We start from the raw sequence: 115,343 nt of genomic DNA on the forward strand, positions 1-115,343 counted from the left end.
CGCGCTCCCCCCCCCCCCCCCCCCCCTCCCCCCCCCCCCCCCCCCCCTCCCCCCCCCCCCCCCCCCCCCCCTACTTCCCGGCGGTGCTGCGGGGCAGGACGGCTAGAGGCCGGAGCGCCCCGGGGAGCCGTCGCGCGGATCGGGCCGGGCGCCGGACGGCGAGGTGTCCACCGCGACCGCCGAGGATCCGCCCGTGAGAGCTGCCGCAGCCCGCTCGCGTTCCAGGCGGAGCGCTTCCTCGCCGCCGATCGCCTCACCGCGCGCCACCATGCCCGAGGTCTCGGACAGCGGGATCTCGCGGAGCAGGAGGGCGAGGACCAGCGCGATCACCAGGAAGGGCACCAGGTACAGGAACACGGGGGCCAGCGACTCGGCGTAGTCGCTCACCACGGCATCCCGTACCTGGTCCGGCAGCGCATTCAGCGCTGCCGGATCGAGGGTGGACGTCGCCTCCCCGGCGGCCTCGGGACTCGCTCCTGCGGCCGCGAACGTCTCCCGCAGCCGCTCGGAGAGCCGGCTGGTGAAGATCGCGCCGAAGACGGCGACGCCGAGGGATGCGCCGACCTCGCGGAAGTAGTTGTTGGTGCTCGTCGCGACGCCGATCATGGTCGGTGCCACCGAGTTCTGCACCACGAGGACGATGACCTGCATGATCAGGCCGAGCCCGGCGCCGAAGAAGAACAGCATGGTGCAGATGACCCAGATGGGGGTGCTCGCGGTGAGGGTAGACATCCACAGCAGTGTGACGAGCGTCAGCGACGTGCCGATGATCGGGTACTTCCGGTAGTGGCCCGTGCGGGAGATCGCGAGGCCCGAGTAGATCGAGGTCCCCATGAGGCCGATGATCATGGGTACGAGCAGCAGCCCGGACACGGCGGCGGAGGTGCCGGAGGCCATCTGCAGGAACGTCGGCATGAAGGCCAGGGCCGCGAACATGCCGAGGCCGAGCGTGAGGCCGATGCCGGTGCTGGTGACGAAGGTGCGGTTGCGGAACAGCTCGAGGGGGATGATGGGGTCCTCGGCGCGGCGCTCCACCATGATGAAGGCGATGACCGCGAGGACCATGGCGGCGCCGAAGCTCCACGTCAGCGGTGATGTCCAGCCCTCGGCGGCGTCACCGCCGAAGTCCGTGAAGAAGATGAGGCAGGTCGTGGCGAGGGACAGCAGGACGACGCCCGGGATGTCGATGCGCCTGGTGGCCTTCTTGGAGGGCAGGCGCAGGGTGAACCAGGCGATCGCGAAGGCGGCGATGCCGACGGGGATGTTGATGTAGAAGGCCCAGTTCCAGGTGAGGTGGTCCACGAAGTAGCCGCCGAGCAGCGGGCCGGCGACGGCACTGAGGCCGAAGATGCCGCCGAGGGGGCCCATGTACTTGCCGCGCTCGTTGGCGGGCACGATGTCCGCGATGATCGCCTGCGACAGGATCATGAGGCCGCCGCCGCCGAGGCCCTGGAGGGCCCTGAACACGACGAACACCCAGAAGTCCGTGGCGAAGGCGCAGCCGATGGACGCGATGGTGAACAGCGCGATCGCGAAGAGGAACAGGTTGCGCCGCCCGAGGACGTCGCCGAACTTGCCGTAGATGGGCATCACGATCGTGGTGGCGAGCAGATACGCCGTCGTGATCCACGTCTGGTGTTCGACGCCGCCGAGCTGGCCCACGATGGTGGGCATGGCGGTGGAGACGATCGTCTGGTCGAGGCTGGAGAGCAGCATGCCGGCGATGAGCGCCGAGAAGATGATCCAGATGCGTCTCTGCGTCAGGAGGAGCGGGCCGTCCGGCACCGTGGTTGTACTCATGAGGGGTCCTGGTTCGAGGCAGGGAGGCCGCTGGCGGCCTCGGGCGGAGAGGATGGGAAGAGGTAGCGCAGCGCGTCGATGTTGCGGCGGATGACATCGGGGTAGCTCAGCTCGTTGCCGTCGGCGAAGAACTCGTCGAGGGACCGGCGGGCGAGCCCGGCGAGCACGAACGTGGCCACGCCGGGGGTGGGGGAGTCCGCGGGCAGGCCCTCCCTCGCGATGATGAGGTCGATCAGCAGCTGGGACTTCGCCTCGGCCCGGGCGAACAGCCGGGGCATGAGCTGCGGCTCCCGGTGCAGGACGGCCGACATCGTCTCGTACTCCTCGCGGGAGATGGTGAGCCTGCTGCCGAACTCGGCGAACAGTTCGGTGAGGGCGTCGATCAGCGGCGTCGGCGGGTCGGTGCGCCCTGATGCGACGAAGTCGTCCAGGATCTCCTCGGGCAGTTCCTCGTCGGTGGAGCCGAGGACGGCGTCCTCCTTCGACGGGAAGTAGTTGAAGAACGTGCGGCGGGAGATGCCGATCTCGTCGCAGAGGTGCTCCACGGTGAACCCGTTCAGGCCGCTCTCGAGCGTCAGGCGGCGGGCTGCCGCCACCAGGGACGAGCGGGTCCGGCGGCGCTTGCGTTCCCGCAGACCGAGGTCCCCGATATTTGCACTGCTGGTCATGGAGTACATATTTGCACTATGGATATCGAAGTGCAAATTGCCGGACGGCAAAGAGAAGGGACGCGCCACCGTGGCGCGCCCCTCCCGGAGTCGGTGGTCCTCCTGGCCGTCAGGCCTGTGGCGGCCGCGTCATCGAGAGCACATCGAGCGCGGAGTCGAGTTGCTCCTCGGTGAGCTCGCCGCGCTCCACGAAGCCCAGTGCGATCACGGCCTCACGCACCGTCAGGCCCTCGGCCACGGCCTTCTTGGCGATCTTCGCCGCGTTCTCGTAGCCGATGTGCTTGTTCAGCGGCGTGACGATCGAGGGCGAGGCCTCGGCGAGGAAGCGCGCGCGCTCCACGTTCGCGGTGATGCCGTCGATCATGCGGTCCGCGGAGACGCGCGTCGAGTTGCTCAGCAGGCGGATCGACTCGAGCACGTTGCGGGCGATCACGGGGATGCCGACGTTGAGTTCGAAGGCGCCGTTGGTGCCGGACCAGGCCACCGTCGCGTCGTTGCCGACCACCTGCGCGCAGACCATGAGGACGGCCTCGGCGATGACGGGGTTCACCTTGCCCGGCATGATGGAGGAGCCCGGCTGCAGGTCGGGGAGCGCGATCTCGCCGAGGCCCGTGTTGGGGCCCGATCCGAGCCAGCGCAGGTCGTTGTGGATCTTGGTGAGCGAGACGGCGATGGTCCGCAGCATGCCCGAGACCTCGACGAGCGCGTCGCGGTTCGCCTGCGCCTCGAAGTGGTCCCGTGCCTCGGTCAGGGGGAGTCCGGTGTCCTCGGCGAGGAGTTCGATGACGCGCGCCGAGAAGCCTGCCGGCGTGTTGATGCCGGTGCCGACGGCGGTGCCTCCCAGGGGTACCTCGGCCACGCGGGGGAGGGAGGCCTCGATGCGCTCGATGCCGTACCGGACCTGGGCGGCGTAGCCGCCGAACTCCTGGCCGAGAGTGACCGGGGTGGCATCCATGAGGTGCGTGCGCCCGGACTTCACCACGGTGCTGAACTCCTCCGCCTTGCGCTCCAACGCCTCGGCGAGGTGGGCCAGGGCCGGGACGAGGTCCTTCACGAGGGCCGACGTGGCGGCGACGTGCACGGACGTGGGGAAGACGTCGTTGGAGGACTGCGAGGCGTTGACGTGGTCGTTGGGGTGCACCGACGTTGCACTGCCGGCCGCCTCGAGCGCACGGCTCGCCAGGGTCGCGATGACCTCGTTGGCGTTCATGTTCGAGGACGTCCCCGACCCGGTCTGGTAGATGTCCACCGGGAAGTCGCCGTCGTACTTCCCCGAGGCGACGTCCTCCGCGGCCGCCTCGATGGCGCGGGCGCGCTCCTCGTCGAGCACGCCCAGTTCCGCGTTGGCGGTCGCCGCGGCCTTCTTGATGCGGGCCAGCGCCTCGATGTGCGCGCGCTCCAGGGTGGTCCCGGAGATGGGGAAGTTCTCCACGGCGCGCTGCGTCTGCGCCCGGTACAGGGCGTGGACCGGGACGCGCACCTCACCCATGGTGTCGTGTTCGATGCGGTACTCCGCGTCCTCGGTGCCGGGCGTCGCGCCCGTCGTCGAACCGGATCCGGAGCTGGCTGCAGGCGTTGGAGTCATGCGGCAATTCTCGCCTTCAGCTCTCCGAGGTGCCAAATCCTGACACGAGCTCGGCCTTGCCCTCGTCCAGGCGGTAGGAGACGCCGATGACGGCGACGTCCCCGCGGGAGACGGCGTCCGCGATGACACGCGAGGAGTCGACCAGCCGCTGCGAGGTCTGCCGCGTGTGCTCGACCACGGTTGCGTTCACGTCCGTGACACCGGCGCGGCGCGCGGTGAGGACCGACGGCGTGATCCGCTCCACGAGGTCCCGGATGAAGCCGGTGGGCATGGCGCCGGTCTCGACGGCGTTCATGGTCGCGGTGACCGCGCCGCAGCTGTCGTGCCCGAGGACCACGATCAGCGGCACGCCGAGCACGCCGACGCTGTACTCGAGGGAGCCGAGGACGGCGTCGTCGATCACCTGGCCGGCCGTGCGGACCACGAAGACGTCACCGAGCCCGAGGTCGAAGATGATCTCGGCGGCCAGGCGCGAATCCGAGCAGCCGAAGATCACGGCGAACGGGTTCTGCCGGTCCACGAGCGCGGCCCGGCGGGAGGCGTCCTGGTTGGGGTGGGAGGAGTCGGCGGCGACGAAGCGGGCGTTGCCCTCCTGCAGGCGGAGCCATGCGTCGGCCGGTGTCAGTTGCTGGGTCACGCCGACCACTGTACTGCTACGGGCCGGTCCGGGCTCAGGCGCCGTCCGACGCCAGGCGTTCGGCCTCCTCGACGGCGTTCTGCCGGATGTCCTCCACGACGGCACCACCCATGGTGTCGAACTCGGTGAGCGATGCCTCGCCGTTGAGGATCACGGTGGCGCCGTCGACGTCGGACCTCAGGACGGTGTCGCCGTCGGGGGAGTCGAGCAGCTCCCACTCGAGCCCGCCGATGGTGCGTGTGCCCGAGACCTGCGCGTCGCCGATCCGCTGGGCCACCCAGGTGGGATTGGCGTCGTCGGTCTGCGTGAGCTGGATGAAGCCGGTGTCCGCGGTCAGGAACCCGACCTCCCAGAAGTCCACGCCGTCGCTGCGGCCGGTCACCCAGCGCGCGTAGTTCGAGGACCAGTCATCGGGCAGGGCGGGTGCGGCGGGCAGGTACCCGGCGTCCCCGGCCGCCTGGCGTGCGACGGTCTCGACATCGATGTCGCGGCGGTAGGTCTCGGCGGTGTAGGTGGGATTCAGGAAGTAGACGGGGAGCACCACGGCGATCGTCGCGCCCGTCGCGATGAGCATCCCGCGCGCGGTCGCGTTGGCGCGCTTGGCCTGGTTGGGCGTGAGCGTGATCGGGGGCGCGTCGTCGTCCAGGTCCGCCTGGGTGGCCGGTGGGGTCCGCTCGTCGCCTGGTTCGCTCACTCCTCCATTTTCCCTGATGCGGGCCACGGCACCTAACCGGGAGGCGATGCACGGGCCGGAGAGTTCGCAGCATCACGGGCGGCGGGCCGCCGGACCCGCCTATGATGACTGCAGGCGGCCACCACGCCCGCGTACTGCCTGTGAACCTTCGACGATGAGGATAGACGTGTCCCAGAACGCCACCAACGCCCAGTACTCCACCCTCTCCCCGGCGCTGGCCGTCGGGGATGACGAGCCGGACCGGAACCTCGCCCTCGAACTGGTCCGCGTGACGGAGGCCGCGGCGATCGCCGGCGGCCACTGGGTGGGCTTCGGGGACAAGAACCTCGCCGACGGCGCCGCGGTGGACGCGATGCGCTCGCTCCTGCAGACCGTGCACTTTAACGGCGTCGTGGTGATCGGGGAGGGCGAGAAGGACGAGGCCCCGATGCTCTTCAACGGCGAGCACGTGGGCGATGGCAGCGGACCCGAGTGCGACGTCGCCGTGGACCCGATCGACGGCACCCGCCTGACGGCGCTGGGCATCAACAACGCCCTGGCCGTGCTCGCGGTCGCCGAGCGTGGCTCCATGTTCGACCCGTCCGCCGTGTTCTACATGGAGAAGCTCGTCACCGGGCCCGAGGCAGCCGACATGGTGGATCTGCGCCTGCCCGTGAAGCAGAACCTCCACCTGATCGCCAAGGCCAACGGCAAGAAGGTCAGCCAGCTCAACGTCATGATCCTGGACCGCGACCGCCACAAGCCCCTCGTGGAGGAGATCCGCGCCGCCGGGGCGCGCACGAAGTTCATCATGGACGGTGACGTCGCCGGTGCGATCGCCGCGGCCCGCGAGGGCACCGACGTGGACGCGCTGATGGGCATCGGCGGGACCCCCGAGGGGATCGTCGCGGCGTGCGCGATCAAGTCCCTGGGCGGGGTCATCCAGGGCCGGCTGTGGCCCACGAGCGATGACGAGAAGCAGAAAGCCCTCGATGCCGGGCACGACCTCGATCGCGTCCTGTCCACCAACGATCTCGTCACGAGCGACAACTGCTACTTCGCCGCGACCGGCATCACCGACGGCGACCTGCTGCGTGGCGTGCGCTACAGCAAGGACAAGGTCCTCACCCAGTCCATGGTCATGCGCTCCAAGTCCGGCACCATCCGCGTGGTCGACGGCGAGCACCAGGCCCACAAGTGGGAGACCTACGCCCGCGTCAAGGACTAGGGGGACCGCTCCCCGCCGAGCCCCTGGCGGCGCGCGCCCGGCTCGGCGGCGGGAGCGCGCCCCTATAGGCTGGTCGGATGAGCCTTTCCGTTTCGCCCTGCTTCGACCGTGACCGGTGGGACACCACCGTCGACCAGCTGGGCGGACATCCCCAGCAGCTGTGGGGATGGGGGGAGACGAAGGCGGCGCACGGCTGGAGCGCCGACCGGGTGATCGTGACCGAGGACGGCGTGGTCGTCGGCGCGGCCCAGCTCGTCCTGAAGTCGCTGCCGGGGCCGCTGCGGAACCTCGCGTACATCCCCCGCGGGCCCCAAACGGCCGAGGGGCGGGAGATCGAGGTCCTCGAGGCCGTCGCCGGTTATGTCCGTGCGGCGCACCACTCGGTGGCGCTGTCCATCGAACCCGACTGGGACGCTGCGAGCAGTGCGGTCCGCGCCCTCCCGGCGGCCGGCTGGCGCGCGAGCACCAACACCATCCTCATCGGGCGCACGCTCATCCTCGACCTGCGACGCTCCGAGGAGGAGCTGCTCGCGGACATGACGAAGAAGCACCGCCAGTACATCCGCAAGTCCGGGCGGGAGGGGCTGGAGATCCGCCGCGTGGTGCGCGGCGAGATCGGCGCCTGCCTCGACGTGTACCGGCTCACCGCCGAGCGCGCCGGCTTCGGGATCCACGAGGACTCCTACTACCTCGACATCTTCGACAACCTCGGGGACGCCTCGCCGGTCTACGCGGCCTTCTCCGGCGACGACGTCGTCGCCTTCCTCTGGATCTCGGCGACGGGCACCACGTCCTTCGAGCTCTACGGCGGCATGACGGAGGAGGGGGAGCGGCTGCGCGCCAACTACGCCCTCAAGTGGTTCGCCATCCAGGAGATGAAGGCACGCGGCGTGGAGCGCTACGACTTCAACGGGCTCCTGAACGACGGCGTGTCCCGCTTCAAGATGGGCTGGGCGCAGCACGAGGACCAGCTCGCGGGTACGTGGGACCTGCCGCTCTCGCCGTTCTACCCGCTCTTCAGCCGTGCCCTGCCGGTGGCCAAGCGGGGCATGCAGCTCGCGCGCCGGCAGGCGGGCCGGGCGATCACCAGGGTGCGGCAGGTCCGCGGCCGCTCGTAGGGCATCCCGGCCCCTGTCCGGGTCCGGGCACGTCGTGGACGTGCCCTAGAGGGTGGGCGCGCCGCCGACCGTCACGGCGAACGCCAGCACGGGGCCGTCCGTCGCCCCGGCGTGGTCGGCTGCCGGACGGACGACGAGCGGCGCCTCCGACGCCGCGACGAAGGCGCTGCCGCCGCGCGGAACCATGAGGGTGGAGTTCGGGTTGTCGAGGAGGATCGGTCCGCTGACGGCCAGGACCACCACGGGGCCGTTCTGCACCACCGGCACGTGCGCGGGGGTGAGGCTCTCGCCCACAGGCAGGGCACTGTCCGCCCTGCCGTCGTCGGCGGCGTCACCGGACTCGCCCCGCGGACCCGCCGCGGCGTCCTCCAGGACGATGCGCTGGAGCTGGAACTCGTCGAACGGCGGGCGGTACAGCTCCTGGTCCAGGAGCGTGTACTCGGCGGCGAGCGAGGGGGGTGCGAGCGGCTCGAAGACCACGGTGGCGAGCAGTTCGGCCGTGTCGACGTGCTTGGGTGTCAGACCGCCCCGCAGGACGTTGTCCGAGGACGCCATGACCTCGATGCCCAGCCCGCGCAGGTAGGCGTGGACGTTCCCGGCCGGCAGGTACAGGGCCTCCCCGGGCCGCAGGGCCACGCGGTTGAGCAACAGGGCCACGAGGACGCCCGGGTCTCCCGGGTACTGGCCGGAGAGTTCGGTGATGGTCGCGAGATCGTCGGTGACGGAGGGCCCGGTCGCGGAAGCGTCCACCCCGGCGCGTCCGGCGGCGGCTTCGACCTCGTGGACGATCTCCTCGGACGCCTCGAGCAGCAGTGTGAAGGACCGCCGGAGCGCCTCGGCGTCACCCGAGGCGAGATGCGCGGCGACGGTGTCGAGGAGGTCGTGGGCCGGTGAGCCCGGTTCGACGGCGGAGGCGAGGACCGAGAAGATCCCCGCCGCCTCCGGCAGGGGGCGGAACCCGCAGAGCGCCTCGAACGGGGTCAGGGCGTAGATCATCTCGGGCTTGTGGTTGCGGTCGCGGTAGTTGCGGTGCGGGGCGTCGCGGGGGACGCCCCGCTCCTCCTCGGCGTCGAACCCCGCGGCCGCCTGCTCCAGGCTCGGGTGCACCTGCAGGGACAGGGGTGTGCCGGCCGCGAGCACTTTCAGGAGGAACGGGAGCCGGTTGTCGAAGCGGTCGGCGACCGGCTCGCCGAGGAGTGCCCGCGGGTCCTCCCCGATCAGCTCGTGCAGGCCCTGCTGCCGCCCGTCGGCGTGGAGCGCCTGCGACGGCGAGTCGGGATGTGCCCCGACCCAGAGTTCGGCCTCGGGCCCGCCCGACGGCTCCCGTCCCAGCAGGTCGGCGATGGCGCTCGGCGATCCCCAGGCGTAGGGGCGGAGGGGGTTCTCGAGGAGATACATCATCGGGTCCTTCGGCTGGTCGGGCGGACCGTCCGGGCCCGTCCGCCGGCGGGCCGGGACGGGTCAGGAGGGCAGGTGCGGGGCGGTGCGGGTCAGGCGGGGGAGCACTGGCCGTTGTTCGCCAGCAGGTCGCCGAGCGTCGCGTCGTCGCCGATCGTCGCCAGCTCCTGCAGGTACTCCTCGGTGATGTCGTCGCCGGTGGTCTGCGCGGGCACAGTCCCGACGAGGCCCGCGCGATCCAGCGGCAGGACCCCGTCCGCGGCGGGCCCGGCCGCCGCGAACATCCCCTGGACGCGCTCGTGGATGAGGTCGAAGTCCGGGTAGGTCACGAAGTTCTCCGCGGGCGTGCCGAAGTCCGGAGGACCGATGGTCAGGCGCCGGGTCTCCTGCCCCTGGGCCTTCAGGCCCAGGTCCACGAAGCTCGCCAGCTGGTCCTGGGGGATGTCCGTCTCGACGATCTGCGTGCCGGCCGCGGCGATCGACTGGAAGCGCGTCAGGACGGTGGCGGGATCGAGCTGCGCGATCATCGCCTGCTGGACGCACTGCTGGCGGGCGATGCGGTCGTAGTCGGTGACGAACTCGCGGGACCTCGCGTACCAGAGGGCGTGGTAGCCGTCGAGGGTCTGGACCCCGGGCCTGATCCAGCCGTCCGGCGGGTAGTGGCGGATGGGGAAGGAGCCGGGGATCTCGCCGGCGGTGATGGGCACCCAGCCGCCCGCATCGATCCGGATACCGCCCATGGCGTCGACGAGCTGCTCGAACCCGTCCATGTCGACGAGCAGGTAGGACTGCACCTCGATGCCGAGCACGCCGCTCGCGGCGTCCATCATGGCCTCGGCCCCGGGGTCCGCCGCCCCGGGGTAGAGGTCGGGGTAGTTCTGGGCCACGTCGGTGTAGAGGCTGTTGATGATGCACGGATCACCGCAGTTGTAACCGTCGGGGTAGGGCTCCCAGAGGGGAGAGTCCTCGGAGAACTGCGCGTTCTGGAAGTTGCGGGGGATGCTGAAGGTGACGGTCGCGCCGGTCTCGGCGTCGACGCTGATCACGGAGATGCTGTCGGGACGGCGGCCGGTGCGGTCCTCGCCGGCGTCGCCGCCCATGAGCAGGAAGTTGTACCGTCCGTCCACCGGGTCGAACGCGGGGCCGGACTGGAAGATCGAGCCCACCGTCGAGCGGCCGACACCCAGCACATAGGCGCCGTAGGCGAGCGATCCGCTGGTGAGGACCATCAGGAGCGCCAGGGTGCCGGCCACGAGCGGCCGGACACCGCGATCGAGCAACGGCATCCTGATGAGGCGGAGGGTGTTGACGAAGAGCAGTGCCCAGGCCAGCGCGATCCCGAGGAGCGCGACGATCAGCGCGAGCGACCACCAGCGGTGCGTCACGACGCCGACCGCGAGCGTGCGGTTGGTCAGCGCGAGGACGAGCCCGAGGAGCAGGAGCGCCCAGCACGCGAACGTGGTTCTGAGCGCACGGCGACCGAGCCGGCGGTCGCCCGCGACCACCTGGGCGGAACCGGGCAGGACGAGCGTCATGGCGAGCAGGACGAAGGCGCGCTTGGTGCGCACCTCGGGCGACGCGGTCTGCGGGTGGCGGACGGGATCGGTCAGTCCGGCAATGGTGCTGCCGGTGCTGCCGGCATCGCTGATGCGGGTGCCGGTGATCATGCGTCCTCCGCAGTCGATGCCGCGAGGGACGCGCGCAGGGCGGCGCCCTTGTTCTCCGCGGTCCGACGGAGGGCGCCGGAGAACTCGACGAGCTGCGCGCGGAGCGCCGCCGCCTGCCCGTCGGTGCCGGCGGCGAGCATGCGGACGGCGAGGAGCCCGGCGTTGCGGGCGCCGCCGATGGAGACGGTGGCCACGGGGATGCCCGCGGGCATCTGGACGATCGAGAGCAGCGAGTCCATGCCGTCGAGGTGGCGCAGGGGGACGGGGACGCCGATCACGGGCATCGGGGTCACGGAGGCGAGCATGCCGGGGAGATGTGCCGCTCCGCCGGCGCCGGCGATGATCACACGCAGGCCGCGCTCGTGCGCCGTCGTGCCGTACTCGATCATGGCGGTCGGCATGCGGTGGGCCGACACGACGTCGGCCTCGTAGGGGATCGAGAACTCGGCCAGCGCGGCGGCTGCGGCCTCCATCACGGGCCAGTCCGAGTCCGAGCCCATCACGAGGCCTACCTGCGCGTTCGTCACTGCATTCCCTTCGGTCGAACCGTGGCGGAGTCGTTCGGGGTGGTGCCGTCGCGGAGTATCGCGGCAACCTTCGAGGCCCTCGCGCGCACGGCGGCGAGCGGTTCACCCGGGGCCGCCAGTGCGTTCACATGGCCGATCTTGCGACCCGGACGGACGTCCTTGCCGTAGAAGTGCACCTTAGCGGACGGGCCTGAGGACAACGCCGACCGGTAGGCGGCGTAGATGTCGGTGTTGGCACCGCCGAGGACGTTCTTCATCACGGTGTGCTGCCCCACCGCGTGTGTCGCGCCGAGCGGGAGGTCGAGCACCGCGCGGAGGTGCTGCTCGAACTGGCCGGTGATGGCCCCGTCCATGGTCCAGTGACCGGAATTGTGGGGACGCATGGCGAGCTCGTTGATGAGGTAGCCGACCCCCACGCCCGGCGTCTCGAACAGCTCCACCGCCATGACACCGGTGACGCCGAGGTGCTCGGCGAGCCGCAGCGCGGCCGAGGTGACGGCGTCGGCCACCTCGGCCGGCAGGTCCGGGGCGGGGGCCAGGACCTCGTTGCACACGCTGTCCACCTGGATCGACTCGACGACCGGCCAGGTCACGGCGTCGCCGGAGGGGCGCCGCGCCACGAGCACCGAGAGCTCGCGGCTGAAGGGCACGAACTGCTCGACGAGCAGGTCCCCGCCGGTGAACCAGTCCTGCGCGCCGGCGAGGCCTGCGGCATCGCGCAGCACGAGCACGCCCTTGCCGTCGTATCCGCCGCGCGGCGTCTTCAGGACCACGGGCCATCCCGTGGCGGCCGCGAAGGCGTCGACGTCGGCAGGGGTGCGCACCGCCCGCCACGCGGGGTTGGGCAGCCCCAGGTCCTCGACCGCGCGCCGCATCACGAGCTTGTCCTGCGCGTGGCGGAGGGCCGAGGGCGAGGGATGGATGGACACGCCGTCGCGCTCCAGGTCCTCCAGCAGATCACCCGGTACGTGCTCGTGGTCGAAGGTCAGGACGTCCACGCCCGCGGCGAAGGCGCGCAGCGTCGCGAGGTCGCGGTAGTCACCGACGTGCGAATGAGCTACGGCTGCCACGGCGGAGACGTCGGGGCCCTCCGCCAGGACGCGCAGTTCGAGACCGAGTTCGACGGCGGGTCCGGCCATCATCCGGGCGAGCTGGCCGCCGCCGATCACGCCTATCACGGGAAAAGTCACCGTTACAGCGTACCCACGGCGACGGCGGGCCCGGCCATCGTCCGCGTGTTCCTGCGTGTTCCTGCATGTCCTTGTGTGTCCCGCCTCGCGTGTCCTGCCGGTGTGTCCCGTCACCTCCGGTGGACGCCGTAGCCCTTCCCGGGAAGCTCCCAGGTGCACATCCACGACTTCCAGACCCCGCCGCGGGCCCGACCCCGTAAAATAGGGCGAAACACGCCACGCAGAGGTCGGCATGGGTGGCTCGCTCAGCCGGCTCATGTCGCGGTGCGTCCCGCACGCGCCGGGACGCCATGCCCTGCGGCGGCGTTCGCACACCGACCGCGGAGGTACGCAGTGGCAGGACTCATGGACAGGCTCAGGGGCCTCGCATCCCTCTTCTGGCGCGAGGTGGCGAAGTTCGGCGCGGTGGGCGGTGTGGCCTTCGTCATCGACAACGGGCTGTACTGGTACCTGATCCACGGGCCCATGAGCGGCAGCGAGGTCAAGGCGCGCTTCGTCTCGGCCGGTATCGCCACGATCTTCGCCTGGGTGGCCAACCGCTACTGGACGTTCCGCCGGCGCCGCCAGCCCAATGCCGCCCGTGAGCTCCTCATGTTCGTCTTCATCAACGTCATCGGCATGGGTATCGCCGCCGGCTGCGTGTGGGTCGCGAAGTACGCCTTCGACGTCACCGAGCCGAGTTCCCTGTTCGTCGTCGGTATCTTCGGTACGGTGCTCGCCACCCTGGTGCGGTTCGTGGCCTACCGCTTCTGGGTGTTCAACGTCGAGCTCGACGCCGAGCCCGAGTTCAGCCACGACCAGGAGATCCTGCACCCGGGCGGTTCGGCACGCGCGTCCGAGCCGGAAGCGCCGGCAGTGCCGGTGGGCCGGCCGGCCAGGCAGTCCCCGGCCGACCAGTAGGGCATCCGCCGGTTAGGTAGCCCCCAGCCGGCCGGTGACGCGCTCGCCGGCCAGCAGGCGGTCGGTGACCGGGACTCCGTCCTCGACGAGGACCAGCACGCCGCCGAGATCCCAGACGGCCAGCGCCGCAGCCAGGGCGCGCCCGAGCGATGCGCCGGGCCCCAGCAGCAGGGTCAGCCCGTCCTGGCCGCCGACGGCGGTCGCCGTCGCGTCCGAGGCGCTGGCCGTGGGTCCCGTCCCGGTCGGCAGCGCGATGGAGGCCAGCAGGTCCTGGGCCGTCAGCGTCCCGCCCCCGGCGAGCACGAGGGCTGCGCCGGGGTCGTCGCGCGGTTGCCCGAGGTAGACGTCACCGTGCGAGCGCACCTCGGCGGCGAAGTCCACGGCGCCCTGCGGCAAGGGACCGTCCCAGCGCAGCGCCAGCGAACCGAGCGCCACACAGGCGAGCAGGCGCGGGGGCTCGACGGCGCCGGCCGCGCGCGACGACAGGACGATGTCGGTGTCGGTGTCGGTGTCGGTGTCGGTGTCGGGGTCGGGGAGGACCACGAGCGCACCCACCTGCCAGCACGCGAACGCGAGCGCCAGGGACTTCCAGTGGACCGGCAGGTCGAAGGACACGAGGCTGCCGTCGGTGGCGTCGAGTTCGTCGACGAGGAGGTTGGAGCTCTTGGCCACCCAGTTGTCGAAGACGCGGCCGGACAGTTCGATCCGGCCCTCCCGTCCGTGCCAGACGAGGCGGGGGGAGGTCGGGCTGACCGACCTCATCCCGGCAAGGATGCCGGCAGGTGTCTGTGGCATGATGGGCCTCTTCCGCTCGATGAAGGACTACTTGGACGCGCCGACGAAGACAGGTAGTACGATCGGCGTGGCGGCCGTGATTCAGCGCTAGCGAATCTATATCATCCCCTCCGCCACTTGACGAAAATCGACTTACACCCGTGTAATTAGTCATCGGATTGGTTCCGGCAGCGGGGCGCGAGCGTCGACCCCTGCTGATGTTGGAACAGAAACACCGGAAGGGCTATCCATGGGGCAGGCTGAACGCACTCACGCACGACCAGATATCGCAGCGCAGGCATCCGCCCGCTACGGCTCGAGGGGCGTTCCTGCCGACTGGTTCCTCGACCCGGCGGATCCGCTGGCAGGGGAGCGGTACCGCGAGGGAATGCGGTCCCCCCTCGAGGACCAGGCCACGGCCTTCCTCGCGGCCCACGAGGCGCTCGCTGCCCTTCCCGACATGGACGAGGGCCCCAGCAGCCTGTTCGTGCTCCCCTCCGGGAACCCCGGGTCCTACAGCATCCTGCCCGGCGTGCGCGAGGACGTGCGTCCGCCGGCTCCCACCACGCAGCCCGGCTGGACAGGTCTGCCCATCGCTCCCGGGAACGTGGACGACGACGGCGAACTGTCGTGGCAGGCCGACGCCCTGTGTGCCCAGACCGACCCCGAGGCCTTCTTCCCCGAGAAGGGCGGCTCCACCCGCGACGCGAAGAAGGTCTGCGGTGCGTGCATGGTGAAGTCCGAGTGCCTCGAGTACGCGCTGGAGAACGACGAGCGCTTCGGCATCTGGGGCGGGCTCTCCGAGCGCGAGCGGCGCAGATTGCGGAAGCGAGCAGTCTGATTCGACTGCCGCTCCGCGTCACCGCCGTTGTCGTAGCCCACAACGGCGCCGCGTATCTTCCGGAGACCCTGGAAGCGCTGCAACGCCAGACCCGCCGGGCTGACTTCTGCGTCGGCGTCGACACCGGTTCCACGGACTCCTCGGCGTCCGTCCTGCAGTTGCAGCTGCCCACCGGAAGTCCCGTGGTGGGCGCGCCGCCGCGAGCAGGCTTCGGTGCAGCGGTCCGCACCGCCGTCGCGGAGATCCCCGACCGTGGCGCCGGCGGGGACGCCCATGACTGGCTGTGGTTCCTCCACGACGACTCCGCGCCCGAACCCGGGGCGCTCGCCGAACTCCTGCTCGCCGTCGAACGCGCGCCCTCCGTGACCGTCGCCGGCGCCAAGCAGGTCGCCTGGGACGACCGCCGCGAGCTGGTGGACGTGGGACTGTCCATCAGCAGGTGGGCCGAGCGGCTCACGCTCATCGACGTGGACGAGCACGACCAGGGCCAGTACGACGCCCGCAGCGACGTCTTCGCCGTCAACTCCGCCGGCATGCTCGTGCGCCGCGACGCCTGGGACGCCCTGGACGGCTTCGACCCCGCCTTCCACGGCGTCGGCGACGACGTCGACCTGTGCTGGCGCAACCGCCTCGCCGGGAACCGGGTGGTCGTGGTGCCGCGCGCCGTGATGCGCCACGCCACCGCGCGGCCCCACCCCGTCTCCACCCCGCATGCCGCCCGCGCGGCCGAGGTGTACCTCCGGCTCAAGCACGCAGCGCCCTGGAACGTCCCCCTGCTCGCCGTCGGGGCCGTGCTGGGAGGACTGGCACGGCTCCTGCTCGGCCTCCTGGCCAAGGACCCGGGCCACGGCACCGGGCAGCTCCTGGGCAGCCTCGCCGGGGTGTCCCGGCCGCTGCAGCTGCTGCGCTCGAGGCGCTCCGCCGCCCGGAGCCGGCAGCGCCCGCGCTCCATCGTCCGCCCACTGATCACGTCCCGGCGGGAGGTCTGGTCGCACCGCAGGTCGGTCGTGGATGCGTTCACCTCTCGTGGTGCCGCGGCGGGCGCCGACGGGGTGCAGGGCGCGGAGGAGTACGTCCCGTCGGGTGACAGCAACGACGACTTCGTGGCCCTCGCCACGCCCGCCCGCCTGTGGGTCGGGGCGGGTGCGCTCCTGGCCGTCGTCGTGCTCCTCGCCGCGGCCCTCACGGGTCTGCACCGGCTCATCGGGGCCGGTGCCCTGGCCGGCGGTGCCCTGCTCCCGGCCGCGGGGACCCCCGCCGCGATCTGGGCCAGTGCGACGACCTGGTGGACGGGCCTCGGCACCGGAGTCGCGGCTCACGGCTCACCGTTCTCCTACGTCCTGTGGCTCCTGTCCCTGCTCGGGCTGGGGTCCGCGAACACCATGATCGTCGTCGTGGTCGTCTGCGCACTGCCGCTCGCAGGGTTGTCCGCCTGGATCGCGGCCGGGGCGCTGACCCGCTCACGCGGCCTGCGCCTCTGGGCGGCGTTCTTCTGGGGAGCGGCACCCGCCCTCCAGGTGGCACTGGGCAGCGGTCGTCTCGGTGCACTGCTCGCCCACATCCTCCTGCCCCTGGCCCTGCTCGGGATCATCCGGGCGGTCGGCGCCGGCCTCCCGTCGCGTGCCCTGCCGGAGGGGATCGTCGTCCCCGGCGTCGACGGGACGCGCAGCTGGACCGCGGGTGCCTCCGCGGGACTGGTCCTCGCGGTCGTCGCGGCGGGCGCGCCCTCCCTGCTCCCGGTGATCGTGGTGAGCCTGGTGGTCGCGCTCATCGTGGGCCGACGCCGGGCGCGCACGCTGTGGTGGGCGCTCGTGCCCGTGCTGGCGCTCCACCTGCCGTACGCGGTGTCCGCGGTACGCTCCCCGCGGGGGATCCTCGGCGACCCCGGCGCGCCGGTGCCCTTCGACCCGGCCGCCCCCTGGCAGCAGCTCCTCGGATTCCCGGTGTCCTTCGACCCGATGCTGCCGCCCGCCGCCGCAGGATTCCTGGGTGTCGGGCCCTGGTCGCTCGCCGTCGCCGTCCTCGTGGGCGGACCCGTCCTCCTGCTCGCCGCCGCCGCCCTGTTCCGGCCGCGCAGGAGCGGCTCGGCCGCACGCCGGTTCTGGCTGTGCGCCGTCCTGGCGCTCGCCTTCGCAGCCGCGGCGCCTGCCTTCCCGGTCGCGGTGGGTGCCGCCTCGCTCATCGGGGTGTTCCCGGGGCCGCTGGTCTCCGTCGTCTCCCTCTGCCTCCTGGCCGCCGCGCTGTCGGGACTGCCCGGACGGCCCGAGGGGTCCGCACCGACCGCTCCTGCGCGGACCGGACGCCGAGCCCTCCGCCTCGCAGGCGGGGTGGTCCTCGCTGTCGGCCCGCTGCTCGCCCTCGCCCTGTGGCTGGCTCCCGAGGTCACGGGCCCGCCCGCAGTGGTCGCCGAGCCCGTGGTCATCCCGGGCAGCCCGGCCGAGGTGGCCCCTGACGCCGAACCCGGCACCAACGACTTCGGGACAGCCGTAGGCATCGGTCCCGTGCCCGAACGCCCGCTGCCCGCCACCGCCGCAGACCGTGGGACCGGTGCCGACCGCACCCGCACGCTGGTCATCACGGTCGACGACGACGACACCGTGACGGCGTCCCTCATGCGCGGATCCGGTACCACCCTGGATGCGCTCAACCCCGTCTACACCGCACGCGCGCTGCAGGGCGGTGACCCGGTGCTCGCCGACGACACCGAGTCGGCGCGGATCCTCCGCACCACGGTCGCGGTGATCGTCGGCGCCACAGGAGCGGATCCGCGCGGCGACCTGCGCGATCTCGGCGTGGGGTTCGTCGTGCTGCAGCAGTCAGCATCGGCGGGCGACTTCCTCAGCGGCCGGATCGGTTCCGTACCGGGCCTGACCGCCGTGGGGGATACCGACGCCGGGCGCCTGTGGCGCGTCGCCCCCGCCACCCTCGAGGACGGGACGGAGGACACAGGCGACCGCACGGCCCGCGTGCGGGTGGTCGACGCCGACGGCCGCACCGAGGCGTCCGTCCCCTCCTCGGCGATCGCCGCGGAGGGGACCGTCCCCGCCGGAGCGGACGGCAGGACCCTCGTGCTCGCCGAGGAAGCGGACGCCGGCTGGCGTGCCACCCTCGACGGCGAGGAACTCGAGGCCGTCCCGGACGGGTGGCAGCAGGCCTTCGCCCTCCCTGCGGCGGGCGGCACCGTGACGGTGTCCTACGTCAGTCCGTACCAGCCCTGGGCCGAGGCCGTCCAGGGCGTCCTCCTCGCGATGACGGTCCTCCTGGCGATCCCCCTCCCGTCCCGCCCGCGGATCGTCCAGCCCGAGCGCGGGCGCCGGCCGCACCGGGAGCGTCCCACACCGTCCGCCGCCACTGCAGCGGCGGGCCCGGACGACGGCGTCGGGACCCTCGTGGAGGAACCGCAGCCCGTGACCAGTGGAAGCAGCTCGATGTGATGTGGGGACGCAAGCGGGAGACCGGGCAGCAGAACGAGCCGGGCGTGTCCTTGGAGGCCGCCGTCGTCCCGGGACTGGACGCCGCGCCGTCGGGGGCCGAGGAGGCGGCGGTAGCCGCTCGCGCCGTGGCCCGTGACAGGGCCGCGACCAGCGGCGCCCGCCGTCGCGCGCGCGTCGGGACCGCCGCCGGTGTCGCGGCCGGCGTGGTCCTCCTCGCGGCGACGGCGGGTGTCGCCTCCGGGACCGTGACGGATGCGCTCGTCGGGCTCCCCGCCACCGACGTCCGGGTTCCGGCGGCCGCCGTGCCGGCCGGCGACTACACCGCGGTGTGCCCCGCACCGCCCCGCCTGCTCGAGGCGGCCGGTGACGGCGCCGACCCGCAGTTCGGTCCGGCGTCCTCGACGGCGAGGACCACGGTCGCCGCACTCGTCCTGAGCGACCTCAGCGCCACCCTGACCGGGAGCGGACTGCTGCCCGCCGGCGGGGGCGCGCCGCTGGCCTCCATCAGGGACTTCGTCCCCGAGGCGTCGCTCGGCGCGGACGCGCCGGCCAGCAGCGGTGAGGACGGGCTGACCAGCCGGATGGCAGGAGTGGCGCGGAACGTCTCCGTCGATGCCCCCTCGCTGTTCCGCGCACAGCCCCAGGGCGGCCTCACCCCGGTAGCGGCCGCGACCTCCACGTACACCGCCTCCGACGGCGACCTGCGGGGGCTCGCCGCGACGGGCTGCCAGGTGCCCTCGAGCGACTTCTGGCTGCTGGGGGCGGCGACGACCGTGGGCCGGTCCTCGATCCTCACCCTGACCAATCCCACCGGCACGCCCGCCACGGTGACGCTCGAGCTCTACGGACCGGAAGGACGTATCGAGCGCGCCGGTGTGCGGGGCCAGCTCGTGGCGCCCGGCGGGACCCGGCAGATCGTCCTCGGTGGTCTCGCCGGCGACCTGGACCGGGTGGCCGTCCGTGTCCGCAGCGACGGCGGGCGGGTGACGGGCGTCATCCAGCAGAGCGTACTGCGCGGCCTGACGCCGGGTGGCATCGAGTTCCTGTCGCCCAGCGCGGCGGCAGGCGTCACGCAGGTGGTGCCCGGCGTCGTCGTGCAGGACGCCGCGACGGCGCAGCGTATCCGCGAGCAGGAGGGCTACGGTACCGCGGCCCCCGAACTGCAGGTGCTCGTCCCCGGATCGAGCGACGCCGTGCTGGACATCAAGGTCTACGGACCCGACGGGGAGGTCGAGCTGCCCGGCGGGGGAGTCGGGACCGCGGCGGCCGGGGCCGTCACGACCTTCCCGCTCACCTCCCTGCCGGAGGGCGGCTACACGATCGCCGTGACCTCGGACGTCTCCGTGGTGGCGGCCGCGCGCGTCACGCGCGGGATCGACGACGGCGAGCCGGTGGACTTCGCCGGAGCTCCCTCCGCCGTCCGCCTGGGCACCGACCACGCCGTGGCCCTGGCCGAGGGCGTGGACGTGTCGCTGGTGCTGGGCGCGCCGAGCGGCAGGGGAGAGGTGACCCTGACCCCCGTCGCCGCGGACGGGACGCTCGGCGCCCCCGTGGTGATCGGCATCGCCGGCGGTACCTCGGTCTCCGTGCCGGCTTCCTCCCTCGGCAGTTCGCCGGCGGGCGTCGTCATCAACGCGACCGGCGATCCCGTCTACGGCGCACAGGTCATGACGCTTCCGGGGGAGGTCGCGGGGATCTCGGTGGCGGGCGTCCCGGCCGGTGCCACCGGTCCGCAGACCATCCCGGTGGAACTCGGCTACTAGCCGGCCCCGCCGTTCCGGGACGGCCCTGCGTCGGCAGTGACGTGACATGACGTGACGGGCCGCGGTGCTCGGGCCCGGGGGCTCTCCGCGCGCTGCTGCGGGCGCGCCGAGCTCGGGATCAGGCCTGGGAGCGGCCGTAGGCCGGATCCACCACCTCGGGCGCGAGGCCCATGATCTCCGCGGTCTGTTCGACGACGACGTCGTGCACGAGCTCGTTGACCGGCAGGACGGACCGGGCCGCCATGAGCACAGGATGGCGGTAGATGGTGATGACGGCGGGCTTGCCGGGCGCGGCGGGGGAGCTGGAGCCGAGGAGTCCGCGGAGCGTCTCGGACGTCATGTCCTCGAGGCCGTCGGGGATCTCCTGCACCACGATCTGCAGGTCCTGGATGCGTTCGCCCCACAGGCGTTCGAGCCGCTGCGCGGACTCCATCACCCAGTCGTCGAACTGCTCGGACCTGGACCGGGAGCCCGGCAGGTGCGCGGGAAGGAGCTCGCCGCGCATGCCCCGTCCCCGGCGGTTGCGTCGCCGTTCGTAGAACGACCGTGCCGGGCTACCCTCCGCTGACGTGGGATCGGTCAGCCTGACCGAGAACGTGGAAGCATCCTGCATGTAAAGACTCTAAGCCTTGTGCCCTGCTGCCGCACTCCCGGAAGGGGCGGGGAGGATGCGCCGGGCGCCGCGTGCGCGTCCTGCGGGACGGGGGAGCCGAAGGCCGGTAGGCTTGCCGATCGTGGGATCACTCCGTCAATGCTCCAGATCCGCCTGCCAGCGGCCGGCGGTGGCCACCCTCACCTATGTCTACGCGGACTCGACGGCTGTCCTCGGCCCGCTCGCGACCTACGCCGAACCCCACACCTACGACCTGTGCGCCGTGCACGCCGAACGGCTGACGGTGCCCCGCGGCTGGGAAGTGGTCCGTCTGACGCTGCCCGACGCAGCACCGGAGCACAATTCGGACGACCTCCTGGCGCTGGCCGACGCCGTGCGGGAAGCGGCAGCGGAACCGTCGACGGAGCAGCCCGCCGTGGCCAGACGTGGCAGCAAGGCGCCCATGGAGCCTCCGGCCGGCGTCCCGGGTGCGCGGCGAGGGCACCTGCGGATCCTGCCCGAGCCCTGACCCCGCAGTACCCCGCACGAGGACGGGCGTGACGTCGGGCCGGCGAGCCTCCCCGCGCTAGACTTGGAGGCGGAATCACCGTCCCTCTCAGCGCGAAAGCCTCCCCCATGGCGAACCTCCCCGCACAGCTGCTCGATGTCCTGCGTTGTCCCGTCACGGGGTCGAAGCTCGTCCAGGACGGCGCCGTCCTGCGGTCGTCGGCCCCCGGACCCGACGGCCGGCCCCTGACCTACGGTCTCGACGAGGGCATCCCGGTGCTCCTGCGCGCCGAAGTCCTCGACGGTGCCGCTCCCACCCCCTGAAGGCCGAGCGCCCCGTATCTCCCCGAAGCCTACGAACCACAGCTAGGACCATCATCATGTTCGACCACAAAGTCGCCGACCTCTCCCTCGCGGAGGCAGGACGCCACCAGATCCGCCTCGCGGAGCACGAGATGCCAGGGCTCATGGCCCTGCGCCGCGAGTACGCCGATGCCCAGCCCCTCGCCGGTGCCCGCATCGCCGGGTCGCTCCACATGACGGTGCAGACGGCCGTCCTCATCGAGACGCTCACCGCGCTCGGTGCCGAGATCCGCTGGGCCTCCTGCAACATCTTCTCCACCCAGGACGAGGCAGCGGCCGCCGTCGTCGTGGGCAACGGCACCGTCGAGGAGCCCGCGGGCGTACCCGTCTTCGCCTGGAAGAACGAGTCGCTCGAGGACTACTGGTGGACCGCCACGCAGATCCTCACATGGCCCGGTCAGGCCGAGGGCCTCGGCCCCAACATGATCCTCGACGACGGCGGCGACGCCACGATGCTCGTGCACAAGGGCGCGGAGTTCGAGGCGCTCGGAGCGGTGCCGGCCGACCCGCAGGAGGGCGACGCCGACTACTCCCACGAGTACACGGTGTTCCTCGACACCCTGCGGTCCACGATCGGGTCCGAGCCGCAGAAGTGGACGACCATCGCGGCCGGCATCAAGGGTGTCACCGAGGAGACGACGACGGGCGTGCACCGCCTGTACCAGCTCGCCGCCCAGGGCAAGCTCCTGTTCCCGGCGATCAACGTCAACGACTCCGTCACGAAGTCCAAATTCGACAACAAGTACGGCATCCGGCATTCCCTGCCCGACGGACTGAACCGGGCCACGGACGTCCTCATCGGCGGCAAGGTGGCCGTCGTGTGCGGCTACGGCGACGTCGGCAAGGGCGCGGCCGAGGCGCTGCGCGGCCAGGGCGCCCGCGTGATCGTCACCGAGATCGACCCCATCTGCGCGCTGCAGGCCGCCATGGACGGCTACCAGGTGGCCAAGCTCGAGACGGTGCTCGCCCAGGGCGACATCTTCATCACCACCACCGGCAACAAGGACGTCATCATGGCCCGCCACATGGCGGGCATGAAGCACCAGGCGATCGTCGGGAACATCGGCCACTTCGACAACGAGATCGACATCGCGGGCCTCGCCCGCATCCCCGGCGTCGAGAAGATCGAGATCAAGCCGCAGGTCCACGAGTGGGTCATCCCTGCCGCCGAGGCCGACGGCGTGGAGCAGCACTCGATCATCATGCTCTCCGAGGGCCGCCTCCTGAACCTCGGCAACGCCACCGGACACCCCTCGTTCGTCATGAGCAACTCCTTCGCGAACCAGACCATCGCGCAGATCGAGCTGTACACGAAGTTCGAGCAGGAGGACGCCGAGGGCAACCGCGAGTACGAGAACGAGGTGTACGTGCTGCCGAAGATGCTCGACGAGAAGGTGGCGCGCCTGCACCTCGACGCCCTCGGTGTGGAACTGACGGAGCTCACCAAGGGCCAGGCCGAGTACCTCGACATCGACGTCGCCGGTCCGTACAAGTCCGAGCAGTACCGCTACTAGGCGCAACCGGGCCCCGGTTCCCCGGCCGCTGCAGGTATCCCGCCGGGCTGCCGGCAGTGGCCGGATCGTTGTAGGACATCGTCCGCCGCCTGCACCACGGCATCGGCCCCGTCGCGTACCATCGCACAGAAGCAGTCACATGAGGGGTGGGGACATGCGCATGAAGCAGGAGTCGGGCAGGGCCGCGGCGCACCGGAAAGGCTGGAAGATCGCGGCCATCGGGAGCGCGGCCGTCGTCGTGATCGGTGGAGGCGTGGGGATCGCCACGGCATCGCCCTGGGACGACGCGGCATCATCCGCGCCGTCGCCCAGCCAGTCGCCCGCCCCCTCGACCGCCGAGCCGGACCCCCGGGCGAGCGCGGACGCGACAGCGACGCAGCCTCCTCCCGCCGACGTGGCCGTGGGCGTCACCCCCACGGATCGGGCCTATGCCGTCAACCCGGCCACCGTCGCGGCCGTCAGGGTGGAGGGTGCCACGCTGGACGCCGTCGAGCTCGCTCCGAGCGCGGGCGGCACGCCGGTCGAGGGCACCATCTCGGCCGACGGCACCACCTGGACCGCCAGCGACCGCCTCGCCTTCGACACCGAGTACACCTTCTCCTACACCGTGCTCGACTCCGTGGGCCAGGCGCAGCGCAAGACCTCGACCTTCACGACCGTCCAGCCCGCGAACGAGGCCGACGCCTCCATGTTCCCGCTCGACGGCAGCACCGTGGGCACGGGCCAGCCGCTCGAGTTCAGGTTCAGCGAACCCGTCACCGACCGGGACGCGGTGGAGGAGGCCATCACCGTCACCAGCACCAGCGGCCAGCCCGGCGCCTTCTACTGGCTGTCCGAGACGAAGGTCCGCTACCGTCCCGAGACGTTCTGGGCCCCGAACAGCACCATCACGGTCGACGCCAACCTGTTCGGCGTCGATTTCGGCAACGGCATGATCGGCAACGCCGACCGGACGATGACCGTGAAGACGCACAACACGCGCCTCGCCGTCGTCGACAATGCGACCAAGACCATGAACGTCTACCTGGACGGCAGGCTGGACAGGACGTTCCCCGTCACCCTCGGCACCGAGGACTGGCCCTCCACCGAGGGGTACATGGTGGTCATGGAGCACTACGAGACCACCCGGTTCACGGCGGAGTCCATCGGGCTCGAGCCCGGCGATCCCGCGTACTACCCGCCGACGGTCGTGAACCACGCGAGCCGGCTCAGCAACGGCGGCGCGTTCGTCCACGAGGCGCTGCCGGCGGCGCAGGAGGCGCTCGGCTCCTTCAATGTCTCGCACGGCTGCATCGGCATGTCGCCCGAGGGGGCGGAGTACTTCTACAACACCTTCGGCCCCGGCGACGTGGTGCAGATCCTCAACACGGACTACGGGCCCATGTACGTCTGGGACGGGTTCGGCGACTGGAACGTGCCCTGGACCGAGTGGGTCAACCAGCCGTAGGGCGGCCCCCGCGCATCCTCGCAGGAAGGCTCCGCACGCTAGCCGAAGGGCAGCGTGTGGAGCCTTCTCGCTGTGGCCTCCGTGCGCTCGCGCTGCCGCATCATGGCCGCGTAGTCACGCTCGCGGCGCGCCGCCATCACGGCGTGGAGGAACTCCTCGGGGTGGGTGTCCAGGGGCGGCGGAGGGGAGACGTGGTGGCTCGCCTCGGCGGCCAGATCCAGGGACAGCTCACGCCGCGCCTGCGGCGTGAGCCTCGGAGCCTGTGCGAGGAACTGCGACATCCTGCGCGCCAGGGCGTCGGGCAGGCGGCCGATGTCCGCCGTCTCCGACCACTGCTGCAGGCGCGGGGGCATGACGGCGAGCGCCCGTGGCCTGGCGACCACGCGCTCCCGCATGGCGTACGTCCCGGCGAGCAGGTCCCCGAGGCGCTTGGACCGCTCGTTGAACAGGGACACGAGGAAGGCGAGCGAGCCGAGGAGCATGTAGATCTCGAGGACCGCGAGCATGCCGCGGATGAAGGCGTGCCGGAAGCGGATCGCGCCGCCGTCGTCGCGCACGATCCGCAGCCCCATGACCAGTCGTCCGAGGGACTTCCCGCGCGTGAGGGTCTCCACGGTCACGGGCACGACGACGAAGAGCAGAACGACGAGGACGAGCAGGAGCGCGCCGGTGAGCGCCGGGTCCAGCACTCCGCCTAGGACGTTCCCGACGAGCAGGATCAGCAGCACCCCGAGGACGATCTGTGCGACGACGTCGATGATGATGCTCAGCCCGCGCGCGGCGAAGCCGGCCGGCTTGAGCTCGAGGACGACTGCCTCGCCGGTGACGACCGAACTCATGTGCTCCCCCTGGGTCTGCTGGTGCGCTGGGGCCAGCCTATCGCCGCGACGTCACCCGGTGATCCGGGTGCGGGGCCGCGCCGGGCGGCCCGCCGCCGGGACGGGACTATAGGGTTGGCGCATGGACGTGGACGCCTTCATCGCAGTGCACCGCAGCGACTGGCAACGGCTGGACGAACTCGTGGCCCGGCGCAGGCTCGACGGCGCGCAGGCGGACGAGCTGCTGGCGCTGTACCAGCGCGTGTCGACGCACCTGTCCATCATCCGCTCGGTCGATCCCGAGAGCGCACTGTCGGGGGCGCTGTCCACACGCCTGTCCCGCGCCCGCACACGCTTCACGGGGGCGAGGTCCAACGTCCTGGAGGACGTGGCGCAGTTCTTCGTGTTCTCCCTGCCCGCCGCCTTCTACCGGGTCCGCCTGCTCACTGTGGTGGTCGGTGTGCTCTTCCTCGCCGTGGCGACGCTCTACGGGTTCTGGGTGGTCCAGACCCCCGGCGTCCTCGGGGCACTCGGCACGGACGAGGATCTCCGCCGCTACGTGGAGGAGGACTTCATCGACTACTACTCGGAGAATCCTGCGGCGTCCTTCGCCGGGCTGGTGTGGACGAACAACGCTTGGATCGCGCTGCAGGCCGTCGCCTTCGGGATCACCGGTGTCTGGCCCGCGATGATCCTCTACCAGAACGCACAGGGCGTCGGCATGGCTGCCGGGATGATGGCGTCCTACGACCGCCTCGACGTCTTCTTCATCTACATCCTGCCGCACGGCTTCATGGAACTCACGGCGATCTTCATCGCCACTGCTGCGGGGCTCCGCCTCTTCTGGGCGTGGGTGGCGCCGGGACGCCGGCTGCGGTCGGTGGCCCTCGCCCAGGAGGGGCGGTCCCTCATCACGGTCGCACTCGGGCTGGTGCTGGTGCTGCTCGTCTCGGGCCTCGTCGAGGGCTTCGTGACGCCGAGCGGACTGCCGCCATGGCTCCGGCTGACCATCGGATTCCTGGTCTTCGCGGCGTACTGGGCGTACACCCTGATCCTCGGCCGGCGCGCGTTCGCAGCCGGGCATCGGGGGGACCTGAGCGTCGTCGACCGGGGGGACGCCGCCGTCGTCACCGCCTGAGGTCCGCCGGCGCGCGGGCATCGCCGGTGTGCCCGGGGGTGTCTGCCCCGGGGGCGTGGGTCCGCCCGGTACTGTCGAATGACGCCGGGATCAGCGCCGGCGGGCATCGATCGAGGAGACAACGCAGTGGCAGAGACCGACAGCACCCGTCCATCCGTTCCGGGCGCACGTTCGCAGGACGAGCCCGGGAGCCCTGCCGGTGCGGCGGGTGCGTCCGCCGCCGGGTCCGCTGCCGGGTCGTCTGCCGGGGTGAGCCGCGACGACGGCTCCGTCCCCGGGATCGCCCAGCGCCACGACCTCCCCCGGCGGAAGGCGGGAACCCTGCCCGACCTCTCGCGCATCGGTACCGACGACCCGGAGGAACCCGCCGACAGGGCTGACGACGGTGCCTACCCGGCCGGCGACGATGTCCGCCCGATGGACGACGGCGGCCTTTCCAGCCCGGTCGGCGACGGCGACAGGTCCGGAGGGGCTCCGACCCGCATGCTGCCCGTGACGGGCGGGGCCACGGCAGCCGGGGCCACCTCTGCCGGCAGCACTGCTTCCGGTGCGCCCGCTTCCGAGGCCACCGCGCACGGCACTGCCGAGGACCCTGAGGCGGAGGCGTCCGCCGGCGGGAAGGACCAGCACGGGGTGACGGAGGATCCCGCCCGCGACGAGCACCCGCACGGTGCACCCGCGGACGAGGCGAACGAGGGTCGCACCGGGGAGGTGACCGTATCCCCCGTCGCAGCCCTCCCTACGAGCGGCAGCCATGCGGGGTCGTCGCGCGTGGACGAACCGTCCACCGACACGGCGGCGCTCTCGGTGCGTCCCCCGGACAAGGACGTCGCGCGCCGCGCCGCGGTGCGAGATCAGGCAGTCGCCGCGAAGCCCGTCCTGCCGCGCTTCCTGCAGGTCGTCGTCGCCCTGTTCTTCCCCGTCATCGTGGTGGCGGCGGCCGTCCGTGCCGTCGCGACGTCGTCGTTCCTCTGGCTCGAGTACCACCGGCCGGGCTTCCCGGCGGACCGGTTCGGCTTCTCGCTCGACGACCGCATGACCTACGGATCCTACGCCCTCGACTACGTGCTGAACTTCGCGCCGCCGCGCTACCTGGGCGGCCTGGTCACGCCCGAGGGGGAGCCCCTGTTCCTCGAGTCCGAGGTGGGGCACATGGCGGACGTGAAGGGCGTGCTCGGGCTGTCCTTCTTCATCGCGCTGGTGCTGTTCGTGCTGTCGGTGCTCGCGTGCGTCTACCTCGCCCGGCGGTACAAGGGCGGCATCAGGCGGGCGCTGTTCGCCGGTGCGGTCCTGACGCTGGTGGGCATCGTCGCCCTGACCGTCCTCGCCGTGCTCGCATGGCAGACCTTCTTCACGCAGGTGCATGCGCTGTTCTTCGCCGACGGCACCTGGACCTTCCGGGCGGACGACACGCTGATCCGCCTGTTCCCGGAGCAGTTCTGGACGGACTCCGCCATCACCGTCGCGGTGCTCGTGCTCGCGGCGACCGTGCTCACGCTCATCCTCACCTGGCCCACCAGGGCCCGGCGCGAGCGGTCGATGCTGGCCCAGGACGCCGCCCAGGCGCGGTACCGCGAGGCGCTCGACGCCTCCTAGCGGCCCTACCGCCCCGCGCCGTACAGCTCGCCCAGCGCGTTTTCGTGGTCCGCGACGACGGCGGCCCGCTTCAGCTTCAGGGTAGGCGTCAGGTGCCCGGACTCGACCGTGAACTCGACGTCCAGCACCGTGAACCGCCGGATCTGCTCGGCCTGCGAGACGGTCGCGTTCGCGGCGTCGACCGCGGCCTGCAGTTCGGCCAGGACGTCGGCGTCGCGCGCGGCCTCCGCCGGGGTCAGTCCCGGCTTCCCGTGCGCTGCGGCCCACGGGCCGAGGGTCTCGCGGTCCAGGCTGATGAGTGCCGCGATGAAGGGCCTGCCCTCGCCGACCACCACGGCCTGTGAGACGAGCACGTTCTCCCGGAGCTTCTCCTCGAGCGGGCCGGGCGCCACGTTCTTGCCGCCGGCGGTGACGAGGATGTCCTTCTTGCGGCCGGTGATGGTCAGGAACCCGTCCTCGTCGAGCGACCCGATGTCGCCCGTGCGGAAGTACCCGTCGGCGGTGAAGGCCGCGGCCGTCGCCTCGTCGTTGCGGTGGTAGCCGGCGAAGACCGCCGCCCCCTTCACCTGGACCTCGCCGTCGTCGTCGAGCCTCACGCTCATGCCGGGCATGGGGATGCCCACGGAGCCCACGCGGGTCAGGGACACGGTGTTCACGGTGCAGGGCGCCGTGCTCTCCGTGAGTCCGTAGCCCTCCTGGACGAGGATGCCCGCACCCCGGAAGAAATGGGCCAGGTGCTCGCTGAGCGGACTGGCACCGGACACCGTGTAGGTGACCTCGCCGCCGAACACGCCGCGCAGCCGGGGGTAGACGAGGCGGTCGAAGACGGCGTGCGACGCGCGCAGGACCGGCGAGGGTCCGCGACCGCCCCGTCCCCGGGCGTCGACGGCCTGCGAGTAGGCGACGGCGGTCCGCTCCGCTGCCGCGAACAGGCGCCCCTTGCCGGCCTCGGCGGCCCGCCGCCCCGCCGTCGCGTGGATCTTCTCGAAGATCCGGGGGACGGCGAGGAGGAAGGTCGGCCGGAAGGTCGTGAGGTCCTCGAGCAGCTGTGCCGCGGAGCCGGAGTGCGCCAGCTTGATGCCCCCCGTGAAGCACACCACCTGCACGGCACGCGCCAGGACGTGTGCGAGGGGCAGGAACATGAGCGTGCGGGCGTTCTCCTGCTTCAGGAACTCGGGCAGGAACTCCAGGGTGTTCACCGCGAACAGCGCGAAGTTTCCGTGGGTGATGACGCAGCCCTTCGGCCGGCCCGTGGTGCCCGAGGTGTAGACGATGGACGCGGCGTCGGCGAGGCCGCGGGAGGTCCGCGCCGTCTCCAGCGCACCGTCGGAGACGGCCGCGCCCGAGGCGGAGAGCGACGCGACGGTCGCGGTCCCGTCGACGCCTCCGCCGGTGAGGTGGACCACGGTGGTCGTCCCGGTCCGGCCGGCGCGGGCAGCGGCATCGAGGACGACGTCGGCCTTCCCCTGGTCCTCCACGAAGACGACGGCGGGCTGGGCGTCCTCGAGGATCCAGGCCACCTGATGGGCGGAGGAGGTCTCGTAGATCGGCACGGTCACCGCTCCGGCGAACCAGATGGCGACGTCGGCGAGTGTCCACTCGTAGCGCGTCCTGGACATCACTGCGACGGTGTCGCCCGGCTGCACGCCCTGGGCCACCAGCCCTTTGGCCAGCGATGTCACCTGCCGGAGGAACTCCGCGGCCGGGACGTCCCGCCACCGTCCCTCGGACCGCACCGCGTACAGCGCACGCGCCGGATCGGCGTCATGGGTCTGCAGGAGCAGGTCCGTGGTGTTGCCGGTCGCCGGGAGGCGGACCAGCAGTTCCGTGATGGCTTCGCGCACCAGTGCTCGCTTTCGTTCCAGGGGGTTCGGGTGGGCCTCGGCCCTAGATCCAGCTCCGCAGCCACATGCGCATGCGCCACTGGTCGTAGGGGATGATCTCCGCCGTCCAGATGGGCAGGAAATAGGCGGACAGCGCCACGGCAGCGGCCAGGAAGACCCCCACCAGCACGATACCCCCTCTGCGGCGGGCGCTGTCCGCGCCCGGTCCGCCCAGCACGAGGCCGAGGCAGTAGACCAGGGCCAGGACGAGGAACGGTTCGAAGGCCACGGCGTAGAAGTAGAAGGTGGTGCGCTCCGGGTACAGGAACCATGGCAGGTAGCCCGCCGCGACGCCGGTCAGGATGGCGGCGGCGCGCCAGTCGCGGCGGCCGAGCCAGAAGAACACGAGCACGAGCAGGGACAGCGCCGCACTCCACCAGATGAGCGGATTACCGAGGACCGTCACGGCCTGTGAGCAGGCCTCGGCGTCGCAGCCGGCGGGCTTCTCGTAGAAGAACGACGTCGGCCGTCCCATGACGAGCCAGGACCAGGCGCTGGCCTCGTACGGATGGTCCGAGGACAGGCCCTGGTGGAAGCTGAACGCGCTCCGGTGGTACTCGGCGAGCGAGCGCAGCCCGTCCGGGAGCCATCCCCACTGCTCCGACGGGTTCCGCTCGGCCCACGTGCGGTCGTAGGCGTCCTCCGAGCGGAACCATCCCGTCCACGTACCGAGGTAGGTCAGAGCGGCCACCGGGACGATGCACAGGAACGCCGGCAGCCCGTCCTTGAGGGCGCCCGCGAGGAACCAGCGGTGCACGCCGGCGATCCGGCGCGCGCTCATGTCCCAGGCGACCGTCAGGAGGCCGAAGGCGGCGATGAACGGAAGGGCGGACCACTTGGTGCCGACGGCGAGCCCGAGACAGATGCCGGCCACGAGGCGCCAGGCGCGGAAGCCGAGGAAGGGCCCGTACGTCAGCCGCGCCGGTGGCGGAGGACCGCCGTCGCCCGCCCGGGCAGCGAGGCGCCGCGCCAGGCGCTGCCTGCCGTCGTCGCGGTCGAGGAGCAGTGCGGCGAACGCGGCGAGCAGCCAGAAGCTCAGGAAGATGTCCAGCAGCGACGTCCGCGATTCCACGAGGTGGTGGCCGTCGATGGCGAGGAGGAGCCCTGCCGCGGCGCCGAGCAGGGCCGAGCCGAACATGCGCTGGGCCACGAGGGCGAGCAGGAGGACCGAGAGGGTGCCGATGGCGGCCGCGGAGAAGCGCCAGCCGAAGGCGTTGTCGGAGCCGAAGAGGAGCATGCCGAACGCGATCATCCATTTGCCGACCGGCGGATGCACCACGTAGTCCGGGGTGTCCAGCAGGACGTCGGGGTTGCCAGCATTGAAGGAGTCGTTGGCGTTCTCGGGCCACTCGCGCTCGTAGCCCGACTGCAGCAGGGAGTAGGCGTCCTTGACGTAGTAGGTCTCGTCGAAGACGAGCGACCCGGGCTCGCCGAGGCGTACGAACCGCAGGATCCCGCCGAGCACCGCCATGGCGAGCGGCAGGAGCCAGCGCAGCGGTCCGCCGGGGGCTGCGGCGCCGAGGAGGCGGGAGGTGAGGTCCGCCCGCGTGAAGGCCTGCGCTGGAGCGACGATCCAGGATCCGCCCGGCTGGGGACTGTCCCGTCGGGGCTGGACGGCGGTGTGGCTCACCCTGTCATGCTACCGGCGGTGCCCGGACGGGCCCGGGACCTCCGGAGGCCGGTCGCTCGGGGTCCGCCGCAGGGCGACGGGGCGAGGCGGTGGACGCCCGGTGTGGACGTCTCGCACCTGATGTCCCGGGCCGGCGGTCCACGGGGCGGCGGCTAGGCTGGTGCGGTGAATCAGCCACACGACGCCCCGGACACGCACGACGACGCCGTCAACGGCGAGGACGCGCTCGCGCACGACGCCGGGTACGAGGACGCACAGGACCCGCAGGCCCCCGGGGAGACGCCCGACGACGGAGAGCCCGGCGGCCAGGAAGCCCGCACCCTCCGCACCGCCTACCGCGGCACGGCGGGCGACGGCAGCGGCCGCGGGCGGATCGTCCTGGCCGCGACCCCGATCGGCAACATGGGTGACGCCACCGAACGCCTGATCGGCCTGCTCCACGCCGCGGACGTGGTCGCGGCCGAGGACACCCGCCGCCTGCACCGGCTCGTGCAGGCACTCGGCGTGACCGTGACCGGCCGGGTCATCAGCTACCACGAGCACAACGAGACCGAGCGCACGCCGGAGCTCCTCGAGCTGGTGCGTGGGGGAGCCACCCTCCTGATGGTGACGGACGCCGGGATGCCCTCGGTGTCGGATCCCGGCTACCGCCTCGTGGAAGCGGCCATCGCCGAGGGCCTCGACCTCACGGCGGTGCCCGGGGCGTCCGCCGTCCTCGCGGCGCTCGCCCTCTCCGGCCTGCCCACCGACCGTTTCTGCTTCGAGGGCTTCCTGCCCCGAAAGCCGGGCCTGCGGACCGGACGCCTGGCCGACCTCGCGTCGGAGCGGCGCACGATGGTGTTCTTCGAGGCACCCCACCGGCTCGAGGCGATGCTGCGCTCCCTGCAGCAGGCCTTCGGCTCCGAGCGTCCCGCGGCCGTGGCGCGCGAGCTCACCAAGGTGCACGAGCAGGTGATCCGGGGCTCCCTCCTCGAGCTCCTCCAGTGGGCGCAGGCCGGCGAAGTCCGGGGCGAGATCGCCGTCGTCGTCGCCGGTGCGCCCGAGGCGGCGCCCTCCCGCCCCGAGGACCACGTCGGGAGCGTCAACGCGCTGATCGACGGCGGCATGCGGCTCAAGGACGCCGTCGCGGCCGTGTCGGCCGAGAGCCGGGTCAGCAAGCGGGAGTTGTACGCCGCGGTGATCGCTGCGCGCTGACCGCGGCGGGCCTGTGCATTCGTCCAACGCAAGCGCCTGCCGGGAGTGCAGGCCTCACTGGACACCCCTTCGCCGCCGGGTCTAGCGTGGGCGGGATGTCTCGGGACGCCCCCGAACCCCAGGATTCTCGCGAAGGAGCTCAGCATGGCCGTGACCGCCGACCAGGAGAAGGCAGTACTCGACAAGGTGCCCACGGGGCTCTTCATCGGCGGACAGTGGCGGGCATCGTCGTCCGGGGCCACGTTCGACGTCGAGGACCCCGCCACCGGCCGCACCCTGAGGACCCTCTCCGACGCCACGCCCGAGGACGGGATGGCAGCCCTGGATGCGGCGGTCGGAGCCCAGGCCGCATGGGCCCGGACCGCTCCTCGCGAGCGCGGCGAGATCCTGCGCAGGGCCTTCGACATGGTCACCGCACGCGCCGACGAGTTCGCCCTGCTGATGACCCTCGAGATGGGCAAGCCGCTGGCCGAGGCGCGCGGCGAGGTCACCTACGGCGCGGAGTTCCTGCGCTGGTTCTCGGAGGAGTCCGTCCGCGCCTCCGGCCGCTACTCCACGTCCCCCGACGGCAGGTCCCGGCTGCTCGTGAGCAAGAAGCCCGTGGGGCCCTGCCTGCTCATCACGCCGTGGAACTTCCCGCTGGCCATGGCCACCCGCAAGATCGCCCCCGCGATCGCCGCGGGCTGCACCATGGTGCTCAAGCCCGCGAACCTCACGCCCATGACGTCCTCGCTGTTCGCGACCGTCCTGCAGGAGGCGGGCCTCCCCGACGGCGTCCTGAACATCGTCAACACGACGACGGCGGGCGACGTGACCGGGCCGCTCATCGAGGACCCGCGCCTGCGCAAGCTCTCCTTCACGGGATCCACGCCCGTGGGCCGGAGCCTGCTGGCCGCGGCGTCGAAGAACGTGCTGAGGACGTCCATGGAACTCGGCGGCAACGCGCCGTTCCTCGTGTTCGAGGACGCGGACCTCGACGCCGCCGTGGACGGCGCGATGCTCGCGAAGCTGCGCAACATGGGGGAGGCCTGCACCGCGGCCAACCGGTTCATCGTGCACGAATCCGTGGCGGACCGTTTCGCGGCGGCGTTCGCCGAGCGCATGGAGGGCATGACCCCGGCGCGCGGCACCGAGGATGCCTCCAAGCTCGGCCCGCTGATCGACCGGAAGAGCCGGGACAAGGTGCACGAGCTCGTCACCGCCGCCGTCGGCGACGGCGCCCAGAAGGTGACCGGCGGCGAGACCGTCACCGGGGACGGCTACTTCTACCAGGCCACCGTGCTGAAGGACGTCCCGCGGACCGCGCGCATCATGCAGGAGGAGATCTTCGGCCCCGTGGCGCCCATCATCACCTTCGCCACGGAGGACGAGGCGGTGGACCTCGCCAATGACACCGAGTACGGCCTGGTGGCCTACGTCTACACGCGCGACCTGAACCGCGGGCTGCGCATCGGCGAGCGGTTGGACACGGGCATGCTGGGCCTCAACGCCGGCGTCGTGTCGAATGCCGCGGCGCCCTTCGGCGGGGTGAAGCACTCCGGCCTCGGGCGCGAGGGCGGCGCCGAGGGCATCGAGGAGTACCTCTACACGCAGTACGTCGGGATCGCGGACCCCTACGCCTCCTAGCCACCGCGCCGGAGGCTCCCGGCGGAGGCGTCCGGTGACATCGAGAAGGCCGGTTCCCGTGCGGGAGCCGGCCTTCTCCGTGTGCTGACGCTGCCCCTGTCAGCGGCGGCTGCTGCGGAACCGGTTGAGGAGCGACTGCGGGAACAGGCGGGCCCTGATCCGCCGTGTCCAGGGGCTGCGGCTGCGCAGCGCCCGGGTGACGGCGTCGACGTCGTCCCAGCGCGGCGGTGCCACGGGCCGCGCGAGCGTCGCCACGGGCCGTGTCCCGTCGGCGGGCGGGCCGCCGACGGCCCGTGCGTCGTGGTCGGCGTACTCCTCGTACTCGTAGGCGGACCGCAGCCTTCCGAGGGAGAGGGCCGGCCCTCCCTCGAGGGCGGCCTCGCGCGTCAGGCGGCCGGCGAAGGTGCGCGGGGTGTCGGTGGGCTCGAGCGGGTAGCCGTAGTCGCCGGCCATCTCCGTCGTCTCCGCCCAGGCCGCGGTCGCGGCCCCGGGCGCGCCCGGTGACACCTCGCTGATGCCGACCGACCGGCGCCGGGAGCGCGTCCGCGAGGTCCGCATCAGGAGCGGCACGAGTGCCAGCAGCACGATCCCCCCGAGGGCGAGCACGCCCTCGGCGGGCCCGGCCTCGTCCTGGGGGCCGGTGCCCGCGGGATCGGCGGCGTCCTCCGATGCCTCCGACGTCGATCCTGCCTCGTCGCCCGCGTTTCTCGGCGCGCCGGGGTTCAGGGCATCGGTGTCGTCCGCTCGGGGACCCACGGGGCCGGTGGATTGCTGGGCGTAGTTCGGGACCACTCCGCGCGAGGGCGTCGGTTCGAACCGGACCCATCCCGCGCCCTCGAAGAACAGCTCGGGCCAGGCGTGGGCGTTGCGGGAGTCCACCACGAATTCGCGCAGCTCGGTCCCGTTCGGCCCCTCCTCGGTGTCGCCCGTGGGGCTGCCGGGCGTGTAGCCGATACCGACGCGGCTGGGGATGCCCGCTGCCCGCGCCATGACGGCCATGGTCCCTGCGTAGTGCACGCAGTAGCCGGACTTCGTCTCCAGGAACCGGGCCATGACATCCAGGCCGCTGCCGTCGTACCCGCCGTCCACCGGCGCCTCCACGGAGTAGGTGAAGTCGGCGCCGCGGAGGTAGCTCTGGATGGCGAGAGCCTTGTCGTAGGGGTTCACGAACTCGCCGGCCACCTCGTCGGTGGTGGTGCGGACGATCTCGGGGACGTCCTCGGGCAGCTCGGTGAAGACCTCCGGCACCTCCTCGTAGTCCGAGGGGCCGATGGCGCCGAGGCCCTCGCGCGTGAGCTGGGGCGCGGCGCTCTCCACCAGGTACGCCTGGCGCGCCGTGGACCCACCGTCCGTCGCGAGGACGGACAGGTTCGCGGGGTCCCAGGCCCAGTCGCCCAGCAGGTTCGAGATGGCCACCGGCGCGTAGGGTGCGAGCAGCCACGGGCTCGCGTAGCTCTGCGTCGTGACGCGGGTGAACACCGTGGTCGTGTCCGTCGGGTTCTCCGGCGCGCCGGCCTCCGCGCCGATCTCCGCCACGCCGTCCTCGCGCGCGTCGAGCCTCTGGTCCGGTTCCCAGCGCCGGCCGCTGAAGTCCTCGAGCGTGACCGCGCGCAGGTAGAGCGGCACGTCCGCATCGGTGGCGTAGGCGATGCGCCCGAAGCCGGTGGGGTTGCGGAGGTCGTTGCCGAGCGTCACCGCCGGATTCAGCCCCGTCGCGTTGCCCCACACGTTGAGCCGCGCGCCCTGGGGGAAGAGACCTGAGTTGAACCCGGGGACGAACATCGGCAGGATCACGGTCACCGCGAGTGCCGCGGAGCCGATGATCGCGCTGCGGGCTGCGAACCCCGAGGAGGCACGGGCCCCGCCGGAGGCGAGGCGGTTCTCGCGCCACTGCGCGGTCGCGAGGAGCAGCAGGAACGCGAGGGCCGTGACGATGAACGCGCCCATCCCCACGCCGTTGGGCTTCACCACGGCCGGGGTGATCAGGATGGTGACGAGCCCGAGGCCACTCGCGGCCGGCATGCGCATGGTGGTGGAGAGCATGTCCACGATGATGGCGACGAGCCCGAGAGCCGCGCACACGATCAGCATGATGCCGGCCGCCGGCAGCACGGGGGCCACCTGCGAGACGACCGTCTCCTCGGCCTGCGCGAGCAGTCGCCGGAGCTCGAGCGACGTGCCCGGTCCCGGAACCACGCCGAGGATGCTCTGCCGCCGGACGAACTGCGCGGTGAGGGTGCCGATCAGGACCACGAGACCCACGAGGGCCGACAGGGCGCCGTTCAGGCGCAGGGTGCGGGACAGTGCCATGGCCAGGAGCACCGGGACCAGCGTGAGGACGACCGGCATCAGCCAGGTCCACGGCTCGACGACGCCGTTGAGGCTGCTCGCCGCCGCGAGGACGGCGAGCAGGGAGGCCCCGGTGACGGCCCAGTGCCAGGGATCGCCGGAGGGGACGCGGCGCGGCGGGGGAGCGCCCGGCGCCGGGGCGGAGGAGGGACGGGAGAGGGTGGTGGTCATGCCGGTCCTCGGGTAGTGGGGCGCGAGCCGCGGACGGACCCGGTGGAGGGGGCGGGGGAGGACTTCCCGGCGGACGTCGTTCCGACGGCGCTCTCGAGTCCACCCCACACCGCGGTCAGGTGGGCCGAGGGCGAGGCCGCGGTGGCGTGCCACCCCGCCTCCCGCAGGATGGCGAGCTGCCGCTGCGCGTCGCCGGGCCGCTCGGTGGCGATGAGCGCGTACGAGGCGGACCCGTAGTCGGCGGCGGACGCGAGGGACCGCGCCTCCTCGCTGGTGATGGTCCCGAGGACGGCGATGAGCGGACCGCGGTGCCGGTTGCCGGCCAGCTTGTCCAGCAGGTCGTCGCCGAAGGCGGCGTGTGCCGTGTGCTGGGGTGTCTCCGCCGAGGGGCGGTGGAGGTTCCGCGCGGCGCTGCGCACCGCCTCGCCCGCCCGGAGCGCCGAGCTCCCGGCCCGTGCCTCGGAACCGGGCCGGCGGCCCCCCTCGGGACCGAGTTCGAGGGCGGCGAGGCCCTCGGCGATCCCCGCGACGGCGCCCTGGCCGTGGTGCTCCTCGTCGGTGGGGAACGGCGCGGACGGGGAGTGCAGCAGCGCCGGTGCGCCCTGGTGGTCGAGGAACCGCAGCGCGTAGTTGCGCTCGAGCAGGTGCGCGCTGATGGACATGACCGCGGTGACCGCCCACTCGAACGTCGGGGAGGTGGACAGCCCGTTGCCGCCGGGGTCTCCGGTGAAGGCCGCGGTGAATCCGCCGGTGAACGTGGAGTGCCGCTGGTCCATCAGCAGGGTGGCCTGCGGCGTGGTCACCGATTCCTCCTGGCGCACCATGAGTTCGCTGTGCCGGGCGGTCGCCGCCCAGTGGACGCGCCGCATCGAGTCCCCGTGCCGGTACTCGCGCGTCATGACGTCGTCGTCGCTCGGGTTCGCCTGGCGGCGCGTGGCGGCGAGGCCGTCGCTGCCCCGCGACCCGGAGAGCGGAGAGGCCAGCAGCTCGAGGGGTGCGGGCGTGACCACGAGATCGTCCACGCCGCCGAGGACGTGCCGTGACTTCCCGAGGCCGAACGGGTCGGTGAACTCGGCGGTGACGGGCCCGATCGCGTAGACGCCGCGCGAGGTGGACCGGAGGCGGTACTCGTACAGGGACACGCCCTCGCGCGTCGGGTTGCGCGACGGGTAGGTGAACTGCGGTGCCTGCCCGAAGCGCGCCGGCAGCTGTTCCTCCATCGCGATGCTCGCGCCGCCCGCCACGGTGGCCGTGAGGGAGAGCGTGACGGTGGTCGTGGAGCCGATCTCCATGGACTGCGGCTGGAACCGCCGGCTCACCGTGAACCGGGGCTTGACGAGCTTCAGGACGAGGACCGAGGCGACCGGCAGGACCGCGAGCAGGATCCCCACGTACAGCAGGTCGCGTCGCCCGAGGATCTGGGCGGCCAGCAGGGCGAGGACCGCGGTGAGGACGAAGCCCCACCCGCGTGCGGTCAGCACGCGCGAGGGGAGCCGGTCGAGGAGCGCCATCAGGCGTCCGCCCGGACGGTCATCGCCGCGGCGCCTCGCGGGCCACGGGGACGCGGGAGAGGATGTCGTGCACGATGCTCGACGCCGTCTCCCCGGCGCTGGTGGCCTTGCGGTCGAGCAGGAGCCGGTGTGCGAGCACGGCGTCGGCGATGGCGGCGACGTCGTCGGGCAGCACGAAGTCGCGCCCCTCGAGCGCGGCTCCCGCCTTCGCGGCCCGCAGGAGCTGCAGCAGGGACCGGGGGCTCGCACCGAGGCGCAGCCGCGGGTGCTGGCGCGTCGCCTGTCCCACCGCGACCGTGTAGTCCTTGACGGCCGGCGAGACGTAGACGTCGCGTACCTGGCGCATCATCGCGGCGATGTCGGCGACGCTCGCCACCGGGCGGATCCCCTCGAGCGGGGAGACGGACTGGTGCGTCTCGAGCATGTCCACCTCGGCGCGGGGGTCCGGGTAGCCCATGGAGATCCGGGCCATGAAGCGGTCGCGCTGGGCCTCGGGCAGCGGGTAGGTGCCCTCCATCTCGATGGGGTTCTGCGTCGCCACCACCATGAACGGGTCCCCGAGGGCATGCGTGGTGCCGTCCACGGTGACCTGGTGCTCCTCCATGCATTCGAGGAGGGAGGACTGCGTCTTGGCGGAGGCGCGGTTGATCTCGTCGCCGATGACGATGTTCGCGAACACCGGTCCGGGGCGGAACTCGAAGCGCCGCGTGTCCTGACTGAAGATGGAGACGCCCGTGACGTCCGAGGGGAGCAGGTCGGGGGTGAACTGGATGCGGTTCACGGTGCAGTCGATCGTCCGGGCGAGGGTCTTGGCGAGCAGCGTCTTGCCAACGCCGGGGACGTCCTCGAGGAGCAGGTGGCCCTGGGCCAGCAGGACGGTGAGGGCGAGGCGCGCGGCCTCGGGCTTGCCGTCGATAACGGTGTTGATGGAGCCGAGGATGCGGGTGCTGATGTCGTGGAAGGTGGCCCCGGAGACCTCCGGGCCGGCGGTCACCGCCAGTCCTGGATCCGCTGCGACCTCGGCGATGTTGTGCTGGACGTCCATGGGTACCTTCCATGCGTGCGGCTGCGGCGGCGACCGTCGGCCGGACGGCCGGGTGGTCGACACGCAGGGAACGGCCACGGCCGCTCCGGCACGGGGCAGGGCGGACTCGGCTGATTCAACAGATTACTAGCTCAACTTGCTCCCCGACAGATAAGTTCCGGGCCCTGACTACGCTTGCACCATGTGTAACAGTGCAGCCCCCGACCGGCATCCGTACGCTGCGGGCCAGACCCCGCAGGCCTATCGTGAGCCGGAGAACGCGGGCGATCCGGGCGATCCGGAGGCCATGCTCGCTCCGGCAGGACCGCAAGGCACCGCGGGCGGCACCGACGCCGCCGGGGCGGGCACGGACAGTGCCCGACGTCGGCGCAAGGGCGGTTACCCGCCGCTGCCGGAGCCGCTGCCCGTGCCCGTGGTCGACAACCACACGCACCTGGACTTCCGCGAGGGCCCCGCGGTGTCGATCGGGGATGCCCTGGACGCCGCGGAGGCAGCCGGGGTGCGGGGCGTGGTGCAGGTGGGGACCGACCTCGCGTCCTCGCGCTTCACCGCCGCCGTCGTCGAGCAGGATCCCCGCATCCTGGGGGCCGTCGCGCTCCACCCCAATGACGCCCCGCTGCTCGCCGAGGCGGGGACGCTCGAGGACGCGCTCGCGGAGATCGAGCAGCTGGCCGCCGGGCCGCGCATCCGTGCCCTGGGGGAGACGGGGCTGGACTACTTCCGCACCGGCGACGGGGGCCGGGGGAGTCAGCTCATGTCCTTCCGCCGCCACATCGACATCGCGAAGCGGCTGGGCAAGGCCCTGCAGATCCACGACCGGGACGCGCACGACGACGTGGTGGCCACGCTCCTCGCCGACGGCGCCCCGGAGCGGGTGGTGCTGCACTGCTTCTCGGGCGACGCCGGCCTGGCGCGGATCTGCAACGAGCAGGGCTGGTACATGTCCTTCGCCGGGACGGTGACGTTCCGCAACGCCGGGAACCTGCGGGAGGCGCTGCTCGTCGCGGATCCGGCGCTCGTGCTCACCGAGACGGACGCACCGTTCCTCACCCCGCACCCCTACCGCGGCCGGCCCAACGCCGCCTATATGGTCCCGTACACGGTGCGCGCCATGGTGGACATCCTCGGGACCGACCTCGACTCCCTCTGCGCGCAAGTGACGTCGAACACAGAGGCCGTGTACGGATCATGGGACTGACCGGGGGACAGGTAGCATTCCCGCGCCGTCCGAGTACCGGCCGGCGCCACTCGCGTAGGGAGCACTCGTGCCCGCCACCGCGGGGCCTCCGTACTGTTCATCGAGGAGTAGAACTGCCGGCCGGACATCGCGCCGTGGCCGGCGGTCCTCCCGGTGCCGGTCCTTCTCGTGAGACCGGAAGACGGCACCGTAGCCGGCGGCTTTCTTTCCCAGCAGGGAAGCCGCCCCTGAGTGGGTCGGCGGCGCCGGGAGTCCTCCTGAGACCAGGGCTCCCACGAGGCGTCGCCGACTCCAGGGCCGCCTGAGGGCCGCACCATCACCGATACCATGGCAGGGTGACTACGCCCCCTGCCGCCGGAACGCCGGCCCCCCTCCTCGGCGCGGCCGACATCCGACGCCTGGCAGCCGACGTGGACATCCGCCCCACCAAGACCCTCGGCCAGAACTTCGTGATCGACGGCAACACCATCCGCAGGATCGTCACGGCCGCCAACCTCGGCGAGGATGAGACCGTCCTCGAGGTGGGGCCGGGTCTCGGGTCCCTGACGCTCGGCCTGCTCGACGCCGCGGAGCGCGTGGTCGCGGTGGAGATCGATCCGGTCCTGGCCGGGAAGCTCCCGGGTACCGTGGCCCGGTGGCGCCCGGACCGCGCAGCCGCCCTCGACGTCGTCCTCGAGGACGCCCTGCGCGTGACGGCCCTGCCGCACCCGCCCACCGCGCTCGTGGCCAACCTGCCCTACAACGTGGCCGTCCCCGTGGTGCTGAACCTCCTCGAGCGCTTCCCGTCGCTGCGGCACGGCCTCGTGATGGTGCAGGACGAGGTGGCGGACCGGCTCGCGGCCCCGCCGGGGTCCAGGACGTACGGGGTGCCGTCCGTGAAGGCGGCCTGGTACTCGAGCATGACCAAGGCCGGGGTGGTGGGCATGAACGTGTTCTGGCCGGCCCCGAAGATCGCCTCGGGCCTCGTCCGCTTCGAGCGCCGCGAACCCCCGGTGACGAGCGCTACCCGCGAGCAGGTCTTCGCGGTCATCGACGCGGCCTTCGCCCAGCGCCGGAAGACGCTGCGGGCCGCGCTCGCGGGCTGGGCGGGCAGTCCCGTGCTCGCGGAGCAGGCACTGCGCGCCGCCGGGGTGGACCCCTCGGCCCGCGGCGAGGTACTCGACATCACGGCCTTCGCACGCATCGCCGAGGCCCGGCAGGAAGCCCCGTCCGGCTCCGGTGCGAACCCCGCCGGTGGGCTAGGTTGATGGGTATGGTCTCCGGCAGAACAGTCGACTTGCGGGCGGGCACGCGCTCCGTCCGTGTCCGGGCGCCCGGGAAGATCAACGTCTCCCTCAAGGTGGGACCCCCGCGGGAGGACGGCTACCACGGGATCGCCAGTGTGTTCCTCGCCGTGTCCCTCTACGAGGAGGTCACCGCCACCGAGGCCCCCGGGGATGCCATCAGCGTGACCGTCAACGGCCAGGGCACGCTCAACATGCCGCACAGCTCCATCCCGCTGGACCGCACCAACCTCGCGGTCCGGGCCGCCGAACTCCTCGCGGAGGTCAGCCCCGGCCGCACCGGCGTGCACCTCGACATCACCAAGCGGGTCCCGATCTCCGGCGGCATGGGCGGGGGATCGGCGGATGCCGCGGCGGCGCTGCTGGCCTGCGACGCCCTGTGGGGCAGCGGGTTCTCCCGGGACGAGCTGGCGAAGATCGCCGTGGACCTCGGCGCGGACGTGCCGTTCGCCCTCGTGGGTGGCACCGCCGTCGGCCTCGGGGTGGGGGACCAGCTCACCCCGGCCATCTCCAAGACACCGCTGCACTGGGTGCTCGTCACCTCCGACTACGGCCTGTCCACGCCCGAGGTCTACCGCCGGCTCGACGACATCCGCCTGCGCGACGGCGTGGAGCCGGACCCGCAGCCGGAGATCGACCCGGCCATCCTCGGGGCCATGCGCGCCGGCGACGCGCTCGGCCTGGCGCCCCTGCTGCACAACGACCTGCAGCAGGCCTCGCTCGAACTCGCCCCGGCGCTGGGCGATATCCTTGCTACGGGCAAGGCCGCAGGGGCGCTGGCCGGCATCGTGTCCGGATCCGGTCCCACCGTCGCCTTCCTCACGCAGAACGCGGGCCACGCGGCCGAGCTCGAGTCCCTTCTCGGCCTCGAGGGGCTGCAGGCGACCTCCGTCCGCGGCCCGGCCCACGGTGCCCGCATCGCCACCGACTTCGCGGGCTGACCGCGCCCGATCGCTCCAACCGAAAGCAGCATCCCCTTGGCACACCTCCTCGGCGCGGAAAACGTCAGCGTCGCCTTCGTCACCCGCACCATCCTCGACAACGTCTCCCTCGGCCTCGAGGACGGCGACCGCATCGGCATGGTGGGCCGCAACGGTGACGGCAAGTCCACCCTCATGCGCCTGCTCGCGCAGCGCAGCACCCCCGACTCGGGGCGCGTGACCAAGCGGCGCGACGTCTCCGTGGGCTACCTCGACCAGTCCGATGTGCTCGACGGCGACCTCGAGGTGGGCCGCGCGATCGTGGGCGACCAGGCCGACCACGAGTGGGCATCGAACCCGAAGATCCGCGACGTCATGGGCGGGCTCGTCTCCGAGGTGGACTGGCACGCCCGCGTGTCCTCCCTCTCCGGCGGGCAGAAGCGGCGCGTGGCCCTGGCCAAGCTGCTCATCGGCGACGACGACGTCATCATGCTCGACGAGCCCACGAACCACCTCGACGTCGAGGGCGTCGCCTGGCTGGCACGCCACCTCCAGCAGCGCTGGCGCGCGACCGAGGGCGGCCTGCTCGTGGTCACCCACGACCGCTGGTTCCTCGACGAGGTCTGCAACCACACGTGGGAGGTCCACGACGCCATGGTGGACGACTTCGACGGCGGATACGCCGCCTACGTCCTCGCGCGCGCCGAGCGGGACCGCATGAACGCCGTCGTCGAGTCCAAGCGCGTGCAGCTCGTCAAGAAGGAACTCGCCTGGCTGCGGCGCGGCGCTCCGGCCCGCACCGCGAAGCCGAAGTTCCGCATCGAGGCCGCGAACGAGCTCATCAGCGACGTGCCGGAACCGCGCGACTCCCTCGCGCTCAGCAAGATGGCCATGTCGCGGCTCGGCAAGGACGTCCTGGACCTCGAGGACGTCAGCCTGAGCATCGACGACGGCGACGGCCCCGACCGGAAGCTGTTCGACAAGGTCACGCTGCGGCTCGCCCCCGGCCAGCGCCTGGGGCTCGTGGGCGTCAACGGCTCGGGCAAGACCACGCTGCTGCGCCTGCTCAACGGGGAGATCACGGCGAGCGCCGGCAAGGTCAAGAAGGGCAAGACGGTCCAGACCGCGGTGCTGTCCCAGGAGGTCCGCGAGCTCGACGACGTCTCGGACCGCCGCGTCATCGAGGTCATCGAGGCGGAGAAGCGCGTCTTCGCCGTCGGCGGCAAGGAGGTCTCGGCGAGCCAGCTCGTGGAGCAGCTCGGCTTCACCAACGAGAAGCAGTGGACGCGCGTCAGCGAGCTCTCCGGCGGCGAGCGGCGCCGCCTGCAGCTGCTCCGCCTGCTGGTCGGCGAACCGAACGTCCTGATGCTCGACGAGCCCACCAATGACCTCGACACCGACACGCTCTCCGCGATCGAGGATGTCCTCGACGGGTGGCCCGGGACCCTCGTGGTGGTCTCCCACGACCGCTACCTGCTCGAGCGCGTGACCGACAGCCAGATGGCGCTGCTCGGCGACGGCAGGCTCCGGGACCTGCCCGGCGGCGTGGACCAGTACCTCGAGCTGCGCCGTGCCGCCGGCCCCCTCACCGCCACCGGCAGCGCGGCCTCGCCCGCCGTCAGCGGCGGATCCACGGGGACGTCGTCGGAGGCGGATCTCCGCCAGGCCCGCAAGGACCTCGCCAGGGTCGAACGGCAGATCAGCAAGGTGGACGGGCAGAAGGCCAGGGTGCAGGAGCAGATGAACGACGCCGGCGCCCGGCAGGACGCCGACTTCGGGCACATCGCGGAGCTGAACACGCGCCTGCAGGAGCTGCAGGCGGAGATCGAGGACCTCGAGATGCAGTGGATGGACGCCGTGGAGGTCCTCGGGGAGTAGCGCCCGGCCCTCCGTCCCGCACCCCTGCCGGGACCCCCACGCCCCGGGCCGGTCCTGGCGCAAGCACCCTCGTTCTCCCTACGCGGGACGTCGGCGCAGGGGCAAGTAGTCCTCCGCCAAAGACAGGTAGGCGGTGCACGTAATCACTGTCGTAATTCGGGCAGACGCGCGGTTAGCTGAAAGCCGAATGGTCAAGGATGACACGCAGTATTACGAGCATTACGTGGGGAACCTATGAGCTATGGTCTCAGCATCGATGTAGGAACCAGTTTCACGGCGGCCGCCGTCCTGCCGGCAGGCGGCTCCGGGGCGGAGCCGCGCGTCCTCCCGCTGGGCAGTCGTGGGGCCTCCGTCCCCACCGTCGTCTTCCTGGCCCAGGACGGCACCCGGCTCGTCGGCGAGGTCGCCGAACGCCGGGGGCTCGCCGAGCCCGGGCGCGTGGCCAGGGAGTTCAAGCGCCGCATGGGCGACTCCGTGCCCCTGGTCCTGGGGGAGTCCGCCGTCCTGCCCGAGGAGCTCTTCGTCGTCGTCGTCGCCTGGGTGGTGGGCGTGGCCACCGAGCGCGAGGGCGAGCCACCGGCGTCGATCACGCTGACGCACCCCGCGGGATGGGGCGAGCACCGGACGTCGCTGCTGCGGCAGGCGCTCGCGGAGGCGGGGTTCCACGACGTCGTCCTCATGACCGAACCCGAGGCCGCCGCCCTGTCCTACGCATCGCGGGAACGGGTGGTCGCCGGCAGTACGCTCGCCGTCTACGATCTCGGCGGCGGGACCTTCGACGCCACCGTGGTCCGGAAGACCGGCGCCGACACGTTCACCATCCTCGGCACGCCCCAGGGCATCGAGCGCCTGGGCGGGGCGGACTTCGACCAGGAGGTCTTCGCCCGTGTCCTCGAGGACTCCGAGGCCGCTCCGGCGGACCTCGAACAGTCCTCTCCCGAGGTCCTGGCCGCACTGACGCGGCTGCGCCGGGAATGCGCGGAAGCCAAGGAGGCTCTCTCCTCGGACTCGGAGGCGACGGTCTCCGTCATGGTCCCCGGGTCCCACACGCAGGTGCGGCTGGTGCGGTCCGAGTTCGAGCTGATGGTCGAGCCCGCGCTGCGGGAGACCGTGGACACCCTGCGGGCCGCCCTCGACAGCGCCGATGTCCGTCCCGAGGATCTCTCCGCGATCCTGCTGGTCGGCGGGTCCTCGCGTATCCCGCTGGTGGCGCAGCTGCTGTCCGCGGAGTTCAACCGGCCGCTGGCCATCGACCTGGACCCGAAGGCCTCCGTGGCCCTCGGCGCCGCGTTCGCCACGGTGGCCCTCGAAGCTGCCGGGGACGCCGACGGTGCTGCGGATCAGCAGGAGACTGCGGAGCCGGCCGCGGCGACGGTGCCCGGCCCGCTCCGCTCCGGGGTCAACGCGGCAGGGTTCGCGATCCCCTCCCGCAAGGGCACGGCCGAACCCCACCACGGGCCGGCGAGCATGGCGTCCAACAAGCGGCTGGGCGTGCGCGTGGCCGCGGTCGCCGCCGCGGTGGCCCTGCTGGGGGTCGCCACGGCGACGGCGACGGGTAATGTACCGAGCTCGCTGACAACCTTCGGCGCACGGGCGGAAGCCGCGCAACCGACCAGTCCGGCAGCGACGGGGAAGCCCTCCGCTGCTCCGAGTCCGGCCCCGGGGCCCGGTGTGGGACCCCTGCGGGATACCGGTTCCGCCCGTGAGCCCGGTGGGGCGCCCACCCTGATGGACAAGGTCCTCGGCGCCGGACAGGGATCCGCCTCCGCGTCGCCGAGCGCAGCAGGAACTCCTTCGCGTTCGGCCGAGGCCACCAAGCGGCCCTCGGCCAAGGCGTCCGACGACGCCGGCGAGGACGCGGTGACGCCGGAGGCGACGTCGGGCAGCACCGTGCCGGGAAGCGCTGCGCCCGCGCCGTCCCCGTCCGCCGTCCCGCAGTCCGGGGCCACCGCGGATCCCGGGGCGAGCCCGGTGCAACCGACACCCTCCGTCCCGTTCCCGTCGGCCGACGCCTCGCCTACGCCCACCGATCCTCCGACCGTGCCGGTCCCGCCGACAACCCCGCCCGTCGTGGACCCGACGCCTACGCCGACCACACCGGGGCCGTCCCCGGACCCGACCGTCGACCCCACCACTCCGCCACCGAGCGATCCGGCGCCGACCGACCCGCCCGCCGATTCACCGGCTGATCCGCCGGCCGATCCGCCCACGGAGCCCGCGTCCGAGCCGACGACCGCTCCCGCCGACCCGGCACCCACCGACCCGCCGGGTGCCGCCACCGAACCTGCAACGGCGGTGGGCTGAGCATGGCGGCTCACTTCCTGGAGACAGGAGTGCGCCCGGGGCCCGGGAACCACGCGCCGGAGATGGACGCGGCGACGTACGAGGTGGTCCTCGCCCTGTGCGTCGGGTTCTCGATCCCGGGACTCCTCCCGCCACTGCTGCACAGCACCGGTGAGGCGCCCGAGCAGATCCTGGCCCGCGCCAGGACCGCCGGCCTGGTGGAGGCCGACGGGCGGCCCTCTGCCCAGTTGCGGGCCGCCCTGCTGGAGGACGCCGAGATCTACCAGGTGCGGCGGTTGCGGCGCGCCCTGGTGGACCTGTACTGCGCGGAGGGCCTTCCCCTCGGCCGGCTCGCCCGTCAGCTCGCCGCGGACGGGTTCGTGGACACGCGGTTGGCCGCCGTCCTCGACGAGGAGGGCACGGCCCTGCTCGGAACCGATCCCGGTAGTGCACGGGAACTGCTGGACCTCGCCGTGGCTGCCGGCGCCGACGCGCTGCGCACCGCGCCCCGGCAGGCCGAAGCGGCCCTGGGCGTCGGCGACCTCGACGGCGCCTCCCGGATCCTGGAGACCTACTTCGAGCGCCACTCCGCCGATCCCGGGACCGTGCTCCCGGACACCGGACGGGCCGTCCGGGTGTCCTGCGCACTGTGGGCACACCGGGGGATGATGTCGCGCGCCGCGGACGTCCAGCGCTGGGCGGCGACGCTCGGCCCGCAGGGGCTCGAACCCCTCGGCGCACTGGCGCTGCTGGCGGCGGGCGATGCCGCCGGAGCGCGTTCGCTCCTCGAGGGCCGGTCCCGGGTCCCGAGCCCGTCGCTACAGGACGTCTCGAACACGCTGATGGCCGAGGGTGCCCTGCTGTCGCTCGGCCCCGACCCCTCCAGTGCCTTGCCGAAGCTCATCCGCGCATCCGACACCCTCGATTCGACAGGGCGGATCTCCCCGGCGCCCGAGCTCCCCGCGGGTCTCGCGGCGATCGTCGGGCTCCTGGCCGGCAACCCGCAGACATCACTGTCCCTGATCCAGGCGGCACTGGCGAGCGGTCAGGGGGGACAGGGGATGCGGCCCCACCTGTACCTGCTGGGTGGATGGGCGGCCATGCTCCTCGACCAGCCCGCCATGGCGCGCAGCTTCGTCACCGAGACGGGGCGGACCGGCATGCGGCTTGCTCCCCGCGACGAGCTGCTCCTGCAGACACTGGAGGTGGGACTGGCACGCCGTGCCGGTGACGCGCCGGCGCTGGTGCGAGCCTGGGAGAGGGCCCACGCCGCCCTGCTGCACGTGTCGGTGGATCTGCTGACAGTCCTCCCGCTCACCGAACTCGTCATCGCGGCCGCACGCCTCCGGGACGCCCCGGCCCTCAAGCCGCACCTCGAGGAGGCATGGCACCTCCTGGAGGATCTCGGGCATCCGCCGCTGTGGTCCGTCCCCCTGCACTGGTCGGCCGCCCAGGCCGCCCTCCTGCTCGAGCGCCCGGACGACCTGGGTCCGCACGCCGCGGCCCTGGTCCGGCAGGCATCCGGGTATCCGCTCGCCGCCACCTTCGCAGTGGCGGGCAAGGCGTGGGTCTCGGTCCTGGCAGGGCACTTCGACCCCGATGCCATCGAGGGGGCGGCACGGGGGCTCGCCGCCGGAGGGTTCCCGTGGGAAGGCGCTCGACTGGCCGGCCACGCGTCGGCCCGGGCCGCGGACCGGAAGGAGATGACCCGGCTGCTGTCGCTTGCCCGCGACCTGCGGCCTGCCCGCGAGCGGCCGGTCCGTTCCGACACACGGTCCCTCCGCGACGTGCCCGCGAAGCAGCCGGACACCGGCCGCCGTCCGGTCGGTCCGCAGGCCCGGGCGGTCCGTACCGGCGCTGTGCCGAGGGCCGGCGGGTTGGCGCTGAGCGGGCGCGAGCGGGAGATCGCCTCGCTGGTGCTACTCGGCCGGACCTACCGGGAGATCAGCGAGGAGATCTTCATCTCGCCGCGCACCGTGGAGCACCACGTGGCGCGCATCCGGCGACGCCTCGGGGCGTCGTCGCGTTCCGAGCTGCTGGAGCGGCTGCGCCTCGCCCTCGAACCGGTGGCCGGCAGCACCGCGTCCGCAGGGTCCCCCGTCCAAACCCCTAACGGGAACAGGTGGACCCCCTAACGATCGATCGGGGTTAGGGGTGCAACTACCGATGCCGGGCCTTCCCCTCCGCTCCTACGTTTGAAACAAGCCAGGCAGTGACGCCGGCGAATCACACCAACGATGAAGGAATATCCCATGGCAACTCTTGCTTCAGATCTCCTCGACTTCCTGATGAACCTGTTCAACGACCAGGAGGCGGCGAGCGAGTTCATCAGCGACCCGGAGACCGCCCTGGCCAACGCCGGCCTCGGCGGCGTGTGCATGGACGACGTCGACGCCGTCATGCCCGTGGTCCTCGACTACGCACCGGTCAGCTTCGGTGGCGGCAACAGCAGCTCGTTCGACCGCAACTACGACACGGGCCGCAACTCCTCCGGCGATGTGGCACCGGGTGGCGGTGGCGGCGGCGCCGCAGTGACCCCGCCCCCCAGTGGCGGCAACGGCGGCAACGGCGGCAATGGGGGCAACGGCGGTAACGGTGGCGACGGCGGTCCCAGCACCGGCGGCGGTGGCGGTGCCAGCACCGGTGGGGACGACACGGATCACGGCAATGCGGTCCAGCAGCTCATGCACGTCGTCAACAACTACTCCTACACCTCGTCCGTGGACGACCGCGACACCATCACCGACCAGTCGGTGAACCAGAACATCTGGGCCAACGGTGACGTCAGCCAGATGTTCGACAACGACGCCTTCGTCGCTTCGGGCAACGGTGCGGTCGCAGCGAACGGGGACGCCCGGGTGGACAACTCGGTGGACAACTCCGACGACCACTCGGTGGACAACTCCACCAACGTCAACGCGGGCGGATCGGCGACGGTCGGGATCGGCAATGTCGAGGACTCGTACAACGACAACTCCGACAACTCGGACAATTCCGACAACTCCGACAACTCCGACAACTCGGACAACTCCGACAACTCGGTGAACACGGACATCGATGTCGACATCGAGGACTCGCTGAACGACAACTCGGACAACTCGGTCGAGGACTCCTACAACGACAACTCGGACAACTCGGACAACTCGGACAACTCCGTGGACACGGACACCGACATCGACGTCGAGATCGAGGACTCCCTGAACACCGACAACTCCGACAACTCCGACAACTCGGACAATTCGGACAACTCGGTCAACACGGACAACTCCATCGATGCGGACGTCGAGGTGGAGGACTCCTTCAACACCGACAACTCCATCGATGCCGATGTCGAGATCGAGGACTCCTTCAACGACAACTCCGACAACTCGACCACCACGGACAACTCGATCGACGCGGACGTCGAGGTGGAGGACTCGTTCAACGACAACTCGACCACCACCGACGTGTACGTCGAGGACTCGTTCACCTCGGACAGCTCGACCACCACGGATGTCGTGGTGGACGTCGCGGACTCGTTCAACGACACGGCGGTCCTCACGGACAACTCCCAGAGCGCCTACACCGAGATCGACGATTCCGCGTTCTTCGTGGACAACGAGGTCGACGTCGATGCGGAGCTCACCGTCGAGGACGGCGCCGGCTCCTAGCGGCTGGGTACGGTCCAACTGAAGTAACTGCATCACCGGGAAGGCCCAGCGGGAGTACGCTCCCGTTGGGCCTTCCCTACGGTCTCATTCGAAGCGCATCGAGGAGTTTTCCATGGATGATCTCGTTCCACTGGTGAAGAGCGGCCTGGGTCTGGTGGGCGAGGGGGACCGCTCCGATCTCCGCCAGCGGCTGGAGCAGACCCTGGCCCGCCTGGCGAACCCCGATGTGCGGGTGATCGTGGTGGGCGAGTTCAAGCAGGGCAAGAGCAAGCTCATCAACGCGCTGGTCAACGCGCCGGTGTGCCCGGTCGATGACGACATCGCCACCTCGGTGCCCACGGTGGTCCGCTTCGGTGACCCGGCTTCAGCGGCAGTGCTGGTCCCACGGACCGCCGACAGCCCCGCAGCCGATGGCTCCGCGTTCGAGCGGCGCCCCGTGGCACTGCAGGACGTGGCGTCGTTCGTCTCGGAGCGGGGGAACCCCTCGAACCAGCAGGGCCTCGCGTCCGCCGAGGTGCTCCTGCCCCGCCGGGTCCTGGCCGACGGCCTCTCGGTCATCGATTCCCCAGGTGTCGGCGGGCTCGAATCGGCCCACGCACTCACCACCCTGACCGCCCTGCCCACCGCCGACGCCATGATCCTCGTGTCCGACGCCTCCCAGGAGTACACCGAACCCGAGCTGCGGTTCCTCAAGCAGGCGCAGCGGATCGTCCCCAACGTCGGGTGCGTGCTGTCCAAGACGGACCTCTACCCGCAGTGGCGCACGGTCGCCGACCTCGACGCCGCGCACCTCGCCTCCGCCGGCGTCGGGACCATCCCGCTCATCCCGGTGTCCTCGGACCTCCGCCTCGTCGCCGCGCAGACCAACGACGCCGAGCTGAACCGGGAGTCCGGTTTCCCGGAGCTCGTCGCGTACCTCCGCACCGACGTCGTCGGCAAGGCGCAGGCCTTGCGCCGGCGGTCCGTGGCCTCGGACCTGCTGTCCGTCACCGAGCACCTGCGCCTGTCAGTGATCTCCGAGCTCTCGGCGCTCCAGAATCCCGAGGGGGTCCCGGTACTCCTGGCCGAGCTCGAGGAGGCGAAGGAGAAGGCCGACCAGCAGCGCAAACGCTCGTCGCGCTGGCAGACCACGCTCAACGACGGCGCGTCTGACCTCATCGCGGACATGGAGCACGATCTGCGCGACAGGCTCCGGTCCATCCAGCGCGAGGCGGAGATCGCCATCGACGCCGGCGATCCCGGGCCCATCTGGGACCAGTTCGCGGAGTGGCTGGAACAGCGGGTGGCCTCGGCGGTCTCGGACACGTTCGTGTGGACGAGCGAGCGCTCGCAGTGGCTCGCCGAGCAGGTGGCCGAGCTGTTCGCCCTCGACGAGGTGCCCCTGCCCGTGCTGGAGGTCTCCAGCACCGACGGCGTCCTGGCGCCCGTCGAGGAGATCCCGTTCCTCGATCCGGGCAAGGTCAGCCCGGCGGGGAAGGTGCTGATCGGCATGCGCGGGTCCTACGGCGGTGTGCTGATGTTCGGCCTGCTCACCGGGATCATCGGCATGTCGCTCATCAACCCGCTCTCGGTGGGTGCCGGGCTGCTGCTGGGACGGAAGGCGTACCGCGAGGACAAGGAAGCGCGGCTCAAGCGACGCCAGAACGACGCCAAGAACCTCGTCCGGCGGCAGATGGACGACGTCGTCTTCCAGGTGGGCAAGCAGCTCAAGGACCGGCTGCGCCTGGTCCAGCGCGAGATCCGCGACCACTTCGGGGACATCGCGGAGGAACACCACCGCTCACTCGCCGACTCGGTGACCGCCGCCCAGCGCTCGGCGTCGACCTACAAGCAGCAGCGGGACGGGCGCGTCACCGAGCTGAAGGCCCAGCTGGCCAGGATCGACCAGGTGAACGCACAGGCCAAGCGGCTCCTGCCCAGGGTCGCGGGGACCACAGCCCAGGACGGCGGGGTCCAGGTGTCCGAGGTCGAGGGTGGATCACAGGGGCCCGCTGTCCAGGGGGCAGGAACCGGCACGCCCGACGCCGCGGCTCCCGCGGCCGGTGGCAGTCCGCGTCACGCGAAGGCGGCGGCGGGCGCGTGACGGACACCAGCACGGTCGAGGGCCTCCTCCGCGAGGCCCTCGAGGTGTACGACGACGAGCCCGCGGTGCGCGCCGACCTCGAGACCTACGCCCGAAGACTGAGGGAACCGTTGCGGGTGGCGGTCGCGGGCATGGTCAAGGCGGGCAAGTCCACCCTGCTCAACGCGATCATCGGCGAGGAGATCGCGCCCACCGGCACGGGGGAGTGCACCCGCATCATCACCTGGTACCGGTACGCCCCGACGCCCAGGATCACCGTGCATCCCCTGGAGGGTGAGCCGCGACTGCTTCCGCTCACCCGGGAGCAGGGGCGGCTCGTGCTCGACCTCGGAGGACAGCCGGCCCACGAGGTGGAGCGGATCGTGGTCGAGTGGCCCGCGCAGAACCTGCGCGCCATGACGCTCATCGACACCCCGGGCATCGCCTCCCTCTCGGAGGAGGTGTCCGAGCGCAGCACCCAGTTCCTCACCCCTGAGGACACCCCGTCCGAGGCCGACGCCGTCATCTACCTCATGCGTCACCTCCACGGCTCCGACGTGAAGTTCCTCGAGGCCTTCCGCGACACGAGTGCCGCGAGCTCGGGGACGGTCAACGCGCTGGCGGTGCTGTCGAGGGCGGACGAGGTGGGCGCAGGGCGTATCGACTCGCTGATCTCGGCCTCACGCATCGCCGACCGCTACCGGGCCGATCCGTCGCTGCGGTCCCTCGTGCTGGACGTCCTGCCGATGGCGGGCCTGCTCGCCCAGAGCTCCCGGACCCTGCGGCAGGCGGAGTACGAGGCCTTCGTGGCCCTGGCCGCGCTCGAACGGACGGAGCGGGAACGCATGCTGCTGTCCGCCGACCGGTTCGCCACCGGCTGCACAGCCCTGGGCCTGCCAGCGGAGGACGGGCGGCAGCTGCTCGAGCGTTTCGGACTGTTCGGGGTCCGGCTGGGCGCCGCCCTGGTGCGGGGTGGGGCCGGCAACGCCACGGCGCTGGCGCACGACCTCGCACGGCGCAGCGGGCTCGACCTCCTGCTGGCCCTCGTCACGAAGCAGTTCGACGCACGGTCAGCCACGCTGAGGACCAGGACAGCGCTCACCGGCCTGGAGGCGCTGGTGCGCAGCCACCCGAGGTCCGAGGCTGCCGGGCTCCTGGCAGGCATCGAGCGGGTCCGGGCGAATGCGCACGAGATCGACGAACTGCGCCTGCTGTCGGCGTTGCGCTCGGGCCAGGTGCCCCTGCCGTCGTCGGCCGCGCACGACGCCGAGCGCCTCGTGGGCGGGTCGGGGGTCGCCCCGGCGGAACGACTGGCCCTTCCAGCGGATATCGGGCCCGACGACGTGCGTGCGGCGGCGCTCGCGGAGCTCCAGCGGTGGCGCGTGCTCACCGAGAACCCGCTCCTGGACAGGGGCGCCCTGGAGGCCTGTCACGTCGTGACGCGGTCCTGCGAGGAACTCGTGGCGCGGGCGGGCGCTGCCGGGCAGGGTCGCGAGCTGGCGAACCACTGACCGACGTCGGGTTCGGCCGGCTCGAGCTGCGCTCGTCAGGTCGTGCCCGAACCGGTTGCCGAGCGGGCGGCCCCGTTCGTGAGGGGTGCGCCGACCGGCGGTCAATGCATCAGGTTGAGGTGTCCTGAACCAGCGCGAGACCGGCCGTGGGGCCACTGCACTAGGGAGTGTCGCCCGGACCGGTGCGAGGCCGGTCGGGGTCACTGGACCAGGTGGGGTCCCTTGAACCAGCGCGAGACCGGCGGCAGCAGCGTCAGCACCAGCGCGAGGAACGCGAGGGCGAGCTGCAGGACGGCCAGCTGGGGCACCGACTGGAATCCGCCGGCGTCGGTCTCTAGGAACGCCTGGACGAGGAGCACAGCGCCGGCATCGAGGACGAGGATCGTCGCGAGGGTCCAGCGGATCCAGCCACGTCCGCGGAGCAGCGGCGGAACCAGCAGCGCCGTGATCAGCAGCACCGCGGCGAACACCCCGAGGGTGCCCCAGAAGGCGATCAGGGCTACCTGCTCGGCGTCCTCCACGGCTGCCTGGCTGTCGATGGTCAACGCGGTGTCCTGCAGGTCCGTCAGAAGGTTCTCCCGGTCGAGGACGGCCAGGACGATCGCCGCCACTCCGGCCAACACTCCGAGCAGCCACAGACCGCCGGCTATCCGGAGCAGTCGGGGCGGCTCCTGCTTCACCATGTTGGGAGGCGGGACCGCGTTGGACATCTCTGGCCGGGGAGGACGCATGGTCGCTAATCTAGCCCTGCCGTGCGCGGCCCACAACGCTTCCACGGTGAGGCGGCCGGATCCGGTGCGCCCGCCGGCCGGGCGCCGACGGAGACACGACGCGGGCGTCGTGCTTCCTTTCTCAGGCTGTCGGGGACCTGCGGCATCCGTCGTTCCAGGTTGTGGGCACAGCTACCAGCGTCCGCGGGTGGACCACGGGTCCGTTCCGCGAACGACGGCCCAGAAGTCAGGAACGATGGAGGGTCGTCACCGGACCCGAGGACCGGCGAGGACCTTCAGCACCAGGGCAAGAAGCTCCTGGGGATAGAACATGACGTCCTCGTAGGTGAAGCGGAGGACGGTGTACCCCGAGGCGACGGCCGCGTTGTTCCTCAGCCTGTCGCGCCGGAACGATCGCCGGTCGGAGTGGTAGGCCGCACCGTCGATCTCGACCACCAGGAAGCCCTCGACGAGGAAGTCCACTCGGCCTACCCCTGGGATCTGCACCTGTGGGCGGACCTGGAGGCCCGCGCCCCGGAGGAGCAACCGTGCGACGACCTCGATCGCCGAATCCGCCGAGCACTCGACCTTCGCCAACGCGGCGCGTGCCTTCCCATTCCGGCGACCCCGTAGCCGCGCCTCGAGGACACCGCTGTCCAGGCGCCCGAGCCTCAGAGCACACTCGACCATGGCGACCGACTCCTCCTCGGGCCGGCACTGCAGCACGTGCACCAGCACATCGGCGAGCCCGACCACCGGAAGACGCTCATGCGCGGCCACTGACCGGGACCAATGGTTCACGCAGTCGGCGGCAGTCCTCTCCAGCCGACTCAGGTGCACCTCCTCCGGCTCGCGGACCCGCCACAGTCCGTAGTAGGTCGCAGCCGAGATGCAGGTGAGCCGGGCGTGCTCACGGACGGCTGTGACCAATTCGGGTGGGGTGTCCGGCAGTGCCAGCACTCCTCGGCGGATGCGCAGGGCGCGGCCGTCGTCCACCCCACGGTTGATCTCCCATTGGCTGACCCCTCGTGAGCGCAGGACGTGGGTGGGTGCCGCCCCTCCGAGAAATGCCAGCGTTGTTTCCAGAGTCACCCCCGCAGTAGATGCCGGTTCTGTCAGAGGCGGGGCCCGATAGCGCCGCATGTGAACACGCGGGGCTGAGCAGGGACTGGGCATCGGTGCCCGGTCCAGCAGCCACCGTCGTTCCATGCTTGCGACCACCTGAGTGCGTGCCGCACAGGAACCATGCGGGACGCCGGGCCGGTGCGGCGTAAGAAGCTGGAACGACGGCGAGTGACGGCAAGCCGACGGCGGTGGGGGGACGGAGGGCGACGAGGCGACGAAGAGCCGACCAGACATCGGTCCTCCTGCTGCGCAGCGACCGTCGTTCCATGTTGTCGATCACCCGAGTGCGTGCCACACCGGAAACAAGCGGGACGCCCGGCCGGTCCGGCGCAAAAAGGAGGAACGACGGCGAGTGGTGGCGGGGCGACGGCGGCAGGGTGCAGGCGAGTGGCGGCAAGCCGGCGGGGAGTGGCGGCCGGGTCGCCCCCTCCTCCCCGGCATGGCAAACTAGTACACCGTGCGTACATGCTCCGCCGGCGGCTGGGCGTGCTCGCGGTCCGCCCTGGTGTAACGGCAGCACCCCAGCCTTTGGAGCTGTGGAGTATAGGTTCGAATCCTATGGGCGGAACAGGGACAGTCCTCGGCCGATCGGGTCAGGATCCCGGACCGCCGGTCGGCTAAAGCTAGGAGCGCTTCTTCATGAGCAACCAAGACGGATCGATCGCCGCTGCACACACGCAGGAAGCGCAGGCAGCGCCCGCCGCGGTGATCGTCCTCGCCGCCGGCGCGGGCACCCGGATGAAGTCCCGTACCCCCAAGATCCTGCACGCCATCGGCGGCCTGTCCATGATCGGCCACGCGCTGCATGCCGCCCGCGGCGTGAACCCCCGCGAGCTCGCCGTCGTCGTCCGCCACGAGCGTGACCGCGTCGCCGAGCACGTGGCCGTCCTCGACGCGGACACCGTCCTCGTGGACCAGGACGACGTCCCCGGTACCGGCCGCGCCGTGCAGGTGGCCCTCGAGGCACTCGACGCACGCGCCCAGGAGCAGCTGACCGGCACCATCGTGGTGACGTACGGCGACGTCCCCCTGCTGACGCCCGAGACCCTGACCGAACTCGTCGCGGTCCACCAGGGCGACGGCAACGCAGTCTCCGTCCTCACCGCCGTCCTGGACGACCCCACGGGTTACGGCCGCATCCAGCGGCACGACGACGGCACCGTGGTGGCGATCGTCGAGCACAAGGACGCCTCGCCCCAGCAGCATGCCATCCGGGAGGTCAACTCCGGCATCTACGCGTTCGACGCCGCCGTCCTGAGGGACGCCCTGACCCACGTGGACACCGCCAACGCCCAGGGCGAGATGTACCTCACGGACGTCGTCGCGATCGCCCGTGCAGGAGGAGGGCGCGTCGCCGCCGTCGTCCTCGCGGACCGCTGGCAGGTGGAGGGCGCCAACGACCGCGTGCAGCTGTCCGCGCTCGGCGCCGAACTGAACCGCCGCGTCGTGGAGGGGTGGATGCGTGCGGGCGTGACCGTCGTGGACCCGGCCACCACGTGGATCGACTCCACCGTGGTCCTCGAGGAGGACGTCACGCTGCTGCCCAACACGCAGCTGCACGGCGGCACCCGGATCGCGAGGGACGCCGTCGTCGGACCCGACACCACCCTCACCGACGTCACGGTCGGCGAGGCCGCCCACGTGGTGCGCACGCACGGCAGCGGCTCCCGTATCGGCGCCGGTGCCAGCGTGGGCCCCTTCACCTACCTCCGCCCGGGTACCGTCCTGGGCGAGGAGGGCAAGATCGGCGCGTTCTACGAGACCAAGAACGTGACGATCGGCCGCGGCTCCAAGCTCTCCCATCTGGGCTACGCGGGCGACGCCGAGATCGGCGAGTACACCAACATCGGCTGCGGCAACATCACGGCCAACTACGACGGCGTCAACAAGCACCGCACCACCATCGGCTCGCACGTGCGCACCAGCTCCAACACGGTCTTCGTGGCCCCGGTGACCGTGGGCGACGGCGCCTACACCGGCGCGGGCGCGGTGGTCCGCAAGGACGTGCCCGCCGGCTCCCTCGCCCTGAGCGTCGCGCCCCAGCGGAACATCGACGGCTGGGTCTCCAAGAAGCGCCCGGACTCCGCGGCAGCAGCAGCCGCCTCCCAGAGCACCACCCCCGACGGCACAACCACAGAAGAGAGCACCCACGCATGAGCGAGATCACCGCACGCGGCGAGAAGAAACTCGTCCTCGCCTCCGGACGTGCGCACCCCGAACTGGCCGAGGAGATCGCGCAGTGGCTCGGCACCGAGCTCCTGCCGGTGTCCGCCTACGACTTCGCCAACGGTGAGATCTACGTGCGCTCGGGGGAGAGCGTGCGCGGGACGGACGTCTTCGTCATCCAGGCGCACCCTGCTCCGCTGAACAACTGGCTCATGGAGCAGCTGATCATGGTGGACTCCCTCAAGCGTGCCTCGGCCAAGCGCATCACCGTGGTCTCGCCGTTCTACCCGTACGCGCGCCAGGACAAGAAGGGCCGCGGCCGCGAGCCCATCTCCGCGCGCCTCGTGGCCGACCTCTACAAGACCGCCGGCGCCAACCGGCTCATGTCCGTGGACCTGCACACCTCGCAGATCCAGGGCTTCTTCGACGGGCCCGTGGACCACCTGATGGCCATCCCGCTCCTGGCGGACTACATCAGGTCACGGGTCGACGCCGACAACGTCACCGTGGTCTCCCCGGACACCGGGCGCGTGCGCGTCGCGGAGCAGTGGGCCGAGCGCCTCGGCGGCGCACCGCTGGCCTTCGTGCACAAGAGCCGCGACCTCACGGTGCCCAACCAGGCGGTCTCCAAGCAGGTGGTGGGCCAGGTGGAGGGGCGAACCTGCGTGCTCATCGACGATATGATCGACACCGGCGGAACGATCTCCGGTGCCGTGCAGGTGCTGAAGAACGCCGGCGCCAAGGACGTCATCATCGCGGCGACGCACGCGGTCTTCTCGGACCCGGCGGCCCGTCGCCTCGCCGAATCGGGTGCCCGCGAGGTGGTGGTCACCAATACGCTGCCCATCCCGTCGGAGAAGCGCTTCCCGCAGCTGACGGTGCTGTCCATCGCGCCACTGATCGCCCGCGCGATCCGCGAGGTGTTCGACGACGGCTCGGTCACCAGCCTGTTCGACGGCAACGCCTGACAGAAGGCCACATGAGAGGCGAGTAGTGTAGCACTCGCATGGCAGGTAATAATTGCGGGATTCGCAAGTACCCTTACCGGAACTACTCGGGTGTAATGCGAGTAGGTGGCGTGGAACTCCAGTAAGTGCTACTCGTGTAGGCGGTGGGCAGCCTTCCTAGGCTCATGGGGAACCACACATTCTTCGAATCCAGGAAGTAGTCCGATGGATCTGCATCTCCTTGGCATCACGATCACCCCGCCACTCCGCCCCGCCGACCGCACCGCGGTGCTGCCATGAGCCGGCTGGCAGAGGCTCCGTTCTTCGTCGGCCGCGAGGACGTCGTCGCCGCGGTCGAGGAGGCCCTGCTCTCCGCCGGATCGGTCGGGGCAGTGCTGGTGGGCGACGCGGGCGTCGGCAAGACCGCCATCATGCAGCAGGCGCTGACGTCCCAGGCCGCGGAGCTGCTCGTCATCCGCATCCGGGGCTCCAAGGGCTCCAGCCACCAGGCGTTCCGCCCGGTGAACTTCCTGCTCTCGGAGCTCGAGGCGGACGTGGTGGACCACCCCGTGATGGTGCTGCAGGCCGTCGCCGAACTGCTGAACTTCCAGGCACGCGGACGCCGCGTGGTCCTGGCCGTGGACAACATCGAGTACCTCGATGCGTCCTCCGCGGCCCTGATCACGCAGCTGGTGCTCAACGGCACCGCCAGCGTGATGCTGACCTCGCAGGACTTCACCGCCGCCGACCCCATGTTCGCCTCGCTCTGGCGTGAGGGCTCCCTGAGGCGCTTCGACCTCGCGCCCTTCACCACCGCCGAGGCCCGGGCCTTCCTCGAGGCCGAGCTCGAGGGGCCGGTCAGCGTGGAGTGTGTCCACCTGCTCCTCAAGATGAGCGGCGGCAACGCACGCTTCCTGCAGGCCGCAACCCGGGCCTTGCGCGGACGGCGGATCGTCCAGCAGGACGGCACCTGGGTGCTCCTGCCCGGCACCACCCCCGTGCCCACCGAGATCGCCGAGGCAGCCCTCGCCCTCGTGGACGGGCTCCCGAGTGCGGAGCGCGACGTCGCCCACACCCTGGCCCTCGCCGGCCGGCTTCCCCTGGCCAGTGCGCACGGCCTCGCCGGCAGCGCCGCCATGGACAGCCTGCAGTCCGCCGGGCTGGTCGCCGTCCGGCACGGCATGCAGGAGTACGCGGAACTCGCCAACGCCGTCCTGGCGGAGGGTGCCGCCGAGTCCCTCTCCGTGCAGCGCTCCCGTGAGCTGTACGAGCGGCTGGCCGGGGACACCACCCTGATGGACGCCCTCGACCCCGAGCGGCACGCCCGCTGGTTGCTCCGCTGCCATGAGTCCGTCCCCACCGGACTGTGCCTCGCCGCCGCGCGGTCGGCACGCAATGCCGGCCGGTACTGTGACGCCGTCCAGTTCACCGAGACCCACGAACTCCACCGCTCCTCGGCGGCCGTCGCGGCCGAACGCGTCTGGGCGCTCACCGACGCCGGCCGGTTCGAGGACGCGGCGAACGCCCTCTCGCTCGCCGCGCCGCTGCTGGAGAAGGCGGCGCCGGCCGACGCCGTGCAGCTCCACCTGGCCGACGCCGTCCTGCGCAACTTCCTGGGCCTCACCGGCGAGGAACCCCTCGGGCAGGCCGAGGAGCTCGTCGGCGCGCTGGAGGACGGCGAGGAGCGGGCCGCGCTGCACGCCGACATCGTGATGACCCGGGCAGACCTGGCCTCGCTGGACGGCGAGTTCGCGCGTTCCCGTGACCTGGTGCTGTCCCTGCAGGGGGCGTCCTACCCCCTCGGCCTGGACCAGAAGATCCGCACGGACGTGCTCCTGTGCGAGGCGTGGGCCATGCTGGAGAGCCAGCTCGACGCCCTCCAGCTCGCCGACGACATCGCCGACAGGCTGCGCCACGACACCGTGAGCCACCGCACGCGGGAAGTGGCGTACCTCCGCCTCGCCATCGTCTACAGCGCCTCCGGGAGCTGGGCCGGCGGTGCGCGGCGCCTCGGGCTCGACGTCGGGGACAGCGAGGTGGCGCACCGCGGGTCCGCCGTGCAGCTCTCCCTGGGACTCGTCCTCACCCGCTACGGGCAGCCCGAGGACGCCCTGGGGCTCCTCACCCCGGCGTTCCGCCAGCTCCGGGTCAGCGATCCCCACCGCCTCCTGCCGGTCGCCGCCGCGGCGATCGCCTACTGCCACACCATGTCCCGCAACGTCCAGGACGCCATCCCGTTCCTCGTGCACGCGGAACCCGCCCCGGGCGTGCCCTGGACGGTGCGCCGGATGGCGGCCCAGCTGCAGCTCTCCAGCCTCGGGCTGCGGGAGGCGAAGGCCACCGCCGCCCAGCAGCTGCAGGTCCTGGGACAGCGGGACCGGGAGCGTGGAGCCTCGCTCTTCGAGCTGTCCGCGTTCACGAGCGCGGTACGCCTCGGCAACACCGGAGCGCTCGCCGAGCTGTCCGACGTCGCCGCCCGGGTACAGGGGCCGTTCGCCCGCCTCAGCGAGATGTTCGCGAAGGGCATCGGCTACCGGGACGCGGAGGTCCTGCTGCAGGCCATGGAGCTGGCGGCGGCAGGCGGCGACCAGAACTTCGGGCGCGACGCCGCGCGGTCCGCCCTGAACGCGGCCCAGGCCCTGGGCAACAAGTCCACGGTGCGCGAGGTGCAGCAGCGGGCACGGCAGGTCCTCGTCATCGAGACGGCCGGCGGTCCCATGTCGCAGCTGGACAGTCTCACGCCGCGTGAGAGCGAGATCGCGCAGCTAGCCGCGGGCGGGTACGCCAACCGGGAGATCGCCGAGATCATGTGCGTCTCCGTGCGCACCATCGAGGGTCACCTGTACCAGATCTACTCGAAGCTGCACGTCTCCTCCCGGTTGCAGCTGGCCGAACTCCTACCCACCCCGCTGCAGTGATCCCCCGTGAGGACGGCCAGGTTCCGCTTGTGGGTGTCGAGCGGATCCTGGGTGCGATCGTCCATACCCTGACCCACCCGGACCTGCACGGCGCGCTCGTCATCGGCGAGACCGGTGTGGGCAAGAGCGCCGTGGCCCGGCGCCTGGTGCCGATCATCGACGGTCACCACAAGCGGAGCTTCGTGATCCGAGCCACCGAGGGCCTCGCCGAGGTGCCCTACGGGGCGCTCGGCGCGTACCTCTCGCACGCCACGCCGCAGGCGCTCGAGTCGTCCCTGTCCGTCCTCCGGATCCTCGTCGCATACCTGCGGGAGGCGTCCCAGGGGCGTGACGCCGTGGTGGTGGTCGACGACGCCCAGTTCCTCGACGACGACAGCAGCCACATCCTCACCCAGCTGGTGATCTCCCGGACCATCAAGGTGGTCCTCTTCTCCAACGGGATCCCGCCCCGCTCGGGCGAGCTGTTCTCCCTCTATACGGACGGCTTCATCAGCCGCGTGGACATCACGGGCCTCACCGACACCGACGCCGGCAGGCTGTGCGAAGCGGTGCTGGGTGGGCCGATGACCCGGGGGGCGGAGGCCTACTTCGCCCGCCAGAGCGCCGGGAATCCCCTCATGCTGCGGGCCCTGCTCAACCATTCCTCCGCCACGGGCGAGCTCGTCCTGCGCGACGGCGTGTGGTGCCTCTCCGGTCGCTTCCACCCGCCCGGCCCGCCGCTGATGGATCTCGCCAAGACGCTGCTCCAGGGGCTCAGCGAGCAGGAACGCAGCGCGTTCGAGGCCGTCGCCCTCAGCGGCGGGCTGAGCCCGTCGAGGCTGGCGCGGATCGAGGAGGACGTCGTGGCCCAGCAGCTCCTGCGCCGCGGGCTGCTGCGCAATCCGGGCGCACCCACCGACCCGCTGCGGGTCACTCATCCCATGATGACGCGCGTCATGCGGGCGCTGGTCCCGGCCGGCAGGAGTGCGGAGCTGCGCCGCCAGGTCTTCGACGAGGACGTGGTGCTGCCCGCCCTCCAGGACGGGCGCATCGAATACCTGAACTGGGCGCTCGACGCCGGTGTGGCGGTCCCGGCCCCGGTCCTGCTGGACGCCGCCAGGATCGCGGCCTACGTCTCACGGCCGGAATCCGCGCTGCGGTTCGCAGGGGCCGCGCGCATCGAGGCGGGTGACGCCGCCGCGACGGTCGAGGAGGCGCGGGTTCGGGTGGTCCTGGGGGAGTATGCGGTGGCCATCGCGATGCTCGACCAGGTGCTGGCCGGTCCGGCCGCGGAGGCCACTCTGGTGGAGGCCGCGGACCTCAAGGCGCTCGCCTGCGTGCGGCGTGGCGATGCCCCCGGCATGGTGCACGCCATCGCGGACGCCTGCGCGGAACGTCTCTACGCCGCCCCATCGGGAGCGGACCAGGCTGAGGAGACGACGGCGGAAGGCGCGGAGGCCGCCCGGGAGGACCTGAGGCTGCTGCACGTGCTCGGTTGGGTCCTCGAAGGGCAGCTCGCCGCCGCCGGCGGAGAGCTGGATGCCCTCGACCGCTCGGTGTCCTTCGCGGACCAACCGCCCGCCGCCCACATACCCGTGCTGGTGTCCACATTCCGCGGCGTCATCGAGGGAGCGCATGGAGCGTGGGATTCCGCCCTTGCAGAACTGAGGTCGGCCCTCGACGAGGTCAACCGTTCCCGTGGGAGTCTCGAGCACCTCCGGGCGCCCGTCGTGGCCCAGTACGCCAGTGCGCTCGTCCATTCGGGTGACTACTCCACGGCCACGCAGGTTTTGGACGAGTACCGCGGGCAACCCCTCGTCGATCTCAGCTACCTCAGCGGCGCGCTACCCACACTGCAGGCCTTCCTGGAGGTCCGCCGTGGCCGGTTCCGCACGGCGCTGCGTATCCTCGAGCCCGCCCTCGCGGCACTGCGTCAGACGGACACGGAGATGCTGCTGCCGTATGCGCTCGGCGTCGCCGCCTGGGCCGCGCACTCGGTGGGGGAGAAGGACGCCGCGCGCGGCTTCGAGCAGGAGTTCAGCGCCGTGGCGACCACCGGCAGCCGCGCGCAGCTGGTGCTCGGCCGTGCATTCCTCGCCGCTGCCACATCCAATGGTGCAGAGACGGGCCGCGACCTGACCGCGCTCCACGACGTCGCCGATGCCGCCGAGTCCGCTCCCTTCCCCGCATGCGAGAAGGACGTCCTGGAGCTCCTGTTGGAACTCGGGGACACCGCGAGCGCGTGGCGTCTCGCCGAGCTCGCCGATACCTTCGAGGGTGCGGAGGCGCAGGTCCTCTCGCAATACGCACACGCGCTGACCGCCGCGGATCCGGATGCCCTGCTCACAGCCGCGGACAAGGCCGAGGGCATCCAGAAGATGCCGCTCGCGGCGGACGCCTCGGCCAGGGCGATGCGCCTGTACGCGGAGAAGGGGGATGTGAGGGCGCGGCGGGTGGCCCTGCGCGCCATGCGCCGGCGGCAATCCCTCCTGGAGGGGATGCCCGTTCACGAGGAGGGAGATCTCCGCAGTGCGCACGAGCTGACGTCCCGTGAACGCGAGATCGCGAAGCTCGCCGCGGAGGGGGCAACCAACCGGTCGATCGCGCGGATTCTCGTCCTGTCGACGCGGACGGTCGAGGGGCATCTGTACCGGATCTACGGGAAGCTCGGCATCACCACACGGGAGGAACTGGCCGCCGAATTCGCCGGGGACCAGGAGCAACGGTGACACCCGACGGGATAGCAAGTAGTCGGGGGGTGGAGGGCAGGTACTTCAACCGGGCTACGCAGGTAATCGCGGCGGAAAAGCGAGTTATCCGTACTGGTGGTGAGGTCCGCGCGAGTCCGTAATGTTGCATTCGTTGGGCAGGAATGCTCCAGCAGAAGGGCTGGTGCCCTCACCCGAGTGAAGGCGGGTCCCGGAACCGGGGCCAGCGGCATAGGAGTCTTCTTGAGACCGAGATTCCGTCCCCAGCTGCCGCTGGCCCCTTTTCTCCGGATTCAGGGCAACCTGACCGAAGCTTGATGGAGTACTACGACGCCGGGCCGGAGCAATTGCTCCGGCCCGGCCTCGTACTACCCGAAACTACGGGTTGTTACGCCTCGGCGGAGCGGCGGCGTGCAACAACGATGCTGCCGGCGCCCAGGCCGAGGGCGCCGATACCCGCTGCGCCCCAGAGGACCATGGCGGAATCGATACCGGTGTTGGCGAGGCCGCCCTTGGTCGCGGTGGTGCCCGTGGTGGTTCCACCGGAGGTGCCCGTGGTGCCGCCCGTCGTACCGCCGGTGGTTCCCGTGCTGGTCGCGTAGTCGGAGTCGACGACGACGGTCTGCGAGATCGGAGCGGGGGAGCCGTCGACGGCAGCCGCGGTCAGCGTGTAGACGCCCTCTTCCGTCAGCGTGACGGTGGTGGAGAAGTTGCCATTGCCATCGGCGTACTTGATCTCGTCGAGGATGATCTGGTTGAGCACAATGAGGCCGCCGCGGGCGGAGGCAGCTCCACCGGCGCCGAAGCCGGCAGCCGACGGGGTGGCATTGGTGCGGTCCACGGTGAAGCGGATCGCCTCATTGGGATCGAAGACGCCGCCGGTGACGCTGAAGACCACCGCTTCGCCCGGAGCGATGGTTCCATCGCTGACGGTGGCGCTATCAGCGCCGCCGTAGCGGGCGTCGTTCAGGGTGTTGGCCTGCGCCGCACCTGCTCCAAGGAGTGTGATAGATCCGGCGATGGCCAGGATAGAGGCGGTCTTGCGCATGGTGGCTCCCCAAAAGAAAGAAAAGTGAGACGGGTAAAAATCTAGCGAAGTGCTCGGGCGATCGTTCCCCAACTGCCCTGAGTCAACTTCCCACACCCTATAGCAATTACGCGGGCTACTCGAATCTTGCGTATTTACTACGTAAAGCGGGAAGTACCTCTACTCAGAAGGTAGCAACAAGAAGCAAGTAGGGGAAGGGATGAGGGGTCAAATCGGGCGATGTAACCCACTGTTAACCTGGAGCTCGCTCACTCCCGCTCAGGTGGGCGGATTGCACCACCCAAGGTGCTTCAGGCACAAGACAGCGTTCCGTCGGTCGCCAGTACCACGTCAGCACGATCCTGAATGGTTGGAGTGACGTCCAGAACCGGCTCAGTTTCCTGCACCACCTTGGAGAAGTCGATTTCCAGGGTCGCGGTCTCGGCGGGGCCGAGATCTGTCGTGAGGATGCCCACGGGCCGGTTGCCGTGCGCGAAGGACCCCAGAGGCACATCGGTGCCGTCGATTCGCGCCTCCTGCAGGCGCGCCTGTGCTGGGCCGTAGCTGACAGTGTTGGTCTTCACTCGCCCACGCTCTACGCCGGAAGCACCGGCGCCAAGAACATAGTTTGGCATGCTGATATCTGCATCGGCCGGTGCGGTGTTGGTGAGCGTCACCCTGACCGTATACAGCGAGTACCCGTCCCCGGTGCAACTCCTCACGAGTTGCACCGTGCGGCGCATGTAGTAGTCCATCTTCGCTTCGGTGGCGTCATTGAAGTACACGCCGAACGCGGCTCCACCCACGGTGGGACCGAGGGCGGCTCCAGCGAGGTGGGTCTGGGCCAGGAGTTCCTGCTCCTCCGACGATGCCGACCAGAGATACAGGCGTTCCTGCTGTGCGCTGGTGACCAGCGCTTCGACGAGCTGGGTGCCGTCCCCTTGTACATCGGTCAAGGCCCCGAACACCTTTCCGGCGACGGCCGCGAAGTACGCGTCCTGCAGGGATGGCTCCTCGATCTGGGCATAGACATCCGAGAGAAGGGTCGGCACAACATTGGTAGCGTCGAGCGCGGTGGGCAACCGGGTTTGCGCCAGGAGGGCGTCGACCGCAGGATCGCCGAACTCACCGAGCTCCACCGGGCCGGTGGCCTTCAGAATGTTGGCCAGCACCACGGGATCGATGGCGATCACCCCGTCGATGCGGGAGTCCGGGTGGCGGTCCTGCCACATCCGTTGCGCCGTGGACGCAGCAGTAGGGAAGTCTGGTGTGAGGTTGACGCTCTGCATGAAGGCGCCCATGCGATAGGAGAAGATCTGCTCCTGCTCCGCATCCACAGCGAGCGGAGGAGAGAATCTTCCTAGATCGGTAGCGCTGCCCTGATCGGTCAGGGAGATTCGTCCGTCCTCGACAGTGAGTACCGCAAGCGCTCCCGGGATGCCGCCCGTTGCCCTGACTTCCGCGCTGTTCTGCACCAGCACCAGGTAGTTGCGGGAACCATCGGCACCCAGCATGGAGGGAAGAAGTTGCCCGGCGCGGGAGGCGTCGTTGATAGGCCCGCGCACTTCGTCGAGCGCCGCGACGGCGTCCTGCAGCGGACCGGCGATCTGCGGCAGCAACTCCTCCTGATCAATTCCCTCAAGGCGGCCGTAGGAAAGGTCCACCGTCTTGGCTGCTGCCGCCAGCGTTGGAGCGATATCTGCGAGGGGAGCTGTATCGATGCGTCCGTCGGTAGGGGTTAGGGTCTTCCAATCCAGAGCGGCAAACTTGTCGACCATAGGAGCGACCGCGCGATTCACCACGTCATCGGCGGACACCGTCACTTCGGAGACCGCGCTGAAGTTCTGCCCAATGAACGGGATCAGTCCTGCCGCTGTCCATAAAGGATCCGTGCCGGCGTCGCGAGCGGCAGTTGTTCGACGTTGCAGTTCGTTTGTCGTCTCGTTCGCGGCGGGAAGGTCACGTGTGGTCACCTGCTCCTGCAAGGTCGGAATGAGCGCCATCGCCGACTCAAGGTTCTGCTTGACCTGAACAGCCCGGAACGCGAGCCATCCTCCGCACACGGCGAGAATAAGAAGGGCGATACCCGCGCCCAGCAGAACACGTCGCATCAAGGACCTACCGCGAGCGTGCGAACTCTGGGTGTGGGTGCTCATAGGGTCTACTGGTCCTGCTGCCGTGCCGCTACTCGGTGTCACTCAGGGTCCTATCGGGTGGCGCCCGAACAGAGGCGCGGATGAAAGCTGAAGGTCAGACAGCGCCGTGACTTGCGAAAACTGCCTTGAACGTCTTGAGAAGGATGACGATGTCCTGCATCAGCGACCAGTTCTCCACGTAATAGAGATCCAGCTTGATGGACTCCTCCCACGTGAGGTTTGAACGGCCGCTCACCTGCCAGAGACCGCTCATGCCGGGGCTGACGTAGAGGCGCCGATGGGCAGCGTCGTCGTACAGTGCCACTTCCCCGGCGCGCTGCGGTCGCGGACCCACGAGGCTCATGCTGCCGCGCAGAACGTTGAAGAGCTGGGGAAGTTCATCGAGCGAGTACTTGCGCAGCACCTTGCCCACGCTCGTGATCCGTGGGTCGTCCTTCACCTTGAACAGGGGCTTGTCCGCGCTTCCCTGCGATGCGAGGAGCGAGGCGAGCTGCGCGTCGGCGTCCTGCTTCATGGAACGGAACTTGAACATCCTGAAGGTCGTGCCCCCTACGCCGATGCGTTCCTGGGTGTAGAGAACGGGGCCGGGGCTGGTCAGCTTGACCAGGACGGCGAGGACGAGAAGCGCGGGGGAGAGGGCGATCAGCAGTGCAGCACTTCCGGTGATGTCGAAGAGGCGCTTGAGAACGCGCGATCCGCCCGTCAGCTTGGGTGTCGATACATGAACGAGCGGCAGCCCGGCTACAGGCTGGGTGTGGATTCGTGGGCCAGCGACGTCAGTCAGCGCGGGGGCCAGTATCAGACGCGTCTCGCGGGCAGCAAGCGCCCAGCCGAGTCGGCGCAGGACCTCCGGGTCGAGGTTCGACCCCGCGGAGACGGCGACGGAATCAGCGCTGGACGCTTCAATGGCATCGAGGATCGAGTTGACATCCGAGCCCGCTCCCACGACCGGCAATTCAGGGTTTGTACGCAGAAGCCCACTGTGGTCGCTTGTTATATACGCCCCAACGGGCTTGTAGCCCGCTAGGGGGTTCCTGCGGAGTGACGTGGCAAGGTGGTCGACAGCAGGAGCGCCTCCCACAATAAGGATCTGGGACGTGCTCTTGCCGTGGCGACGTTCCGTACTGAGGATCTGGCGGACCATCCACCGTGCCACCAGGAGACCGATCACGCCCGCGGGAAGCGCGAGCCCCACGTAACCGCGGGCTGTGTCGTACCGGAATGCGTAGGAGAGGATTGCGATCAGGCCGAACAACCAGAGGGAGGCGGAGAAGACCCGCTTGTACTCCTCGGCACCGGATCCGAGTACACGCGGGCTCCGGGAGTCCCAAGCCCCTAACATGATCCACCAGATAATGCTGAGCACCAGGGTGAACAGGGCATATGTCCGCAGCGATTCAGTGCCCGTGTCGTCGGCCAGCCCGAATCGAATCAGGAAAGCGCCGGCTGTGGCCCAGAGCACCACGATGGCGTCGATGATCGAGAGGCGCCTAGGGTAGCGCCTCATCCAGGTGAGAGGTCGTCCCACGCTCTGCTCCTTCCCCATGACGGGAGCGTTGCGCAGCATCTACTCGTGTGCCGGACGGCGTGTCGATGGCGGTTGCAGGCCGAGCACTTCGTCGAACGATTTCTTCAGCCGGTTCGCAACCGGGACTGGGGCCGGAGAATCACTCTCCGCGAGATGCGTTTCGGGATGGGACTCGTAGGAGTAGTAACTGTACGAGTAGGCGTCGGGGCCCTTCGTCGGCAACAAGTTGATGACGACGCCGAGCAAATCCGCGTTCACCATGCTCAGATTCCCCAAGGACTTCTGCAGATCGGGGAGCTTCACTTTGGACGACCCGATCACGAGGACCACTCCGCCAACCTGCTGGGCAAGCACTGCTGCGTCTGTAACGGGCAGGAGCGGAGGAGCATCGATGATGACGGCATCGAACTTCTGCTCGAGCCGGGTAATCAACTGCTTCATAGCGTCGGACCCGAGCAGCTCACTGGGGTTCGGCGGGATTTGCCCCGCGGTCAGGATGTACAGTTCGTCGGTGCCCCACGGCTGCAGAAGGTCCTCGACATCGGCCCGGCCGATCAACGCGGTGGTGAGGCCTGCGTTGCGTTCCAGGCCGAGGTACTCATCCACGCGAGGTCGTCGAAGATCGGCGTCCACGAGCACAACCGACTGACCGGACTGAGCAATGGCGATGGCGAGGTTCGTGGCCGTGGTGCTCTTGCCTTCACCGGGAAGGGAAGACGTGACGAGCACAGCCTTGGACTTGTGGCTGACTTGGGCGAACTGCAGATTCGTCCGTATCTGCCGGAAGGACTCGGCGCGTGGGCTCTGGCCCGGCACCTGCGTGAGGAGAGGCTTCTTCTGCGCGTCCATGTCGAACGAAATGCCTCCGAGCATCGGCGTGTCGGAGACCCGGCGCAGATCTGCCTCCCCGCGTACGCGGGTATCCAGTGTGCTGCGGAGGACGGCGGTGCCGACGCCGAGCGCGAGGCCGACGAGCAGGCCGAGCGCCAGGTTCAGTTTCGTGTTCGGAGCGGAAGGTTGGGATGGTGCAGTCGCAGGGGTGATGACGGTGAGGTTGACGGGCGATCCGCCGCCGTCTTCGGTGCTCTCCAGTCCGTCGACGGACTGCACGAGGCTCTCCGCCGTGGCTTGGGCGATCGCTGCGGCCTGTACGGGTGAGCTGTCATCGACGGCGATCGTGATGATCACGGTGTTCAGGTCCGCGGTGGCCGTAACCTTGCTTGCGAGCTCACCCGGAGGGATATCGAGACCGAGCGAATCGACCACAGGCTGCAGGACGATCGGCTCGGTCACCGTCTCCACGTAGGACTGCACGCGCGCCTGCGTGAAGGTGTTGCCCTGCTGCAGCTCCTGCACGCTGCCCGAGTTCTGCGTCGCCACGAAAAGCTTTGTCTGGGCGGTGTACGTGGGCCGGACGGCGAAAGACGCCACGGCTCCGATAAGCAACCCGACGATGGCACACACGGTGATCAGCAGCCAGTTACGCCGCAGGATCCGAAGGTAATCGCTCAGCTCCAAAGGAGACCTCTCTAGATGCTTATTCAATGCCGTGTACGCCATGAACTCAGGTGGCGGGGCCCGGAGATGGGCGAAGAGTCCGTGCCGAGTCTAGCTACGCACCTCGGCGCGATGTGAGCGGTACCACTCCACCGTGTCGCGGACGCCATCGGCGAGTGAGATGCCGGCAGTCCAGCCGGCGTCCGTGAGCTTGGAGACGTCGAGCAGCTTCTGCGGGGTGCCGTCCGGCTTCGTGGTGTCCCACTCAATGGCGCCGTCATAACCCACGGCCTCGGCCACAATGCCCGCGAGCTCCTTGATGGTGACGTCGCTGCCGGTGCCCACGTTGACCTGCTCGGGGCCGTCGTAGTGCTCGAGCAGGTGAAGGCACGCCGCTGCCATGTCGTCTACGTGCAGGAACTCGCGCCGCGGGGACCCCGTGCCCCAGTTCATCACAGTGCGGATGCCATCGCGCACGGCTTCGTCGTACCGGCGGATGAGTGCGGGGAGGACGTGCGAGCCCTGGGGCGAGAAGTTGTCACCCGGGCCGTAGAGGTTGGTGGGCATCGCCGAGATCCAGGGGAGTCCGTCCTGCCGACGGACGGACTGTACGTGCATGATGCCGGCGATTTTCGCGATCGCGTAGGCGTCGTTCGTAGGCTCCAGGTGACCGGTGAGCAGCGAATCCTCACGGATGGGCTGTGGTGCGAGCTTCGGGTAGATGCAGGACGATCCGAGGAAGAGGACGCGTTCCACGCCTTGTTCTCGAGCGGCATCGAGCACGTTGACCTGAATCTGGAGGTTCTCGGTAAGGAAGTCCACGGGGTACGTGTTGTTGGCCATGATGCCGCCCACCTTCGCGGCAGCAAGCACCACGTAGCGGGGCTTGACCCGGGCCAGGTAGGCGAAGACTGCCGACCGGTCCTTGAGGTCGAGCTCAGAGGACGACTGGCCGTGGAGGTTGGTGAAGCCCTCTGCTTCGAGCTTGCGCCAGATCGCGGAGCCGACGAGCCCGCGGTGGCCGGCTACATAGAAGGGGGCATCCCTCTCAAGCGGGCCGGGGGTGAAGGCGGTCACCTCAAGCCTTCCAGCAGTCGAGGTCGACGGTGTCGATCCAATTGCGTCCGGCGTGCTTCAGCGACTCGATGTCGGCGTCAACCATCAGTCGTGCAAGGTCGGGGGTGTGGATGGTGGCCTTCCAGCCGAGCTTCGTCTCAGCTTTCGACGCATCACCCACAAGGGCGTCGACCTCTGTGGGACGGAGGTAGCGTTCGTCGAATTTGACGTGCTCCTCCCAGTTAAGGCCCGCATGCTCGAAGGCAATCCGGAGGAAGTCCTTCACGGTGTAGTTGCCGCCGGTCGCGAGCACGAAGTCCTCGGGTTCGTCAGCCTGCAGCATGCGCCACATGCCTTCGACGTACTCAGCGGCGTAACCCCAGTCCCGCACGGCGTCGAGGTTTCCCATGTACACGTGGTCCTGCTGGCCGGCCTTAATTGCGGCGACTGCGCGGGTGATCTTCCGCGTCACGAAGGTCTCCCCACGGCGAGGGGACTCGTGATTGAAGAGGATTCCGTTCACCGCGTACATGCCATACGCCTCGCGGTAGTTCTTGGTGATCCAGTAGCTGTAGACCTTCGCGGCACCGTAGGGAGAGCGCGGATAGAAGGGGGTGTCCTCGTTCTGGGGAGGGGGAGTGGCGCCAAACATCTCCGACGAGGACGCCTGGTAGAACTTCGTCTCAATCCCGGCCAGGCGGACCGCTTCCAGCAGACGAACGGTGCCCATCCCGGTGGTGTCCGCAGTGTGCTCAGGCTCATCGAACGAGACGCGCACGTGGGACTGAGCGGCGAGGTTGTACACCTCGTCGGGTCTGATGTCGGCCAGCAGAGTTACCAAGCGCGAGCCGTCACTGAGGTCCCCATAGTGCAAGAACAACTTGGCGGACGGATCGTGCGGGTCTACGTATAGGTGGTCGACGCGCGATGTGTTGAAGGTGGAGGCCCGGCGGATTAGGCCGTGGACCTCATAGCCCTTCCGCAGCAGGAGTTCGGCGAGATAAGAGCCGTCCTGGCCCGTGATTCCGGTGATGAGCGCGCGCTTAGGCATGATTTTCCCCAGACTTTCTCTGCCACAATCCCGGTTGAGAGCCGGCCGCTAGGTGCGTGAGATACCGATCATACTTGCCAACTGCATGGTCTTCGGACAACGTAGCCTCCACGAAGCGGCGGCCGTTCTCCGCGTACAAGCGACTCTGGTCTTTGTTCGCTGCCAGTATCTCTGCGCCGCGCACCAGCTCCGCCGGGTTCCCCGCGTCGACTCGCAAGCCGGCCTGCGCGGTCTCGATTTCCTCAGCCGTGATGCTTCCGGCATCGGTAGCCGCGAGCACTGGCACCCCTGAGCTGAAATATGAGGTCAATTTGCTGGGGACCGACATTTCTTTCACGCCAGGCAGCTCGTTCACTAGAAGAACGTCAGCCGCAGCAATGGCTTCCTGGAAGCGGACGCCAGGGAGTGAGTCAAGAAAGCGTATGGTCGATACACCTTGAGCGAGATGTTCCAGCCTTGTCCGCTGGTTGCCGTCACCCAGAAGGACAAACCGAAGGCGTAGTGCATTTTGTTCCGCGATGCGTGCTGCTTCCACGACGTTCTCGAGGCCCTGTTTAGCGCCCATATTTCCTGCATGAAGTACGATCACATCATCGGCCTCCCAACCGAATGAGGCGCGGGTTGTAAAGCGGTCCGCGAGCACGAATGGATCAAGATGCGTCCAATTGCGGATGACGTCAACCTGCTTGTCGCTTACCCCAAGCCGAGATGTGACATAGGCGTGGAAGCGGTCATGGATTACAACTACTCCATCGGCCGAACGAAGAATCCGGGATTCGATCCATTTCATGAATCGAGCGCCAAGCGAGCCTGAAGTATTTGTCTCAGCAATGCCTAGGCTGTAAAGGTCTTGAACCCATATGACAACGGGAACCTTCTTGCGGGACAAGCGGGCGCGCAAGAGCGCAATACCAGTAGCGAAAAGTGCGGGACTTACTAAGATGACAGCTCGGGGCGAGCGCCAGCGCGTGAGTGCTACCCGAAGACCGAACGACAGCTCCATGAGAAGCCGTGCCAAGCCACTCGGTTTAGTGGGTATGTAGTGATTGAGCCGTAGGACCGGAACATTATTGATGACTTCATTGCGAGTCCAGCCGCAGTAGCCTGCGTGGCGCTTCCACTCTGGATAGTGCGGGTAGCCAGTCACCACACTGACCCCGTAATTTCTAGCCACCAATCCGCTTGCTAGACCGGATGTATAGGGAGCATTGCCTGAAGGTTCAGGACTGAAATGCATGCCAATGATCAGCACGTCAACCTTCGAAGAGACCATCTGGGGAGCGTAGCAGGAGCGCTAGTTTCCTGCCCGTTCGCCCCGCCGCCGCTCGTAAGTTACGCGGCGCCACTACACCTCGGGGAAAACACCCTATGATCTTCGCGGGGGTGCAACCGGCAGCTTCATTCGCTCAGCATCAAGCGGTGCGCGGTCTCGAGGTCTCATGCAACAAGTTCTACAAGTGAGCGCCAAGCTCTCGGAAGGTGGCGCGGCAGGGGTCGCGCGGACCCTTGCAGATGAGCTGCGACGGGTGGGCGTCAGGAGTCCGTTCGCCTACGGCTATGGACGCCGCGGAAAAGCCTCACAACTAGAGGAGGAGTACGCCGGGCTGCAGATTACCCCGGGTCCAATTGCGGCTTTGAACCGCACCAGCTACGGAGTTCTGGGCGCGGAGACGAAGCTCAGAAGCTCCCGCAGGTGGGAAGAATTGACACACGCCGTCGCCGCGTCGGACATAGTGCACCTACACGTCATTCACAGCTACTTCGCTGACACAGAGCAGCTATTCTCCCTGCTGAAGCGAGCAGGAAAGCCTGTAGTTTGGACGCTGCATGATCAGTGGGCGATGACGGGGCGTTGCGCGCAGCCAGCTAGCTGTCAGCTGTGGAGGATGGGGTGTAGCAAGTGCCCAGACCTTGGTGCCTACCCACCCGCCAGGGTGGACCACGCCGCGCAGCGATGGATTGACCGTCGAGCACTCATTCAGGACCTCCAGGATCACTTGCCAACAGCCTTCGTAGCTTGTGCTGACTGGTTGGCGGCAGAGGCGCGAGCAGCAGGCTTCGACAACGTTCATACGATCAGGAACTCCGTCGACCGAACGTTCTGGAATGCGGCTAGCGAAGGTACGAGAGCCTCCAGTTACGAAGTGCGGAATCTGTTCATGTGCAGGGACCTACGGGACAGGAAAAAGGTTTCGATCGAAGTACTGAACTCTGTCGCAGGCATTGAGAACCAGAGCCTTACGATTATGGGTGACAATCTGCCATCGGAACTACATCCCACTCGCCATCTACCCGCGACCTCTGATCGAGCTCTCACTGCGACGACTATGCTCGAGCACGATCGGCTCATTTTCACCTCCGACGTTGATTACTATCCTCTGACCATCGCTGAAGCTCTGACCGCCGGATTGGAGGTCCTTGCTGTTGACAGTTCCGCCGCCCGAGAATTCGCAAATCATCCACGCGTAGTTATTGCGTCGAGCCACACTACCCTCTGCGAACTGGCGGCGCTTCCGCTGACGGAGGGAATTTCCCATTCCGGCAACCCAGGCCCATTCGCTCCAACCAGGATGGTAGAGGAATATTTGAGGATTTACCGGAGCCTACTCGCAGAGGCCTCTGGATGATGACGGCCAGCGCGGGGCCGCTGCTGTTCTGCCTCCTTGTATTTCAGCACTTCAGACTCGTCCACGTCGGGTCATACGAATTGACGCTGGGCACTGTCGCAGGATTGTTCTTGCTTCTCGTTCTGGTGCGGCGAACAACCTACGCTGCGACAAGCGCGGCTTGGAGCCTGATCATTGTTCTATCTGGCTTAGCTGCCCTGTCTTCAGGCTATTCCTCCGGATCTGCGTATGTCTCGACCTTGATGCTTTTCCTGTTGACCTCGGCCGTGATATGTTCTGGTTTTGGCAGTATTCGCTCCGAAGTCATTCACAGTCGGAACTTCAAAAATTGGGCGCTGGTGACGCTGCTTTTGATCGTCGCCCTTTCTGTGGCTCAGGTAACATTTGCCAAGACGGGCAGTTCTACGTTCTACAATGTTTTCGGCTCGCGGCAGTACTTCCATTCTTACAACCATTTGGTCGGCCTCGTAGAATTCCCAAGAGCTCAAGGGTTCTACCTGGAGCCATCGTATAACGCATTTGTGATTGGGTCGCTGGGGATGCTTCTCATCGTCCTGAAGCATCGAATGAAGATAGCCTACATCCTAGTCTTGACCGGCCTACTTGTGACTCAATCCGCAACAGCTTTGATTCTCCTAGTGGCAATCGTTTCTATATACCTCGTCAGATCCCGAGGCTTGGTCCGAGTAGTAGCGGTGCTCGCCGTCGTCGTAGTACTCTTATTTTCGGGCTCGTACCTATTGCTGCGCCTGAGCACTATAGGGACTGAAGGATCAAGCGCCAACTATCGGCTCTTGGCACCCCTGCAGGTGCTGATTGATGTACTGAGCGAACATCCTCTCGGAAGACCCCTTGGATCAGTTCAAGAAACAATTGCAACCTATGATTTGTTCATGGCCGGCGTGTCTGCTACATCGCTCGATAACGGCTATTATATCTTCGTCTACTACTTCGGCTGGATTGGAATGGCTGCGGTTCTCATTGCATTTGTCCACACAGCCGTGAGCGTTTTCAAATCTGGAGACCGATTGGATGAGACCTGGGTGGCTAAAGTTTGGTTGTTTGGCTCCTTCGCATTCTCAGGCGCGGTAATGGCGCCCGAATTCGGCTTGACCATTGCCCTTTTGATCATCGCAATTCGGAATAACAGGATGGTAGATACCACTGGAAAACCCACGCAATCCACTGCTGTCAATAATCACAGTAACATTCAATGACTTCGGTGGCCTTAATCGAACTTTAGCGTCTATAAAGGACTTGGTGGACGTTTTTGGTAAAGATGTGCAGGTCTTAGTAGTCGATGGCGGACGTTTGAGCCTGCAAGAGCTCGATAATCTAAGCAATGACTTTCCCTGGGCGGACATTGTGTCAGAACCCGACGACGGTATCTATGACGGGATGAATAAAGGAATAAGTCGATCGCTTGGTGATTTTCTGTGGTTCCTCAATGGCGGCGACGAGTGCTCGACTGACGACTTCGGACAACTAACTAGTTGCTTGTCGGAGAACCGCGGTAGGCTGATCTTTGCTGGATTCTATCTAGATGCCGCTGGGAAGCTTATCCCGCGTCGGCCAAGACCTACCTCCTATATCAGGCACGGACTACCCACCTCGCATCAAGCGATCTTTTACCCTGGAGATTTGGCGAGGGCAACTGAATACAACGACCACTTCCGGGTTTCGGCCGACTATGACTTCACTGCGCGTCTCATGAATTCTGGAGTTGATGTTGCCTACCTAGACAGCTTTGTCGCAAAGTTCGAGCTTGGGGGGCTCTCGGAAAAAGACTCAAACAAAATAGCCTTGGAGGCCGCTGAAGTACAGAGAACCGTTCTCAAACTGGGCCGGCTTCTGCGTCTGCGCAGTCGCCTTCGGCACCGTGTCAGCCGTTCACTTCGGTCGATACTCGCTACTTACGTCGGTCTGAAAGGGCGTTGACGGGTGTGAAGCCCGCCCTGCCAAGAGTACAAGGGAAGACACAATGAGTGACTGGCAAGAAGACCTACAGCGGTACGAGCGCCGAGCTTGGCTAACGCAACCGTCAATCTGGGCAGTGGCGGTGTATCGATTCGGTCGGAAGATCGACCATTTACCCGCTTTTGTTCGAAGGCCAGCGCACGCAGCTTATTTTCTTCTTTACTCGGTGGTGCGCTTGGTCACTGGTATCGACATACCTAGAGGCGCCGACATCGGCGGGGGTCTGCTGATACATCACTTCGGGGGGGTCATAATTCACCCGAAGGCCGTTATTGGGACACACGCTACGATGAGACACGGAGTGACCATTGGAGCCCGTGATGCTTCGGGGCCTCCAGTTTTAGGCGATAATGTCATCCTCGGAGCCTATGCGCAGGTACTTGGCGCGATTAGCGTTGGGTCAAACTGCAAGATAGGAGCGATGGCGGTGGTTGTGAAGGACGTCCCTAGCGGATCAAGCGTCGTCGGCAACCCAGGTCGCGTTATCCCAGACGTGTCGAGAGCGTGAGGCGTTTTTTTAGCCGCGGCGCGCGAGCATGGGTGATCCTGGCACAGGCTATCGTCGCCCTGTCGGGGTTGTCAGCCGCAACTGCGATCGCGCGTATGCTCGGACCATCCGAATTTGGCCTTTATTTTACAGCGCTTACCGTCGCTGCGATAGTTGGTATCGTCCTCGACTCGTGTGTAGCGCAAGCCATTCTTACGAAGACTCCCGGCCACCTTGATCACTGGAGATCGTGGCGTCGGAACTCGTTATACATCTCAGCGGGCGGGGCAGCTACTGCTGCGGTGGTAGCAACAACTCTAATCGATTCGCCCGATCTGCTCTTCGCGTGTTGGCTACTGGCTTGCTCTATTCCTCTGACAGTCGCAAGTATGGTTCCGCGGGCGTTCCTTCTAGGATCTGGGGAGTTAAGGGTTGTTGCAGCCACGGACGCGTTTGCTGCCGTTGCCGCCAACACAGGCGCTGTCCTCTTGGTGTCGGGCACTCACAGCATTGCTGCGGCGGCATCAAGTTCGGTGCTCCTGGCAGCACTGCGGCTAGTTCTGCTTCAGTATGCCTTCGCGCCCGCTTTGCCGACGAAAGGCGACGAGCGGACCTCGAAGGTTGACGGCGCGTGGTCCCGTTACTGGAAGCAAATTAGCGGGACGTACCAAAGCCAACTCTTCAACTTTCTGTCCAGAACGGCCGATAATTTGTTGATCAGTGTAATCTTGGGTCCCACTAGTCTCGCCCAGTACTCCCGAGCATTCTCGTTCGCCATTGGCCCGGTGCAACAAGCTCAAATGGCCCTCACCCCCACGGCAATTCGAGACTTTGCAGAGAGCAAGATCGACGAAGGGGCACGAGTCCGCAACATATCGAGCCGGACAATTAGTGCACTGCTTCCGGGTACCGTGATGATCTCTGTCATCGGCCCGACTTTGGTCCCGACATTGCTAGGTCCCGGATGGGAACCAGCAGGCGAGCTCATGTTGCTGTCCGTCGGCCTAGCGGTGTCATCAATCCTTTCAATGCCGGCTCGCTGGCTGCTCGTTGCGAGAAGGGATAATAGAAGGCTTCGCATTGACTCATATTTGCAACTCGCGCTGTTGGCCTCAGTTGGTTTGGGTGCAGCGGTGGGAGGGTTGTCGGCCGCAATGATAGCCAGTTCGTGTTTCGTGGCTCCGATTTCTACTGTAATCCTGTGGTGGAACACCGGGCCAGACATATTTCGAATGTTTGTCAGAAAACTAATCCCGGTGTGCGCCTACGTGCTCGTAGCAGTGGCCGCGAACGCGGCGCTGGTTCTCTGGATTGGACCTGGCGGTTTTTGGTCTGTTATTTGGGCTCTAGTGATGGCTGGAATGATCTCCTGCGTGTCTATAGTGCTGGTAGAAAAATCTATTCGGTTACGAACCTAGGCTGTCGTCCGAACTGAAATTTGGTGCGTTGTCATGAACCGGCGCTCGATAAGTCGATAGAATACTTCGCCGAACAGCAGAGCTGCGGGCAGTACAACTAGGAACATTAGCAAGACATGAATGCCTGGATTGATTGACGTATTGAGGAGTAGCAAATTTCCAGTGGCGAATATTGGACTGTGCGTCAGGTAGATACTGTATGAGCGACTGCCAAGGTACATGAGACATTTCGTCTTCAGCATGGCGGTAAAGCGATTGGCCTGTCCGTTGAGGGCGTCTCTGCAGCCCCATGCAATTGCTCCCGCGGTCAGCATCCCGAAAAGTATTTCTGACAGGGCAATCTCGCTTGTGAACTTCTCGTGAAACAATGCGAGTGCCATAGTTACGACGCCAGCCGTGAGGATAACCGACGGCTTGAGTAGTGGAGCTTTGACTGCGCCAGTGGCTATCTGCGAGGCCAGCATTCCCGCAGCAAACAGCAGAATGAGCCATGGGTGGGCCCATGTTGCGAAGTCGATCACTGTAAAACTGAGGCTCAACAAACCGAGTAGTCCCACGATGACAAAGGAATTTATCCGCCTCCAAAGAGGTAAGAGCACCAAAGGCATAATGAGATACAAATGGAGTTCAACCGCCACGCTCCATAGGGGGCCGTTTATTTGACTAACCCAAGCAGGGCTGAGGTCATGCAGAAGTAGAAGATGCGAGCTAATACCGCTCGGCGTTACCGGTATTTTTGTGTCCCAGGCAGTATTAGAAGGGCTTTGAAGTGCCGGAACTGCCCAGATGAGGCCAATGCTTAGAATCAATGCCGCATAATACGGGGGCAGGATCCGTCGCGCTCTCCGTTTGTAGAACTCTAGGGTACCTCGCGGGAGATCAAGGGTGTGGCTTCTGGCCATCGGATACATCAGTACGAAACCTGACACAACTATGAAGACGGCCACGCCGAGGTATCCATATTTCGTCAGGGCCACCAATGCGCCGTACTGATCCCTGTCGCTCGACGTTCCCGTATATATAGCGAGGTGGAAAACGACCACGCTCAGAACCGCGGCGCCGCGTATTCCGTCAAGGAAGCTGGTGTCAGAAATGTGGGCCCTAGAAGAAGGCCACGGTAGTGTGCTGTCGGTTGGCCTTCTCTTCACCTACACGGCCGCATCGTTGGCTCGTGCTGACCCTGGTTCGGATCCTCGGTCGAACTGGTTTAGCCAGGAGCGGATGGCTTGTTCCGGAAGCCTGATCGGGTAGGAGCGTCGTTCCGCGAGTGCGTCAGAGATTGCCGCTCGATCCCCGCGCTGGTAGACCGGCAGCCCGGTATCCCGGCTGATCTCTGTTGCTCGGTTGTCCACCGCCACGATGAGTCCCCACTGGCCCTCCTGGAAGGCTCGGACGCCACCATGAAGCCTTGTGCCGACGTAATCGATTACTCGCGACTTTATGAGCGCCTCATAAGCCGATAGTGTCGGCGACAGCAGTTTGAAGTCGCCGGAGAGTTGCTTGGCATAGGTTTCATCTCGGGTTGATTGTGGCCAGACATAGACCTCTTCATAGTGATCACGGGCCGAGTCGATTAGCCATTGATCCTCAACAAGGTTTTTGTTGTAATCAGTTAGAGTAACGACGCAGCATGCAGGACGTTGCGAGTCCGGTGAAACGGCTTTGAGGCCCCACAGAGTTGGGCAAGAGGTGTTGGCCACGCGAAATCCTAATCCCGCCAGTTTTGTCTTTGTATATTCGTCCCGGACTGAGTGGACCATGGTGGGAGAGAGGACCTGACGCAGAATTCTTCTCGTAAAATAGTTTGGATCTTTTTGGTATTGCCACCAGCCGACGCCCATTAGCACGACCTTGCCGTTCAAGGCCTTAGCGCTGCGGGGATCAATTTTCCACTGTCTATACCAAGGCATGTTGGAAGAGAGTAAATTGGTTCCCCCGACCAGTGCGAGGGAGTGCTTTCTTGCTATCTTATTTTGCGCCCTAGTGAGGGCGACTTGAGTCGGAAGGGATTCGGTGACCTCTAGAGTAGGCGGAAGGCGCCTTAAGATGCTTTGTCGTATTATCGAATCTCCGATATTTTCTGATTTTACAGAAGGGTCTAGAAGTATTGCTTTCATCTCTGCTTCTTCTCTTTCGGCTTTAAAATCGTGGGCCAAGGACGCTGGAGGGGAGAGGGCCGAACCGCATGCCGCTTGGGACGCTGCCTGAGACTACAGCGCCCGGCGTGATTAGGGCATTTGACTCGATCACTGAGCCGCCAAGGATGATGGCTTGTGAAGTGATCCAAACACCGTCGTGAATCGAAATAGGCCTCGATACTAGTCCCATGTCAGTTCGGTGGGAGTGGCTTCCCGTGGTTAGAAAACTTGCCTGAGAGATCACAGCGTCATTGCCTATCAGAATTTTGTTTTGGTTGTGAAACCAAACGCTATCGCCAATCCAGCAGTCGTCGCCAATCTCGAGGTTCCAAGGGAAAAGTACGCGTGTGCGCGGGCGAAAGATAACCCCTTTCCCGATTTTGGCGCCGAACGCCCGCAAGGCCGCAACCCTGACTCGACTACTGATTTGTACGGGATTGGTAATAAAAACTAGTTCTACTATCGCCCACAGATAAATGACTAGTTTAGGCCGGGACCACGAGACTCTTTCTCCGGGCGCTAGTTTGAGCGGGATGATTCGTCGTGGGTTTGCTTCCAACTTGAGACCTTCTTTGTTCAATGCCATTATCACTAGGGAGGTTAGAACTGTGAGACGATTCTGTCTACGGCGGGTGCTATGAGTCGTGCCGCATCTTGATAGACGGAATCCTTCCTTCGGTAAGGATCCGCGACATCGTCTTCGGTGCCGTCGCCGTTGGGCGCAACCCGAAGGCGCATCAGTCGCGTGTTTATGCCGAGCCATTCATTGTGTCCAGTTGGCGCCTTTCCCAGGTCTGCAGTCGAGATGAGTCTTGCATATTCCAGCAATGTGAAAGTTTTGCGCAACATAGCGGGTGCCATCTCTACCACTTTTTTACGGTGGTCCCGGGTTAGGGCAAGGACTAGGTCTTGGCGCGCGAGGACTTCTGGCGTTAGTTGTTTGGCGGAGAAGTTTTCTGCCGTGCCGCCAAGTAGTCGGATGTAGCCGGCAACTCGCGGATCGATGGGTTCACCAACGAGAGCACCGGTGCCCGCGCTCTCGACTACGATCTGTCCTGGCCGTCGCTCGTCGAGCCCGGCTTGGAGAAGGCGTTCCGCAAGTGGGGACCGACAGATGTTGCCAGTACATACCGTGAGGATGCGTAATGGGTGGGTGTCGGGCGTCGCCCGAGCATCAGTTGCCGTGGTGCCCATTGGTTTGCCAATTCTGTCGAAGTTCCCGTTGGCTGTCCGCCATGCCTCGGAGCTCACTATATGGCGCCGATGGAGGATGTTCTTCGATCACACGAATCAGCGGCATGTTGCTGGGTCAACTAGCTGTGTTCGTCTGATTCCCGAAGTTTGGTACATCAGGGATGGCATCGGCCTTACTGAGATCTATGTCGAACGACTTGCTGCAGGTTCATGTGTGCTCGTCGGCAGGTGGAGTGGTGCGGAACTCCTCTGGTTGACGACGGGACTACAGATTCGTGGACCGAGTACGCGACAGCTCTCCAGTCGCGATCGTTCGTATCCGGCCTGTATTGGCTGGATGTGCTCAAGGCCGTGTTCGCGGTGGTACTCATGGCGCTTGGACATAGAACGATCTCCGGCGCTCATGGGGCGAGTCGCTATTTTGGTGAGCGCTAACAGTGCCAGCGCCGCTGAATGTAGGGCAGGTCCAATTACTGTTGCGCTGCGGCCTCTCGCGCTTCGAACGAGGAAGCGCGCAGAACCCTGTCCATTCGATCGCTGCGCATCGGGGGCTCAGATGGATATAGAAGTCTGCCGCAGTGATAGCTTGAATCTTAGGCGCGCCCGAGGCAGAGAGCCTGGACAAGGGCTCACGCTAGTACGGTGCCGATCAGCGCCCAAAAGTGTTTACAGGCGGGTCGTGTGGCATTCTGACCCGTTGCGGCAGCAAGACCGCCAGAGCGCATTCGATGAGCAGCGAAGGTCCATCCCCACCATTGGCTCGGCCCGGCATCAACGACCAGACGATGAGCGCCACTGCTAAGGGCTACGCCGCTAAATGCGCTGCGGCCACCCGCATCGAGGGCGGGGAGCGGCGCAGTTTTCACGGAAAGTCCTTCAATAATGTCAGATGGGCGACGGAGGTGGCTTTGTCAGCGCAATGCAAGCCTGTGGGTCAGCCAACCGTCGGCGCTCCTGTATCATTGAACGCGATGCCTAGGCGAGGGAGCAGGCCGGAAGAACGACTATCCGGCCGTACTCCGTGATCGACGGTGGCTAGCGACTCAACTGGTTTCTAGACGACTGCCCCACTCGTGTGTTCCCTCCGCCGGCAACGTCCCAGTGCTCACGCAAAGCGCGGCGAGCCGCAACCGTTCAGGAGAAACCATGTCCGAGCAGAGGCTCCCAGCCCACGTCCGCACCGAATTCGGCAAGGGTTCGGCCCGCCAGGCCCGCCGTGCCAACATGATCCCCGCCGTCGTCTACGGGCACGGCGCGGACCCCATCCACGTCCTGCTGCCCGCCAAGGCGACCACGCTGGCCGTCCGCACCCCGAATGCGCTGCTGACGCTCGAGATCGACGGCCAGGACCACCTGGCCCTCGTGAAGGACATCCAGCGCAACCAGCTCAAGCGCATCGTCCAGCACCTCGACCTCCTGACCGTCCGCCGCGGCGAAAAGGTCCAGGTGGACGTCGCCATCCACGTTGAAGGCGAGCCCGCCGCCGACGCCGTTCCCAACCTCGAGTCCAACACGGTCCTCGTCGAGGCCGAGGCGACGCACCTGCCCGAGACCCTCACCGTCAGCATCGAGGGCCGCGAGGTCGGACAGCACGTCCTGGCTTCCGACATCGTCCTGCCCCAGGGCGTCACCCTCCTGGTCGAGGCTGACACGCTGATCGTCAACCTGGCCGCCGAGGAAGAGCAGGACCTCGGCGAGACGCCCGAGACTGACGCCGACGTAGAGGGCACCTCCGAAGGCGCTACCGCGGAGGACGCTGACGCAGACGCCGTCGTCACCGACGCCGACGAGCAGTAAGCAGGACCGGTGTCCACTGACACCTGGCTCGTAGTCGGGCTCGGGAATCCCGGGCCCGGCTACGCGGGCAACCGTCACAACGTGGGTCAGATGGTCCTCGACCTGCTTGCCGGCCGAATGGGTGGCCGTTTCACCTCCTCGAAGGCGCAGGCCGTTACGCTCGAGGGGCGTCTGGGTATCGGCGGTCCCCGCCTGGTCCTGGCGAAGCCGCTCACCTATATGAACACCACGGGCGGTCCGGTTTCCGCGCTCGCACGCTTCCATAACGTCTTACCCGATCACGTGATCGCCGTGCACGACGAGATCGACATCCCCTTCAACACCGTGAAGCTCAAGCTCGGAGGTGGGGAGGGCGGACACAACGGCCTGCGGGACATCAGCAAAGCCCTCGGCACGAAGGACTACTACCGGGTCCGCGTCGGCGTCGGACGCCCGCCCGGACGTCAAGACACTGCGGACTTCGTGCTCAAGGATTTCGGCACGGTCGAGAAGAAAGAATTGCCGTTCCTGCTCGACGACGCCGCGGACGCCCTCGAACTCATGATCCGCGACGGCCTGTTAGCCGCGCAGCAAAAATTTCACGCCCCGGCATAGGCTTTCCGAATCCAGCGCCACACCGAATTCGCGTTGCAGTCGCAGGAACGCTGGGCTCAACATCATCGATGGTGTCCGCAGAGTCGTGCCCTAGGGCGACCGGCGATGGCATTGCACGGCAAGCAGAATCCATGCCGCAACGGCACCAACCAGCGTGCCGAGGGTGTTGGCGACAACGTCGTACGGGGTAGCAAAGCGCTGGGGGATCAGTAGGAACTGCGTGGCCTCGATGAGCGTGGAGAGGGCGAAGCCCACGGCGGGGGCCCACCAGCGCAGGCGAGGCGGAGTCAGCAGGAACCAGAACAGACCCAGCGGAACGAACATCAGGATATTGGCCGCGAACTCCAAGACGCCGTACGTGACGAATGTCGGCAGTCCTCGCTCGTGCAGGAAGTTCAGCGCTCGCCGCAGGATGTCGGCCCCGCCGCGGTCCACCGGCGTCGGCCACAGGACGATGAGCACAACCGCCACGAGCCACAATGCGCACAGCGCGCCGACAATGGATCGGGGTGGCGTGGACGGAGTCGCTGCAGTGCTCAGAATAGTCCTATCGGCTGAAGCGGCGTGAGGTACCAGTATGCGCCAGCCGGATCCACGTCGACCCATGTCCTGGTCGCCGCAGGATCACTCAGGAGCGCCCGATTCCCTTGTAGTTCCAGCCGGCTGTGCGCCAGGCACTGCTGTCAAGGACGTTGCGTCCGTCGAGGATGTTCCTGGCCCGGACCAGTCTGGCCGCGTGCTCGGGAGCGAGGCCTTTGTACTCCTCCCATTCCGTCAGCAGGAGCAGTGCGTCGGCATCGGTCATCGCTTCTTCGAGGTCTCGCTCGTAGGCCAGTTCGGGAAAGCGGACCTGAGCGCCGTCGATGGCCTGCGGGTCGGTGACCGTCACGGCGGCGCCCTGGAGTTGGAGTTGGGCGGCGATGTTGAGGGCGGGGGAGTCGCGGACGTCGTCGCTGTCGGGTTTGAACGCCGCGCCCAGCACGGTGATGCGCTTGCCCAGCAGGGAACCGCCGAGCAGGGTGCGCGTCAGTTCCACGGCCCGCATCCGTCGTCGCACATTGATGTCGTCGACCTCCCGCAAAAAGGTCAGGGCCTGATCCGCTCCGAGCTCGCCCGCGCGGGCCATGAAGGCCCGGATGTCCTTGGGCAGGCAGCCGCCGCCGAAGCCGATGCCGGCGTTGAGGAATCGACGGCCGATCCGCTCGTCCATGCCGATCGCGTCGGCCAGCACTGTGACATCAGCGCCGGTGACCTCGCAGACCTCCGCCATGGCGTTGATGAAGGAGATCTTCGTGGCCAGGAAGGAGTTCGCGGCAGCCTTCACCAGCTCGGCGGTGGCGTAGTCGGTCACCAGGCGTCGGGTACCCAGGGCCAGCGGAGCGAAGTACACCTCGTCGAGGACGGCGGTGGCCCGCTCACCGGGCCCACCGTCGGGCACCCCGTAGACGAAACGGTCCGGTGCGAGCGTGTCCTTGACCGCGAAGCCCTCGCGCAGGAACTCGGGATTCCACGCCAGCACGGCGTCCGGGTGCCGCCCGGCGAGGTCCTCGGCCAGCCGCGCAGCCGTCCCGACGGGGACCGTGGATTTGCCGACCACCACATTGCCCGGCTCGAGCGAGTCCAGCAGCGCGGCGAAGGCGCCGTCCACGTGGCGAAGGTCCGCGGCGTACTCGCCCTTGCGCTGCGGGGTGCCCACGCACAGGAAGTGCACCTCGGCGCCCTGGGCGTCGGCCATCTCGGTGCTGAACTTCAGTCGCCCGGCCGCCAGGACCTCCTCGAGGAGTTCGGGCAGGCCCGGTTCGAAGAACGGGACGCGACCGGCCTGCAACTCGCCGATCTTCCACGGGTCCACGTCGATACCGACCACCTCATGGCCCAGCTTCGCCATGCACGCGGCGTGGACCGCCCCCAGATAGCCGCAACCGATCACCGAAACGCGCACGCTGATTCCCCTTCCGAGAGCCACCCAGACGTGAGCGACTCTAGGTGGGCAGGAAGAAGTCCTGCCCGGGCAAAGGATGAGCAGGCCTTAACGCTCGATGAACGCTGGCCGACGGGTACGGCACGGTGGTGCTACTCCGGCAGCGCCGTGGCGAACACGATCATGTTGCGCGTCCAGTGCCCGCGTGCTGGGTCGTACTCGCCGTCGCACGTGATGAGCCGGAGCTGGGCATCCGGTGTGGGTCCGTAGATCTCCTCGGTGGGGAAGGAGTCCGTACGTTCGGCGGAGATGGTGCGGTTAACGGCGAAGTCGTCGGTGCTCCCGTCCGCCTGGGTGACGGTCACCGTGTCCCCGGGCTCGAGGTTCCCGAGATCCACGAAGACGGCCGGCCCGTCGGGGGCGGTGAGGTGTCCTGCGATGACGGACGGACCGCGTACTCCCGGGACGGGACTGCGGTCGTACCAGCCCGCCGCCTGCCAGTCGACAGGCGGCTGCAGTTCGGCGGCGGCGTCCAGGGACAGCACCTCCAGCGGAGCGTCGACGTCGATGGCGGGGATCCTGATCCGCACGGGTGCCGCCTCGGGGGAGACAGCAGTATCAGCCGGCGCCGAGGGATCCTGGATCTTCCCGGCGGACGCCGCCAGGGCCGCGGAGGGATCGGGAGCCGGGCTGTCGGGTTGCCCGCCCTCGGGTGTGGAGGGAGCCGCGCAGCCACCCACGAGCAGTGCTGCCCCCAGCAGGCACGTGGCAGTCCGCAGGGAGATCCGGCTGTTCTTCGATGTCAAGGGAGGTACCTGGTTCCTTCGTGTCCGCCGCAACGGGTCAGTTTTCCAGCGGTGGGCAACCACCGAGGGTGTCGGTCTCGAGCATGAGCCGCCCGAGTGCGGTCCATGCGGCGCCGTAGTAGGTGCTGTACTGCTGCGCCAGCCGGCTGGCCCTGTCGAGGTCCTCGGCGGAGGTGGACGTATCTCCTGCCGACGCGGAGGCGGCCGCCCGGGCCAGGTATGCGAGGGGATGCTCGTCGGTGTTGAGGGCAGTCCCGCCGAGATCGAGCGCCGCCGGCAGCTGGTCGCCCCGCGTCAGCGGTTGGACCAGCTGTGCGGCGAGTTGCCGGTCCTCGTCGCGGCACGACTCGGCGAAGCGGATGGGCAAGCGGGCGGCGTCGTAGCTGTAGCGCACGTCCTGGTCCATCCCCGTGGCGCCCGGCATGGCGTTGACCGCTCCCGCTGCCGTGACCTGCGCCCAGTCCGGTGGCAGCGGACTCTTCGCCAGGAGCGCGGCCGTGACTTCCGTGCCGCCCGTCACCAGCTCCGTCCACCGTTCGTCCCCGGTGCTGTCGGCAAGGATACCGAAGGCGACGGGTGATGCGTAGGACGGGTTGTAGGGGTAGTCGGGGCCGGTGGCAGCCCAGACCCCGGGGAGCAGTATCCGCCCCAGGGGAGTGGGCGCCGTCATGGAGTCCATGATCGCTCCCGCCAGCGAGTTGCCCGCTTCGGTGAATTCCGGACGGTCGAAGTGGGTTCCGGCCAGCACCAGGGCCCGCGCCGCATCGACGTCGGCGTCGGACGCCGGTTCGCTGTCCACGATCCCGCCGTCCTGCCATCGCCAGGCGAGCAGGCCGTCGTCGCGCATCAGGTTGGTCTGCGTCCATCGCCAGATGGACTCGAAGCCCTCCTCGTCGTCGGCGCCGAGGGCGATGAGCAGGCCGTACGCCTGGCCTTCGCTGACAGTATCCCCGCCCTGGTCCCGGCGTACCACGCGGCCGTCGTCGTCGACCCACTTGTCCAGGAAGTCCGTTGCCGCTTCCTCGGCGGTCAGGATGTCCTCCGCGACCGGGCCGTCATCGGTGGTCTCCGGCGTCGGGCTCCTGGTGAACGGGAGCAGGCCGGTGGACCAGAGCGCGATCACGACCGTGGCCGCGAGTGCCGCCGTACCGCACGCGATGATCCACGCCAAGGTCCCTCGTCTCACGGGCGGCGCCGGACGGGTACCGGCAGGAGCCCCTGCGATGCACCGCGCGCCACGACGACGACGGCGGCCAGGCCGGCCGCGACGAGAGGCACGACGTGCCACGGACTTGCGGAACCGGTTGCAGCGCTGTCCCGGGGACCCGCAGAGAGGGGCGCGGATCCGGTGTTGGTGCCGCCCACGGGGGTGTCGGTGACCGTGGCGCTGTCGGAGATGGGCTTGATCGTGAGTCCACCGGACGCGTTGTCGAGCACGAGCAGCGTGTTCACGCTGCCGGGGAGGAGATCGACGCTCGCCAGGCTGCGGTCTCCGTTCTTGAAGAGCTGCAGTTCCCACGGGCCTGCGTCGACCGTCGCATAGCCGGTGACCTGTCCACTCTTCGCGCCGACCGCGATCGGGTCGCCCATGATGGTCTGGATGTCCACTGTCTCGGCGAGAGTGCTCGCCTGGAGGACACGGATTCGGGCCCGGCCGTCCTCGGGCGCGGTGAGGTCGTCGACGATGACCTTGGCCGTCAGATCCGCGTTCTTCCCCAGCACAGCGAGGGTGACCGGCTGGTTCTCCTGGACGGTAATGAGCTGGCTCAGGGCCGGATCGGTATCAGGAGCGCTGTCCGCGGGCGTCATGTCCACCACGAAGGTTCCGGCCGGCAGCCGGAGGTACTCGGAGACGTCCCCGTAGGCCACATCCTCCAGCTCGAACAGGACCTCACCCCCGGCGACGGCGGTGAGCTCGACGTCGACGGTCTTGGTGTCGGGGGAGAGATGGGCGACCCTCGCCCAGCCTCCGGATGTCTGCGGCTCCTCGGCTGCCACGGCCGGGGCGGCCGAGACGGCGCCGTACATCGCCGCGGCGACGACGACGGCGAGCACCCCTCTGGTGGTGCGCAGGCGGGTGGTCCGCGCCGCCGGCTGCGTGCCCGATGCGGCGTGGTCCGGGGAATCCTGTGTGTGAGCGGTCATAGTGATCGTCCTGAACGGTAGAGGGAAAGGATGGGTGCGGCCGGAGCCGGGACGGTACGGAGGGCGGTCACTGGGCGGGCAGGACGTCGGTCGGTGCGTCGACCGAGAAGGTCGAGAGCACGCCCGTGTCCGTCTGGACCGCCGACTGCACCGCGAAGGCACCACCGAGGTTCTCGAACCATGCCTGGTGATCGGCAGCTGCAGCGGTGCCCGGAGCCAGCGCCCCGCCGTCGGCCTCGGTGATCAGCACCTGCCGGCGGACCGTCCCGTCCTCGCCTGCTACGGCAGGGAAGGACACGGAGAGTGAGTCGTCGAGCGCGGCACGGCGGCTGAGCGCCGCGACGATCCGCGTGTCGACCTGCCCCGAGACCAGCTGTGCCCGGGCGTCGTCGTCGAGACGGAGGGTGGGGTTCTGCACGAGCTCGGCACCCAGCGAGGCACGGCGTGCGGCCAGCTGGTCCTCCTGCTCGGTGTGCGCGGCGATGCCCTCGGGGTGGATGCGGCGCACGTCGACCTGCTGCGACCCCACACCGAAGGACGCCACGACGGCGGAGTTGGTCAGCGCCCCGTTGACCTGCGGGAACTGCTCCGCGGAGGTGCGCATCGAATCGGTGGTGACGATGTAGTCCGAATCCCGCCACCCGTTGGGCGACGCATCCATCACGTCCGCGTCGGTGTCCATCTTGTAGTACCAGATCACGTTGTCGCGCTCGAAGCCGCTGCGCACGAGGTCCACCCAGAGGGCGTCGTCGACGATCATCCGATCCTCCTCGGGGACATGCGCCTCGAGCCAGGCCTGTGCCTGGACGGTCGGCTCGTCGAGGTCCGAGAACAGGAAGCCCCGGAGCTGGTTGGCCCAGAGCGGGACAGCGACGAGGGTGGTGATCACGGCGGCTGCCACCACGGCACCGCCTGCGACCCGGTGGGCCCCCGAGCCGCGTCGCAGCGCGGAGGCCGCCTTGCCGACCACACCGGCGATCAGGAGTGCGGCGAACGGCAGGAGCATGATGATGTAGGGCACCGGCAGGTAACTGCCCGGCCGGAACATGAAGGCCACGAGGGCCAGCACCAGCACTGCATACGGGCGCAGCCTGGTGATGAAGAGACCGGCGATCGCGGCGGCAGCGCCGGCCGCGATGAACACCGGGTCCAGCTGCCACCACATGCCCAGGGTCCGGCTGAGCTGGCTCTCGGGATCCGCGAGGGATCCGCTCGACGCACGGGACGAGAGCTGGAAGACCACACCCTCGAACAGGCTGACACGGTTCGGCCCGGGGACCAGTTCTCCCTTGACCGTCGCGAACAGGATGTATCCGAAGCCGACCAGTGCGAGCATCGTCGTCGCGACCGCCAGCGTGTAGCGCCGGGTAGCCGGCCACGCGGACCGGTACATGACGAAGGCCAGTAGCGGCAGGGCCAGGAGGTAGGTCTCCTTGGTCAGCACCGCGACACCGAACATGACTGCTGCGCTGACGAATCCCGCCAGCTGGTGCCTGCGGCTCGTGGCGAGGACCAGGGCACCCAGGAGCCACGGGGTGGCGATGTTGTCCAGGTACACGGTGCGGTGGAACTGCAGGGCCAGCGGGGACAGGGCGAACAGGAGCGCGGCACCCGACGCAGCAGTACGGCTCAGGCCGATTCTGCGGCCGAGCAGCCAGAGCAGGCCGACACTGATGACGGTCGCCACCAGGACGGCCTCACGGCCGGCCATCACGGCGGTGTCCCAGCGCTCGAAGGCGCCGGTGAGCTGGGCGTACCCGGCCAGCTGGATCCACCCCAGGGGCGGATGGTCGTACCAGTAGGTGTAGTGGGCCAACTCGCCGAGGTGCACGATGGCCCAGGCCTGGGCCACGTAGGTGCCCTCGTCGTCGATGCGCTGGGGAGACCCTGCCATGTTCCATGCCTGGACGACGCCGGCGAGGAGCAGCACGGGTACGAGGAAGAGGGGCGCGCGTCCGTGGACGCGCATCCAGCGCTGGCGGGCCGACTGGCGCGATCGCCTGGCGGGTGGCTGCTCGATCGGACGGACGGGCGGCGGCGAGGAGCGCTCCACGGTGGGGGAGCGGTGGATGGTGCTGGTCATGTGGTGGCTCCCTGGGTGCTGATGCGCGGGGCGGCGGAGGAGGCGGCAACGCCCACGAGTTCGCGCTCGTGTGCCGGGGCTTCGGTCGGCGTGCGGTGTGCGCCGGTGTGCTCTGTCTTCTCCCAGGAGTTCTCGCCCTTGAGCTGGCGGTAGACCGCCCGGACCGCGGCGGCGGCCAGGAAGACCTGGTAGGGGAACGTGCCGAGGACGAGCCGGACGTAGTCGCGGACCCGCACCTTCTTGCCGTAGAGACGCCCGAACTCACTGAGTCCGGCCGCTTCGGCCGCCAGGGTGACGATGGTGGGCCCGAGCGGGAGGAACGTGATCAGGGCGACGATGACGGGGACCTTCGCGAAGAGCACCAGGGCGATGGAGACGGGGATGAGCAGGCCGGTCGCGGCCTGCAGGAAGGGCATCGCCAGGATGTAGCGGGCGAACAGGCGCTGGCGGGTGGTGGGCAGCTTGCGCCACTCGCCCTTGCCCAGCACCTGCAGGAACCCCTGGTTCCATCGTGTCCGCTGCTTGAACAGGGACTTCAGCGTGCCCGGCGTCTCCTCCCGGGTGACGACCTCGGGGCTGTACGCCACGGCCACCGTGGCTCCCTGGCTGGAGAGCCGCACACCGACCTCGCAGTCCTCGGCGAGGCAGTCGGCGTCCCAGCCGTCCGACCACTCGAGCCAGGTGCGCCGGATGAACACGGTGTTCCCGCCGAGGGGGATGAACTTGGCATTGGCGTGGAAGTGCAGCCGGGAGCGGAACCAGAAGTAGTACTCGAGCACGTTGCGCAGCGACCACCAGGTGGTCTCGAAGTTCATGAGCTGCACGCCACCCTGCACCACGTCGGCGCCGGTCTCGGTGAAGCGCGAGTCGACGAGCGAGAGGAGCCGCGGGTGGACGTCGTCCTCCGCGTCGAAGACCCCGATGACCGAGCCGCGCGCCGACTTCAGGGCGAGGTTCAGGGCCTTCGGCTTGTTCTTGGGGACCGAGGAATCGACGACGACCCTGATGAGGTGCGGATGCCGGTCCGCGGCGGCGCGGGCCACCGCTTCCGTGCCGGGATCGTCATGTCCGACGATCGCGATGATCTCGAAGTCCGGGTGGTCCTGCTGGGCCAGTTTGTCCAGGGTCTGCCCCATGACCTCCTCCTCGTGCCTGCCCGGTACGAGGAGCGTGAAGGACTCGGCCGCCGGCCGCGGTGTCCTGGAGAATCCCGTGCGCTGGAGGCTGTCGCGGGAGCGCCAGGCGTGAAGCATCCACCACAGGGTGGTGACCGCGATGATGGTCAGGAGGATCGCGACCACGATCATGGTGCTGTAACCGATCCACTCCCACAGGGACCAGTCGGGAAGGATCGATCGGGCCTGCTCCTCCGACACGCCTCCGCCGGTCTCGACTCCTCGATTGGGAGCCACCTCAGGAGCCGGGGATTCCTCAGGGATGGGGGTCAGCAGGGGAGCGGGCTCCACTGCTGCTTCGTCGAGTGTTTCGGTACTCGGGTTCAATCGGGCCTTCTCTGCGCTTCGGGACGTCAACAGGACAACCCGACCAGCAATGACACCGTGGCGGCGGACGGCTGATCGGATGGCGGTCGATCTCAGAAAAGAACGGGCCCGGATCGCTGAGGGCGACGCCGGCCGGGCCGCGACCCGGAACGGTGGGTGACCGGGCAACTGCACGCAGTTACCCGGCTGTCGGCGGCGCGTTGGGGGTACTCCAGTCTCACGAGAGCACGACGCCGCTGACCCGTTCAGGGGGACCACGCAGACTTGATGGAGTAGGTGCACGGCTCCATCTGCTGCTATCGGCGTTGAAGGCAGTGCGTCGATCCGGGAAGCTACGACCCTGCGAACAGGGGGTGTAGGGCTTTTCCCTCACCTTCAACGATAGGGAGAGCACAGCGAACTCTCACGAAACTGCCGTACCTGTCTCTTTCTGGGTACTACTTGGAAATACTCGGGAACTACTGGCTCTCGCGGGCAGTTCCTCGTACCCGGTACGCCCTGGGGCGAGCGGCCGTCATCCGCGACCGTCTCCTGGCTCCCGACGGGAACCGGCGCTGGACGAAGCCGTCCGACCAGTGGCAACCCTGCGCAAAACCTTCGGCTCGGGCCGCCCGATGCGCCGGTTCCACAGGCCGCCGGGCGGTAAGGTGAGGGACTCAGGACAAGCTTGGTGGGGCGAAATTCATGCTGGATTTGAAACGGGGATCCGGTCCAGTGCCGGTGGTGTCGGTGTCTCAGCCGATACGCAGCCTGCTCGGTCGCGCCCTGTGACGGTTCTCGACGAGCGGTGGCCCTTCATCGGGCGCGACGACGACGTCGCCTCCATCGCAGCCGTCCTCGACGAGGAGTCGGGCCGCGGTGTCGTGCTCGTGGGCGAACCCGGGGTCGGCAAGACGATGATCGCCCAGCAGGCGGTGAGCCGGCTGTCATGGCATTTCGACCACATCCACCTCCGCGGTGTCGCAGCCCACGCGGCCACCCCGTACAGCGCCCTGAACGTCCTGCTCGCCGAACTCGACGAGGACACCGCCCGCAGTCCGCTCCTGGTGCTGAGTGCACTCGAGCGGAAATTCGACAACGCCTCCGTGAAGCGACCCACGCTCATGCACCTCGACGGCGTCGAGGACATCGACGAACTGTCCGCAACCGTGATCGCTCATCTCGCACGCATGGGTGCCGTGCGGCTGCTGGTGACCTGCCATGACCTCCTGAGGGCGCCGGGTGAGCTGTTCGACCTGTGGAAGGACGGAGTGCTCGAGCGCTTCGACATCCAGCCGCTGAGCCTGGCTGCCGCCGTCGAGATGCTGTCCACCGCCCTCGGCGCGCCGATCTCGCGCTCCGCCGCCCTGGAACTCTGGTCCACCAGCGGTGGAAACCCGAAGTACCTCCAGAGGGCTGCGAACGCCGATGTCCTCTCGGGGCACCTCCTCTGCAGCGACGGCACGTGGGTGACCCGCGACGTACCGCGATCGCACTCGGGCCGCCTCCTCACCGACTGGGCGGCACCGGAACTGGCCGCGCTGCCACCCGAGGACAGGGCCGTGGTGGAGGTGCTCGCCGTGGCCGGGCGCCTCCCCGTCGACGTCCTGCTGAGGGCCCTTCCCTCCGACTCCCTCGACACCCTGCAGGTCAGCGGGATGGTCACCTGCGACCCGGCGGACGGGCCCCTCCTGCGGCTCGCGAACGGGGTGTTCGCCGACGCCGTGCGCTCCCAGCTGCCCTCCGCCGGCGGCCGGGAGGCCCTGGGGACGGTCAGCGCGCTCAGGGACGAGCCCGGGGTGCCCGTCGAGGCCAGGACTGCCCTCGCGGCCTGGGCCCTCGACCAGGGCGCCGACCTGGACCAGGCCCAGCTGGTGACCCTCGCGCAGCTCGCGAACGACCACGGGCTGGAAGGAGCCGCGGAACGCTTCCTCGAGGCCGTCCCGGCGGCGGCGACCGGTGCCGCCCGGATCGAGCAGGCACGCAGGCTCTGGATGGACGGGGATCCGGCCCGGGCACTGGAGACGATCGGATCGCTGCTGACGGGCGATGCGTCCGACGCGCTGCCGCTGGAAGTGTGGGTGGGCGTGCGCCTCCTGGCGGCACGGATGGTCGTCCGGACCCAGGGGAGGGAGCACGAGGCGGAGGCACTCCTCCACGACGTCGTGACCCGCCTGCAGCCCGAGCCCGCCGGTGCGGACCCCATCGGGCTCCGGACCGCCGCGGAGATCGCGCTGCTCGAGGTGCAGGTCTTCGAGGGCGAGCTCGGCCTGACCCGTGATCGTGCCCTCGAGGTACTCGGGGCATCGCCGCAGGACGAGCGCTCGAGGATCAGGGTCAGGGGCATCCTCGGCGTGGTCGAGGCGACCCTGGGCGCGCCGCTCGAAGCCGTCGCGGTGGGACGCACCATCACCCCGGTGCTGGCGGACCCATCCTTCAGCACCCCCGACGGCGAGCGTGCACTGGCCCACGCCTACGGGGCGATGTTCCTGGCCGGCCACTGGTCGGAGTGCCTCCGCCTGACCGAGGACCAGGGCGGCGGAGCCGACGGGATCCGGTTCGGCGGATCATCAGCCGAGTTCGCCGAAGGTGTGGTGCTGGCCTACCTGGGCCGGAGCAGCGAGGCGCTCGGGAAGCTTCTCCCCGCCATCAGCCAGTTCCGGACCAGGGACAGGCATGGCCTGCTGCCCCTGGCCGAGGCGGCCGCGGCCTACGCGCTGGTCCTCGAGGACGCCCCCGACGCCGCCGTCGACCACCTGCGCGCCATCGACCTCACGGGGCACCGCTCCTCGTGGCACCTGCAGGAAGCGGTCAGGTACTTCACGCTCCTCGCCGAAGCGTGGCTCGACACCCCCGACGTCATCGCCGACGTGTTCATCGAGCACGCCCTCGAGCTGGGCGGCAGGGGGTACCACGGCGTCGAGCTCTTCTTCCTCAGCCAGGCGGTGCAGCTCGGACGGCACGACGCCGCCCATCAGCTGGGCGCCGCGGCCGCAGCCTCGAGCGGACCGTTCGCCCGACTCTGCGCGGACTTCGCGGCCGCGCTGGCAGCACAGGACCCGGGAGCGCTGAAGGAGGTAGCCCGCCGCGCAGCCGACGCCGGGAACCACACCCTGGCCGGGGACGTCGCCGCCCTCAGCATGCAGCACCTCACGGACACCGACGACCCCATCGTCCGCGTGCACGCCGAGCAGGTCCTGCGCCGGACCTCGACGCCGGCACGCCGCCACATACGGCAGAAGCTGTTGAGCGAGCGTGAGCGGGCCATCGCGCGGAAGGTGGCGCAGGGCGTGCCGAACAAGGAGATCGCCCGCGAGGAGCACATCTCCCCGAGGACGGTGGAAGGCCACGTGCACCAGATCATGTCGAAGCTCGGCCTGTCGAGCCGCAAGCAGCTCGCGCTCATCTTCGGGCGGCGGCCATGAACAGGCACGCAGGCGCCACGTCGGGGTCAGCGACGGACCTGGTCGGCAGGGCGGTCCTGATCAGCGAGGTCACCGCCGCCCTCGATGACACCGCCGGCTTCGGTGCGATGATCGTGGGCGAGGCCGGTGTGGGGAAGAGCGCACTGGCCCGCGCCGTGGTGCAGCAGCTCCAGTGGTCGGCTCCCGTCCTGAGGATGACCGGCGGGGCTTCCCTGCGACACGTACCCTTCGGTGCGCTCGCGCCCTACCTGCATACGCTGTCCCTGGCCGACGCGGAATCACCCGTGGCCGTCCTCCGCGCACTCATGAAGCACCTGCCCGCGAAAGCATCCGGCCGCGCGCAGCACCCGCCGCTCATCGTGATCGACGACGCCCACGAACTCGACCACGACTCCGGCGCGCTCATCGCCCAGCTGATCAGCGCCCGGCGGGTCAAGCTGCTCGTCGTCCTCCGGGACCCCACCACCACCCCGCAGGACATCCTCACCCTCACCACCGACGGCCTCCTGAGACGATTCGACCTGCCGCCGCTCGAGCCCGACGCCGTCCGCACCCTGTGCTCGCAGGTGCTGGGCGGCCCCGTCCTCACGGGAACCCTCCACTACCTCGCCCGGGTGACCGGCGGGAACCCCCAGCTCCTGCTGACACTCATCGGCAGGGGGAAGATCGAAGGGCACCTGCAACAGCTCCACGGGGTCTGGCGCCTGACCACGGATCAGCCAATGGTGCACCCCCATCTCGCCGACCTCGTGCTCGCGCAACTCACAGCGCGCAGTGCGGAGGAGCTGGAGATCCTGGACCTCATCGCTCTCGCGGAGCCGGTCGCACTCCACGCCGTGTCCCGATGCGTGGACGCAGGAGCCCTCGAACGCCTGCGGGTCGCGCGCCTGGTCGTGATCGGTGCAGGACCGGACCAGCCCGTGTCGCTCGGCCACCCGCTCCACGGCGAGGTGCTGCGCAGCCGGGTGCCGATCGCGCGCAGCACGCAGATCCGGGGACGGGTCCTCGGCGCCCTCCCGCCCGAGCCGCAGTCCACCGAGGGCTTTCTGCGGAGCGTCTCCTGGGGACTCGACGTCGGCGCGCCGATGGACGACGGGTCCCTGCTCCGGGCTGCCGCGCTCGCGAACGGCATGCGGGACACCCACCTGGCCCTGCGGGCAGCCCGCGCGGTGTCCGCGCCGGGACTCCACGGCCGCGTGCTGACGGAGATCGCGCGGGTCGAGGCCCGCCGGGGGAACCTCGCCCACGCGCACGAACTCGTGGACGAAGCGATGCGCCACTGCGCGGATCTCGACGTGGCGAAGGACGCGACCCTCCTGACCCTCGAGCTCGGGCTGGAGTCGGGCGTCCCCTACGCGAGCCTCCGTGACGCCGTGCGTCGCTGGCGTTCCGCGATCACGGAGGCGGAGGCGCGGGAGGGGGCGCCCGTGACCGCTGCGGAGGTCTCCGCGGCCCAGCTCGGCTGCCGTGTCCTCGACTGCTACCTGCTGATCCACGAGGGGCACATCAGCGGTGTCGAGGGAGATCTGCGGGCCATCATCGCCGACCCCCGAGGTACCGCCGAGACCAGGGTGGGGGCCCTGGTCCTGCTCGGCGAGCTGCTCGGCAGCATGGGACGCCCCGCCGAGGGTGTCCAGTGCACGCGCGAGGCGCTGGAGATCATCGACGCCGACGGCGCACTGCTGCTGCGCCACCGCGAGTTCGCCGTCGCACGGCATGTGGTCCTGCTGAGTGCAACCGGCGAAGCAGCGTTGGCGAAGACCGTCGTCGACGGGTATTCGCGCGCCCAGCCACGCAGCACCGTGTACTTCGCCGGGTGGGGCGACGTGGTGGACGGCACGAGCGCCCTGCAGGCGGGTAGGAACAGGGAGGCCCGCGACCGGTTCCTCCTCGCACTCCAGGCATTGAAGGAGTCCGACATCGCGCACCTGACGATCCTTCTCCTGGCCATGGCGGCCTACGCGTCCGCGCTCGCGGGAGACGCACCGCAGGCCGGTGCACTGATCGAGGAGTTCGAGCGGAGCGCTGAGCGCGGCTCGTCCTCCACACGCCTCGGCGGACGGATCTTCGTCACGGCCACGTCCGCGCTGTTGGTCGACGACCCCGGGCCGCGGGCGGACCTGATCACCCTCGCGGAGACCGCGGAGAAGGACCTCCTGGGGAAGTGGGCGGGGACGGCACTCAGGTTGTCGCTGCTCCTCGGCGACAAGGATGCCATCGATCCCCTCGTCAGGGTGCTGCAGGGCCACCAGGGTGCGGGAGCCAGGACTCTGCTCGACTTCGCCACGGCGGCACGTGCCAGGGATGCGGATGCCATGGTCGCCGCCGCGACCGAGGCCGGTGAGCACGGGGACCAGGCCCTCGAGTTCGTGGGCCTGTCGCTCGCCCGACGACTGCTGAGCGAGCAGAGCTCGAGCCGCCAGGCCCGCGCGATCCAGCGGCGCCTCGTCATGCTGGGTGAGCAGCGTGAAGGGCCCCTGCCGGCTCCGCTGATCGGTGCCTCGCCCGTGGCGATCGTCCCTCGCCTGACGCCGACCGAACAGAGGATCGTGGCTCTCGTCAGGAAGGGCTACACGAACCGCCAGATCGCGGACACCAACAAAGTGTCGGTGAGGACGGTCGAGGGCCATCTCTACAGGATCTTCGCGAAGCTCGGTGTCGGCCGCCGGGAGGACCTCAGGGAAGCCTGACACCGGACGCGGGTAGGCGTGCCGACCCCTCCGTGATCACCACAAGTAGTGCGGCAGTAGTCCACGTGGGGGCGCTGCAGACCAAACACGTAGGTGCTACTCGTGTGCGCATATTTACCGATCCGTAGGCTTCGCGGAAGAGCTTCACAAGCGAAGTCGGTATCAAGAATCGGGTCTCGATATGAGGCACTCAGGCTGGGGCATCCACGCATTGCCGTATGGTGCTCCTCCCCGTGAATTCAAGGAAGAATCCGGGAACAGCACGTCATCCGGCCTGTCCGCCAGGACCGGGATCATCGGAGCCGCTCCGTCCACGGCGCTCCCGCCCCGAGGGTCGGCACGGCGCACCGAGGACCGGGCCGGGGGTGCCCGATGACGCAGATGCCCGCTGCCATCGGGAGCTACCTCACGGCGGCGGTGCCTTCCGCCACCGCCCAGCAACTGTCGCTGTCCGGCGCCGCATGGCGTCGCCGCTACCAGATCTCCCTCCTCGCCACGGACTGCGTGCTCATCCTCGGAGTGCTCCTGCTGACCGTCAACCTGCTGACAGCCTCCGTGAATACGGGGCGCGTCGGGAGCGTGCTCGGGTTCGGCGGCGTCCTCTCCGTGATCTGGATGGTGATGATGGCGCTCTTCCGCACACGGGACGCGCGTGTCGTGGGGACCGGTGCGGGCGAATACAAGGAGGTCGTCCGAGCCAGTCTCGCCACCTTCGCGGCCGCTGCCATCATCATCGTCATGCTCGATCTCGGGCAGTTCCGGCGCCTGCTCGTCCTTTCGCTGGTGGCCGGCACGCTCCTGCTTCTTGCCAACCGCTGGCTGTGGCGCCAGTGGCTGGTGCAGCAGAGCCGCCTGGGCCACTACCTGTCGAAGGTGGTGGTGGTGGGCCAACCCGCGGACGTCCGCTATGTGGCGTCGCAACTGGCGAAGAGGGCCGGCGCCGCGTACGTCGTGGTCGGCGCGGTCTACGAGGGGAAGTCGACCCCCACGGCCCTGCACGCCGGGAACCGCCTCGTGCCGGTGGTCAGCGGTCTCCGCAAGATCGAAGCCTTCGTCGCGCATACCGGGGCCGATGCGGTGGTGGTCGCGGGGCATCTGCGCAAGGGCAGCTCGTACGTCAGGGAGCTGGGATGGCGCCTGGAGAACTCGAACACGGAACTCGTCCTCGCATCGGCGCTCACCAATGTGGCCGGCCCGCGCATCCGGACCCGCCCGGTCGACGGGCTGCCCCTCATGCACGTCGAGATGCCGCACTTCACCGGTGGCCGTCACATCCTCAAGCGCGTCATGGACGTTTTCGTCTCCGCGACCGCCCTGCTGATCCTGGCTCCGCTGTTCCTGGTCCTGGCGATCGCCATCCACCGGGACAGTCCCGGGCCGGTGCTCTTCCGGCAGGAGCGCGCGGGCAAGGCGTCCGCGGCGTTCACGATGTACAAGTTCCGCTCGATGGTGACGACCGCCGAGGACGAATTGGTCCTCCTCCGGGAGCAGAACCAGGGCAACGGGGTGCTGTTCAAGATGCGGGAGGACCCCCGTGTCACCCGCGTGGGCCGCTTCATCAGGAAGTACTCGCTCGATGAGCTCCCGCAGATCTGGAACGTGCTCCGGGGGGACATGTCCCTCGTGGGCCCCAGGCCACCCCTGCTCAGCGAGGTGTCGGGGTACGAGCAGCACACCCACCGCCGTCTCCTGATCAAGCCGGGCCTCACGGGTCTGTGGCAGGTCAGCGGACGATCGGACCTCGACTGGGACGAGAGCGTTCGCCTGGATCTCTGGTACGTGGAGAACTGGTCGGTCATGGGCGATCTCATCATCCTGTGGCGCACGTTCAAGGTCGTGCTGAAACCGGTCGGTGCCTATTGAGCCCGTAGGAACCGACACCCTTCGCCCGTGGCCCCGTCCGCGGCAGGCACCAGCAATCAGGAGAATCCCATGGGAAGACGAACCGGTTACGCGGCAGGGGCCTTCGACCTGTTCCACGTAGGGCACCTCAACCTCCTCCGCCACGCCAAGACCCAGTGCGACTTCCTCATCGCGGGAGTCGTCTCCGACGAGCTGCTCGAGCGGAACAAGGGGAGGAGGCCGGTGATACCCCTGATCGAGCGGCTCGAGATCGTCGAGAGCGTCCGCTTCGTCGACCGGGCGGTCACCGAGACCACGACCAAGCTCGAGATGTGGGAGCAGCTCCACTTCGACGTCTTCTTCAAGGGCGACGACTGGAAGGGCACCCCCCAGGGGCTCGCTCTCGAGGAGACCTTCGCACGGGTGGGCGTCGAGGTCGTCTACTTCCCGTACACCGTCCACACCTCGAGTACCTTCCTCCGACGGACCCTCGAGCTCCTCGATGCTCCTGCGGTCACCAAAGCCGTGTTCTAGCCCGTCATCCCGTGCACCCGCCTCCCGCAGGGAGCATGCACCCACCTGCTGGGAGTCCACCCATGTATCTGCTGCCGTCCCGCTCGGAACCCCTCCGCATAGCACTCGTCGGAACGCGCGGTGTGCCCGCCCGGTACGGCGGATTCGAGACCTGCGTGGAGGAGGTGGGACGACGCCTCGCAGCCCGCGGGCACGAGGTCGTCGTGTACTGCAGGACGACGGAGCAGACGGACCGGTCGGAGACCACCTATCGGGGCATGACGCTCGTCCACCTGCCCGCGCTGAAGAAGCGGTCGCTCGAGACACTCAGCCATACCGGACTCTCGGCGGGACACCTCCTGCTGAAGCGTTCCGATGTCGCCATCGTCTTCAACGCCGCGAACGCACCCTGGCTGCGGGTCCTCCGCGCGGCGGGAATCCCGGTCGCCACCCATGTGGACGGCCTCGAGTGGAAGCGCGCGAAGTGGGGGACCCTCGGCAAGCGGTACTACCGCGCGGCCGAGTCCCTGGCGGTCCGCTGGTCCGATGCGCTGATCGCCGATGCTGCGGGCATCCAGGACTACTACCGCCGGGAGTTCGGCGTCGAGAGCACCTATCTCGCCTACGGCGCCCCGATCCTCGAATCGGGAGCGTCGGACCGGCTGGCCGAACTGGACCTCGCACCGGACGGGTACCACCTCGTGGTCGCGCGGTTCGAGCCCGAGAACCACGTCCACGTCGTCGTGGAAGGCTACGTCCGTAGCACGGCGACGCTGCCCCTGATCGTGGTGGGCTCGGCCCCCTATTCCGACGAGTACACGCGGCATGTCACCTCGCTGGGAGACGCCCGGGTCCGCTTCGTCGGCGGGGTCTGGGACCAGGAGCTCCTCGACCAGCTGTACACCAATGCCCGGATCTACTGGCACGGGCACTCCGTAGGCGGCACGAATCCGTCGCTGCTGCGCGCCATGGGTGCAGGGACCGCCATCAACGCGTTCGACGTGAACTTCAACCGGGAGGTCCTCGGAGCGAACGGCGAATACTTCAGCACCCCGGCCGACATCCCCGCCCTCGTACAGGCTGCGGAAGCCTCGGCCTCGGACACGAAGCTCCGCGGGAAGAAGTCCCAGGCGGATGCCCTGGCCTACGACTGGGACCGGGTGGCCGAGGGTTACGAACTGCTGTGCCGCGAGCTCGCCGGCCGCCGCAGCGCCCGCGGGCGTCGCTCCGGGGCCTTCCCGCTCACCCGGACCGCCTTCTAGGGCCGGCCGGCATCGCCTCCGCCATGCCGTCCAAGTGGTCCGCCGCCAAATGGGCCGAATTTCGGGTAGTCACTACTCGTGTGCCACCCCCTGCCGACTTCTACGATCGCTCCAACCTGTTCGTCCAGGCAAGGACGCTCCAGAAGATTGGTCTCACATGGAAAACCGATTCGTCGCCTACGGCCGGCACCGGACCATGTCCCACGCCGCCGGCGATGCATCGATCGTGGTGGCACCCATCCCTCTCCTGACCGCCCGCTTCCCGGCGTGCAGGAGAGCGTTCCGTCCTGATCCTTCCCGCGCGGCGGGAGGGATCCGATGAGGCGCACCGTCGAGCGGGTCCTGCCGGCCGCGTTGGCGGCTGTCGCCCCCTGCTCGCAGGCCGTCGGCAGCCTGCTGCTCATCCTCGTCGCGAGCAGGACCATGGATCTGGCCGGCCTCGGGCGCCTCGGCCTGCTGTACGGCTTCTTCGTGCTGGGGTCCGGCGTGATCAGCGGTTTCGTCGGGGACAGCCTGACCGTCCTGGATCGAGGGGCGCGCCCCGTGAGGGGAGCGCTGGAAGTCTGGTTCCTGCTCCTGGCCGGGTCCGTCGCCGTGCTCCTGGCGGTGGGCGGCCATCTCTCAGGGTTCACCGACCCCGCGCAGTCACTGGTCCTGGGGCTGGCAGGATTCGCCTTCGTCAGCGAGGAGATCGTGCGGCGGCTGCTGATGATCGAGCTCAGATTCGGACGGGTCATCCTCGTTGATCTGGCGATGATCCTCGGGACGGGCCTCGTGCTCCTGGCTGCCGCCGGCAGCGGGTTGCACCTCGTGGACTTCATCCTGGCGATCCTCGTCGGACAGAGCACCGGAACGCTCGCCGGGGTGCTCCTGATCCCACGCGCCGAGCGGTACCTCGTCCCGATGGGACGGTCGGCCCTGCGCCAGGTGGCGGCTTTCGGCATCTGGCGTGCGGCTCAGCAGGGGCTGAGGCCCGCGGTGCTGGCAGGCATCCGCATCGCCGTCATCGTGTTCATCGGTCTTGCCGCCGCAGGAGAACTGGAGGTTGCGCGGGTGTATGCCGCACCGGCGCTGCTCCTCGTCGGAGGCTTCTCGTCGTTCCTCTTCGCGTCCTACGCACGGGACTCGGACCGTCCGCTGCAGGAGCTCGTGCACCGTGCGGACCGGGCGGTGATCGCCCTCGCCGTCCTCACCGTTCTCGGCTCGATCGGCGCGCTTCTGCTCCTGCCCGTGGCCGGGCCCCTGCTCACCGGGCGGATGCCGGATGCCGCGGCCGTGGCCGGCTGGCTGTGTCTCTCCCTGGGTGTCGGAGCCAGCATCCCCTACGGATCGCTCGCGGCCGTCCGGGGGAGGGCGGCGACGGTGTTCGGCGTCCGCCTGAGCGAGAGCGTGCTGTCCCTGGCCCTCGCCGCGGGGGTCGTCGCGCTGTCGGGGTCCTTCGTCCTCGCCCCCCTGTGCGCGGCGCTCGGCTCCCTGGCGGGCGCCGTCTTCCTTCGCCTGGCGGTCCTCTCGCAACCGAAGCACCGGGTGCCACGGCAACCCGTCCACCGCTTCACCGAGAGGCGGTCCGAGACCCGTGCCTGAATCCGAGGGAACAGTCGACAGGGGAGGCGCCGTGACGGCCTAGGAACGAGGTGCCACGACGATCCAACGGGCCTTCCCGGGTCCGCACAATGCGAAAGGCAGTCATGACAATGCGAATTGGGGCGCAATCACAATTCCGTGAAGCACTGGATTCTCTCGCCGGTGCACAGAAGACATCGAAAGGAGCCCCCGCCTATTCCCGATACGTGAACCGGAGGCTGGGCAGGATTCTTGCCGCAGCCGCCTATACCCGTGGTCTCACACCGAATCAGGTGACGATCGTCAGTGCCCTCGCCACGCTCTCCGGGCTGGCGTTCCTGGTCCTGACGGATCCGGCGACCGGCACCGGTCTCCTCGTGGCGGCCCTGCTGGCACTGGGGTACGCGCTCGACTCCGCGGACGGTCAGCTCGCACGACTGACCGGGAAGGGGACCAAGGCCGGGGAATGGTTGGACCACACCGTGGACGCCTTCAAGGAGGGGAGCGTCCACCTGTGCGTCCTTGTGTGCTGGTGGCGCTACTTCGACCTTGCGACCGCCTGGCTGATCGTCCCCCTCCTGTTCCAGGTCTTCGGGACGGTCCACTTCTTCTCCCTGCTCCTGATCGACCACCTGCGAAGGGCGCACCGCTCCGCGGACAGCGCGCCTGCGGCCGTCCAGCGTTCGTCCTCGCTCGCGTACTCGCTCGCCGTCCTCCCGACGGACTTCGGCCTATTGTGCGTCCTGTTCGTGCTCCTCCTCGTCCCTCCCGTCTTCGTGGGTGCCTACAGCCTCCTCATGCTCGCCAACGTGGCCTTCCTGGCACTGGCCCTGCCCAAGTGGTACCGGGAGGTGAGGTCGTGGAACTGAGCGAGTACGCACGCATCTTCCGGCGCCGATGGATGCTGATCCTCGTCGCGACTCTCTGCGGCGTGATCGCTGCCCTCGCAGCCACGGCTCTCGCCACTCCGAGGTTCGACGCCCAGGCCACCCTCTTCATCAGGGCCGACTCGGAGGCCAGCTCCAGCTTCGAGAATTCACAGTTCGTCCTGCAGCGCGTGAAGTCGTACCCGGACCTCGTCTACAGCCCCCAGGTCCTCACCCCGGTGCTGCAGGAACTGGACTCGTCCGAGAGCCTGTCCGAGCTGCGGGAGCGGGTCTCCGCGACCAACCCGGCGGAGACCGTCTACGTGAGTGTCACGGGCAGCGCCGGAACCGCGGAAGAGGCAGCGGTGCTGGCCAACTCCGTCGCTTCGAACCTCCGCGACGTCATACGCCAGCTGGAGGGCGGCGACACCGCGCGGAACGCGGCCGTGGAAGCCTTCGTCACGGTGCCCGCGGTGGCCCCTGCCTCCCCGGCAGCCCCGAACGGTGTCCTGAACGTGGCGATAGGGCTGCTGGCCGGACTCGCCCTGGGACTCATCGCCGCCCTCATGGTGGGAGGCGCGAGCCGGAGGATCCGGGGCAACGCGGACCTGCCCCGTTCGCTGGACACCCGGATCATCGGATCGATCGTCAGCGGCGCCAGCCCCTCGATGGCGATGTCGTCGGAGGCCGAGATCCCGTACCGCGGCCTGCTGACCGCGCTCCTGCTCAAGGGTGATGGACAACTGCCCAAACTCCTGCTGCTGGTGGCCGTCGGGCAGCACAACACCGCCCAGGCCTCGTTCGGCTACCGGTTCGCCGGCTTCATTGGTGATTCCGGTGCCCGCACGTGCATCATCGATTCGACCCAACGGCACGTCCGGCCCGAGGGGGCGGGCTCCGAGAACGCCGCAGAACTCGGGTTCTCCGACGTGCTGCTGGGCGAGGCCTCGTTCAACGTCGTCGCTTCGGTCACCGAGGATCATGCGACGTACCGGATCCCCATCGGCTCGTCGGCCGACAGGATCACCCGGGCCCAGGCGGCGCGTCAGGGGGCCAGCATCCTGAAGGAGCTGAGCGACGACTTCGACGTCACGCTCGTCAGGACCTCGTCCGATTCGCACCCGCTGACGACGTCGACGGCGGCACCGGTGTCCGACGTCGTACTGGTGCTCGTGTCCTACGGCACGCCGGTCACGAAGCTGGAGCGCGCCTTCCGGGAACTCCAGGCGGTCGGTGTGGAGCCACTGGGTGTGGTGCTCCTCCGGGGGCCGCGTCGGTCGAAGGGCGGCACAGGACGCACCCGCGTGAAGCCCGGGACCCCCGGCCGTGGGTGAGGCCAGACTCCGCACGGCGGTCGCCGTCGCCATCTGGATCATCCTGATCGTCAGTGTCACCGCATGGCGGAAGGGCGTCTACTTCGAGGGCGACTTCGACGGCATCGTCATCGCCAAGGGCGCGCTCCAGGGAGTCGCCCTCGGAATGGCGCTCCTCGTCAGACGGGCGGCTGCCACCGCTTTCCCGGTCGCCGGCGGGCCGGTGCTGGCAGTGCTCGCCGTGCTGGCGATCTCCCTGCTCGGTGCTGTCCAGTCCGGAAGCACCGCCGCTTCGGCGGTTCTCGCGGTGCGGATCGTCCTGCTCATGGTGACGGTCGTCCTGCTCGTGTCGGTCTTCCCGCGGGGGGAGATCCTCAAGCAGCTGGTGATCGCCACGGGAACCGTCGGTGCGGTCCTCGCCGTCTCCGGTATCAGCACGCTCGGAGGGGGCGGCCGGCTGGAGGGGACGATCATCCCGATCAGCCCCAACGGACTGGTGGTCCTCTGTGCCATCCCCGCACTCGCAGGGATCCACCGCGTGATCTCGGGGCACGCGACGATCGGCGCGATCATCGGCGCCTGCTTCTACACGCTCGCCTGCGTGGCGACCCAGTCCCGCACCGCCCTGCTCGGCATGACCGTCGCGATCATCATCCTCATCGTCGGTGTCCGCACGATCCAGCGGTCCATCGCCGTGGTCATGATCGTGGCCGTGCCCGTGCTCCTCGTGGTCGCCGTCCACACCACCTTCTTCACATCCATCCTCACCAGGGAGGACAGCCGCTACGACCTCACCCTGAACTCACGGACCATCGCCTGGCAGGTCGTGCTGCAGACCCCTTTCGAATCCCTGCAGAAGTGGGTCGGAGCAGGGCTGTCGGTGAAGACCGTGCACGTGCAGGGGCAGTACTGGAACGAGCAGGTCCTGGACTCCAGCTGGGTCTCCGCCCTCGCCCAGACGGGCCTGGTGGGAACGGCGATCCTCGCCGCCGTCGTCGTGACGGTCCTGGCGGTCAACGTGCGGGCAGGGCTCGGGAATGTGCTGCCGGTCGCAGTCCTCGTCTTCCTCCTGATCAGGTCGTTCCTCGAGACGGGGCTCCTGGACTCCAGTGTCACGTTCCTGGTCTTCTTCGCCCTCGCGTCGGCGTTCCTCCCCGCGCGGCACGGGCGGAATCGGATCGACGCGCTGCCGCGACCGGGGCCAGCGGGTCAGCGGTCCCGATCGCTGACCGGTCCCACGAGCTGGGTTCCCGAGGGGACGCGCAGCAACGCGGCGATCTGACCGGGCAGTGGTTGGGCGACGATGGCCGACTGCACCGTGTTGCTCAGGCGGAAGGTCACCGGATCCGCGATCTCGACATTCGTGAGTTCGATGTCGTGCTTCGCCTGTCCGGTCTCGTTCCTGAAGCTCCCGAGCGTCGTGTAGACGGCGGGATCCCCCGCTCCTCGTGACCAGATCACGAGCCAGGCGGGGTCGGAGCCGGAGGCACGGTGGAACACGTTCCCCGCCGTCGTCACCTCCATGTCCTCGGCCGACAGCTCCTGCCCGTAGTCCTCGACGCACAGGAGGCAGTTCCCCCTCGTGCCCGCGACCACGTTGTTGCGCAGGGTGATCGGCCCATTGATCCACGTCATCGACGGGTCGGGGAACAGCCGCCTCGGGTCGCGTCCCGGCGTCTCGTAGTCCGCCGCACGCCGGGAGTCCTGGACGATGTTGATCGGTCGCCCGTTGCCGATGAACGAGTTGTTCCAGACCTGGACGTCACTCGTGTTGTTGATCTTCACGCCGTGGCCCTCGTTCTCGGCGACGACGTTGTTCGCGACGACGGCCTGGGCGGAGATCTCCACCGAGATCCCATGGCCGCTGTTGCCGATGACGTCGTTGCCCGACGCGGTCAGATCCTGCACCGATTCGTCGAACCAGAGACCGGTGCCGTCGTTCGCCTTGAAGAGGCTGTCCTGGACGTGCACGGTCCGGGTGCGGCCTATCTTGAAACCTCCGGCCGCGGGGGAGTGGTTGAACCCCTCGGTGTTGTTGTCCACCACCTTGAGATCGATCGCGGACAGGCCGTCGGCGTAGGTGGCGGATGCACCCAGCATGCCGTTCTGGGTCAGGGTGACGCCCTTCAGTCGGGCGTCCGGACCGGATACCGCGAGCCCGGTCACGGAGGTCTCCTCGATGACGACGTTCTCGACCGTGATGTCATTGCTCTCCACGGTCACCGCGCCCATATTGGGCACGGACGGAGCGAATTTGCGCACCCCGATCCCCTTGAGGGCGGACCCCGCGGACTGGATCGATACCGCCTTGCCCAGCGCACTGGCCCGGACCTGCTTCCCGGACGGGTCCGACCCCAGGTACAGCCGGTCGCTGCGATAATCGACGAAGAAGGAGCCCGGGGTCACCTCGTCGAGCGAACCGACCTGTCGCTGCGCAGCACCGTTGACCCACACCTGGTCGGGATGGGCGGCCATCGGACGCTCCGGGTCAACGAACGTCCACCCCGGCGTCGTGCCGTCCGCGCTGCCCCGCGAATACGTCGGGCTGGCGTCGAACTCGGCGGTCCACCCCTCGGTGACGAAGGCACGCCCCTCCGCCGTGAACCCGCTGACCGGCACGCTCCCGTCCAGCCAGACCTCCTCGTCCGGATAGGACTGGAGAATGATCTGCTTCGTCGTCGGGATCTTCACCACCTCGTGGTAGGAACCCTCCCTGACCACGATGGTCTGCCCGCTGACGGCTTCGCGGATCGCTGCCCTGATGGTCCTCAGGGGGGCATCTTCGCTCCCGCGGGCGGTGTCGCTGCCGGTCCGGGCCACGAAGAGCGCATCCTCGGGTATCGCGTATGCCGTCGTCCCGATGGGGGCGGCGCCCGTCCCGGTGCGCTCGTCAGGCGACATCGCCCGGGTGGCCACCTCCGATGCCGGCTCCTGATCGGCGCGCAGCGACTCGGGGAGGAGGGTGTCCGATCCCGCCACACGCCCGTCCGACGAGCGGATGGTGTCAGCGGCCCCGCCGGCAACGGCCGCGCCGGTGTCCGCCTGGTTCTGGGAGGGCGGAAGGACGAAGGCCGACAGCAGCACGACCGTGCCGAGGAGGACAGCACGGTAGCTCAGCTGCCGACCTCGGACTCGCCGGTTCTGCTCGATCATGGCATCCCTCTTGGCATCCGACACGGAGCCATCGAACCGGAATCGGTCGATGTGAGCACCGCCACTCGACAGCTTAGCCGCAGGCGGGGATCGAGGGAATGGCGACCGGACGCTGATCGTCGCCCCCACCGGGAGGCCCTTCGCCGCCACACCGGAGCGGCCTAGGATGTGGACCACGGATCGGAAGGGCCTGCGCCGGACGATCCCGGATCCTTCATCCCAGCGGCGACTCGGGGGTTCTCATGGACTTGGCTGGACAGAAGATCGTCATCGCGCACCCGTCGGCCGACCTCTACGGCTCGGACCGCATGATGCTCGAGACGCTCGAAGGGCTGGTCTCCGCCGGCGCCGAGGTGGTCGTGGTGCTCCCCGCCGACGGGGCACTGGTGGCGCACGTCCGGGCCCGGGGAGCGGAGCCGCGGGTGGTCGGGACCCTGGTCCTGCGCAAGAAACTCCTCTCACCGAGGGGTGCGCTGTCGCTGCTCGTCCAGAGTGCGCAGTCGATCGTCACGATCACGGCCTTCATCGCCCGCCATCGGCCGGACATCGTCTACGTGAACACGGTGAGCCTCCCGTGGTGGCCCGTCATCGCGCGCCTGGGGCGATGCCGGGTCCTGGTCCACGTCCACGAGGCCGAGGGTCACGTGCACCCCGTCATCCGCTTCCTCATGGCCCTGCCGCTTCTCCTCTCCTCGGACGTGATCGCCAACAGCCGGTACACCCTCCGGGTCCTGGGCCAGTCCCTGCCCGGCAGGGCCTCGAGGGCGAAGCTCGTCTACAACGGGGTGGTGGGACCCGTGTCCGTCAGCGAGCCCCGCAGGACCCTCGACGGTCCCGTGAGACTCGTCTACTTCGGGCGGATCTCCCATCGGAAGGGTGTCGACGTCGCGATCGACGCCGTCGCGGAACTCGGGCGCCGAGGACGTGCGGTCCGCCTGGACATCGTCGGAGCTGTGTTCACCGGCAACGAGGACTATGCACGGGGCCTCGCGGAGGGCATCGCGGGGAGAGGCTTGGAGGATGCGGTCCGGATGCTGGGCTTTCGGGAGGACATCTGGGAGACCATCGACGACGCCGACATCGTCCTCGTTCCCGCGCGGCTCGACGAATCGTTCGGCAACACGGTCGTCGAGTCCATGCTGGCGGCCCGTCCCGCCGTGGTCTCCTCGATGCCCGGCCTGCTCGAGGCCGGCGACGGCTACGGCAGTGTCCACTTCGTCCCACCGGATGACGTGGGCCGGCTCGCGTCGGCCGTGGAGACCATCGCCGACGACTGGTCCCACTGGCGGCGTCTCGCCGTCGAGGACCGGTCGCGCGCCCAGGAGCGCCATGCCCCGGAGAAGTACCGGAGCGGGATCGTCGATGCACTCCTGGGGGCGGCCGGCACGTCCGGGAGCCAGACACACCGGGACCTCCGACCTTAGGTAGCACTTGGATGCCGTGAATCGCCCGCGGTGGCAGGATTAGATCAGAGAATCCTTGCGTAATTTTCGCGAGGCCTGCTGACCCATCCGAGGAGTACCCGTGCCCGTCGTCGAAACGCCCGTCACGCTCACCCCGTCCGACGCCGGGCTCACCGACGCCGAGGTGCACCGCATCCGCAACGACTTCCCGATCCTCGGCACCGAGATCAACGGCAAGCCGCTGATCTACCTCGACTCCGGCGCCACCTCCCAGAACCCCGTGAGCGTGATGGAGGCGGAGCAGGAGTTCTACGAGCAGCGCAACGCCGCCGTGCACCGCGGTGCGCACACGCTCGCAGTCGAGGCCACCGACGCCTACGAGGACGCACGCACCGCCGTCGCCCGCTTCATCGGCGCCCGCACCAGCGAGCTCGTCTGGACCTCCAACGCCACCGAGGGCATCAACCTCGTGGCCTACGCGATGTCCAACGCGGCCGCCGGCCGCGGGGGAGAGGCGGCGCGCCGCTTCGCCGTCGGACCCGGCGAGAACATCGTGGTCACCGAGATGGAACACCACGCGAACCTCATCCCCTGGCAGGAACTCGCCGCCCGCACCGGCGCCGAGCTGCGCTTCCTGCCCGTGGACGACGACGGTGCCCTGCGGCTCGAGGACGCGGCAGGCGTGATTACGCCGGCCACCCGGCTCGTGGCGTTCTCGCATGCCTCCAACGTGCTCGGCACCATCAACCCGGTGGACGAGCTCGTGCGGCTCGCGCGGTCCGTCGGCGCGCTCACCCTGCTCGACGCATGCCAGTCCGTACCGCACATCCCGGTGGACGTGAAGGCCCTCGACGTCGACTTCCTGGTGTTCTCCGGTCACAAGATGCTCGGCCCCACCGGGATCGGCGCCCTGTACGGGAGGGCGGAGCTGCTGAACGCCATGCCGCCCTTCCTCACCGGGGGCTCCATGATCACCACCGTGACCATGGAGCGCGCCGAGTACCTGCCGTCCCCGAACCGCTTCGAGGCGGGGACGCAGCGCATCTCCCAGGCCGTGGCCCTCGGCGCCGCGGCGAACTACCTCTCCGAGACGGGCATGGGACGCATCGAGGCGTGGGAGACGGCTCTCGGGGCACGACTCGTCGAGGGCCTGGAAGCGATCGACGGCATCCGCGTCCTCGGGCCGCGCGCGGGCATGCCACGGATCGGCCTCGCCGCGTTCGACGTCGACGGCGTGCACGCCCATGACGTGGGGCAGTTCCTCGACGACCGCGGCATCGCCGTGCGTGTGGGCCACCACTGCGCGCAGCCGCTCCATCGGCGCCTGGGCCTGACCGCCACCACGCGCGCCAGCACCTACCTGTACACCACCACGGACGAGGTGGACGCGTTCCTCGACGCGGCCGCCGAGGTCCGCCCTTTCTTCGGAGCGAAGTAGATGAGCACCGGCCTCGAACAGCTGTACCAGCAGATCATCCTCGACCACGCGAAGGCCCGGCACGGCTCGCCCCTGCAGGAGTACCTTGGTGCGGGCAGGGCGGGTGAGTCCCACCAGCTCAACCCCGTCTGCGGTGACGAGATCACCCTGCGGGCGGGGGTGGCCGAGGGCAGCGTCACTTCCGTGACCTGGGACGGTGCCGGCTGCGCCATCTCCATGGCGTCTGCGTCCGTGCTCACAGACCTGGTGCAGGGGCTGCCGCGGGACGAGGTCCTCTCGCTCATCGATGCGTTCCGCGAGGTCCTGCGGTCGCGTGGCCGGATCGAGGCGGACGAGGAGGTGCTCGGGGACGCAGCCGCGTTCTCCGGCGTCTCGCGGTTCCCGGCCCGGGTGAAGTGCGCCATGCTCGCGTGGGTGGCGCTCGAGGAGTCCCTGCTGGCGGCCAACGCCTAGCCCCCACAGCCTCGCGGGGCGGGCCCAGCATCCGGGTTCATACGTGCGTAATCACGCACTTATGCTGGTGCGACCTGCTCCTGCACACGACGGGCCCGTCATGCTCTCTGTCCTGCGCCACCCGGCGTACCGTTCCCTCTTCACCGCGCAGGTCGTCGCCCTGCTCGGGACCGGCCTGCTGACGGTGGCCCTGGGCCTGCTGGCCTTCGACCTGGCCGGCGGGCAGGCAGGCGCGGTCCTGGGCACCGCCCTAACCATCAAGATGGTCGCCTACGTGTTCGTGGCCCCGCTGATGGCTGCGCTGGTCGAGCGGCTGCCGCGCAAGGGCGTCCTCGTGGGCGCGGACCTGGTGCGCGCAGCGATCGCCCTGAGTCTCCCGTTCATCGACCAGGTGTGGCAGATCTACGTGCTGGTGTTCATCCTGCAGTCGGCGTCAGCGACGTTCACGCCGGCGTTCCAGGCGCTGATCCCCGTGGTCCTGAAGGAGGAGCGGGACTACACGAAGGCACTGTCATTGTCCCGGGTCGCGTACGACCTCGAATCCCTCGCCAGCCCGCTGCTGGCAGCATCCCTGCTGGGCGTGATGTCCTACCAGAACCTGTTCGTGGGGACGATGGCGGGGTTCCTCGTCTCGGCGGCGATGGTCCTCACCACGAGGCTGCCGGTGATTCCCCCCTCGCAGCACCAGGGGTCCCTGCTGCAGCGCACCACCCTTGGCACCCGTGTCTTCCTGCGGGAACCGTCGCTGCGCGGGTTGATGGCGCTGGACCTCGTCGTGGCGAGCGCCACAGCACTCGTCCTGGTCAACACGGTGGTCTTCGCCCGGGATCTCTTCCCGGGATCGAACACGGATGTCGCGCTCGCCCTGGCCTGCTACGGGGCGGGTTCCATGCTCGTCGCCGTCGTCGCGCCCCGGGTCCTCGAGCGGACCCCGGACCGTACGTTCATGCTCGTCGGCGGCAGCATCCTGCCCCTGGGCCTGTTCGGGGCAGCGCGCATCGCGGAGACCGCCGACTCCTGGACACTGCTCCTCGGCCTCTGGGTCCTCCTCGGCATCGGGACCTCCATGGTCAGTACCCCGTCCTCACGCCTCCTGCGGCGGGTCGCCTCCGACGACACCCGCAGCTACCTCTTCACCGCCCAGTTCTCCCTCTCCCACGCCTGCTTCCTCCTCGCCTACCCCGTGGCGGGATGGGTGGGTGCCGCAGCCGGCCAAACCGCAGCCGCCCTGGTCCTGGGCGTCGTCGCACTGGCCGGCTTCCTCACCGCGCTCGCCGTGTGGCCTGCCCGGGACAGCACGGCGCCCGCGGCAACGACGGCGGCACCGGGAGCCAGCAGAGGCCCCGGGGGTGACCGGTAGCGTAGGAGCACGACGGGCGGCAGGGACACGAGGGGAGGTGGCGGACATCGACGAGCGGCACACCAACCGGGGCGGCGCTTCCCCGTAGGGAGCGGTCGCGCCTGCGGCCCGGTCAGCAGGCGCTGCGCCGAGCCTGGTCCATCCGGAGGAGCCG

At 68.8% G+C, this 115,343-nt stretch carries 85 protein-coding genes and 1 tRNA gene (1 of these 86 running past the window's edge); 49 read left to right on the top strand and 37 right to left on the bottom strand.

Annotation, left to right across the window (positions count from 1 at the left end; translation table 11 throughout):
* Window positions 1–102: 102 nt before the first annotated feature.
* The 5 genes from ACX80N_RS12860 to ACX80N_RS12880 all read right to left on the bottom strand — a co-directional run bounded on the left by ACX80N_RS12860 (window position 103) and on the right by ACX80N_RS12880 (window position 5,384).
* Window positions 103–1,800, bottom strand: coding sequence for an MDR family MFS transporter (locus ACX80N_RS12860; protein ID WP_459339717.1), 1,698 nt, complete (start codon window positions 1,798–1,800; stop codon window positions 103–105).
* Window positions 1,797–2,468, bottom strand: coding sequence for a TetR/AcrR family transcriptional regulator (locus ACX80N_RS12865; RefSeq protein WP_459339718.1), 672 nt, complete (start codon window positions 2,466–2,468; stop codon window positions 1,797–1,799). The genes ACX80N_RS12860 and ACX80N_RS12865 overlap by 4 nt, the downstream gene beginning before the upstream one ends.
* Window positions 2,469–2,577: 109 nt before the next feature.
* Complete coding sequence (locus ACX80N_RS12870; protein ID WP_459339719.1) at window positions 2,578–4,053, bottom strand: class II fumarate hydratase; 1,476 nt, start codon at window positions 4,051–4,053, stop codon at window positions 2,578–2,580.
* Window positions 4,054–4,069: 16 nt separating this feature from the next.
* Window positions 4,070–4,690, bottom strand: coding sequence for a carbonic anhydrase (locus ACX80N_RS12875; protein WP_105031637.1), 621 nt, complete (start codon window positions 4,688–4,690; stop codon window positions 4,070–4,072).
* A gap of 34 nt (window positions 4,691–4,724) precedes the next feature.
* Window positions 4,725–5,384 carry a DUF4245 domain-containing protein gene (locus tag ACX80N_RS12880; RefSeq protein ID WP_240615055.1) on the bottom strand — a complete coding sequence of 220 codons (660 nt, stop codon included), beginning with the start codon at window positions 5,382–5,384 and terminating at the stop codon, window positions 4,725–4,727.
* A 154-nt stretch (window positions 5,385–5,538) separates the two neighbouring features.
* Here ACX80N_RS12880 and glpX point away from each other — a divergent pair, with 154 nt between their 5' ends.
* Both glpX and ACX80N_RS12890 read left to right on the top strand, forming a co-directional pair.
* Window positions 5,539–6,591, top strand: coding sequence for a class II fructose-bisphosphatase (glpX, locus tag ACX80N_RS12885; RefSeq protein WP_104180123.1), 1,053 nt, complete (start codon window positions 5,539–5,541; stop codon window positions 6,589–6,591).
* A gap of 77 nt (window positions 6,592–6,668) precedes the next feature.
* Window positions 6,669–7,709 (top strand): lipid II:glycine glycyltransferase FemX, encoded by a 1,041-nt coding sequence (locus ACX80N_RS12890; protein WP_459339720.1) that lies wholly within the window; start codon window positions 6,669–6,671, stop codon window positions 7,707–7,709.
* A gap of 45 nt (window positions 7,710–7,754) precedes the next feature.
* Here ACX80N_RS12890 and manA read toward each other — a convergent pair whose 3' ends face one another.
* The 4 genes from manA to ACX80N_RS12910 all read right to left on the bottom strand — a co-directional run bounded on the left by manA (window position 7,755) and on the right by ACX80N_RS12910 (window position 12,491).
* The gene (gene manA / locus ACX80N_RS12895; protein ID WP_459339721.1) at window positions 7,755–9,107 is read right to left on the bottom strand and encodes a mannose-6-phosphate isomerase, class I; all 1,353 of its coding nucleotides are present in this window, start codon (window positions 9,105–9,107) and stop codon (window positions 7,755–7,757) included.
* A gap of 92 nt (window positions 9,108–9,199) precedes the next feature.
* On the bottom strand, window positions 9,200–10,774 hold the full coding sequence (locus ACX80N_RS12900) for an LCP family protein (protein ID WP_459339722.1): 1,575 nt from the start codon (window positions 10,772–10,774) through the stop codon (window positions 9,200–9,202).
* The gene (gene purE / locus ACX80N_RS12905) at window positions 10,771–11,274 is read right to left on the bottom strand and encodes a 5-(carboxyamino)imidazole ribonucleotide mutase (RefSeq protein ID WP_459339852.1); all 504 of its coding nucleotides are present in this window, start codon (window positions 11,272–11,274) and stop codon (window positions 10,771–10,773) included. Before purE ends, ACX80N_RS12900 begins: the two co-directional genes overlap by 4 nt.
* A gap of 23 nt (window positions 11,275–11,297) precedes the next feature.
* Window positions 11,298–12,491, bottom strand: coding sequence for a 5-(carboxyamino)imidazole ribonucleotide synthase (locus tag ACX80N_RS12910; protein WP_459339723.1), 1,194 nt, complete (start codon window positions 12,489–12,491; stop codon window positions 11,298–11,300).
* Window positions 12,492–12,836: 345 nt separating this feature from the next.
* Between ACX80N_RS12910 and ACX80N_RS12915 the strand changes: the two genes are divergently transcribed.
* Window positions 12,837–13,391, top strand: a complete 555-nt coding sequence (locus ACX80N_RS12915) for a GtrA family protein (RefSeq protein ID WP_105031378.1) — start codon at window positions 12,837–12,839, stop codon at window positions 13,389–13,391.
* Between the two features lie 12 nt (window positions 13,392–13,403).
* On the opposite strand, the gene ACX80N_RS12920 is transcribed toward ACX80N_RS12915, so the two are convergent.
* Complete coding sequence (locus ACX80N_RS12920) at window positions 13,404–14,186, bottom strand: TIGR03089 family protein (RefSeq protein WP_459339724.1); 783 nt, start codon at window positions 14,184–14,186, stop codon at window positions 13,404–13,406.
* Window positions 14,187–14,415: 229 nt separating this feature from the next.
* On the opposite strand from ACX80N_RS12920, the gene ACX80N_RS12925 reads away from it, so the two are divergent.
* From ACX80N_RS12925 to ACX80N_RS12935, 3 genes are read left to right on the top strand one after another with little or no spacing between them, the layout of a single operon-like run.
* Window positions 14,416–15,006 carry a WhiB family transcriptional regulator gene (locus ACX80N_RS12925; protein ID WP_105031380.1) on the top strand — a complete coding sequence of 197 codons (591 nt, stop codon included), beginning with the start codon at window positions 14,416–14,418 and terminating at the stop codon, window positions 15,004–15,006.
* A gap of 5 nt (window positions 15,007–15,011) precedes the next feature.
* Window positions 15,012–18,440: a glycosyltransferase gene (locus tag ACX80N_RS12930; RefSeq protein ID WP_459339853.1), complete on the top strand. Its 3,429-nt coding sequence runs from the start codon at window positions 15,012–15,014 to the stop codon at window positions 18,438–18,440.
* The gene (locus ACX80N_RS12935; RefSeq protein WP_459339854.1) at window positions 18,440–20,203 is read left to right on the top strand and encodes a DUF5719 family protein; all 1,764 of its coding nucleotides are present in this window, start codon (window positions 18,440–18,442) and stop codon (window positions 20,201–20,203) included. The genes ACX80N_RS12930 and ACX80N_RS12935 overlap by 1 nt, the downstream gene beginning before the upstream one ends.
* Before the next feature lie 118 nt (window positions 20,204–20,321).
* On the opposite strand, the gene ACX80N_RS12940 is transcribed toward ACX80N_RS12935, so the two are convergent.
* On the bottom strand, window positions 20,322–20,816 hold the full coding sequence (locus tag ACX80N_RS12940) for a metallopeptidase family protein (protein ID WP_459339725.1): 495 nt from the start codon (window positions 20,814–20,816) through the stop codon (window positions 20,322–20,324).
* A 121-nt stretch (window positions 20,817–20,937) separates the two neighbouring features.
* Here ACX80N_RS12940 and ACX80N_RS12945 point away from each other — a divergent pair, with 121 nt between their 5' ends.
* The 4 genes from ACX80N_RS12945 to ACX80N_RS12960 all read left to right on the top strand — a co-directional run bounded on the left by ACX80N_RS12945 (window position 20,938) and on the right by ACX80N_RS12960 (window position 24,626).
* The gene (locus ACX80N_RS12945) at window positions 20,938–21,324 is read left to right on the top strand and encodes a DUF3499 domain-containing protein (RefSeq protein ID WP_105031642.1); all 387 of its coding nucleotides are present in this window, start codon (window positions 20,938–20,940) and stop codon (window positions 21,322–21,324) included.
* A gap of 107 nt (window positions 21,325–21,431) precedes the next feature.
* Window positions 21,432–21,626 carry a Trm112 family protein gene (locus ACX80N_RS12950; RefSeq protein WP_105031643.1) on the top strand — a complete coding sequence of 65 codons (195 nt, stop codon included), beginning with the start codon at window positions 21,432–21,434 and terminating at the stop codon, window positions 21,624–21,626.
* 53 nt (window positions 21,627–21,679) lie between these two features.
* Window positions 21,680–23,179 carry an adenosylhomocysteinase gene (gene ahcY / locus ACX80N_RS12955; RefSeq protein ID WP_459339855.1) on the top strand — a complete coding sequence of 500 codons (1,500 nt, stop codon included), beginning with the start codon at window positions 21,680–21,682 and terminating at the stop codon, window positions 23,177–23,179.
* A 154-nt stretch (window positions 23,180–23,333) separates the two neighbouring features.
* Window positions 23,334–24,626 carry a L,D-transpeptidase gene (locus ACX80N_RS12960; protein WP_459339726.1) on the top strand — a complete coding sequence of 431 codons (1,293 nt, stop codon included), beginning with the start codon at window positions 23,334–23,336 and terminating at the stop codon, window positions 24,624–24,626.
* A gap of 38 nt (window positions 24,627–24,664) precedes the next feature.
* Here the strand turns inward: ACX80N_RS12960 and ACX80N_RS12965 are convergent, their stop codons facing one another.
* Entirely contained in the window at window positions 24,665–25,465 is an 801-nt protein-coding gene (locus tag ACX80N_RS12965; RefSeq protein WP_459339727.1) for an RDD family protein, read from the bottom strand.
* A gap of 121 nt (window positions 25,466–25,586) precedes the next feature.
* On the opposite strand from ACX80N_RS12965, the gene ACX80N_RS12970 reads away from it, so the two are divergent.
* Both ACX80N_RS12970 and ACX80N_RS12975 read left to right on the top strand, forming a co-directional pair.
* Window positions 25,587–26,582, top strand: a complete 996-nt coding sequence (locus tag ACX80N_RS12970) for a stage II sporulation protein M (protein WP_459339728.1) — start codon at window positions 25,587–25,589, stop codon at window positions 26,580–26,582.
* A gap of 126 nt (window positions 26,583–26,708) precedes the next feature.
* Window positions 26,709–28,178 carry a TIGR01906 family membrane protein gene (locus ACX80N_RS12975; RefSeq protein ID WP_459339729.1) on the top strand — a complete coding sequence of 490 codons (1,470 nt, stop codon included), beginning with the start codon at window positions 26,709–26,711 and terminating at the stop codon, window positions 28,176–28,178.
* A gap of 5 nt (window positions 28,179–28,183) precedes the next feature.
* Here the strand turns inward: ACX80N_RS12975 and ACX80N_RS12980 are convergent, their stop codons facing one another.
* Both ACX80N_RS12980 and ACX80N_RS12985 read right to left on the bottom strand, forming a co-directional pair.
* Window positions 28,184–30,022, bottom strand: coding sequence for an AMP-dependent synthetase/ligase (locus tag ACX80N_RS12980; protein ID WP_459339730.1), 1,839 nt, complete (start codon window positions 30,020–30,022; stop codon window positions 28,184–28,186).
* A gap of 43 nt (window positions 30,023–30,065) precedes the next feature.
* Complete coding sequence (locus tag ACX80N_RS12985; protein ID WP_459339856.1) at window positions 30,066–31,532, bottom strand: dolichyl-phosphate-mannose--protein mannosyltransferase; 1,467 nt, start codon at window positions 31,530–31,532, stop codon at window positions 30,066–30,068.
* Between the two features lie 531 nt (window positions 31,533–32,063).
* Between ACX80N_RS12985 and rsmI the strand changes: the two genes are divergently transcribed.
* Both rsmI and ACX80N_RS12995 read left to right on the top strand, forming a co-directional pair.
* On the top strand, window positions 32,064–32,885 hold the full coding sequence (gene rsmI, locus ACX80N_RS12990; RefSeq protein ID WP_459339857.1) for a 16S rRNA (cytidine(1402)-2'-O)-methyltransferase: 822 nt from the start codon (window positions 32,064–32,066) through the stop codon (window positions 32,883–32,885).
* A 144-nt stretch (window positions 32,886–33,029) separates the two neighbouring features.
* The gene (locus ACX80N_RS12995) at window positions 33,030–34,511 is read left to right on the top strand and encodes an NAD-dependent succinate-semialdehyde dehydrogenase (protein WP_105031386.1); all 1,482 of its coding nucleotides are present in this window, start codon (window positions 33,030–33,032) and stop codon (window positions 34,509–34,511) included.
* A 99-nt stretch (window positions 34,512–34,610) separates the two neighbouring features.
* Here the strand turns inward: ACX80N_RS12995 and ACX80N_RS13000 are convergent, their stop codons facing one another.
* The 3 genes from ACX80N_RS13000 to ACX80N_RS13010 are packed head-to-tail and all read right to left on the bottom strand — an operon-like array spanning window position 34,611 to window position 39,587.
* Window positions 34,611–37,031 (bottom strand): transglutaminase family protein, encoded by a 2,421-nt coding sequence (locus ACX80N_RS13000; protein ID WP_459339731.1) that lies wholly within the window; start codon window positions 37,029–37,031, stop codon window positions 34,611–34,613.
* Window positions 37,028–38,542, bottom strand: a complete 1,515-nt coding sequence (locus tag ACX80N_RS13005) for a DUF58 domain-containing protein (RefSeq protein ID WP_105031388.1) — start codon at window positions 38,540–38,542, stop codon at window positions 37,028–37,030. Before ACX80N_RS13005 ends, ACX80N_RS13000 begins: the two co-directional genes overlap by 4 nt.
* A 19-nt stretch (window positions 38,543–38,561) precedes the next feature.
* The gene (locus tag ACX80N_RS13010; RefSeq protein WP_105031389.1) at window positions 38,562–39,587 is read right to left on the bottom strand and encodes an AAA family ATPase; all 1,026 of its coding nucleotides are present in this window, start codon (window positions 39,585–39,587) and stop codon (window positions 38,562–38,564) included.
* A 181-nt stretch (window positions 39,588–39,768) separates the two neighbouring features.
* Between ACX80N_RS13010 and ACX80N_RS13015 the strand changes: the two genes are divergently transcribed.
* The 9 genes from ACX80N_RS13015 (at window position 39,769) to ACX80N_RS13055 (ending at window position 54,372) form a co-directional block, all read left to right on the top strand.
* Complete coding sequence (locus ACX80N_RS13015; RefSeq protein WP_459339732.1) at window positions 39,769–40,785, top strand: TatD family hydrolase; 1,017 nt, start codon at window positions 39,769–39,771, stop codon at window positions 40,783–40,785.
* Window positions 40,786–41,120: 335 nt separating this feature from the next.
* Complete coding sequence (gene rsmA / locus ACX80N_RS13020) at window positions 41,121–42,032, top strand: 16S rRNA (adenine(1518)-N(6)/adenine(1519)-N(6))-dimethyltransferase RsmA (protein WP_459339733.1); 912 nt, start codon at window positions 41,121–41,123, stop codon at window positions 42,030–42,032.
* 5 nt (window positions 42,033–42,037) lie between these two features.
* Entirely contained in the window at window positions 42,038–43,009 is a 972-nt protein-coding gene (locus tag ACX80N_RS13025; protein WP_105031392.1) for a 4-(cytidine 5'-diphospho)-2-C-methyl-D-erythritol kinase, read from the top strand.
* Window positions 43,010–43,045: 36 nt separating this feature from the next.
* Window positions 43,046–44,866, top strand: a complete 1,821-nt coding sequence (locus tag ACX80N_RS13030) for an ABC-F family ATP-binding cassette domain-containing protein (RefSeq protein WP_459339734.1) — start codon at window positions 43,046–43,048, stop codon at window positions 44,864–44,866.
* Window positions 44,867–45,100: 234 nt separating this feature from the next.
* The gene (locus tag ACX80N_RS13035) at window positions 45,101–47,170 is read left to right on the top strand and encodes an Hsp70 family protein (protein WP_459339735.1); all 2,070 of its coding nucleotides are present in this window, start codon (window positions 45,101–45,103) and stop codon (window positions 47,168–47,170) included.
* A 2-nt stretch (window positions 47,171–47,172) separates the two neighbouring features.
* Window positions 47,173–49,284 (top strand): helix-turn-helix transcriptional regulator, encoded by a 2,112-nt coding sequence (locus tag ACX80N_RS13040; RefSeq protein ID WP_459339736.1) that lies wholly within the window; start codon window positions 47,173–47,175, stop codon window positions 49,282–49,284.
* A 117-nt stretch (window positions 49,285–49,401) separates the two neighbouring features.
* The gene (locus ACX80N_RS13045) at window positions 49,402–50,799 is read left to right on the top strand and encodes an IniB N-terminal domain-containing protein (RefSeq protein ID WP_459339737.1); all 1,398 of its coding nucleotides are present in this window, start codon (window positions 49,402–49,404) and stop codon (window positions 50,797–50,799) included.
* 112 nt (window positions 50,800–50,911) lie between these two features.
* Window positions 50,912–52,882 (top strand): dynamin family protein, encoded by a 1,971-nt coding sequence (locus tag ACX80N_RS13050; RefSeq protein ID WP_459339738.1) that lies wholly within the window; start codon window positions 50,912–50,914, stop codon window positions 52,880–52,882.
* Entirely contained in the window at window positions 52,879–54,372 is a 1,494-nt protein-coding gene (locus tag ACX80N_RS13055; protein ID WP_459339739.1) for a dynamin family protein, read from the top strand. The genes ACX80N_RS13050 and ACX80N_RS13055 overlap by 4 nt, the downstream gene beginning before the upstream one ends.
* A 200-nt stretch (window positions 54,373–54,572) precedes the next feature.
* Here ACX80N_RS13055 and ACX80N_RS13060 read toward each other — a convergent pair whose 3' ends face one another.
* A complete protein-coding gene (locus ACX80N_RS13060; protein WP_459339740.1) occupies window positions 54,573–55,055 on the bottom strand; it encodes a hypothetical protein in 483 nt (160 codons plus the stop codon).
* 294 nt (window positions 55,056–55,349) lie between these two features.
* On the bottom strand, window positions 55,350–56,174 hold the full coding sequence (locus tag ACX80N_RS13065; RefSeq protein WP_459339741.1) for a DUF559 domain-containing protein: 825 nt from the start codon (window positions 56,172–56,174) through the stop codon (window positions 55,350–55,352).
* A 529-nt stretch (window positions 56,175–56,703) separates the two neighbouring features.
* Here ACX80N_RS13065 and ACX80N_RS13070 point away from each other — a divergent pair.
* The 5 genes from ACX80N_RS13070 (at window position 56,704) to ACX80N_RS13090 (ending at window position 64,946) form a co-directional block, all read left to right on the top strand.
* Window positions 56,704–56,775: transfer RNA gene (locus ACX80N_RS13070), tRNA-Gln, on the top strand.
* A 71-nt stretch (window positions 56,776–56,846) separates the two neighbouring features.
* Complete coding sequence (gene glmU / locus ACX80N_RS13075) at window positions 56,847–58,364, top strand: bifunctional UDP-N-acetylglucosamine diphosphorylase/glucosamine-1-phosphate N-acetyltransferase GlmU (RefSeq protein WP_459339742.1); 1,518 nt, start codon at window positions 56,847–56,849, stop codon at window positions 58,362–58,364.
* The gene (locus ACX80N_RS13080) at window positions 58,361–59,341 is read left to right on the top strand and encodes a ribose-phosphate diphosphokinase (protein ID WP_105031403.1); all 981 of its coding nucleotides are present in this window, start codon (window positions 58,361–58,363) and stop codon (window positions 59,339–59,341) included. Before glmU ends, ACX80N_RS13080 begins: the two co-directional genes overlap by 4 nt.
* 275 nt (window positions 59,342–59,616) lie before the next feature.
* On the top strand, window positions 59,617–62,238 hold the full coding sequence (locus ACX80N_RS13085; RefSeq protein ID WP_459339743.1) for a LuxR C-terminal-related transcriptional regulator: 2,622 nt from the start codon (window positions 59,617–59,619) through the stop codon (window positions 62,236–62,238).
* 29 nt (window positions 62,239–62,267) lie between these two features.
* Entirely contained in the window at window positions 62,268–64,946 is a 2,679-nt protein-coding gene (locus tag ACX80N_RS13090) for a helix-turn-helix transcriptional regulator (protein WP_459339744.1), read from the top strand.
* Window positions 64,947–65,313: 367 nt separating this feature from the next.
* Here the strand turns inward: ACX80N_RS13090 and ACX80N_RS13095 are convergent, their stop codons facing one another.
* The 7 genes from ACX80N_RS13095 to ACX80N_RS13125 all read right to left on the bottom strand — a co-directional run bounded on the left by ACX80N_RS13095 (window position 65,314) and on the right by ACX80N_RS13125 (window position 74,513).
* Entirely contained in the window at window positions 65,314–65,973 is a 660-nt protein-coding gene (locus ACX80N_RS13095; RefSeq protein WP_459339745.1) for an LPXTG cell wall anchor domain-containing protein, read from the bottom strand.
* Window positions 65,974–66,263: 290 nt separating this feature from the next.
* Window positions 66,264–68,108, bottom strand: a complete 1,845-nt coding sequence (locus ACX80N_RS13100) for a DUF4012 domain-containing protein (protein ID WP_459339746.1) — start codon at window positions 68,106–68,108, stop codon at window positions 66,264–66,266.
* A gap of 94 nt (window positions 68,109–68,202) precedes the next feature.
* Window positions 68,203–69,636, bottom strand: coding sequence for a sugar transferase (locus ACX80N_RS13105; protein ID WP_459339747.1), 1,434 nt, complete (start codon window positions 69,634–69,636; stop codon window positions 68,203–68,205).
* A gap of 39 nt (window positions 69,637–69,675) precedes the next feature.
* Window positions 69,676–71,196 carry a tyrosine-protein kinase domain-containing protein gene (locus ACX80N_RS13110; protein ID WP_459339748.1) on the bottom strand — a complete coding sequence of 507 codons (1,521 nt, stop codon included), beginning with the start codon at window positions 71,194–71,196 and terminating at the stop codon, window positions 69,676–69,678.
* Between the two features lie 48 nt (window positions 71,197–71,244).
* A complete protein-coding gene (locus ACX80N_RS13115) occupies window positions 71,245–72,210 on the bottom strand; it encodes a GDP-L-fucose synthase family protein (protein ID WP_459339749.1) in 966 nt (321 codons plus the stop codon).
* Between the two features lies 1 nt (window position 72,211).
* The gene (gene gmd / locus ACX80N_RS13120; protein WP_459339750.1) at window positions 72,212–73,240 is read right to left on the bottom strand and encodes a GDP-mannose 4,6-dehydratase; all 1,029 of its coding nucleotides are present in this window, start codon (window positions 73,238–73,240) and stop codon (window positions 72,212–72,214) included.
* Window positions 73,233–74,513 (bottom strand): glycosyltransferase family 4 protein, encoded by a 1,281-nt coding sequence (locus tag ACX80N_RS13125; RefSeq protein WP_459339751.1) that lies wholly within the window; start codon window positions 74,511–74,513, stop codon window positions 73,233–73,235. The genes gmd and ACX80N_RS13125 overlap by 8 nt, the downstream gene beginning before the upstream one ends.
* 184 nt (window positions 74,514–74,697) lie before the next feature.
* Here ACX80N_RS13125 and ACX80N_RS13130 point away from each other — a divergent pair, with 184 nt between their 5' ends.
* The 5 genes from ACX80N_RS13130 to ACX80N_RS13150 all read left to right on the top strand — a co-directional run bounded on the left by ACX80N_RS13130 (window position 74,698) and on the right by ACX80N_RS13150 (window position 79,749).
* Window positions 74,698–75,867, top strand: coding sequence for a glycosyltransferase (locus tag ACX80N_RS13130; protein WP_459339752.1), 1,170 nt, complete (start codon window positions 74,698–74,700; stop codon window positions 75,865–75,867).
* Window positions 75,864–77,084: a hypothetical protein gene (locus ACX80N_RS13135; RefSeq protein ID WP_459339753.1), complete on the top strand. Its 1,221-nt coding sequence runs from the start codon at window positions 75,864–75,866 to the stop codon at window positions 77,082–77,084. Before ACX80N_RS13130 ends, ACX80N_RS13135 begins: the two co-directional genes overlap by 4 nt.
* Window positions 77,085–77,115: 31 nt before the next feature.
* Window positions 77,116–77,805: a glycosyltransferase gene (locus ACX80N_RS13140; RefSeq protein ID WP_459339858.1), complete on the top strand. Its 690-nt coding sequence runs from the start codon at window positions 77,116–77,118 to the stop codon at window positions 77,803–77,805.
* 328 nt (window positions 77,806–78,133) lie between these two features.
* Window positions 78,134–78,352 (top strand): serine O-acetyltransferase, encoded by a 219-nt coding sequence (locus ACX80N_RS13145; RefSeq protein ID WP_459339859.1) that lies wholly within the window; start codon window positions 78,134–78,136, stop codon window positions 78,350–78,352.
* 95 nt (window positions 78,353–78,447) lie between these two features.
* A complete protein-coding gene (locus tag ACX80N_RS13150) occupies window positions 78,448–79,749 on the top strand; it encodes an oligosaccharide flippase family protein (protein ID WP_459339860.1) in 1,302 nt (433 codons plus the stop codon).
* Here ACX80N_RS13150 and ACX80N_RS13155 read toward each other — a convergent pair.
* The 3 genes from ACX80N_RS13155 to ACX80N_RS13165 form a co-directional block, all read right to left on the bottom strand.
* Complete coding sequence (locus tag ACX80N_RS13155) at window positions 79,746–80,897, bottom strand: acyltransferase family protein (RefSeq protein ID WP_459339754.1); 1,152 nt, start codon at window positions 80,895–80,897, stop codon at window positions 79,746–79,748. The two genes, ACX80N_RS13150 and ACX80N_RS13155, sit on opposite strands and share 4 nt — an antisense overlap.
* Complete coding sequence (locus ACX80N_RS13160; RefSeq protein ID WP_459339755.1) at window positions 80,898–81,905, bottom strand: polysaccharide pyruvyl transferase family protein; 1,008 nt, start codon at window positions 81,903–81,905, stop codon at window positions 80,898–80,900.
* A gap of 582 nt (window positions 81,906–82,487) precedes the next feature.
* Window positions 82,488–83,081, bottom strand: coding sequence for an arsenate reductase/protein-tyrosine-phosphatase family protein (locus ACX80N_RS13165; protein WP_459339756.1), 594 nt, complete (start codon window positions 83,079–83,081; stop codon window positions 82,488–82,490).
* A 1,146-nt stretch (window positions 83,082–84,227) separates the two neighbouring features.
* Between ACX80N_RS13165 and ACX80N_RS13170 the strand changes: the two genes are divergently transcribed.
* A complete protein-coding gene (locus ACX80N_RS13170; RefSeq protein ID WP_459339757.1) occupies window positions 84,228–84,878 on the top strand; it encodes a 50S ribosomal protein L25/general stress protein Ctc in 651 nt (216 codons plus the stop codon).
* Between the two features lie 9 nt (window positions 84,879–84,887).
* Window positions 84,888–85,472, top strand: a complete 585-nt coding sequence (gene pth, locus ACX80N_RS13175; RefSeq protein ID WP_459339758.1) for an aminoacyl-tRNA hydrolase — start codon at window positions 84,888–84,890, stop codon at window positions 85,470–85,472.
* 90 nt (window positions 85,473–85,562) lie between these two features.
* Here pth and ACX80N_RS13180 read toward each other — a convergent pair whose 3' ends face one another.
* From ACX80N_RS13180 to ACX80N_RS13210, 7 genes are all read right to left on the bottom strand, one after another.
* The gene (locus tag ACX80N_RS13180; protein WP_459339759.1) at window positions 85,563–85,943 is read right to left on the bottom strand and encodes a VanZ family protein; all 381 of its coding nucleotides are present in this window, start codon (window positions 85,941–85,943) and stop codon (window positions 85,563–85,565) included.
* A gap of 157 nt (window positions 85,944–86,100) precedes the next feature.
* On the bottom strand, window positions 86,101–87,414 hold the full coding sequence (locus tag ACX80N_RS13185; RefSeq protein WP_459339760.1) for a UDP-glucose dehydrogenase family protein: 1,314 nt from the start codon (window positions 87,412–87,414) through the stop codon (window positions 86,101–86,103).
* A gap of 131 nt (window positions 87,415–87,545) precedes the next feature.
* Window positions 87,546–88,199 (bottom strand): sortase domain-containing protein, encoded by a 654-nt coding sequence (locus ACX80N_RS13190; protein WP_459339761.1) that lies wholly within the window; start codon window positions 88,197–88,199, stop codon window positions 87,546–87,548.
* A gap of 37 nt (window positions 88,200–88,236) precedes the next feature.
* Window positions 88,237–89,370 (bottom strand): glycosyl hydrolase family 8, encoded by a 1,134-nt coding sequence (locus ACX80N_RS13195; protein ID WP_459339762.1) that lies wholly within the window; start codon window positions 89,368–89,370, stop codon window positions 88,237–88,239.
* Between the two features lie 11 nt (window positions 89,371–89,381).
* Window positions 89,382–90,344 carry a DUF4397 domain-containing protein gene (locus tag ACX80N_RS13200; protein ID WP_459339763.1) on the bottom strand — a complete coding sequence of 321 codons (963 nt, stop codon included), beginning with the start codon at window positions 90,342–90,344 and terminating at the stop codon, window positions 89,382–89,384.
* A 67-nt stretch (window positions 90,345–90,411) separates the two neighbouring features.
* Window positions 90,412–92,427: an ArnT family glycosyltransferase gene (locus ACX80N_RS13205; RefSeq protein ID WP_459339764.1), complete on the bottom strand. Its 2,016-nt coding sequence runs from the start codon at window positions 92,425–92,427 to the stop codon at window positions 90,412–90,414.
* Window positions 92,424–93,929, bottom strand: a complete 1,506-nt coding sequence (locus ACX80N_RS13210; protein WP_459339765.1) for a glycosyltransferase family 2 protein — start codon at window positions 93,927–93,929, stop codon at window positions 92,424–92,426. The genes ACX80N_RS13205 and ACX80N_RS13210 overlap by 4 nt, the downstream gene beginning before the upstream one ends.
* Before the next feature lie 767 nt (window positions 93,930–94,696).
* On the opposite strand from ACX80N_RS13210, the gene ACX80N_RS13215 reads away from it, so the two are divergent.
* From ACX80N_RS13215 to ACX80N_RS13255, 9 genes are all read left to right on the top strand, one after another.
* Window positions 94,697–97,333, top strand: coding sequence for a LuxR C-terminal-related transcriptional regulator (locus ACX80N_RS13215; RefSeq protein ID WP_459339766.1), 2,637 nt, complete (start codon window positions 94,697–94,699; stop codon window positions 97,331–97,333).
* Window positions 97,330–100,023 (top strand): helix-turn-helix transcriptional regulator, encoded by a 2,694-nt coding sequence (locus ACX80N_RS13220; RefSeq protein ID WP_459339767.1) that lies wholly within the window; start codon window positions 97,330–97,332, stop codon window positions 100,021–100,023. Before ACX80N_RS13215 ends, ACX80N_RS13220 begins: the two co-directional genes overlap by 4 nt.
* Before the next feature lie 372 nt (window positions 100,024–100,395).
* Window positions 100,396–101,886: a sugar transferase gene (locus tag ACX80N_RS13225; protein WP_459339768.1), complete on the top strand. Its 1,491-nt coding sequence runs from the start codon at window positions 100,396–100,398 to the stop codon at window positions 101,884–101,886.
* A 69-nt stretch (window positions 101,887–101,955) separates the two neighbouring features.
* Window positions 101,956–102,399: an adenylyltransferase/cytidyltransferase family protein gene (locus tag ACX80N_RS13230; protein ID WP_459339769.1), complete on the top strand. Its 444-nt coding sequence runs from the start codon at window positions 101,956–101,958 to the stop codon at window positions 102,397–102,399.
* A 62-nt stretch (window positions 102,400–102,461) separates the two neighbouring features.
* The gene (locus ACX80N_RS13235; RefSeq protein ID WP_459339770.1) at window positions 102,462–103,640 is read left to right on the top strand and encodes a DUF1972 domain-containing protein; all 1,179 of its coding nucleotides are present in this window, start codon (window positions 102,462–102,464) and stop codon (window positions 103,638–103,640) included.
* Window positions 103,641–103,958: 318 nt separating this feature from the next.
* The gene (locus ACX80N_RS13240) at window positions 103,959–105,224 is read left to right on the top strand and encodes an MATE family efflux transporter (RefSeq protein ID WP_459339771.1); all 1,266 of its coding nucleotides are present in this window, start codon (window positions 103,959–103,961) and stop codon (window positions 105,222–105,224) included.
* A gap of 272 nt (window positions 105,225–105,496) precedes the next feature.
* On the top strand, window positions 105,497–106,072 hold the full coding sequence (locus tag ACX80N_RS13245; protein WP_459339772.1) for a CDP-alcohol phosphatidyltransferase family protein: 576 nt from the start codon (window positions 105,497–105,499) through the stop codon (window positions 106,070–106,072).
* Complete coding sequence (locus tag ACX80N_RS13250; RefSeq protein ID WP_459339773.1) at window positions 106,063–107,403, top strand: Wzz/FepE/Etk N-terminal domain-containing protein; 1,341 nt, start codon at window positions 106,063–106,065, stop codon at window positions 107,401–107,403. The genes ACX80N_RS13245 and ACX80N_RS13250 overlap by 10 nt, the downstream gene beginning before the upstream one ends.
* A complete protein-coding gene (locus ACX80N_RS13255) occupies window positions 107,396–108,664 on the top strand; it encodes an O-antigen ligase family protein (protein ID WP_459339774.1) in 1,269 nt (422 codons plus the stop codon). Before ACX80N_RS13250 ends, ACX80N_RS13255 begins: the two co-directional genes overlap by 8 nt.
* Here the strand turns inward: ACX80N_RS13255 and ACX80N_RS13260 are convergent.
* Window positions 108,592–110,535 carry a right-handed parallel beta-helix repeat-containing protein gene (locus tag ACX80N_RS13260; RefSeq protein ID WP_459339775.1) on the bottom strand — a complete coding sequence of 648 codons (1,944 nt, stop codon included), beginning with the start codon at window positions 110,533–110,535 and terminating at the stop codon, window positions 108,592–108,594. The genes ACX80N_RS13255 and ACX80N_RS13260 overlap by 73 nt on opposite strands.
* A 242-nt stretch (window positions 110,536–110,777) precedes the next feature.
* On the opposite strand from ACX80N_RS13260, the gene ACX80N_RS13265 reads away from it, so the two are divergent.
* From ACX80N_RS13265 to ACX80N_RS13285, 5 genes are all read left to right on the top strand, one after another.
* On the top strand, window positions 110,778–111,959 hold the full coding sequence (locus ACX80N_RS13265; RefSeq protein ID WP_459339776.1) for a glycosyltransferase family 4 protein: 1,182 nt from the start codon (window positions 110,778–110,780) through the stop codon (window positions 111,957–111,959).
* A gap of 100 nt (window positions 111,960–112,059) precedes the next feature.
* Window positions 112,060–113,376 carry a cysteine desulfurase gene (locus ACX80N_RS13270; protein ID WP_459339777.1) on the top strand — a complete coding sequence of 439 codons (1,317 nt, stop codon included), beginning with the start codon at window positions 112,060–112,062 and terminating at the stop codon, window positions 113,374–113,376.
* Window positions 113,377–113,829, top strand: coding sequence for a Fe-S cluster assembly sulfur transfer protein SufU (gene sufU / locus ACX80N_RS13275; RefSeq protein ID WP_459339778.1), 453 nt, complete (start codon window positions 113,377–113,379; stop codon window positions 113,827–113,829).
* Between the two features lie 100 nt (window positions 113,830–113,929).
* Window positions 113,930–115,189, top strand: a complete 1,260-nt coding sequence (locus tag ACX80N_RS13280) for an MFS transporter (RefSeq protein ID WP_459339779.1) — start codon at window positions 113,930–113,932, stop codon at window positions 115,187–115,189.
* Between the two features lie 133 nt (window positions 115,190–115,322).
* Window positions 115,323–115,343 carry the start of an ArsR/SmtB family transcription factor gene (locus ACX80N_RS13285; RefSeq protein ID WP_459339861.1) on the top strand. It continues 306 nt past the right edge of the window, so only the first 21 of its 327 coding nucleotides appear in the window; the start codon lies at window positions 115,323–115,325; the stop codon falls past the right edge of the window.

It is taken from the genome of Arthrobacter sp. MDT2-16 (genome assembly GCF_054510925.1).

What these genes read in the sequence shown, in the direction of transcription:
- purE (WP_459339852.1), bottom strand. Translation starts at nt 11,274, where the DNA reads ATGGGCTCGGACTCGGACTGGCCCGTGATGGAGGCCGCAGCCGCCGCG.
- ACX80N_RS12970 (WP_459339728.1), top strand. Translation starts at nt 25,587, where the DNA reads ATGGACGTGGACGCCTTCATCGCAGTGCACCGCAGCGACTGGCAACGG.
- ACX80N_RS13260 (WP_459339775.1), bottom strand. Translation starts at nt 110,535, where the DNA reads ATGATCGAGCAGAACCGGCGAGTCCGAGGTCGGCAGCTGAGCTACCGT.
- ACX80N_RS13205 (WP_459339764.1), bottom strand. Translation starts at nt 92,427, where the DNA reads ATGACCAGCACCATCCACCGCTCCCCCACCGTGGAGCGCTCCTCGCCG.
- ACX80N_RS12925 (WP_105031380.1), top strand. Translation starts at nt 14,416, where the DNA reads ATGGGGCAGGCTGAACGCACTCACGCACGACCAGATATCGCAGCGCAG.
- ACX80N_RS13125 (WP_459339751.1), bottom strand. Translation starts at nt 74,513, where the DNA reads ATGGTCTCTTCGAAGGTTGACGTGCTGATCATTGGCATGCATTTCAGT.
- ACX80N_RS12995 (WP_105031386.1), top strand. Translation starts at nt 33,030, where the DNA reads ATGGCCGTGACCGCCGACCAGGAGAAGGCAGTACTCGACAAGGTGCCC.
- ACX80N_RS12920 (WP_459339724.1), bottom strand. Translation starts at nt 14,186, where the DNA reads ATGCCACAGACACCTGCCGGCATCCTTGCCGGGATGAGGTCGGTCAGC.
- ACX80N_RS13280 (WP_459339779.1), top strand. Translation starts at nt 113,930, where the DNA reads ATGCTCTCTGTCCTGCGCCACCCGGCGTACCGTTCCCTCTTCACCGCG.
- ACX80N_RS13150 (WP_459339860.1), top strand. Translation starts at nt 78,448, where the DNA reads ATGCTCGGACCATCCGAATTTGGCCTTTATTTTACAGCGCTTACCGTC.
- ACX80N_RS13265 (WP_459339776.1), top strand. Translation starts at nt 110,778, where the DNA reads ATGGACTTGGCTGGACAGAAGATCGTCATCGCGCACCCGTCGGCCGAC.
- ACX80N_RS13165 (WP_459339756.1), bottom strand. Translation starts at nt 83,081, where the DNA reads ATGGGCACCACGGCAACTGATGCTCGGGCGACGCCCGACACCCACCCA.
- ACX80N_RS12940 (WP_459339725.1), bottom strand. Translation starts at nt 20,816, where the DNA reads ATGCAGGATGCTTCCACGTTCTCGGTCAGGCTGACCGATCCCACGTCA.
- ACX80N_RS12965 (WP_459339727.1), bottom strand. Translation starts at nt 25,465, where the DNA reads ATGAGTTCGGTCGTCACCGGCGAGGCAGTCGTCCTCGAGCTCAAGCCG.
- ACX80N_RS13080 (WP_105031403.1), top strand. Translation starts at nt 58,361, where the DNA reads ATGAGCGAGATCACCGCACGCGGCGAGAAGAAACTCGTCCTCGCCTCC.
- ACX80N_RS13015 (WP_459339732.1), top strand. Translation starts at nt 39,769, where the DNA reads ATGTGTAACAGTGCAGCCCCCGACCGGCATCCGTACGCTGCGGGCCAG.
- ACX80N_RS13060 (WP_459339740.1), bottom strand. Translation starts at nt 55,055, where the DNA reads ATGGTGAAGCAGGAGCCGCCCCGACTGCTCCGGATAGCCGGCGGTCTG.
- ACX80N_RS12915 (WP_105031378.1), top strand. Translation starts at nt 12,837, where the DNA reads ATGGACAGGCTCAGGGGCCTCGCATCCCTCTTCTGGCGCGAGGTGGCG.
- ACX80N_RS13230 (WP_459339769.1), top strand. Translation starts at nt 101,956, where the DNA reads ATGGGAAGACGAACCGGTTACGCGGCAGGGGCCTTCGACCTGTTCCAC.
- ACX80N_RS13095 (WP_459339745.1), bottom strand. Translation starts at nt 65,973, where the DNA reads ATGCGCAAGACCGCCTCTATCCTGGCCATCGCCGGATCTATCACACTC.
- ACX80N_RS12960 (WP_459339726.1), top strand. Translation starts at nt 23,334, where the DNA reads ATGCGCATGAAGCAGGAGTCGGGCAGGGCCGCGGCGCACCGGAAAGGC.
- ACX80N_RS13240 (WP_459339771.1), top strand. Translation starts at nt 103,959, where the DNA reads ATGAGGCGCACCGTCGAGCGGGTCCTGCCGGCCGCGTTGGCGGCTGTC.
- ACX80N_RS13225 (WP_459339768.1), top strand. Translation starts at nt 100,396, where the DNA reads ATGACGCAGATGCCCGCTGCCATCGGGAGCTACCTCACGGCGGCGGTG.
- ACX80N_RS13135 (WP_459339753.1), top strand. Translation starts at nt 75,864, where the DNA reads ATGATGACGGCCAGCGCGGGGCCGCTGCTGTTCTGCCTCCTTGTATTT.
- ACX80N_RS13005 (WP_105031388.1), bottom strand. Translation starts at nt 38,542, where the DNA reads ATGGCGCTCCTCGACCGGCTCCCCTCGCGCGTGCTGACCGCACGCGGG.
- ACX80N_RS12865 (WP_459339718.1), bottom strand. Translation starts at nt 2,468, where the DNA reads ATGACCAGCAGTGCAAATATCGGGGACCTCGGTCTGCGGGAACGCAAG.
- ACX80N_RS13025 (WP_105031392.1), top strand. Translation starts at nt 42,038, where the DNA reads ATGGTCTCCGGCAGAACAGTCGACTTGCGGGCGGGCACGCGCTCCGTC.
- ACX80N_RS12890 (WP_459339720.1), top strand. Translation starts at nt 6,669, where the DNA reads ATGAGCCTTTCCGTTTCGCCCTGCTTCGACCGTGACCGGTGGGACACC.
- manA (WP_459339721.1), bottom strand. Translation starts at nt 9,107, where the DNA reads ATGTATCTCCTCGAGAACCCCCTCCGCCCCTACGCCTGGGGATCGCCG.
- sufU (WP_459339778.1), top strand. Translation starts at nt 113,377, where the DNA reads ATGAGCACCGGCCTCGAACAGCTGTACCAGCAGATCATCCTCGACCAC.
- ACX80N_RS13040 (WP_459339736.1), top strand. Translation starts at nt 47,173, where the DNA reads ATGGCGGCTCACTTCCTGGAGACAGGAGTGCGCCCGGGGCCCGGGAAC.
- ACX80N_RS12860 (WP_459339717.1), bottom strand. Translation starts at nt 1,800, where the DNA reads ATGAGTACAACCACGGTGCCGGACGGCCCGCTCCTCCTGACGCAGAGA.
- ACX80N_RS12985 (WP_459339856.1), bottom strand. Translation starts at nt 31,532, where the DNA reads ATGGCGGTGCTCGGCGGGATCCTGCGGTTCGTACGCCTCGGCGAGCCC.
- ACX80N_RS13220 (WP_459339767.1), top strand. Translation starts at nt 97,330, where the DNA reads ATGAACAGGCACGCAGGCGCCACGTCGGGGTCAGCGACGGACCTGGTC.
- ACX80N_RS12935 (WP_459339854.1), top strand. Translation starts at nt 18,440, where the DNA reads ATGTGGGGACGCAAGCGGGAGACCGGGCAGCAGAACGAGCCGGGCGTG.
- ACX80N_RS13010 (WP_105031389.1), bottom strand. Translation starts at nt 39,587, where the DNA reads ATGGACGTCCAGCACAACATCGCCGAGGTCGCAGCGGATCCAGGACTG.
- ACX80N_RS13110 (WP_459339748.1), bottom strand. Translation starts at nt 71,196, where the DNA reads ATGGCGTACACGGCATTGAATAAGCATCTAGAGAGGTCTCCTTTGGAG.
- ACX80N_RS13050 (WP_459339738.1), top strand. Translation starts at nt 50,912, where the DNA reads ATGGATGATCTCGTTCCACTGGTGAAGAGCGGCCTGGGTCTGGTGGGC.
- ACX80N_RS13200 (WP_459339763.1), bottom strand. Translation starts at nt 90,344, where the DNA reads ATGACCGCTCACACACAGGATTCCCCGGACCACGCCGCATCGGGCACG.
- ACX80N_RS13145 (WP_459339859.1), top strand. Translation starts at nt 78,134, where the DNA reads ATGAGACACGGAGTGACCATTGGAGCCCGTGATGCTTCGGGGCCTCCA.
- ACX80N_RS12870 (WP_459339719.1), bottom strand. Translation starts at nt 4,053, where the DNA reads ATGACTCCAACGCCTGCAGCCAGCTCCGGATCCGGTTCGACGACGGGC.
- ACX80N_RS12950 (WP_105031643.1), top strand. Translation starts at nt 21,432, where the DNA reads ATGGCGAACCTCCCCGCACAGCTGCTCGATGTCCTGCGTTGTCCCGTC.
- ACX80N_RS13170 (WP_459339757.1), top strand. Translation starts at nt 84,228, where the DNA reads ATGTCCGAGCAGAGGCTCCCAGCCCACGTCCGCACCGAATTCGGCAAG.
- ACX80N_RS13085 (WP_459339743.1), top strand. Translation starts at nt 59,617, where the DNA reads ATGAGCCGGCTGGCAGAGGCTCCGTTCTTCGTCGGCCGCGAGGACGTC.
- ACX80N_RS13100 (WP_459339746.1), bottom strand. Translation starts at nt 68,108, where the DNA reads ATGAGCACCCACACCCAGAGTTCGCACGCTCGCGGTAGGTCCTTGATG.
- ACX80N_RS13035 (WP_459339735.1), top strand. Translation starts at nt 45,101, where the DNA reads ATGAGCTATGGTCTCAGCATCGATGTAGGAACCAGTTTCACGGCGGCC.
- ACX80N_RS12900 (WP_459339722.1), bottom strand. Translation starts at nt 10,774, where the DNA reads ATGATCACCGGCACCCGCATCAGCGATGCCGGCAGCACCGGCAGCACC.
- glmU (WP_459339742.1), top strand. Translation starts at nt 56,847, where the DNA reads ATGAGCAACCAAGACGGATCGATCGCCGCTGCACACACGCAGGAAGCG.
- gmd (WP_459339750.1), bottom strand. Translation starts at nt 73,240, where the DNA reads ATGCCTAAGCGCGCGCTCATCACCGGAATCACGGGCCAGGACGGCTCT.
- glpX (WP_104180123.1), top strand. Translation starts at nt 5,539, where the DNA reads ATGAGGATAGACGTGTCCCAGAACGCCACCAACGCCCAGTACTCCACC.
- ACX80N_RS13235 (WP_459339770.1), top strand. Translation starts at nt 102,462, where the DNA reads ATGTATCTGCTGCCGTCCCGCTCGGAACCCCTCCGCATAGCACTCGTC.
- ACX80N_RS13045 (WP_459339737.1), top strand. Translation starts at nt 49,402, where the DNA reads ATGGCAACTCTTGCTTCAGATCTCCTCGACTTCCTGATGAACCTGTTC.
- ACX80N_RS13000 (WP_459339731.1), bottom strand. Translation starts at nt 37,031, where the DNA reads ATGACCACCACCCTCTCCCGTCCCTCCTCCGCCCCGGCGCCGGGCGCT.